This is a genomic window from Streptomyces alanosinicus (assembly GCF_014650595.1).
Lineage (GTDB): Bacteria > Actinomycetota > Actinomycetes > Streptomycetales > Streptomycetaceae > Streptomyces > Streptomyces alanosinicus.
On record NZ_BMVG01000007.1, the window covers coordinates 1 to 113,782 of the forward strand.

Annotated in this window: 103 protein-coding genes and 3 pseudogenes (1 of these 106 cut by a window edge); 58 read left to right on the plus strand and 48 right to left on the minus strand. The window is 71.2% G+C overall.

Annotation, left to right across the window (positions count from 1 at the left end; all coding sequences use genetic code 11):
* A partial coding sequence (locus IE277_RS17160; protein ID WP_308433391.1) for an ATP-binding protein occupies window positions 1-738 on the minus strand: 738 nt, incomplete at its 3' end.
* A 364-nt stretch (window positions 739-1,102) separates the two neighbouring features.
* Between IE277_RS17160 and IE277_RS17165 the strand changes: the two genes are divergently transcribed.
* A complete protein-coding gene (locus IE277_RS17165; protein ID WP_229881680.1) occupies window positions 1,103-1,735 on the plus strand; it encodes a hypothetical protein in 633 nt (210 codons plus the stop codon).
* Here IE277_RS17165 and IE277_RS17170 read toward each other — a convergent pair.
* The 4 genes from IE277_RS17170 to IE277_RS17180 all read right to left on the minus strand — a co-directional run bounded on the left by IE277_RS17170 (window position 1,707) and on the right by IE277_RS17180 (window position 4,462).
* Complete coding sequence (locus IE277_RS17170) at window positions 1,707-2,321, minus strand: Maf family protein (RefSeq protein ID WP_189953338.1); 615 nt, start codon at window positions 2,319-2,321, stop codon at window positions 1,707-1,709. The genes IE277_RS17165 and IE277_RS17170 overlap by 29 nt on opposite strands.
* A gap of 31 nt (window positions 2,322-2,352) precedes the next feature.
* Window positions 2,353-2,481, minus strand: a complete 129-nt coding sequence (gene mmpB, locus IE277_RS48805; RefSeq protein ID WP_268252561.1) for a morphogenic membrane protein MmpB — start codon at window positions 2,479-2,481, stop codon at window positions 2,353-2,355.
* A gap of 107 nt (window positions 2,482-2,588) precedes the next feature.
* Entirely contained in the window at window positions 2,589-2,798 is a 210-nt protein-coding gene (locus IE277_RS17175) for an acyl-CoA carboxylase epsilon subunit (RefSeq protein ID WP_189953867.1), read from the minus strand.
* Between the two features lie 44 nt (window positions 2,799-2,842).
* Window positions 2,843-4,462: an acyl-CoA carboxylase subunit beta gene (locus IE277_RS17180; protein WP_189953340.1), complete on the minus strand. Its 1,620-nt coding sequence runs from the start codon at window positions 4,460-4,462 to the stop codon at window positions 2,843-2,845.
* Between the two features lie 110 nt (window positions 4,463-4,572).
* Between IE277_RS17180 and IE277_RS17185 the strand changes: the two genes are divergently transcribed.
* The gene (locus tag IE277_RS17185; RefSeq protein WP_189953342.1) at window positions 4,573-5,445 is read left to right on the plus strand and encodes a biotin--[acetyl-CoA-carboxylase] ligase; all 873 of its coding nucleotides are present in this window, start codon (window positions 4,573-4,575) and stop codon (window positions 5,443-5,445) included.
* Window positions 5,446-5,886: 441 nt separating this feature from the next.
* Window positions 5,887-6,993 (plus strand): adenylate/guanylate cyclase domain-containing protein, encoded by a 1,107-nt coding sequence (locus tag IE277_RS17190; RefSeq protein WP_189953344.1) that lies wholly within the window; start codon window positions 5,887-5,889, stop codon window positions 6,991-6,993.
* Between the two features lie 75 nt (window positions 6,994-7,068).
* On the opposite strand, the gene IE277_RS17195 is transcribed toward IE277_RS17190, so the two are convergent.
* Window positions 7,069-7,641, minus strand: coding sequence for a hypothetical protein (locus IE277_RS17195; RefSeq protein ID WP_229881682.1), 573 nt, complete (start codon window positions 7,639-7,641; stop codon window positions 7,069-7,071).
* Window positions 7,642-7,821: 180 nt separating this feature from the next.
* Between IE277_RS17195 and IE277_RS17200 the strand changes: the two genes are divergently transcribed.
* The 3 genes from IE277_RS17200 (at window position 7,822) to hutH (ending at window position 11,489) form a co-directional block, all read left to right on the plus strand.
* Window positions 7,822-8,616 carry an enoyl-CoA hydratase/isomerase family protein gene (locus IE277_RS17200; RefSeq protein WP_189953346.1) on the plus strand — a complete coding sequence of 265 codons (795 nt, stop codon included), beginning with the start codon at window positions 7,822-7,824 and terminating at the stop codon, window positions 8,614-8,616.
* 73 nt (window positions 8,617-8,689) lie between these two features.
* Entirely contained in the window at window positions 8,690-9,832 is a 1,143-nt protein-coding gene (locus IE277_RS17205) for a GGDEF domain-containing protein (RefSeq protein WP_189953348.1), read from the plus strand.
* 88 nt (window positions 9,833-9,920) lie between these two features.
* Window positions 9,921-11,489 carry a histidine ammonia-lyase gene (gene hutH, locus IE277_RS17210; RefSeq protein WP_189953869.1) on the plus strand — a complete coding sequence of 523 codons (1,569 nt, stop codon included), beginning with the start codon at window positions 9,921-9,923 and terminating at the stop codon, window positions 11,487-11,489.
* Window positions 11,490-11,549: 60 nt separating this feature from the next.
* Here hutH and IE277_RS17215 read toward each other — a convergent pair whose 3' ends face one another.
* Window positions 11,550-12,314 carry a hypothetical protein gene (locus IE277_RS17215; protein ID WP_189953350.1) on the minus strand — a complete coding sequence of 255 codons (765 nt, stop codon included), beginning with the start codon at window positions 12,312-12,314 and terminating at the stop codon, window positions 11,550-11,552.
* A gap of 43 nt (window positions 12,315-12,357) precedes the next feature.
* Window positions 12,358-12,714: a hypothetical protein gene (locus tag IE277_RS17220; RefSeq protein WP_189953352.1), complete on the minus strand. Its 357-nt coding sequence runs from the start codon at window positions 12,712-12,714 to the stop codon at window positions 12,358-12,360.
* Between the two features lie 109 nt (window positions 12,715-12,823).
* On the opposite strand from IE277_RS17220, the gene IE277_RS17225 reads away from it, so the two are divergent.
* The 5 genes and pseudogenes from IE277_RS17225 to IE277_RS17245 all read left to right on the plus strand — a co-directional run bounded on the left by IE277_RS17225 (window position 12,824) and on the right by IE277_RS17245 (window position 19,781).
* Window positions 12,824-13,207, plus strand: coding sequence for a hypothetical protein (locus tag IE277_RS17225; protein WP_189953354.1), 384 nt, complete (start codon window positions 12,824-12,826; stop codon window positions 13,205-13,207).
* 196 nt (window positions 13,208-13,403) lie between these two features.
* Window positions 13,404-14,654 (plus strand): L,D-transpeptidase, encoded by a 1,251-nt coding sequence (locus IE277_RS17230; RefSeq protein WP_189953356.1) that lies wholly within the window; start codon window positions 13,404-13,406, stop codon window positions 14,652-14,654.
* A gap of 230 nt (window positions 14,655-14,884) precedes the next feature.
* Window positions 14,885-15,562: pseudogene (locus tag IE277_RS17235) on the plus strand (ABC transporter permease); the annotation flags it as partial.
* 74 nt (window positions 15,563-15,636) lie between these two features.
* Window positions 15,637-16,232: pseudogene (locus IE277_RS17240) on the plus strand (ABC transporter ATP-binding protein).
* Between the two features lie 264 nt (window positions 16,233-16,496).
* The gene (locus tag IE277_RS17245; protein ID WP_229881683.1) at window positions 16,497-19,781 is read left to right on the plus strand and encodes a S8 family peptidase; all 3,285 of its coding nucleotides are present in this window, start codon (window positions 16,497-16,499) and stop codon (window positions 19,779-19,781) included.
* A 56-nt stretch (window positions 19,782-19,837) separates the two neighbouring features.
* Here the strand turns inward: IE277_RS17245 and IE277_RS17250 are convergent, their stop codons facing one another.
* Entirely contained in the window at window positions 19,838-20,728 is an 891-nt protein-coding gene (locus tag IE277_RS17250; protein WP_189953361.1) for a helix-turn-helix domain-containing protein, read from the minus strand.
* 168 nt (window positions 20,729-20,896) lie between these two features.
* On the opposite strand from IE277_RS17250, the gene IE277_RS17255 reads away from it, so the two are divergent.
* A complete protein-coding gene (locus IE277_RS17255; protein WP_189953363.1) occupies window positions 20,897-21,943 on the plus strand; it encodes an NAD(P)-dependent alcohol dehydrogenase in 1,047 nt (348 codons plus the stop codon).
* Window positions 21,944-22,006: 63 nt separating this feature from the next.
* On the opposite strand, the gene IE277_RS17260 is transcribed toward IE277_RS17255, so the two are convergent.
* The 3 genes from IE277_RS17260 to IE277_RS17270 are packed head-to-tail and all read right to left on the minus strand — an operon-like array spanning window position 22,007 to window position 25,174.
* A complete protein-coding gene (locus IE277_RS17260; RefSeq protein ID WP_229881685.1) occupies window positions 22,007-23,167 on the minus strand; it encodes a FecCD family ABC transporter permease in 1,161 nt (386 codons plus the stop codon).
* The gene (locus tag IE277_RS17265) at window positions 23,164-24,153 is read right to left on the minus strand and encodes a FecCD family ABC transporter permease (protein ID WP_189953365.1); all 990 of its coding nucleotides are present in this window, start codon (window positions 24,151-24,153) and stop codon (window positions 23,164-23,166) included. The genes IE277_RS17260 and IE277_RS17265 overlap by 4 nt, the downstream gene beginning before the upstream one ends.
* 1 nt (window position 24,154) lies before the next feature.
* Window positions 24,155-25,174 carry an ABC transporter substrate-binding protein gene (locus IE277_RS17270; RefSeq protein ID WP_189953367.1) on the minus strand — a complete coding sequence of 340 codons (1,020 nt, stop codon included), beginning with the start codon at window positions 25,172-25,174 and terminating at the stop codon, window positions 24,155-24,157.
* A 225-nt stretch (window positions 25,175-25,399) separates the two neighbouring features.
* Between IE277_RS17270 and IE277_RS17275 the strand changes: the two genes are divergently transcribed.
* Together IE277_RS17275 and IE277_RS47200 are read left to right on the plus strand one after the other, a co-directional pair.
* On the plus strand, window positions 25,400-25,936 hold the full coding sequence (locus tag IE277_RS17275) for a hypothetical protein (RefSeq protein WP_189953369.1): 537 nt from the start codon (window positions 25,400-25,402) through the stop codon (window positions 25,934-25,936).
* On the plus strand, window positions 25,933-27,069 hold the full coding sequence (locus IE277_RS47200; protein ID WP_229881686.1) for a glycoside hydrolase family 16 protein: 1,137 nt from the start codon (window positions 25,933-25,935) through the stop codon (window positions 27,067-27,069). Before IE277_RS17275 ends, IE277_RS47200 begins: the two co-directional genes overlap by 4 nt.
* Window positions 27,070-27,099: 30 nt before the next feature.
* Here the strand turns inward: IE277_RS47200 and IE277_RS17285 are convergent, their stop codons facing one another.
* The 4 genes from IE277_RS17285 to IE277_RS17300 form a co-directional block, all read right to left on the minus strand.
* Window positions 27,100-28,188, minus strand: coding sequence for a hypothetical protein (locus IE277_RS17285; RefSeq protein ID WP_189953370.1), 1,089 nt, complete (start codon window positions 28,186-28,188; stop codon window positions 27,100-27,102).
* 52 nt (window positions 28,189-28,240) lie between these two features.
* A complete protein-coding gene (locus IE277_RS17290) occupies window positions 28,241-29,347 on the minus strand; it encodes a hypothetical protein (RefSeq protein ID WP_189953372.1) in 1,107 nt (368 codons plus the stop codon).
* Window positions 29,348-29,529: 182 nt separating this feature from the next.
* Window positions 29,530-31,164: a M48 family metallopeptidase gene (locus tag IE277_RS17295; RefSeq protein WP_189953374.1), complete on the minus strand. Its 1,635-nt coding sequence runs from the start codon at window positions 31,162-31,164 to the stop codon at window positions 29,530-29,532.
* A gap of 217 nt (window positions 31,165-31,381) precedes the next feature.
* Entirely contained in the window at window positions 31,382-32,500 is a 1,119-nt protein-coding gene (locus IE277_RS17300) for a hypothetical protein (protein ID WP_189953375.1), read from the minus strand.
* Between the two features lie 239 nt (window positions 32,501-32,739).
* Between IE277_RS17300 and IE277_RS17305 the strand changes: the two genes are divergently transcribed.
* Window positions 32,740-33,894: a cystathionine gamma-synthase gene (locus IE277_RS17305; protein ID WP_189953377.1), complete on the plus strand. Its 1,155-nt coding sequence runs from the start codon at window positions 32,740-32,742 to the stop codon at window positions 33,892-33,894.
* 176 nt (window positions 33,895-34,070) lie between these two features.
* Here IE277_RS17305 and IE277_RS17310 read toward each other — a convergent pair whose 3' ends face one another.
* The 3 genes from IE277_RS17310 to IE277_RS17320 all read right to left on the minus strand — a co-directional run bounded on the left by IE277_RS17310 (window position 34,071) and on the right by IE277_RS17320 (window position 35,557).
* Entirely contained in the window at window positions 34,071-34,319 is a 249-nt protein-coding gene (locus tag IE277_RS17310) for a hypothetical protein (protein ID WP_189953380.1), read from the minus strand.
* Window positions 34,320-34,389: 70 nt separating this feature from the next.
* Window positions 34,390-34,893, minus strand: coding sequence for a sigma factor-like helix-turn-helix DNA-binding protein (locus tag IE277_RS17315; protein WP_189953382.1), 504 nt, complete (start codon window positions 34,891-34,893; stop codon window positions 34,390-34,392).
* Window positions 34,894-35,050: 157 nt separating this feature from the next.
* Window positions 35,051-35,557, minus strand: coding sequence for a MarR family winged helix-turn-helix transcriptional regulator (locus tag IE277_RS17320; protein ID WP_189953872.1), 507 nt, complete (start codon window positions 35,555-35,557; stop codon window positions 35,051-35,053).
* 162 nt (window positions 35,558-35,719) lie between these two features.
* On the opposite strand from IE277_RS17320, the gene ilvA reads away from it, so the two are divergent.
* From ilvA to IE277_RS17340, 4 genes and pseudogenes are all read left to right on the plus strand, one after another.
* The gene (gene ilvA / locus IE277_RS17325; RefSeq protein ID WP_189953384.1) at window positions 35,720-36,949 is read left to right on the plus strand and encodes a threonine ammonia-lyase; all 1,230 of its coding nucleotides are present in this window, start codon (window positions 35,720-35,722) and stop codon (window positions 36,947-36,949) included.
* 175 nt (window positions 36,950-37,124) lie between these two features.
* Window positions 37,125-38,126: an ATP-binding cassette domain-containing protein gene (locus IE277_RS17330; protein WP_189953386.1), complete on the plus strand. Its 1,002-nt coding sequence runs from the start codon at window positions 37,125-37,127 to the stop codon at window positions 38,124-38,126.
* A gap of 133 nt (window positions 38,127-38,259) precedes the next feature.
* Window positions 38,260-39,009 (plus strand): ABC transporter permease, encoded by a 750-nt coding sequence (locus IE277_RS17335; protein ID WP_373310815.1) that lies wholly within the window; start codon window positions 38,260-38,262, stop codon window positions 39,007-39,009.
* A 911-nt stretch (window positions 39,010-39,920) separates the two neighbouring features.
* Window positions 39,921-40,172, plus strand: a pseudogene (locus IE277_RS17340) (ABC transporter permease); the annotation flags it as partial.
* Between the two features lie 80 nt (window positions 40,173-40,252).
* Here IE277_RS17340 and greA read toward each other — a convergent pair.
* Both greA and IE277_RS17350 read right to left on the minus strand, forming a co-directional pair.
* On the minus strand, window positions 40,253-40,753 hold the full coding sequence (gene greA / locus IE277_RS17345; RefSeq protein WP_189953390.1) for a transcription elongation factor GreA: 501 nt from the start codon (window positions 40,751-40,753) through the stop codon (window positions 40,253-40,255).
* 196 nt (window positions 40,754-40,949) lie between these two features.
* Complete coding sequence (locus IE277_RS17350; protein WP_189953392.1) at window positions 40,950-41,348, minus strand: DUF4307 domain-containing protein; 399 nt, start codon at window positions 41,346-41,348, stop codon at window positions 40,950-40,952.
* A gap of 123 nt (window positions 41,349-41,471) precedes the next feature.
* Between IE277_RS17350 and mca the strand changes: the two genes are divergently transcribed.
* Both mca and IE277_RS17360 read left to right on the plus strand, forming a co-directional pair.
* Window positions 41,472-42,332 carry a mycothiol conjugate amidase Mca gene (mca, locus tag IE277_RS17355; protein ID WP_189953874.1) on the plus strand — a complete coding sequence of 287 codons (861 nt, stop codon included), beginning with the start codon at window positions 41,472-41,474 and terminating at the stop codon, window positions 42,330-42,332.
* Window positions 42,325-42,564, plus strand: a complete 240-nt coding sequence (locus tag IE277_RS17360) for a hypothetical protein (RefSeq protein WP_189953394.1) — start codon at window positions 42,325-42,327, stop codon at window positions 42,562-42,564. The genes mca and IE277_RS17360 overlap by 8 nt, the downstream gene beginning before the upstream one ends.
* Window positions 42,565-42,572: 8 nt before the next feature.
* Here the strand turns inward: IE277_RS17360 and IE277_RS17365 are convergent, their stop codons facing one another.
* A complete protein-coding gene (locus tag IE277_RS17365) occupies window positions 42,573-45,779 on the minus strand; it encodes a tetratricopeptide repeat protein (protein WP_189953395.1) in 3,207 nt (1,068 codons plus the stop codon).
* Between the two features lie 136 nt (window positions 45,780-45,915).
* Entirely contained in the window at window positions 45,916-46,302 is a 387-nt protein-coding gene (locus IE277_RS17370; protein ID WP_189953397.1) for a hypothetical protein, read from the minus strand.
* Window positions 46,303-46,440: 138 nt separating this feature from the next.
* Here IE277_RS17370 and IE277_RS17375 point away from each other — a divergent pair, with 138 nt between their 5' ends.
* From IE277_RS17375 to IE277_RS17400, 6 genes are all read left to right on the plus strand, one after another.
* A complete protein-coding gene (locus IE277_RS17375) occupies window positions 46,441-47,031 on the plus strand; it encodes an ArsR/SmtB family transcription factor (RefSeq protein ID WP_189953399.1) in 591 nt (196 codons plus the stop codon).
* Window positions 47,012-49,045: a thioredoxin domain-containing protein gene (locus IE277_RS17380; protein ID WP_189953401.1), complete on the plus strand. Its 2,034-nt coding sequence runs from the start codon at window positions 47,012-47,014 to the stop codon at window positions 49,043-49,045. Before IE277_RS17375 ends, IE277_RS17380 begins: the two co-directional genes overlap by 20 nt.
* A 223-nt stretch (window positions 49,046-49,268) precedes the next feature.
* Window positions 49,269-50,531: a glycosyltransferase gene (locus tag IE277_RS17385; protein WP_189953403.1), complete on the plus strand. Its 1,263-nt coding sequence runs from the start codon at window positions 49,269-49,271 to the stop codon at window positions 50,529-50,531.
* On the plus strand, window positions 50,528-52,180 hold the full coding sequence (locus tag IE277_RS17390) for an ArnT family glycosyltransferase (RefSeq protein ID WP_189953404.1): 1,653 nt from the start codon (window positions 50,528-50,530) through the stop codon (window positions 52,178-52,180). Before IE277_RS17385 ends, IE277_RS17390 begins: the two co-directional genes overlap by 4 nt.
* A complete protein-coding gene (locus tag IE277_RS17395; RefSeq protein ID WP_189953406.1) occupies window positions 52,177-53,346 on the plus strand; it encodes a glycosyltransferase in 1,170 nt (389 codons plus the stop codon). Before IE277_RS17390 ends, IE277_RS17395 begins: the two co-directional genes overlap by 4 nt.
* Window positions 53,347-53,441: 95 nt before the next feature.
* Window positions 53,442-55,745: a galactose oxidase early set domain-containing protein gene (locus IE277_RS17400; protein ID WP_229881743.1), complete on the plus strand. Its 2,304-nt coding sequence runs from the start codon at window positions 53,442-53,444 to the stop codon at window positions 55,743-55,745.
* Here IE277_RS17400 and IE277_RS17405 read toward each other — a convergent pair.
* The 4 genes from IE277_RS17405 to trhA form a co-directional block, all read right to left on the minus strand.
* On the minus strand, window positions 55,742-56,464 hold the full coding sequence (locus IE277_RS17405) for a Mut7-C RNAse domain-containing protein (RefSeq protein WP_189953408.1): 723 nt from the start codon (window positions 56,462-56,464) through the stop codon (window positions 55,742-55,744). The two genes, IE277_RS17400 and IE277_RS17405, sit on opposite strands and share 4 nt — an antisense overlap.
* Window positions 56,465-56,497: 33 nt before the next feature.
* Window positions 56,498-57,130, minus strand: coding sequence for a TetR/AcrR family transcriptional regulator (locus IE277_RS17410; protein WP_444544843.1), 633 nt, complete (start codon window positions 57,128-57,130; stop codon window positions 56,498-56,500).
* A gap of 5 nt (window positions 57,131-57,135) precedes the next feature.
* Window positions 57,136-58,713, minus strand: coding sequence for an MFS transporter (locus IE277_RS17415; protein WP_189953412.1), 1,578 nt, complete (start codon window positions 58,711-58,713; stop codon window positions 57,136-57,138).
* Window positions 58,714-58,852: 139 nt separating this feature from the next.
* Window positions 58,853-59,566, minus strand: a complete 714-nt coding sequence (gene trhA, locus IE277_RS17420) for a PAQR family membrane homeostasis protein TrhA (protein WP_189953413.1) — start codon at window positions 59,564-59,566, stop codon at window positions 58,853-58,855.
* 366 nt (window positions 59,567-59,932) lie between these two features.
* Here trhA and IE277_RS17425 point away from each other — a divergent pair, with 366 nt between their 5' ends.
* A complete protein-coding gene (locus IE277_RS17425) occupies window positions 59,933-61,750 on the plus strand; it encodes a phosphoenolpyruvate carboxykinase (GTP) (RefSeq protein ID WP_189953415.1) in 1,818 nt (605 codons plus the stop codon).
* Window positions 61,751-61,862: 112 nt separating this feature from the next.
* Here IE277_RS17425 and IE277_RS17430 read toward each other — a convergent pair whose 3' ends face one another.
* The 6 genes from IE277_RS17430 to IE277_RS17455 form a co-directional block, all read right to left on the minus strand.
* Window positions 61,863-62,465, minus strand: a complete 603-nt coding sequence (locus IE277_RS17430; RefSeq protein ID WP_189953417.1) for a hypothetical protein — start codon at window positions 62,463-62,465, stop codon at window positions 61,863-61,865.
* Complete coding sequence (locus IE277_RS17435; RefSeq protein ID WP_189953419.1) at window positions 62,452-64,014, minus strand: vWA domain-containing protein; 1,563 nt, start codon at window positions 64,012-64,014, stop codon at window positions 62,452-62,454. Before IE277_RS17435 ends, IE277_RS17430 begins: the two co-directional genes overlap by 14 nt.
* Complete coding sequence (locus tag IE277_RS17440; protein ID WP_189953422.1) at window positions 64,011-65,201, minus strand: toxic anion resistance protein; 1,191 nt, start codon at window positions 65,199-65,201, stop codon at window positions 64,011-64,013. The genes IE277_RS17435 and IE277_RS17440 overlap by 4 nt, the downstream gene beginning before the upstream one ends.
* Window positions 65,198-66,274, minus strand: coding sequence for a substrate-binding domain-containing protein (locus IE277_RS17445; RefSeq protein WP_229881690.1), 1,077 nt, complete (start codon window positions 66,272-66,274; stop codon window positions 65,198-65,200). The genes IE277_RS17440 and IE277_RS17445 overlap by 4 nt, the downstream gene beginning before the upstream one ends.
* A gap of 125 nt (window positions 66,275-66,399) precedes the next feature.
* Entirely contained in the window at window positions 66,400-66,819 is a 420-nt protein-coding gene (locus IE277_RS17450; protein ID WP_189953426.1) for an SCO4983 family protein, read from the minus strand.
* An 89-nt stretch (window positions 66,820-66,908) separates the two neighbouring features.
* A complete protein-coding gene (locus IE277_RS17455) occupies window positions 66,909-68,120 on the minus strand; it encodes a pyridoxal phosphate-dependent aminotransferase (RefSeq protein WP_189953427.1) in 1,212 nt (403 codons plus the stop codon).
* Between the two features lie 126 nt (window positions 68,121-68,246).
* Between IE277_RS17455 and IE277_RS17460 the strand changes: the two genes are divergently transcribed.
* The 3 genes from IE277_RS17460 to IE277_RS17470 all read left to right on the plus strand — a co-directional run bounded on the left by IE277_RS17460 (window position 68,247) and on the right by IE277_RS17470 (window position 70,748).
* On the plus strand, window positions 68,247-69,038 hold the full coding sequence (locus IE277_RS17460; RefSeq protein WP_229881754.1) for a hypothetical protein: 792 nt from the start codon (window positions 68,247-68,249) through the stop codon (window positions 69,036-69,038).
* 97 nt (window positions 69,039-69,135) lie between these two features.
* A complete protein-coding gene (locus IE277_RS17465) occupies window positions 69,136-69,732 on the plus strand; it encodes a DUF1707 SHOCT-like domain-containing protein (protein ID WP_189953429.1) in 597 nt (198 codons plus the stop codon).
* Between the two features lie 182 nt (window positions 69,733-69,914).
* Window positions 69,915-70,748: a trypsin-like serine peptidase gene (locus IE277_RS17470; protein ID WP_189953431.1), complete on the plus strand. Its 834-nt coding sequence runs from the start codon at window positions 69,915-69,917 to the stop codon at window positions 70,746-70,748.
* A gap of 6 nt (window positions 70,749-70,754) precedes the next feature.
* Here the strand turns inward: IE277_RS17470 and IE277_RS17475 are convergent, their stop codons facing one another.
* Both IE277_RS17475 and IE277_RS17480 read right to left on the minus strand, forming a co-directional pair.
* Window positions 70,755-72,365: an N-acyl-D-amino-acid deacylase family protein gene (locus IE277_RS17475; RefSeq protein ID WP_189953433.1), complete on the minus strand. Its 1,611-nt coding sequence runs from the start codon at window positions 72,363-72,365 to the stop codon at window positions 70,755-70,757.
* 10 nt (window positions 72,366-72,375) lie between these two features.
* Window positions 72,376-73,647, minus strand: coding sequence for an amino acid deaminase (locus tag IE277_RS17480; protein WP_189953434.1), 1,272 nt, complete (start codon window positions 73,645-73,647; stop codon window positions 72,376-72,378).
* Window positions 73,648-73,840: 193 nt separating this feature from the next.
* On the opposite strand from IE277_RS17480, the gene IE277_RS17485 reads away from it, so the two are divergent.
* The 4 genes from IE277_RS17485 (at window position 73,841) to IE277_RS17500 (ending at window position 76,779) form a co-directional block, all read left to right on the plus strand.
* Window positions 73,841-74,824 (plus strand): sugar kinase, encoded by a 984-nt coding sequence (locus IE277_RS17485; RefSeq protein ID WP_229881745.1) that lies wholly within the window; start codon window positions 73,841-73,843, stop codon window positions 74,822-74,824.
* The gene (locus IE277_RS17490; RefSeq protein ID WP_189953435.1) at window positions 74,821-75,570 is read left to right on the plus strand and encodes an IclR family transcriptional regulator; all 750 of its coding nucleotides are present in this window, start codon (window positions 74,821-74,823) and stop codon (window positions 75,568-75,570) included. The genes IE277_RS17485 and IE277_RS17490 overlap by 4 nt, the downstream gene beginning before the upstream one ends.
* Window positions 75,571-75,578: 8 nt before the next feature.
* Window positions 75,579-75,989 (plus strand): RidA family protein, encoded by a 411-nt coding sequence (locus tag IE277_RS17495; RefSeq protein ID WP_189953436.1) that lies wholly within the window; start codon window positions 75,579-75,581, stop codon window positions 75,987-75,989.
* 181 nt (window positions 75,990-76,170) lie between these two features.
* A complete protein-coding gene (locus IE277_RS17500) occupies window positions 76,171-76,779 on the plus strand; it encodes a hypothetical protein (RefSeq protein ID WP_189953437.1) in 609 nt (202 codons plus the stop codon).
* A 64-nt stretch (window positions 76,780-76,843) separates the two neighbouring features.
* On the opposite strand, the gene IE277_RS17505 is transcribed toward IE277_RS17500, so the two are convergent.
* Window positions 76,844-78,568: a chitinase gene (locus IE277_RS17505; protein ID WP_189953438.1), complete on the minus strand. Its 1,725-nt coding sequence runs from the start codon at window positions 78,566-78,568 to the stop codon at window positions 76,844-76,846.
* A 342-nt stretch (window positions 78,569-78,910) separates the two neighbouring features.
* On the opposite strand from IE277_RS17505, the gene IE277_RS17510 reads away from it, so the two are divergent.
* The 14 genes from IE277_RS17510 (at window position 78,911) to IE277_RS17575 (ending at window position 90,174) form a co-directional block, all read left to right on the plus strand.
* The gene (locus IE277_RS17510) at window positions 78,911-79,741 is read left to right on the plus strand and encodes a hypothetical protein (protein WP_229881747.1); all 831 of its coding nucleotides are present in this window, start codon (window positions 78,911-78,913) and stop codon (window positions 79,739-79,741) included.
* Between the two features lie 60 nt (window positions 79,742-79,801).
* A complete protein-coding gene (gene cpaB, locus IE277_RS17515; protein WP_189953439.1) occupies window positions 79,802-80,509 on the plus strand; it encodes a Flp pilus assembly protein CpaB in 708 nt (235 codons plus the stop codon).
* A gap of 12 nt (window positions 80,510-80,521) precedes the next feature.
* Window positions 80,522-81,757, plus strand: a complete 1,236-nt coding sequence (locus IE277_RS17520; RefSeq protein WP_189953441.1) for a CpaE/TadZ family protein — start codon at window positions 80,522-80,524, stop codon at window positions 81,755-81,757.
* Window positions 81,758-81,764: 7 nt separating this feature from the next.
* Window positions 81,765-82,145 carry a TadE/TadG family type IV pilus assembly protein gene (locus IE277_RS17525; RefSeq protein WP_189953442.1) on the plus strand — a complete coding sequence of 127 codons (381 nt, stop codon included), beginning with the start codon at window positions 81,765-81,767 and terminating at the stop codon, window positions 82,143-82,145.
* 1 nt (window position 82,146) lies between these two features.
* Entirely contained in the window at window positions 82,147-82,494 is a 348-nt protein-coding gene (locus IE277_RS17530) for a TadE/TadG family type IV pilus assembly protein (RefSeq protein WP_189953444.1), read from the plus strand.
* Window positions 82,495-82,509: 15 nt separating this feature from the next.
* The gene (locus tag IE277_RS17535) at window positions 82,510-83,847 is read left to right on the plus strand and encodes a TadA family conjugal transfer-associated ATPase (RefSeq protein WP_189953446.1); all 1,338 of its coding nucleotides are present in this window, start codon (window positions 82,510-82,512) and stop codon (window positions 83,845-83,847) included.
* Between the two features lie 10 nt (window positions 83,848-83,857).
* Window positions 83,858-84,805 carry a type II secretion system F family protein gene (locus tag IE277_RS17540; RefSeq protein ID WP_189953448.1) on the plus strand — a complete coding sequence of 316 codons (948 nt, stop codon included), beginning with the start codon at window positions 83,858-83,860 and terminating at the stop codon, window positions 84,803-84,805.
* A gap of 14 nt (window positions 84,806-84,819) precedes the next feature.
* On the plus strand, window positions 84,820-85,707 hold the full coding sequence (locus IE277_RS17545) for a DUF5936 domain-containing protein (protein WP_189953450.1): 888 nt from the start codon (window positions 84,820-84,822) through the stop codon (window positions 85,705-85,707).
* Between the two features lie 304 nt (window positions 85,708-86,011).
* Window positions 86,012-87,262: a sensor histidine kinase gene (locus tag IE277_RS17550; protein WP_229881748.1), complete on the plus strand. Its 1,251-nt coding sequence runs from the start codon at window positions 86,012-86,014 to the stop codon at window positions 87,260-87,262.
* Window positions 87,263-87,273: 11 nt separating this feature from the next.
* Window positions 87,274-88,026: a response regulator gene (locus tag IE277_RS17555; protein WP_189953452.1), complete on the plus strand. Its 753-nt coding sequence runs from the start codon at window positions 87,274-87,276 to the stop codon at window positions 88,024-88,026.
* Between the two features lie 125 nt (window positions 88,027-88,151).
* Window positions 88,152-88,349, plus strand: a complete 198-nt coding sequence (locus IE277_RS17560; RefSeq protein ID WP_189953454.1) for a Flp family type IVb pilin — start codon at window positions 88,152-88,154, stop codon at window positions 88,347-88,349.
* On the plus strand, window positions 88,346-88,951 hold the full coding sequence (locus IE277_RS17565; protein WP_189953886.1) for a pilus assembly protein TadG-related protein: 606 nt from the start codon (window positions 88,346-88,348) through the stop codon (window positions 88,949-88,951). Before IE277_RS17560 ends, IE277_RS17565 begins: the two co-directional genes overlap by 4 nt.
* A 16-nt stretch (window positions 88,952-88,967) precedes the next feature.
* Window positions 88,968-89,552: a hypothetical protein gene (locus IE277_RS17570; RefSeq protein WP_189953455.1), complete on the plus strand. Its 585-nt coding sequence runs from the start codon at window positions 88,968-88,970 to the stop codon at window positions 89,550-89,552.
* 7 nt (window positions 89,553-89,559) lie between these two features.
* Window positions 89,560-90,174 (plus strand): OmpA family protein, encoded by a 615-nt coding sequence (locus IE277_RS17575; protein WP_189953457.1) that lies wholly within the window; start codon window positions 89,560-89,562, stop codon window positions 90,172-90,174.
* 2 nt (window positions 90,175-90,176) lie between these two features.
* On the opposite strand, the gene IE277_RS17580 is transcribed toward IE277_RS17575, so the two are convergent.
* On the minus strand, window positions 90,177-90,557 hold the full coding sequence (locus tag IE277_RS17580) for a DUF192 domain-containing protein (protein ID WP_189953459.1): 381 nt from the start codon (window positions 90,555-90,557) through the stop codon (window positions 90,177-90,179).
* 80 nt (window positions 90,558-90,637) lie between these two features.
* On the opposite strand from IE277_RS17580, the gene IE277_RS17585 reads away from it, so the two are divergent.
* Entirely contained in the window at window positions 90,638-91,510 is an 873-nt protein-coding gene (locus IE277_RS17585) for an LLM class flavin-dependent oxidoreductase (RefSeq protein WP_189953461.1), read from the plus strand.
* An 81-nt stretch (window positions 91,511-91,591) separates the two neighbouring features.
* Here IE277_RS17585 and IE277_RS17590 read toward each other — a convergent pair whose 3' ends face one another.
* The gene (locus tag IE277_RS17590; RefSeq protein ID WP_189953463.1) at window positions 91,592-92,089 is read right to left on the minus strand and encodes a DinB family protein; all 498 of its coding nucleotides are present in this window, start codon (window positions 92,087-92,089) and stop codon (window positions 91,592-91,594) included.
* A gap of 52 nt (window positions 92,090-92,141) precedes the next feature.
* Between IE277_RS17590 and IE277_RS17595 the strand changes: the two genes are divergently transcribed.
* From IE277_RS17595 to IE277_RS17615, 5 genes are all read left to right on the plus strand, one after another.
* The gene (locus IE277_RS17595) at window positions 92,142-92,927 is read left to right on the plus strand and encodes a class I SAM-dependent methyltransferase (protein ID WP_189953887.1); all 786 of its coding nucleotides are present in this window, start codon (window positions 92,142-92,144) and stop codon (window positions 92,925-92,927) included.
* A gap of 837 nt (window positions 92,928-93,764) precedes the next feature.
* Window positions 93,765-94,538, plus strand: a complete 774-nt coding sequence (locus IE277_RS17600) for an isoprenyl transferase (protein ID WP_189953465.1) — start codon at window positions 93,765-93,767, stop codon at window positions 94,536-94,538.
* A gap of 373 nt (window positions 94,539-94,911) precedes the next feature.
* Complete coding sequence (phoH2, locus tag IE277_RS17605; RefSeq protein WP_189953467.1) at window positions 94,912-96,237, plus strand: RNA 5'-3' helicase PhoH2; 1,326 nt, start codon at window positions 94,912-94,914, stop codon at window positions 96,235-96,237.
* 431 nt (window positions 96,238-96,668) lie between these two features.
* On the plus strand, window positions 96,669-97,382 hold the full coding sequence (locus tag IE277_RS17610; protein ID WP_189953469.1) for an aggregation-promoting factor C-terminal-like domain-containing protein: 714 nt from the start codon (window positions 96,669-96,671) through the stop codon (window positions 97,380-97,382).
* Window positions 97,383-97,523: 141 nt separating this feature from the next.
* On the plus strand, window positions 97,524-98,900 hold the full coding sequence (locus IE277_RS17615; RefSeq protein WP_189953471.1) for an AI-2E family transporter: 1,377 nt from the start codon (window positions 97,524-97,526) through the stop codon (window positions 98,898-98,900).
* A gap of 21 nt (window positions 98,901-98,921) precedes the next feature.
* On the opposite strand, the gene IE277_RS17620 is transcribed toward IE277_RS17615, so the two are convergent.
* Together IE277_RS17620 and IE277_RS17625 are read right to left on the minus strand one after the other, a co-directional pair.
* Window positions 98,922-99,455, minus strand: coding sequence for an alkyl hydroperoxide reductase (locus IE277_RS17620; RefSeq protein WP_189953473.1), 534 nt, complete (start codon window positions 99,453-99,455; stop codon window positions 98,922-98,924).
* A 3-nt stretch (window positions 99,456-99,458) separates the two neighbouring features.
* Window positions 99,459-100,013 carry a peroxiredoxin gene (locus IE277_RS17625; RefSeq protein ID WP_071381327.1) on the minus strand — a complete coding sequence of 185 codons (555 nt, stop codon included), beginning with the start codon at window positions 100,011-100,013 and terminating at the stop codon, window positions 99,459-99,461.
* 133 nt (window positions 100,014-100,146) lie between these two features.
* Here IE277_RS17625 and IE277_RS17630 point away from each other — a divergent pair, with 133 nt between their 5' ends.
* Complete coding sequence (locus IE277_RS17630) at window positions 100,147-101,097, plus strand: LysR substrate-binding domain-containing protein (protein WP_189953475.1); 951 nt, start codon at window positions 100,147-100,149, stop codon at window positions 101,095-101,097.
* A gap of 30 nt (window positions 101,098-101,127) precedes the next feature.
* Here the strand turns inward: IE277_RS17630 and IE277_RS17635 are convergent, their stop codons facing one another.
* The 5 genes from IE277_RS17635 to IE277_RS17655 form a co-directional block, all read right to left on the minus strand.
* Window positions 101,128-103,434, minus strand: coding sequence for an ABC transporter permease (locus IE277_RS17635; protein ID WP_189953477.1), 2,307 nt, complete (start codon window positions 103,432-103,434; stop codon window positions 101,128-101,130).
* 83 nt (window positions 103,435-103,517) lie between these two features.
* On the minus strand, window positions 103,518-104,207 hold the full coding sequence (locus tag IE277_RS17640) for an ABC transporter ATP-binding protein (RefSeq protein WP_189953479.1): 690 nt from the start codon (window positions 104,205-104,207) through the stop codon (window positions 103,518-103,520).
* Window positions 104,204-104,728: a PadR family transcriptional regulator gene (locus IE277_RS17645; protein ID WP_189953482.1), complete on the minus strand. Its 525-nt coding sequence runs from the start codon at window positions 104,726-104,728 to the stop codon at window positions 104,204-104,206. The genes IE277_RS17640 and IE277_RS17645 overlap by 4 nt, the downstream gene beginning before the upstream one ends.
* Before the next feature lie 130 nt (window positions 104,729-104,858).
* Window positions 104,859-105,116 carry a type II toxin-antitoxin system antitoxin gene (locus IE277_RS17650; protein WP_189953484.1) on the minus strand — a complete coding sequence of 86 codons (258 nt, stop codon included), beginning with the start codon at window positions 105,114-105,116 and terminating at the stop codon, window positions 104,859-104,861.
* On the minus strand, window positions 105,113-106,048 hold the full coding sequence (locus IE277_RS17655) for an SPFH domain-containing protein (RefSeq protein ID WP_189953486.1): 936 nt from the start codon (window positions 106,046-106,048) through the stop codon (window positions 105,113-105,115). The genes IE277_RS17650 and IE277_RS17655 overlap by 4 nt, the downstream gene beginning before the upstream one ends.
* A 229-nt stretch (window positions 106,049-106,277) precedes the next feature.
* Here IE277_RS17655 and IE277_RS17660 point away from each other — a divergent pair, with 229 nt between their 5' ends.
* Complete coding sequence (locus tag IE277_RS17660) at window positions 106,278-108,650, plus strand: transglycosylase domain-containing protein (RefSeq protein ID WP_189953487.1); 2,373 nt, start codon at window positions 106,278-106,280, stop codon at window positions 108,648-108,650.
* A 95-nt stretch (window positions 108,651-108,745) separates the two neighbouring features.
* Here the strand turns inward: IE277_RS17660 and IE277_RS17665 are convergent, their stop codons facing one another.
* The 3 genes from IE277_RS17665 to IE277_RS17675 form a co-directional block, all read right to left on the minus strand.
* The gene (locus IE277_RS17665; RefSeq protein ID WP_373310806.1) at window positions 108,746-110,875 is read right to left on the minus strand and encodes a SpoIIE family protein phosphatase; all 2,130 of its coding nucleotides are present in this window, start codon (window positions 110,873-110,875) and stop codon (window positions 108,746-108,748) included.
* A gap of 277 nt (window positions 110,876-111,152) precedes the next feature.
* The gene (gene fomD, locus IE277_RS17670) at window positions 111,153-111,842 is read right to left on the minus strand and encodes a cytidylyl-2-hydroxypropylphosphonate hydrolase (RefSeq protein WP_189953491.1); all 690 of its coding nucleotides are present in this window, start codon (window positions 111,840-111,842) and stop codon (window positions 111,153-111,155) included.
* Window positions 111,843-111,924: 82 nt separating this feature from the next.
* Window positions 111,925-113,322 (minus strand): class II fumarate hydratase, encoded by a 1,398-nt coding sequence (locus IE277_RS17675; RefSeq protein ID WP_189953494.1) that lies wholly within the window; start codon window positions 113,320-113,322, stop codon window positions 111,925-111,927.
* Window positions 113,323-113,449: 127 nt separating this feature from the next.
* Here IE277_RS17675 and IE277_RS17680 point away from each other — a divergent pair, with 127 nt between their 5' ends.
* Window positions 113,450-113,782, plus strand: the 5' portion of a protein-coding gene (locus tag IE277_RS17680; RefSeq protein WP_189953496.1) for a ricin-type beta-trefoil lectin domain protein. 1,173 nt of this gene lie beyond the right edge of the window; the window shows 333 of its 1,506 coding nt (coding positions 1-333); its start codon is at window positions 113,450-113,452; its stop codon lies off the right edge, out of view.

Sequence of the window (113,782 nt, forward strand, 5' to 3'; positions counted from 1 at the left end):
GAGGAACGGCGCCGGGGCCTCCTCGACCAGCTTCTGGTGCCGGCGCTGCAGGGAGCAGTCGCGGGTGGATACGACGACCACGTTGCCGTGTTTGTCGGCCAGGCACTGGGTCTCGACGTGCCGGGGGCGGTCGAGGTAGCGCTCGACGAAGCATTCGCCGCGGCCGAAGGCGGCGACCGCCTCGCGGACCGCGGACTCGTACAGCTCCGGGACCTCTTCGAGGGTGCGGGCGACCTTGAGGCCGCGGCCGCCGCCGCCGAAGGCGGCCTTGATGGCGATGGGCAGGCCGTGCTCCTCGGCGAAGGCGACGACTTCGTCGGCGCCGCTCACCGGGTCGGGGGTGCCGGCGACCAGGGGGGCGCCGGCGCGTTGGGCGATGTGGCGGGCGGCGACCTTGTCGCCCAGGTCGCGGATGGCCTGCGGGGGCGGGCCGATCCAGATCAGGCCCGCGTCGAGGACGGCCTGGGCGAAGTCGGCGTTCTCCGAGAGGAAGCCGTAGCCCGGATGGACGGCGTCCGCGCCCGACTCCGCTGCCGCGTTGAGGACCTTGTCGATGTCCAGGTAGCTGGTGGCCGGGGTGTCACCGCCCAGGGCGAACGCCTCATCCGCGGCGCGGACATGCAGAGCGTCCCGGTCCGGGTCCGCGTATACGGCCACGCTCGCGATCCCTGCGTCCCGACAGGCCCGGGCCACGCGGACAGCGATTTCGCCACGGTTGGCGATGAGCACCTTGCGCACGATTGAGGCTCCCTCCTTGAAACAAGCCGAGTTTAGGGACTGCCGACACGGCACTTCGACCCGTCCCCAATGGTGAGCTTGCCCACACGGAGCGTGATTCGAGGCTCGCTCGACCCGCGAAAAGCCTTGTCGCACCTCGATGCGCACGACTCCTCCCGGAAACCCTAGCCCCGTCATGTGGTCAAGGTCTCTGTGAGAGCGTGCTGCGCCCCACTCTGATTCTTTGTCGAGTCCCTACGAATGGCCCAATGATTCTTTGCCGACGCGCGAACCCTTGTCCCACGGTTTACCCGTTAGTAGCGTTCGCGATGACTCGAACGTACCTGGGGTAACAAGAAGCGGGCTTGAGAGTGGGTGGGGACCGGTGGTGCGCAGACCGGTGGCGTGGGTCGTGGCGATCGTCCTCCTGGTGGAGGCCGTCTTCGTCGCGGCGCTGAACTGGTTCCTCGGTGTGGTCGTCGACCGCCAGGACATGTCCCTGGCCGGCCTCGACCCGTCCTCGATGGCGACGTCCTCGAAGATCGGCGGCATCGTCTTCGGCCTCTACTTCGTCCTGTGCGCGCTCGTGGCCCTCCTGGTCGCGGTGCGCAACCGCGCCCCCGCGGGCTTCGGCCGCATGCTGCTGATCAGCGTGGCGGTCGTCCACGGACTGCTCGGCGCGTTCGCCTGGAGCATGATCGGCTGGACGGCGTTCCTGTTCCTGATGGTCGTACTCGGCCTCGTCGTGCTGCTCCTGATGACGTACGACCATGACGGCGGCCAAGCCGCCCCCGGCGGCGGGCCGGGGCGCGGCGGAGAGCCGGAGGCCGGGACCGAGCCTGGCACCGCTCCGCTCGCGGCCCCGGGCGCGGGCACGGGTGCGGCGGGGGTCGAGGCCGGGCCGGCCGGCCGTACGGGCGAGCCCGCGGGTCGTACGGACGAGCCGCGGGGCGGGGGCGCGGAGCCGCAGGGGCCCGTGCCCGCCCGGATCACTCGGCCGGCGCCCACAACTCCGTGATGCCGACGCCCAGTTCGGCCAGCAGCTTGCGCACCAGGGGCAGGCTGATGCCGATCACATTGCCGTGGTCGCCGTCGATGCCCTCGATGAACGGCGCCGAACGGCCGTCCAGGGTGAAGGCTCCCGCGACGTAGAGGGGTTCGCCGGAGGCCACGTACGCCGCGATCTCCTCGTCGCTCGGCTCGCCGAAGCGGACGACGGTGGAGGCGGTCCCGGAGACGTACCGCTTGGCCGCCGTGTCCCAGATGCAGTGGCCCGTCTGGAGGGTCCCGGCCCGCCCGCGCATCGCCTTCCAGCGGGCGGTCGCCTCCTCGGTGTCGGCGGGCTTGCCGAGGGCCTGGCCGTCCAGCTCCAGGACCGAGTCACAGCCGATCACCAGGGCGCCCTGCACCTCCGGCTTCGCCGCCACCACCGAGGCCTTCGCCTCGGCGAGGGCGAGCGCCAGCTCCGCAGGGGTGGGCGCGGTGACGGCGTCCTCGTCGACCCCGCTCACGATCACCTCCGGAGCGAGACCGGCCTGCCTCAGCAGGCCCAGCCGGGCGGGGGAGGCGGAGGCGAGGATCAGTCGGCGGCGTGTAGCAGTCATGCGGCCAGGTTAGCCACGGCGGCCGGATGGCTCACCTCAGGCCGATCACGAGCATGGCCAGGATCATCGCCACGGCCATGAAAAGGCCGAGCCGCCGGAGCATGTCCTGCGCTTCGCGCAGATCCTCCGGCGGCTCGTCGTCCGGGTCCGACCACAGCATTCCACCAGCGTGGCGCCGGGCCGGGCGAGGGTGCCTGAGTATGGGTACTCAATTGACGCCCTGGGTACCGCCGACCTCGCGCGGTTCCCCGCGCCCCTGAAGAGGCCTCAGCTCGGCCAGTAGGTGCGGGTCCAGGACGCCGGGCCCGGCTTCGGGATGTGGTGGGCGGCGATCCTGGACGGGTCCGACCATGCGTCCCGCGGGCCCTTCGCGCCGGGCGGCAGGGCTGCCGCCGCCGCGGCGCGGGCGCGGACCACCGCCAGGGCGGCGGCAAGCTCCTCGGGGGTCGGATTGCCTCGTACGACCTTGATGTTCATGACCGCTCCCAGGGGCAGCATGGCTTGGAGGGGACTGGAGGGGACTAGAGGGGGATGTTGCCGTGCTTCTTCGGAGGCAGGGATTCCCGCTTCGTGCGCAGCTGACGCAGGCCGCGGACGATATGGGCGCGGGTGTCGGACGGCATGATCACCGCGTCGATGTAGCCGCGCTCGGCCGCGATGTAGGGGTTGAGGAGGGCGTCCTCGTACTCCTGGATCAGCCGGGCCCGGGTGCTCTCGGCGTCTCCGGCGGACTCCGCCTCGGCGATGGTGCGGCGGTGCAGGATGTTGACCGCGCCCTGGGCGCCCATCACGGCGATCTGGGCGGTCGGCCAGGCGAGGTTGAGGTCGGCGCCCAGGTGCTTGGAGCCCATGACGTCGTACGCGCCGCCGAAGGCCTTGCGGGTGATCACCGTGATGAGGGGGACGGTGGCTTCCGCGTAGGCGAAGATCAGCTTCGCGCCGCGGCGGATGATGCCCTCGTGCTCCTGGCCGACGCCGGGCAGGAACCCGGGCACGTCGACGAACGTGAGCACCGGGATGTTGAAGGCGTCGCAGGTGCGCACGAACCGGGCGCCCTTCTCGGACGCGTCGATGTCCAGGCAGCCGGCGAACTGCATCGGCTGGTTGGCGACGACACCGACCGGGTGACCCTCGACGCGGCCGAAACCGGTGACGATGTTCGGTGCGAAGAGCGCCTGGGTCTCGAAGAACTCGGCGTCGTCCAGGACGTGTTCGATCACCGTGCGGATGTCGTACGGCTGGTTCGCGCTGTCCGGGACGAGGGTGTCGAGTTCGCGGTCCTCGTCGCCTACCGCGAGGTCCGACTCCTCCGGGAAGACCGGGGGTTCGGAGAGGTTGTTGGACGGCAGGTACGACAGGAGCTGCTTGATGTACTCGATGGCGTCCTTCTCGTCGCCCGCCATGTGGTGCGCCACGCCGGAGGTGGCGTTGTGGGTGCGGGCGCCGCCCAGTTCCTCGAAGCCGACGTCCTCGCCGGTGACGGTCTTGATGACGTCGGGGCCGGTGATGAACATGTGGGACGTCTGGTCGACCATGACCGTGAAGTCCGTGATCGCCGGGGAGTACACGGCACCGCCGGCGCAGGGGCCCACGACCAGGCTGATCTGCGGGATCACACCGGAGGCGTGGGTGTTGCGGCGGAAGATCTCGCCGTACGCGCCGAGGGAGGCGACGCCTTCCTGGATGCGGGCGCCGCCGGAGTCGTTGATGCCGATGACCGGGCAGCCGGTCTTCAGCGCGAAGTCCATGACCTTGACGATCTTCTGGCCGTAGACCTCGCCGAGGGCGCCGCCGAAGACGGTGAAATCCTGGGAGAAGACGGCGACGGGGCGGCCGTCGACGGTGCCGTAGCCGGTGACGACGCCGTCGCCGTACGGGCGGTTCTGCTCCAGGCCGAAGTTGGTGGAGCGGTGGCGGGCGAACTCGTCCAGTTCGACGAAGGAGTCCTCGTCGAGGAGGAGCCCGATGCGCTCACGGGCCGTCAGCTTGCCCTTGGCGTGCTGCTTTTCGACGGCGCGCTCCGAGCCGGCGTGCGTCGCCTCATGGATACGGCGCTGGAGATCCGCGAGCTTGCCCGCGGTCGTGTGGATATCGATCCCTTGAGTCTCGTGGATCTCTTGACGCTCTTCCGGCTCGGACATCGGGATGCGGCTCCCTGCCTGCTCAAAAGGGGGGACGGTTACTCATCCGTAGAGTAGTGGTGGGGGTGTGGGTCGGCAGTGCGGCGTTTCCCACACCTAGGGTGACTTGCATGACGCCGCACAATGCATCAGATGACAGCCGGGACGACAGCCGATGGTCTGATTTGGACCGGCCGCCCCTGAACGCCGCGGCGCTGCGGCGTGCGCTGGTCCGGGACGGAAGCCTGTACCGCGAGGTGGACGTGGTGCAGCGCACCGGCTCCACCAACTCCGACCTGGTCGCCCGGGGTGCCGCGGGGACGGCCGGTGAGGGGACGGTGCTGGTCGCGGAGGAGCAGACGGCGGGCAAGGGGCGTCTGGACCGGCGGTGGTCGGCGCCGGCGCGCTCGGGTCTCTTCTTCTCCGTGCTGCTGCGGCCGGCCGAGGTCCCGGTGGCGCGGTGGGGGTGGCTGCCGCTGCTCACGGGGGTTGCCGTGGCGAGTGGGCTGGCGCGGGCGGCGGGCGTGGACACGGCCCTGAAATGGCCGAACGATCTGCTGGTGACGGTGGAGGGAGAGGAGCGCAAGGCGGGGGGCATCCTCGCCGAGCGGGCCGGGGAGGACGGTGTCGTCGTCGGCGTCGGGATCAATGTCACGCTGCGGGCGGACGAGCTGCCGGTGCCGCAGGCGGGGTCGTTGGCGTTGGCCGGGGCGGTGGGGACGGACCGGGATCCGCTGTTGCGGGCGGTGCTGCGGGCGTTGGAGGAGTGGTACGGGCGGTGGCGGGCGGCGGGGGGTGATCCGGCGGCCTGTGGTCTGCAGGAGGCGTATGCGGCGGGGTGCGCGACGCTCGGACGGGTGGTGCGGGCCGAGTTGCCGGGGGATCGGGCGATTGTGGGCGAGGCTGTGGCGGTGGATGGGGACGGGCGGTTGGTCATCGCTACGGAGGCGGGGGTGCGGGAGCCGGTGGGGGCGGGGGACATCGTCCATTTGCGGCCTGCGTGAGGGGGGCGGCGGTTGGGTCGGCGGCTGGGGCTAGGTGTGCGGGTGCGGCTGCTGGGCCTGCGGCGTGTATGCCTGCGGCGCCTGTGGGGGTGGGTGGGGGTGTGTGTAGCGCCCAGTGTGCGTTTTGTGGGCGGGGCCGTGCCGGGGGGTGTCCGTCCTCGGTCCGGCGTGCTGTCGGTACAGGGGTGAGCTGGGTTTACGCCGTCCGCTGCGGGCGGACACCCCCCGGCACGTCACCTTCCCGCCGTGGGCGGCCGTGCCACCGTTCGGGCCAGGGCACGGCGACTCTCCAGGGGCGCGGGGAACTGCGCGATCGGGCACGCGCACCCGGCGCCGGGAAGTGTGGTGTCGGCCGAACCCGGCGGAGTGAGCTGGCGCACACCTGCCGTAGAGTTGAGGCCGGTCGATACCTGACCGTGGGAGATCGGAAGGGCAGCAGGCGTGACCGTCGACGACACGGGCTCCGGAGCGGGCGCGGACGCCGCCGACCCCGGCGAGGATCCGCTGGCCCTGCGCCTGGAACAGCTCATCCTGGGCGCCGAGCGCCGCTATACGCCGTTCCAGGCGGCTCGCAGCGCCGGTGTCTCCATGGAGCTGGCGTCACGGTTCTGGCGGGCCATGGGGTTCGCCGACATCGGCCAGGCCAAGGCGTTGACGGAGGCCGATGTGCTGGCGTTGCGCCGGCTCGCCGGTCTGGTCGAGGCGGGGCTGCTCAGCGAGGCCATGGCGGTGCAGGTGGCCCGGTCCACCGGGCAGACCACCGCCCGGTTGGCCGAGTGGCAGATGGATTCCTTCCTGGAGGGCCTGACCGAGCCGCCCGAGCCCGGCATGACCCGCACCGAGGTGACGTACCCGATCGTCGAGCTGCTCCTGCCCGAGCTGGAGGAGTTCCTGGTCTATGTGTGGCGGCGGCAGCTCGCCGCCTCGGCCGGGCGGGTCGTGCAGTCGGCGGACGACGAGGAGATGGTCGACCGGCGGCTCGCCGTCGGCTTCGCCGATCTGGTGGGGTTCACCCGGCTGACCCGCCGGATGGAGGAGGAAGAGCTCGGGGAGCTGGTCGAGGCGTTCGAGACCACCGCGGCGGATCTGGTGGCGGCCAGGGGTGGCCGGCTCATCAAGACGCTCGGTGACGAGGTGCTGTTCGCGGCGGACGACGCCGGTATCGCCGCCGACATCGCGATGCGGCTCGTGGAGACGCTGGCCAACGACGAGACGATGCCCGAGCTGCGCGTGGGCATGGCGTTCGGCACGGTCACCACTCGTATGGGTGATGTGTTCGGTACGACGGTGAACCTGGCCTCCCGCCTCACGTCGATAGCCCCCCGGGACGCGGTGCTGGTGGACAGCGCCTTCGCCGAGGAGCTGATCCGCAGCGGTGAGGCGCCCGCCTCGGAGGCGGAGGCGGCCGAAGCCGCGGCGGCCGCCGAGAAGGAGGGCGAGGAGCCGCCCGTGTACCGCTTCGCGCTCCAGCCGATGTGGCAGCGGCCGGTGCGTGGGCTCGGTGTGGTCGAGCCCTGGCTGCTGAACCGCCGAGAGGGTCAGGCGTAAGCCCGCAGCCCGCAGTCGACAGCCGATAGCTGGCAGGGGGCAGCCGTAGGCGTCGGGCGGTGGTCATCGCGGTGGTCATCGGTGGTGGTGGCGGTGGTCCGTGGTTTCCGGGGAGTTCACGCAGAGGCCGAGGACCGGGACGCATACATCACCTTGATCGCCCGGATCGCCCGGATCAGTCTGTGGTGGGGTTGGTGTGGGCTGGGTCGGGGGTGGGGTGGTCGGCGGCTTGGGGTGGGTGGTCGTCGGGGGTGGGGTCGTGGTGTGCGGGCGTGTGGTGGTGGGGGTGGTGGGGAGGAGGGGGCTCGGGGTGGGGTGTGTCGTGGGTGGGGGTGGGGGAGCGGTGGTTCTGCGTGGGGGTGTCGGGGCCGGGGTTCGGCCGCCCATGGCGGAGGTCGCCGAGGGGGGTGCGGTGGGGGTGTGCGTGGGTGTGGCGATGCGGGGCTCGGCCTCTGCCGTGGCGGGGGCGCCGACCCCGGGGTCCGAGGCGACCCGGACCAGGCTGAGGACCCCGGCGGCGAGCGCGAGGCCGCCGGTGGCGAGGAGCACCTTGCGGGGGCGCGGTTTGCGGTGTCGGCCGCGGCGTACGGCGGACGGGGCGCCGGCCGTGTCGTCGTCCGTGCCGGACTGTGCGCGTATCGGTGACATGGTTCCCCTCCCCGCCGTGGCGGACGCACGCTATGCGGTCCTGTGGGTGATGTGGGGTGAGACGGGCGGGATGTCACTCGAACGGGCGTAGCCTCCCGGGGTTTCCCGCGGCCGGGTACGGCTGCGATGATCGGGCCGACAGTGCGTTAACCCGCGTTAACACGTGAGCCGGAGGGTGTCATGAGCGAGGAGCGGTTCGGGGAGTTCGTGCTGGTGCGGCGGCATGGGCCGGTCGCGGAGCTGGTCCTGGACCGGCCCAAGGCCATGAACGCCGTCTCCACGGAGATGGCCCGCTCGCTCGGCGGTGCGTGTGCGGCGCTGGCCGCCGACCGGGACGCGCGTGTGGTGGTGCTGACGTCCTCGCATGAGCGGGCGTTCTGCGTCGGGGCGGATCTGAAGGAGCGGAACTCCTTCAGTGACGCGGATCTGCTGCGGCAGCGGCCGGTGACGCGCGGGGCGTACACCGGGGTGCTGGAACTGCCGATGCCGACGATCGCGGCGGTGCACGGGTTCGCGCTGGGCGGCGGTTTCGAACTGGCCCTGTCCTGCGACTTGATCGTGGCCGACCGTACGGCGGTGGTGGGGCTGCCGGAGGTGTCCGTCGGGGTGATCCCCGGGGGCGGCGGCACGCAGCTGCTGCCGCGGCGGGTCGGGGCGGCGCGCGCCGCCGAGCTGGTCTTCTCGGCGCGGCGGGTGGAGGCGGCGGAGGCGGCCGAACTGGGGCTGGTCGACCAGCTGGTGGATGAGGGGCGGGACAAGGTGGAGGCGCTGGCGCTGGCGGCCAGGATCGCCGGGAACTCGCCGGTCGGGCTGCGCGCCGCCAAGCGGGCGCTGCGCCTTGGGCACGGGCTGGATCTGCGGGCCGGACTGGAGGTCGAGGACGCGGCGTGGCGCTCGGTGGCCTTCTCGGCGGACCGGGCGGAGGGCGTCGCGGCGTTCAACGAGAAGCGCAAGCCGCAGTGGCCTGGTGAGTAGCGCGGGCGTGGGTCCCTGACCTGTTCGCCTCTCCGGCGTCCCGAATGCCGCAAAACCTTCCTAACCTGGAGTAATGGGAGAGGACAAGCGGCTCGTCGCCGTGGTGGCGCTGGCTCAGGGGATGGCGGCGGCGCGCACCCCGCGGGACTCCTGGCAGGCCGCCGCGCTCGGCGCCTGCCGGGCGCTGGACGGCAGCTTCGCCGCGCTGTCGGTGTGGGAGCGGGAGCTGGGCCGGCTGCGCGTCCTGGTGAACGTGGGGGACAGGCGCCCGGACGAGGAGGAGTTCCCCGAGGCCGAGGCCTACCCGGTGCACCAGTTCCCGGAGATCACCGAGTTCCTGCACGAGCGGTGGGCCGGCGGGGGCGGGCCGAACGCATGGGTGGAGACGGCCGAGGGGACCGCCGCCGGCACGCCCGGCTACTTCCATCACCGGGTCGCCGCCCTGCGCCGCCGGGGCCGCGGCTGCTGTGTCGTCGCCCCGGTCGTGCTGCACGGCCGGGCCTGGGGTGAGGTGTATGTCGCCCGCGCCGTCAGGGCCCCGGTGTTCGGCCGGGCCGACGCCGACTTCGCCACCGTGCTGGCCGCCGTCGTCGCCGCGGGGCTCGTGCAGGCCGAGCGGCTGGAGGAGGCCCGCCGGCTCGCCTACACCGACGCCCTCACCGGACTCGCCAACCGCCGCGCCGTGGACGTACGCCTGGAGGAGGCCGTCGAGCGGCACCGCGGGGAGGGTGCGGTCGTCAGTCTTGTCGTCTGTGATCTCAATGGGCTGAAGCGGGTCAACGACACCCTCGGGCACGCCGTCGGCGACCGGCTGCTGGAGCGCTTCGGGTCCGTGCTCTCGCTGTGCGGGGCGATGGTGCCGGGTGCGCTGGCGGCGCGGCTCGGCGGGGACGAGTTCTGTCTGCTGGCGGTGGGTCCGCCGGCCGAGGAGGTCGTCAAGGCCGCCGATGAACTGTGCCGCAGGGCCGGGGAGTTGGAGTTGGGGGAGGGGGTGGCGTGCGGGGTCGCCTCGACCGGCGATCCCATCGGGGACGTGCGCGATGCCCGGCGGTTGTTCCGGCTCGCCGACGCCGCCCAGTACCGGGCCAAGGCCCTGCGGGCCGACCGGCCGGTGGTCGCGGGCCGTGAGGGGCCGGGAGATCCGGTCGTACGGCTGGCGGACGAGCCGTCGCCCGCGCGGGCCGAGCGGCGCCGGTTCCGTGGCCGCCTGCCGTGAGGCGAAGGCCACACGGACGGGTAAGGGGCACCCTCGCTCCCCACTAGTGACATCCCCGCATTCAATGCGTACGCTCCTGAATATGGATATGCACACTGTGGTGGTGAGGACGTCCGGTGTCACGGCGTCCGACGTTCTCGCCGTGGCGCGCGGCGGTGCCCGCATCGAGCTGTCGGCGGAAGCGGTCGCGGCCCTCGCCGCGGCCCGGGAGATCGTGGACGCGCTCGCGGCCAAGCCCGACCCGGTCTACGGCGTCTCCACCGGCTTCGGTGCGCTGGCGACCCGGCACATCAGCCAGGAACTGCGCGCCCAGCTGCAGCGCAACATCGTCCGCTCGCACGCCGCCGGGATGGGGCCGCGGGTGGAGCGTGAGGTCGTACGGGCCCTGATGTTCCTGCGGCTCAAGACCGTCTGCTCCGGGCACACCGGTGTCCGCCCCGAGGTCGCGCAGACCATGGCCGACGTGCTGAACGCCGGGATCACCCCGGTCGTGCACGAGTACGGCTCCCTCGGCTGCTCCGGCGACCTGGCCCCGCTCTCCCACTGCGCCCTGACGCTCATGGGCGAGGGGGACGCGGAAGGCCCGGACGGCAGCGTCCGGCCCGCCGGTGAGCTGCTCGCCGAGCACGGCATCCGGCCGGTCGAGCTGCGCGAGAAGGAGGGGCTCGCCCTCCTCAACGGCACCGACGGCATGCTCGGCATGCTGGTCATGGCCCTCGCCGACCTCGACACCCTCTACAAGTCCGCCGATGTCACCGCCGCCCTCAGCCTGGAGGCGCTGCTCGGGACGGACAAGGTGCTCGCGCCCGAGCTGCATGCCATCCGGCCCCATCCGGGCCAGGGGGCCAGCGCCGCCAACATGCTGGCCGTGCTCGACGGTTCCCAGCTCACCGGGCACCACCAGGACGACGCCCCGCGCGTTCAGGACGCCTACTCGGTGCGCTGCGCCCCGCAGGTCGCCGGTGCCGGTCGGGACACCATGGCGCACGCCCGGCTGGTCGCCGAGCGCGAGCTGGCCTCGGCCGTCGACAACCCGGTCGTGCTGCCTGGGGGCACCTCCCAGGCTTTCGGCTCCGGGGGAGGCCGCGTCGAGTCCAACGGCAACTTCCACGGCGCCCCGGTCGCCTACGTCCTGGACTTCCTCGCCATCGCCGCCGCCGACCTCGGTTCGATCGCCGAGCGGCGTACTGACCGGCTGCTCGACAAGAACCGCAGCCACGGTCTGCCGCCGTTCCTCGCGGACGACGCGGGTGTCGACTCCGGGCTGATGATCGCCCAGTACACGCAGGCCGCGCTGGTGAGCGAGATGAAGCGGCTCGCGGTGCCCGCCTCCGCCGACTCCATCCCGTCCTCCGCCATGCAGGAGGACCATGTGTCCATGGGCTGGTCGGCCGCGCGCAAGCTGCGCACCGCCGTCGGCAACCTCACCCGGATCATCGCCGTCGAGCTGTACGCGGCCACCCGCGCGATCGAGCTGCGCGAGGGCCTCACCCCGGCGCCCGCCTCCCGCGCCGTCATCGAGGCCGTGCGCGCCGCCGGTGTGCAGGGCCCCGGCCCGGACCGCTTCCTGGCGCCCGACCTGGCCGCCGCCGACGCGTTCGTGCGCGGCGGTCACCTCGTCGCCGCGGCGGAGTCGGTCACCGGCCCGCTGCAGTAACCTCCCCGCACGAGCAGAGGGGCCCGTCCCGCCGGACCGGGCCCCTCTGCTGTGCCTGTGTCACTTCAGCTTGGCCTGCTGGGCCTTGACGACCGCGGGCGAGACCACGTACGCCTTCTTGCCCATCATCGAGCCCAGGTTCGTCGTGAAGTAGCCGGCCAGCGTGTTCCCGACCCGTACGACCTCGGCGTGGACGGGCGCGGGGTCCCCCTCGTCGGTGTCCGTGGTCGCGGCGAACGCCACCACCCCGTCCCCGGTGCTCGTGGCCTTCTCCTCGACGACCTTGGTGAACTTCATCTTCGTGCCCGCCTGCACGGCCGAGAAGCCGCTCGCGCAGGCGGGTACGGCGGTGCGGACCGACTCCAGGGCCTTGCCGGCGCCCTCGCCGTCGTACGAGGCCAGGGTGACCGTGGTGACGTCCCGGTCCAGGGACTTCTGCATCGCCTCCTTGAACTTCCCCTCGTCGAGGTCGTCCAGGGAGGTCGGCTTGGTCGAGGGGGCCTTCTTCTGGTTCTCCATGGCCAGCCGGTCGGTCTTCGCCGCCGCGTCGAGGGGCGGGAGGCCGCTCATCACACGGGCCAGCGGCCGGCAGCGCGCGCTGTCGGTCGTTATCGGCCTGGCGCGGGTGGCCGGCACCGGCTGCACCTGGAACCCGGGCACCTCGCCCCGCGCGATGATCCGCTGCTTCAACTCCGCGGCGCCCAGCGCCTTCGAGGCCGGACCGGAATGCCTCGCATCCCCCTGGGAGCAGCCCGTGACAAGGGCGAACGACAGCGCACCCGCAACCGCGGCGGCGCACAGCCGTACGCCCGACGATCTCTTCATGGGGCGAACTATGTGCGGGCTGCCAAAGGACAGTCAAGGGAAATTAAAAGCCCATGCGTTCGCGTCGCACCGAATACACCACAAAGGCGGCGCCCACACCGAGGAAGAGCGTGCCGCCGACGACGTACGGCGTGGTGTCGATGCTTCCGGTGTCGGCGAGTTGGGTGTCGTCCGCGGCCTCCCGCGCGGTCTCCGCAGTCGCCTGCGCGGTCTCCGCGGTCGCCTGGGACACCGCCCTGGCCTGCTGTGCGACCCGCGTCGTCGAGTATGTCGAGGACTGTGTCATGGCCGCTCTCGACCCCGAGTCCTGCGACGCGTTCGCGGACGGGACGAACCACAGCGCGCACAGCAGGGTGCCCGCGGCGGTGGCGGTCAGCAGCGGACGGCGAGCGGATGTCACGGAATATCGATCCCCTTGTGACGCTGGCGAATTGGCCGTGTAGGGCGATGTTAGTGAAAGTCGCGGGTCACAGGAAAGTCACGGCCGGTTTCGGTCGTACGCTCGCGCCATGAGCGCTGAAGAGACATCACGTTTTGTACGGCTTCGGGTGGAGCTGGTCCTTGAGGTGCAGGACGAGGACCAGGTGACCAAGGCCGCGCTGCGCCGGATCGCGGCCGATCCGGAGCTGCCGCAGGCCGAGCGGACCCAGGCCGAGGGGGCTGTGACGGAAGACACGGCGGAGGCCCTCGCCTATCTCGTGGACCCGTTCGACCTGGTCGGCGAGGTGCCCGGGGTCGAGCTGCAACAGGCGTCCTGGTCGAGCGAACGGATCGACTACGACCCGGATTCGCCGGACTGGGACCTGGACGAGGACGGCGAGTACGGCGAGGACGACGAGGACGATGAGGGGGAGGGTGAGGGCGGGAGCGGCGGCGGCATCGGCATCGGCTGAGCGTCCCGGGGGCCACACTCGCGACCCCGGACGGCAACCGCCGTCCGGGGTTCGGTCGTCCTATGAGGGGATGGACGGACGTGGTGTGCCCCACAGATCCAGCGGATGGGGAACGGGACGATACGGCCGTAGCGTTGAAGGTTCTTACGGGGGTTCTCGGGGTTTTGGCGATTCGGTGACGATGGAGAAGCGTGTGATGACGGACAGTAAGCGGCGCAGGGGCCTGGTGGCCGCGTCCGCTCTGCTCGGCGGTGTGCTGGTGCTCACGGCGTGTTCCGGCGGAGACGACAAGTCCTCCAGTAACGGCAAGGGCGACTCCTCCCAGGCCGCCGCCGACGCGGCGGCGGCGAAGAAGTCCTCGGAGGCGCAGATCACGATCACGCCGAAGGACGGCTCCGACAACGCCTCGATCAACAACTCCGCCACCGTCACGGTCGGCAAGGGCACCCTCACCGGTGTCACGATGACCACCGAGAGCGGCACGGCCGTCGCCGGTCAGCTCTCCGCCGACAAGACCAGCTGGAAGCCCAGCGCCCAGCTGGACCGCTCCACCACCTACAAGGTCGCCGCCGAGGCCAAGGACTCCCAGGGCCGGATAGCCCACGAGAACGCCTCCTTCACCACCGTCTCCCCGGCCAACAGCTTCATCGGCACCTACACCCCGGACGACGGCTCCACGGTCGGTGTCGGCATGCCGGTCTCGATCAACTTCGACAAGGCGATCACCAACAAGGCGGCCGTGCAGAAGGGCGTCACGGTCAGCACCAGCAGCGGCCAGGAGGTCGCCTGCCACTGGTTCGGCGCCAACCGCATGGACTGCCGCCCGGAGCAGTACTGGAAGGCAGGCTCCACCGTCACGCTGAAGCTGGCGCTCGACGGCGTCGAGGGCGCGCCCGGTGTCCACGGTGTCCAGCAGAAGACGGTCACCTTCCACATCGGCCGCAACCAGGTCTCGTACGTCGACGCGAAGACCAAGCAGATGAAGATCACGCAGGACGGCAAGGTCGTCAAGACCATTCCGATCTCCGCGGGCTCCCCCGAGCACACCACGTACGAGGGGCAGATGGTGATCTCCGAGAAGTTCACCCAGACCCGGATGAACGGCGCGACGGTCGGCTTCAAGGACTCCGACGGCAAGGGCGAGTACGACATCAAGGACGTGCCGCACGCGATGCGCCTGACCAGCTCCGGCACCTTCATCCACGGCAACTACTGGGGCGCGCCGTCCGTCTTCGGCAACGTCAACACCAGCCACGGCTGTGTCGGCCTGCAGGACGCCAAGGGCGCGGGCGACGCGAGCACCCCGGCCGCCTGGTTCTACAGCCACACCCTGATCGGTGACGTGGTCGTCGTCCAGAACACCGGCGACAAGACGGTCCAGCCGGACAACGGCCTCAACGGCTGGAACATGAACTGGGCCCAGTGGAAGGCCGGTTCGGCCGTCTGACAGCCCGTTCGCAGCTGTACCGGTGCCGCCCCTCGGGGCGGCACCGGCGTTTCCGGGCTCGCCATGGGCCCGGCCACAGCCTTCTCATGCTCCTTCTCATGCTTCTTTTATGCCGGCCTTAGGGTGCCGTCAGGGTCCGTCCCTGATGTGCGGCCATGCTCTTCACCTACCTGAGGCGCGAACTGCGATCCAGCGGCATGGGGAGGGCCCAGGGCAAGGTGCTCCAGTCGCTGTACATCCCGCTGAAGCGGGCGCAGACCCTCGCCGGTGAGAAGGGCAAGGTCACCACGATCTACGTCAAGGCGACCGACTCCCAGAAGATCGACTCCGTCAAGAGCGCCATCCAGAAGAACGTCTCCGGTACGACGGTCACCACCTCCGCCGACCTCGCCAAGACGGTCTCGGGCTCGCCGGCCACCGCGTCCTCCCTCGCCACCGACGTCGGCAGGTGGCTGTCGATCGCTGTCCTGGTCGCCGCGTTCCTGGTGGCCGGCCTGCTGACCTCCGCCGCGGTCTCCCGCCGGGTCCGGGAGTTCGGCACGCTCAAGGCGCTGGGCTGGAAGTCGGGCCGGGTGACCCGGCAGGTGGTCGGCGAGGCCGTCGTCAACGGTCTGGTCGGCGGCGCCCTCGGCATCGCCCTGGGGCTGGCGGGCGCGTACGCCGTCACGGCCGTCAGTCCGACCCTGCGGGCCCAGCCGGGCGGCGGCTTCGGGGGCGGTGGTGGCGGCGGCTTCGGTGGCCCGGGCCGCGAGGCGGCGAAGTCCCTGTCGGTCGCGCTGACGGCGCCGGTCAGTGTCACGACGATCGCCCTGGCGGTGGCGGTGGCGGGCGGGCTGATCGCGGGAGCGTTCGGCGGCTGGCGCGCCTCGCGGCTCCGTCCGGCGGACGCGCTGCGGCGGGTGGAGTGACGGCCCCACCCGACGGCTCCTCCCGACGGCCCCTCAGGGCACGCGATCACCTCTCACCTCTCCCCGGAGTCACCATGTACCACCTCAGAAACGTGACCAAGCGCTACACCCGAGGCAAAGACACCGTCCACGCCCTCGACGGGGTGGACCTGACCATCGGCGACGGCGACGGACTCGGGACGGCACCGACCTGGCCACGCTCAGCGAAGCCCGGCTGACGAAGGTCCGCGGCGAGAACATCGGCTTCGTCTTCCAGTCCTTCAACCTCATTCCGACGCTCACCGCCCAGGAGGACGTCGAGACCGCGCTCGTACCGCTCGGCATCAAGACCAAGGAGCGGCGGGAACTCGCCGCCGAGGCACTGCACTCCGTCGGCCTCGGCGAACGCCTCGCTCATCTGCCCTCCGAGATGTCCGGCGGCCGGCAACAGCGCGTGGCCATCGCCCGCGCCCTCGTCAAGCGCCCGAAGGTCCTCCTCGCCGACGAGCCCACCGGCAATCTCGACGAGGGCATGCGCGACGAGATCATGGACGTACTCGAACGCCTGTGGAAGGAGCACGGGCTGACCTTCATCATGGTCACCCACGACTCGTCGATCGCGAAGAAGGCTCCGCGGCTCGCGATCATCCGCAAAGGAAAGATCACGGTAAAGGAGAACGCGGGCGCCTGACGGTCCCCGACACCTGCTGTTCGTGCGGCACTTCGCGGTTCTGTAACGGTGGCCCGCAGGCGGCGTTACAGTTTTCCTTCGCTCTTTCTTACCCTCCTTTCGTCTCTTGAGCCGTTTGCCGGGCCCCCGGCATACTTCGTGATCCCGGGGGGCCGGCGTGCGTGCGCACAAGCCTGCCCCCGGCCGGGTGAACGGCGAACTCGCCCGGTACTCCATCTCCAGGGGGAGAACGTGCGCAGACAAGTGCAAAGTGCTGCGGCCGGTGTGGCCATCGCCGCAGCGGTCGCTGTCGCGGCGGGCCTGACCAGCCCGGCGTCGGCGAAGCCCACGGAGCGCATCCCGACCGCTGCCTCCGCCGCGGCGCTCACCGTGAAGACCCATGTCACTCTGATCACCGGTGACCGGGTCGCCCTCGACGCCAAGGGCCGGATCATCGGCCTGGAGCGGGCCAAGGGCCGTGAGCACATACCTTTCCAGGTCCGCAGGACCGAGGGCCACACGCTGCTCATCCCGGTCGACGCCGTCCACCTGGTGGCCTCCGGCAAGCTGGACCAGCGCCTGTTCGACATCACGGAGCTGAACAAGGCCGCCACCCGCCGGGCCCAGAAGGACGGCCTGAAGGTCATCGTCGGCTACACCGGCGCTGCCACGGAGGCCAGGGCCGACGTCCGGGGCGCGGGCCGGCTGCGCCGCAGCCTGACCGCGCTCGACGCCGACGCGGTGCAGACACCGGTCCGGGGCACCGCGGCGCTGTGGCACGCCGTCACCGACGGCGGCAGGACCGCCGCCGGCATCGCGCACATCTGGCTCGACGGCGTCCGCAAGGCCTCCCTCGACACATCCGTGCCGCAGATCGGCGCGCCCGTCGCCTGGAAGGCCGGCTACACCGGCAAGGGCGTGAAGGTCGCCGTCCTCGACACCGGCGTGGACACCCGCCACCCGGACCTGAAGCACCAGGTGATCGCGGCCAAGAACTTCACCGCCGCCAAGGACGCCACCGACCACTACGGGCACGGCACCCACGTCGCCTCCATCGTGGCGGGCACCGGCGCCGCATCGGGCGGCAGGTACAAGGGGGTCGCCCCGGACGCCGAGATCCTGAGCGGCAAGGTGCTGGACGACAGCGGCTCCGGTGACGACTCCGGCATCCTCGCCGGCATGGAGTGGGCGGCCGCGCAGGGCGCGAGCGTCGTCAACCTCAGCCTCGGCGGCCCCGACAGCCCCGGCGTCGACCCGCTGGAGGCCGAGGTCGACAAGCTCTCCGCCACCAAGGGCGTCCTGTTCGCGATCGCCGCGGGCAACGACGGACCCGGGTCGGTCGGCTCGCCGGGCAGCGCGGACGCCGCGCTCACCGTCGGCGCCGTCGACAAGAAGGACAAGCTCGCCGACTTCTCCTCCACCGGCCCGCGCGCCGGGGACGGCGCCGTCAAGCCGGACGTCACCGCCCCGGGTGTGGACATCACCGCCGCCGCGGCCAAGGGCAGCGTCGTCGACCACGAGGTCGGCGAGAAGCCCGCCGGCTATCTGACCCTCTCCGGCACCTCGATGGCCACCCCGCATGTCGCGGGCGCCGCCGCGATCCTGAAGCAGGAGCACCCCGACTGGGGTTACGCCGAGCTGAAGGGCGCGCTGACCGGCTCCGCCAAGGGCGGCAACTACACGCCGTACCAGCAGGGTTCGGGCCGTGTCGCGGTGGACAGGGCCATCGGGCAGTCCGTGGTCGCCGACCCGGTGTCGGTGAACTTCGGTACGCAGGCGTGGCCGCACACCGACGACCAGCCGGTCACCAAGGAGGTGACGTACCGCAACCTCGGCGACAAGGACGTCACGCTCACCCTGAGCAGCCGCGGCCTGGACCCCAAGGGCCACGCGGCCCCGGACGGCTTCTTCCAGCTCGGCTCGACGAAGCTGACGGTCCCGGCACACGGCAGGGCCTCCGTCGACCTCACCGTGAACACCAAGCTGGGCGGCACCCTCGACGGCGCCTACTCCGCGTATGTGACCGCGACCGGCGCCGGCCAGAGTGTCCGCACGGCCGCCGCGGTGCGGCGCGAGGTGGAGTCGTACGACGTCACCCTGAAGTTCATCGGCCGCGACGGCAAGCCGGCGAAGTCCTACACCGCCGCCCTCACCGGGGTGGCCGGACGGGCGAGCGGCACGGACGTGAGCCCGTACGACCCGTCCGGCACGGTGACGGTGCGGGTGCCCAAGGGCACGTACCTCTTCAACTCCTCCGTCCTGGTGGACCCGGACGACAGCGACAAGGGCCTCGACTGGATCGCCCAGCCGAAGCTGACCGTCACCAAGAAGCAGACGATCACGGTCGACGCGCGCAAGGCCAAGCCGGTGGACGTCACCGTGCCGGCCTCGGGTGTGAAGTCCCGCTTCGCCGCGCCCGGCTTCACCCTCACGCTCGGCGGGAACCAGTACAGCTACACCTGGTTCCTGGACTCGTACAAGAACTTCCGCACCGCCCACCTGGGCCCGCAACTGCCCGCCGGCCAGCTGTTCCAGCAGTGGGACGGCCACTGGACCAAGGGCACGAGCGACCAGTACGACGTCACCTCCGGCGGCCCGGTGCGGAAGCTCGCCGCCGGCTACACCAAGCACTACAAGGCCGGTGAGCTGGCCATCGTCAAGGCCCGCCTCGGTGCCGCGGCGGACGGCAGGACGGGTTCGATCAGCGCCACCGGCTGGCTGCCCGGCGCCTCCGCCGCCACCTCCATCGACATCCGGCAGAAGCTGCCCGGTACCCGCGCCCTGCATCTGTCCGCGGGCGGCGGGGTCCAGTGGGGCCTGGACTTCACCCAGTACGACGGGGTCGACCAGGACGGCTTCCCGGTCGCCGACGCGAGCTACGCGCTCGGCGAGTCCTCCTTCCGGGCCGGCCACAGCTATGCGAAGACGGTCAACACCGCGGTCTTCGGCCCGTACGTCGGCAAGGACGTCGGTCTCTTCCGCAACGGCAACCAGATCTTCGGCTCGCTGCCGCTGTTCGCCGACGCCGGCAAGCACGCCGGGGTCTCGGACCTCAGCTCGGTGCGCACCACCCTGTACCGCGACGGCACCGAGGTCGGCTCCAACACCGACCCGCTGTTCGGCGAGGAGACCTTCAAGGTCCCGGCCGGTGAGGCCGGCTACCGGCTCACCACCTCGGTCAGGCGCGCGGCGAGGGTGTCCACGGCGTCCTCCCGGATCGACGCGGCCTGGACCTTCCGCTCCAAGAAGGTCTCCGGCGCCCCCGTCCAGCTCCCCGCCTCCGTGCTGCGCTACGGCATCGCGACCGGCCTGGACAGCACGGTACCGGCCGGCCGCGCGGTCACCTTCCCGGTCACCGTCGAGGGCTCGGCGGCGTTCGGCAACCTGAAGTCGCTGACCGTGTACGTCTCCTACGACGGCAAGACCTTCACGCAGGTCCCCGTCCACGACGGCAGGATCACGGTGAAGACCCCGGCCCGGGGCAGGTCCGTCTCCCTGCGCTCCCGGATCACCGACAAGAAGGGCAACACGTCGGAGATCACGATCCACGACGCGTACTTCGGACGGTGAGCCGCAGCACCCCCTGACGCCCCTAGGGGCACCCGGACCATGATCTCCGGGTGCTCCTAGGGCACGGTGGTGCGGGTGGCGTCCGTGCCCCAGCTGGACAGCAGACGCAGGTTGTCGGCGGAGGGGGAGCCCGGTTCGGCGTGGTACGTGAGCAGGGACTGGTCCGAGTCGTCCGTCAGGCGGAAGGACTCGAAGTGCAGGGCGAGGTCGCCCACCAGCGGGTGGTGCAGCCGTTTGACGCCGTGGTTCTTCTCCTTGACGTCGTGGGTCGCCCACAGCCTGCGGAACTCCTCGCTCTTCACGGAGAGTTCGCCCACCAGCGCCGACAGCCGCGGGTCGTCCGGATAGCAGCCCGCGTCCATGCGCAGCGCGCAGACGATGTCGATCGCCTTCTGCTGCCAGTCGACGAACAGATCGCGGTAGTCCGGGTGCAGGAAGACCAGCCGGGCCCAGTTGCGCTCCTCCGGCGGCAGCTCCGCCCAGTCGCCGAAGACCGCCGCCGCCATCCGGTTCCACGCGAGGATCTCCGAGCGGCGCCCGACCACGTACGCCGGTACGCCCTCCATCGTGTCCAGCAGCTGCCGCAGCGCGACACGGACCTGCTGCTGCCGCGCCGCCGGCTTCTTCTTGTGCGACTTCGGCTTGGCCAGATGCGTCAGATGCGCGTGCTCGGCGTCCGACAGCCGAAGCGCCCGCGCGATCGAGTCCAGGACCTCCGCCGAGACATTGCGACCGTTGCCCTGTTCGAGCCGGGTGTAGTACGCCACGGACACCCCGGCCAGCTGCGCCAGCTCCTCGCGGCGCAGCCCCGGCACCCGCCGGTGCCGGCCGAAGTCGGGCAGCCCCACGTCCTCCGGCTTCAGCCGGGCCCGCCGGCTGCGCAGGAACTCGCTCAGTTCGGCCCGCCGGTCCAGGGGCGGGGACGAGGGCAGGGGCTGGTTCTCCATACGTCCAGTATTCACGGGCGTACGTACCGGAACCTGACCCCGCCAGTGGTAGGCACGGCGGACGTATGCAGAAGCGTGGTCTGGGTGGTCGTCGTAGCGTGGGAGAAGCTGCTCGTGTGCCCGGTGGGAAGGCAGCCGGGCGCGCTGACATCGCTAGGAGAACCCGGCATGACCACCCCTGTTGCTGCTTACGCCGCGCCCGCCGCGAAGGCCCCGCTGGAGCGGACCACCATCGAGCGGCGCGCGGTCGGCGAGTCCGACGTCCTGATCGACATCGAGTTCGCCGGTATCTGCCACTCCGACATCCACCAGGCCCGGGAGGGCTGGGGCACGGCGATCTTCCCGATGGTGCCCGGTCATGAGATCGCGGGTGTCGTCGCCGAGGTCGGCGCGGGTGTCACGAAGTACGCCGTCGGCGACCGCGTGGGCGTCGGCTGCATGGTCGACTCCTGCCGCGAGTGCGACAACTGCAAGGCCGGCCTGCAGCAGTACTGCACCGGCGGCGGCCCGGTCTGGACGTACAACTCCGTGGGCAAGGACGGACAGCCCACCTACGGCGGCTACGCACAGAAGATCGTCGTCGACGAGAACTACGTCGTCCGCATCCCCGACGGCCTCTCCCTGGACGTGGCCGCGCCGCTGCTCTGCGCCGGCATCACCACGTATTCGCCGCTCAGGCACTGGAACGCCGGTCCGGGCAAGAAGGTCGCGGTCGTCGGCCTCGGCGGCCTCGGCCACATGGGCGTGAAGATCGCGGCGGCGCTCGGCGCCGAGGTCACCGTGCTGTCCCAGTCCCTGCGCAAGAAGGACGACGGGCTGAAGCTGGGCGCCACCCGCTACTACGCCACCAGCGACCCGAAGACCTTCGAGACTCTCAAGGGCACCTTCGACATCATCCTCAACACGGTCTCGGCGCCGCTCGACTTCGACGCGTATCTGTCGCTGCTGCGGACGGACGGCGCGATGGTCAACGTCGGCATCCCGGAGGAGCCGGCGCCCATCCTGCTCTCCTCGGTCTTCGGTCACCGCCGCAGCCTGAGCAGCTCCGGCATCGGCGGCATCCCGGAGACCCAGGAGATGCTCGACTTCTGCGCCGAGCACGGCCTGGGCGCCGAGATCGAGCTGATCCGCGCCGACCAGATCAACGAGGCGTACGAGCGGGTCGTGAACAGCGATGTCCGCTACCGCTTCGTGATCGACACGGCGACGATCTGACGTCGTCACGAGCTGTGACGATCTGATGTCGTGACGATCTGACGTCGTGACGGTCCGACGTCGTCACGTCTGCCTGGGTCCGCGGCCCAGCAGCCACAGCAGGTACGGCCCGCCGACCAGCGCCGTGAGCGCGCCGACCGGTATCTCCAGCGGCGGCAGGAGCGTGCGCGCCGCCAGGTCGGCGGTCACCAGCACCACCGCGCCCGTCAGCGCCGAGCAGAGCAGCGGCAGGTGCGGGGTGCAGGCGAGGCGGCGGGCCAGCTGGGGCGCGGTCAGCGCGACGAACCCGATCGGACCGGCCGCGCCGGTCGCGGTGGCGGCGAGTACGACACCGAGCACGGTCAGCACCAGCCGGGTGCGGTCCACCCGGACACCGAGCCCGGCCGCGGTCTCGTCCCCGAGCCCCAGCGGCCGGGCGGCCCATCCCGCCCAGACCAGTGCGGGCAGGCACACCGCGAGCACCACGGCCAGGGGCAGGGCCTGCTCCCAGCCCCGGCCGTCGAGGCTTCCGGTGAGCCACAGCTTCATCTGTTCTGCCGCGTCCAGCTCGCTGTCCGCGAGATACAGCTGGACGACGGCCGACAGGGCCACCCCGATGCCGACGCCGATGAGCACGAACCGGCCGGCCTGCATGCCGCGCCGCCAGGCCAGCGCGTGGACGAGCGCGGCGGCCCCGAGTCCGCCGGCGACGGACACGGCGGGCAGGGCGCCGGGGGAGTCCGTCACGCCGGTGGCGAGCGCGAGCACGGTCGCGGCGGCGGCGCCGTGTCCGACGCCGATCACATCGGGACTGGCGAGCGGGTTCCTGGTCACCGTCTGTACGAGTGCCCCCGCCAGTCCGAGCGCGGCTCCGACGAGCGCGCCGAGCACGATCCTGGGGACGCGGAGTTCCGTGACGACCAGGTCGTAGGGGGTGCCGCCGTGCCACAGGGCACGCCAGGCGCCGTCCGGCGGTACGAGGGTCCGGCCGAGGCAGGCGGAGGCGGCCATGGCCGCCGCCGTGAGGCCGAAGAGGGCGAGGGCGACGAGGGCCGACCGGCGGTGGAGGCGGAGGGAGAGGAGGGGGTGCGGGCGGAGGACGGTCTCCCGGGTGCGGGTGCGGGTGCGGGTGCGGGTGTGGGTGTGGGTGCTGCGGGTGCGTCGTGGCCGGTCGCGCAGTTCCCCGCGCCCCTGGGGGGTTGCGGTGCCGTCGGCTGTCCGGTCCCGACGCCGGTCACCTGTCACGACACGGCACCCTTCCTGCGCACCAGTACCACCAGCACCGGCACCCCCACCAACGCCGTCATCACCCCGGCCGGTACCTCGGAAGGAGGCCGGACCACTCGGCCCGCCACATCGGCGACCAGCAGCAACACCGCACCCAGCACCGCGGACAACGGCAACACCGCCCGGTACCCGACCCCCCGCACCAGCCTCCGCACCGCATGCGGCACGGCGAGCCCCACGAACGCGATCGGCCCCGCCGCGGCCACCGCGGACGCGACCAGCAAGGTCGCCCCCAGCGCCGCCGCAGCCCGCACCGTACGCACCCGGTGCCCGAGCGCCCGCGCCGTGTCGTCCCCGAGGGCCAGCGCGTCCAGTCCCCGCGCGCACGCCAGCACCAGCACACCCCCGGCCAGGAGAAACGGCAGCATCCGTACGACCGTCCCCGCGTCCCGCCCGCCGACCGTCCCCACCTGCCAGAACCGGAACCGGTCCAGCGTCGCCGAACTCGACGTCAGCACCACGGTCGTCGCCCCGGCGGCCATCGCCGACAACGCCGTACCGGCGAGCGCCAGCTTCACCGGCGTGGCCCCGCCGCGCCCGCGCGAGGCGATGCCGTACACCAGGCACGCGGCGGCGACGGCCCCGGCGAAGGCGTACCAGACGGTCCCCTCGAAGCCGTACCCGGCGCCGAGGGCGAGCGCGAGGACTACTCCCGCCGCCGCGCCCTGGCTCAGCCCCAGTACTCCGGGGTCGGCGAGCGGATTGCGGGTGACGGCCTGCAGCGCGGCCCCGGCGAGCCCGAGCGCGGCCCCCGCGGTCAGCCCGACGAGCGTCCGCGGCACGCGCAGGGACCGCACGACGAGCGCGTCCGGTGAACTCCCGCCGTGCAGCAGGGCGTTGAGGGCGACGTCCGGTGCCACCGGCCGGGTGCCGATCGCGAGGCTGAGCAGGACGGCGAGGGCCAGCAGGGCGGCGGCCGCCGGCCAGGCGAGCAGGCGGCGCACCTTACCGAAGGTGCTCGGCGAGCTGTCGTACGACCAGACGGGCGGCCGTGGGGCCGGCGTTGAGGTACCACGGGTCGTCGTCCACCCGCACCGCGTGTCCGGCCTTGACCGCCTTCATCGACTTCCACAGCGGCCCGGCCAGGACACCCTCCGCGTCCGTCTTCGCGGGATCGCCCTGCACGGAGTAGAAGATCCGGTCGCCGTCGGCCGAGTCGATGCGTTCGGCACTGATGTCCTGTGAAATGGCCGTGAACCGCTGGGACTTCGGCCGCGCGAGACCCATGTCGACGGCGAGGGACCCGGTGAAGGAGGACACGCCGAACATGCGCGTGCGGCCCGGGGTGAAGCGCAGCATGGACACGGTGGTGGAGCCGCTGAGCGCCGCGCCGCTCTCCTTCGCGTCCGACGCGATGCCGTCGAGCATCTTCCGCGCCTCGTGGCCCTTGCCGACGGCGTCGCCGACGAGCAGCAGGTCCCGCTTCCAGTTGATGCCGTTGCCCGCGGTGACGACGGTCGGCGCGATCTTCGAGAGCTTGGGGTAAAGGTCGCCGAGGGAGTCGTTGACCAGGATCAGGTCGGGCTTGGCCGTGGCCAGGGACTCCAGGTTGGGTGCCTGGCGGGTGCCCGCGTCGGTCATCGCGGCAAGCTTCCGCTTGTCCTGGGGGAAGGCGTCGGCGAGGTAGTCGGGGACGAGATGGGCGTTGTCCGCGCGGGTCGCGGCGGCCGGCACGATGCCGAGGGAGAGCAGATCGTCCAGCTGGCCCGTGCTGAGCACGGCGATGCGCCGCGGTGCCGACGTGAGCGTCGTACGGCCCTCGAAGTGCGTGACCGTGCGCGGGAAGACGCCGTCGGCGTCGGTGTCCGAGCCCATGCCGGAGGCGAGCGCGCTGGGTGCGGCGGTGGGGCCCGCGGAGGCGCCGATGACGCCGTGCCGCCCGCCGCCGGCCGTACCGGAACCTCCCGTGGCCCCTTCTCCGCCGGCCGATCCGCAGCCGACCAGCAGGCCTCCCGCGACGGACATGACCAGAACGGCCCTCAACCTCAACGCACGCACGACTCGCACTCCGATCGAAAACTAAGGCGAGGCTCACCTTACCTTCGCGGTCCGGGTGGGTGGACAGCCGGTGGCCTGGGCCGTTGGAGTGGTCCTGGGGGCGGCGGCACGTGCGGTGCGACGGGGTCGGACGGTGTCGGCATGCAAAGTCACTGTCCGTAACGTCCGGCCCCGTCCCAGAGGAGAGCACAGGTGCCCCGGATCCGTGCCTCGATCGTGTCCCGAGTCACTCTGGTCGTTGCGCTGTGTGCGGCCGGAGCGGCGCCGGCCGCCGCCGACCAGCCACGACCCCAACCCCACACGAAGACCGCACGGCCAGGACCCCCGAGTGCCGTCGACCCCTCCCGCTCGGATCTCGACATCGTCGCCCTCAGCGTCGGCGGCGTACTGCCCGGCGGTACGACGATGCTGCGCGTGCTCATCGCCAATTTCGGGCCGGACGAGACGGCGTCCACCGCCACCGTCCGTGTCACGGTGCCCGGCGGAGCTGCGGCCGTCGGGCCGTTCTTCCCGCCGTCCTGCACTCCTGACGCGAGCGGTGGCACGGTCGTGTGCACCTTCGCTCCGGGGCTCGGCCTGCTGAAGACCGCCACCGTGCAGATCCCCGTCCGCGTCCCCTCCGACATCGCGCACGGGGTCACGCTCTCGGGCGGCAGGGTGGCCGTGAGCAGCCCGGACGACACGAACTCCGGCAACAACACGGCGTCCTTCGCCCTTCAGGTGGGATGACGGTGATTCATCTCGGAACCCCGCCCGGCCTCATGCCGAAGTCGATCCGCCGCCGTGTGGGGCTCGTCGTGATGGCGATGCTGCTGGCCCTGCTCCCCGCCGGCCCCGCCTGGGCCGCGCCCACCGTCGTCCTGGACTCCCTGACCCCCACGTCCGCCTCGACGACCACACCGGTGAGCGCGAGGCTGCGGGTGCACACCGTCGGAGGATGCCTGACGGTGCAGCAACTGGGTGTGGCCGTACGTGACTCCGCCGGCAACAACCTCGACTTCCCCGGGGCGCGCGGCACCACCACGATCTGCGGCAACACCCTGACCATGACCACCTCGCCGCGCACCTTCGCGCCGGGCACCTACACCGAGTTCGGCTACTACCGGACGTCCAGCGGCTATCACAACCTGCCCAGCCGCAGGCTCGTCATCACCGGCCCCGGTCCGTCCTCGCCCGCCTATGGCAAGTCCCTCGCCTTCGACGAGGAGTTCGACGGACCCATCCCCTTCGGCAGCCGCTGGAACGGCTCCACCACCAGTGCCTACAAGTACGGCAACCACAACCCCGACGACCGGAAACTCGACTGGCTGAACCCCTCCACGATCACCGTGTCCGGTGGTCTGAGCACCTTCACCGCCACTCCGGGCAGCCACATCCTGGAGGACAACCTGAGGTCATGGGACACGGGGTTGCTGACCACCGAGAACACCACGCAGAACTTCCGGACCCGCACCGGTGACTACGCCGAGGCGCGCGTCCAGCTGCCCCGTGCCAGCGGATCCTGGCCCGCCGTGTGGACCTGGCTCAACGGGGACAGCGAGGTCGACGGTTTCGAGTACCACCCCGACAACCCCAACCTGCTGGAGATCGCCAACCACGTTCATCCGGCGGCCACTTACTACACCGACGCCGCGAACATCTATCCAGGGGCGTGGGTCACCCTGGGCGTCCACTTCGGGGCCACCAACGACGACTGGTACCTCAACGGCAGGCTCATCTTCTCCGACCACACCGGCGTCGGCAGCACCTGGTCCCCCAACATCATCCTCAACCTCTCCATCTCCGACGGCACTTACCACCCGGGACCGAGCAGCGCCTCCCCGATCATCTTCTACGCCGACTACGTCCGCGTGTGGCGCTGACGTGAGCCCACGCACGACTGAGCCGGTCTCTCAACGGCGGCGGCGCAGGACCTGTGCCGCCATCCGCTCGACCCGCGTACGGCCGTACACGTGCACGAGGGCGAGATGGAAGAGGGCCGGTGCCAAGGGGGCCCAGCGCTGGACGCGGTCGGTCCGCAGCATGTACGCGACCACGGTCGCAGGGCGGAAGGGAACGTAGTCGACGCTCTGGTGCTCCCAGCGATCGGTGACACCCCGGCTCATGCGTGTGCGAAGACCCGCGCTGGAGACGTCGTTCAGCCGGGCGTAGAAGTGGCCACTCCAGTGGCGCTTGTCCAGGTCCAGGACGAAGGCCAGGAGGTCGAGGGAGTATTCGTGGGGCTCCAGGGACAGCTCCTCCCACATCCCGCGACGGGCCGCCGCGTGCAGGTCAGAATCGTTGTGCCGCGAAAGACCCTCGTTGACGGAGGAGTTCCAGACACCGGGTGCCATGCGTACCCGGTTGCTGCGCCGGCTCACGACGAGCATGTCGTCGGCGGTGACCACGGCGACATTGACGGCGAAACTGCAGTGCAGAAAGGACGGCGCCGCCAGTGGGTCGTCGGGGTCCAGATAGCGGGACCGGGGCGTGGTGCCGTCCGGGAGCTCACGGTCCAGTTGCTGGGCGGCGAGGAACGTGTAGTAGTCGGTGGGGCGCAGCCGCAGCCGGACCTCGGGACGCTCGTCGAGCGGGGTGCGGGAGACCTCGAAGGACTCGACGGCGTAGCGCGGACCGTTCCACGGCGGCGTACGTCCCTGCGCCCGCGACCGCTCGGCCTCCTCGGCGATCTCGTCCCGCCAGCCGGCCATGTCCGGTGGCAGCACCACCTCTTCGTCGAGCACCTGGATGCCGATCGCCTCCGGAGGAACCGGAGACGACCCGTCGCCTTCGACGATCAACGCGGAAGTCCGCAGGGGCCCGAGTGAGAACGTCTGCCAGGCCGGCGCCGATGCCTCCCGCCGGCGCAGGGTGCGCATCGTCGTCGTGGAGCCCCGACGCAGCCGGTACCAGGCGTCCTGCAGCGGCTGTTGGAACACCACGGCGCAGACCATGCCGAGTATCGCGCCCACCGCTCCGTCGGCAAGATCGATTCCATCCATGCCACAGACACTAAGGATCGTGTGGCTGCCGGGAGCTGACGTGCCCCATCCGTTACCCGGTGACCCGGCCGGCCGCCGCCCGCGCCGTCTCGTTGCGGACCTGGCAGTAGTAGGCCGCCGCTCCGTCGCCGTGGTAGCGCCATGGCAGCGCGTCCACATGGCCGTCGACCAGCCTGAACTGCTCCAGCGCGGCTTCGTGCCGGTCCTGCAGATGCAGATAGAACGCCAGCAGGTGCCGCAGCTGGGCGAGGCCCGGCCGGCCGGGGTCGGCGGCCGCCGCGGCTGCCGCGTCCGCGAGGCCCGCGTCGACCCGGGCCACCATCTCCGGCGTGCCGTCGGCCGCGACATCGGTCGACCCGTCGTGCTCGAAGTGCGCGACGAGCGGCAGTACCGTCAGCAGGCTGCCCACCGGTGCGCCGGCCGCCGCCTTCTCGGCGAAGCCGGACGCGAGTTCCCTCGACCCCCGCCACTTCGCGCACCAGTACTGCAGAGCCGCGTGATGGGCGCCGTAGTGGTGCGGGGCGCGGGCGGTGATCTGCGCCCACAGCCTCTCCATCTCCGCGTGCGGACAACCGAGTCCGAGCGCCACCCAGATCTCCGTGATGTACGGCGTCGGGTCGTCGGGGTTCAGCGCGGCCGCCCGCGTGATCTCCTCGCGCGCGGCGGCGAGCGTGCGGTGGAAGCCGTCGAACTGCTCGCGCGTCGTGCTCCCGGCCCCCAGCGAACCCCGCAGTTCCCAGGCCAGGGACACCGTGCTCTGCGCCCTGACCACCGCCGCGTCCGGGTCCTCGGGGCGTGCCGCCTCCCAGTCCATCAGCCAGCCGTCCTCCTCGGCCGCCGCCGCACCCAGCAGAGCGGTGAGCGCCGAACGGCGTTCCCAGTCCCGGTCCACGGCCCGCAGCAGCTCGGCCGCGGGCTGCCAGTCGCCGCCGCGCACCGCGTCGAGAGCGGCCGCCCACGTGTCCGGCAGGGGCGCCGGGTGCTCGGTGTCCTGCCGCTCGGCGGGCAGCAGGCCGAGACGCTGCGCGACCTGCGCCGCCGGGTCGGGGCCGGGAGGGCTCGGCGAGAAGAGTTCCTTCACGAACGCGCCGGTGAACCACACGGCGGCGATCACGACAGGGAGGGCCAGGATCCCCAGGATCCACAGGAGGGGGGTCATCGGTGGTTCGGTCCGTTCGTGGGTCGTCGTTCGTGGGTCGTGGGTCGTGGGTCGTCGGGTGTCGGCCGTTGGTCGCTGGTCGCTGGCCGTCGGGCGTCGGTCGTCGGCAGGAGATCGTCGTTGTCGGCTGGCCGGCCGGTGGTGGTGAGTCGCGGCGCGTTCGGCTGTGCGGGCCGCCCCGGTCAGGCGGGCTGTGCCGCCGGTGGCAGCAGAGCCCGCAGGGGTGCGGTGTCGGGATGGTCGGCGAGCGCCGCGTCCACCGCCGCGTGCAGGGCGGCGTCGGGGTCGTCGTCCCGCGTGGCCTGCGCACCCCGGCCCGACAGCCGTACGGCGGCCGGGTGGGACCAGGAGAACTCCCAGTGCAGCAGCGACCGCGCGCTGAACTCGGCCAGCACCATCGTCCGCACCGAGCCGCGCATCACGGGCCGTGCGAACTCGCGGAACGCCCGCCCCGTCGCTGCGGCCGCCTCCTGTGACAGCGGCAGCTTCCCGGCCAGTTGCCACAGCCGGCCCTTGTCGATGACGTCGAGCAGCGCGGTCAGTGTCGGCGGCTGCCCGGTGTAGGCGGCCAGTGCCCGGCGCAGCGGCGTGTGCGCCGAGGACAGGCCCGCCGCCATCGAGGCGTCCAGCAGTTCCTCCCAGCCGGCGGTGCGGCGGAAGGCGAGCACCTCGTCGACGAGGACGGCGTCCTCCAGCGCGGCCAGGGTCTGCTCCGGCGCGGTGAGCAGGGCGAGCGCCGCGCCCTTGGCCTCCTCGGTGCGTCCGTCGGCGGGCAGTGCCTCGATCCGGCGCACGCGCTCGGCGATCGGCGGGTGCGAGTCGTACGGCGAAGCCGGTTCCTCCGGCAGCTCCGCGCGGTGCCGGACCAGCTCCGGTTCACGGGCCGTCAGCAGCTTCCCGAAGCCGCCGAAGAACTCGCCGCGCGGCGGCAGCAGCCCGGCCCGCAGGCCGAGGGTGGCATAGGAGTCGAGGTAGAAGTCGTGGGAGGCGGACAGCACCGGGATCTCGCGCAGCGCCGACGCCGTCGCGTCGCGTCCGGCGAGCCGTGCGGCGGACAGGTCGGCGGCGAACTCCTGATCGCGTGCCGTGGACAGCGAGGCGCGCATATAGAGCTTGGCGTACGCGGTGTAGATGGCCGCCATCATCCGGTACGTCGCCCCGGAGCCGGTGGTGTCGACCTGCTTGGCCTTCTTGCCCTTGGCGATCCGCTTGGCCGCGGCCTGCTCCTGCCGGGCCCGTTCGGTGGCCACCTTGCCGTCCGCCTTGGCATGGAACTGCCCGATGACCCGCGCCAGTTGCGCACGGCCGCGCACGACCAGCGAGGAGAGCCGGGTGTCGCCGCCGGTGAAGTGGCCGTATTCATGGGCGAGTACGGCCCTCAGCTGAGCCTCGGTCAGACCGGTCAGCAGCGGAACGCCGAGGTGCAGACGGCGTGGTCCGGGCAGCAGGCCGAGCAGCCGCGGCTTCTCGCTGACGGACGCGTTGACCTCGCCGGTGAGCAGGATCCGGTCGGGGACGCGGGTGCCGGCCGCGGCCGCGACGTCCCGGACGAGGGCCCACAGCCGGGGCTCCGCGGCCTCGGTGACCGCGATGCCGGGCCCGTCCTCGCCCTTGGGTGTGTGCAGCATGAACATGCCGCGTACGACGGGGGCGGCGAGCAGCACCGACACGAGCGCGAGCTTCACGGCGACCGCGCCGTGTCCCCAGGTGAACACGACGACATCGAGACCGATCAGCGCCGCGAGCAGCGCGAGGCTCAGCAGATAGAAACCGAGCAGCAGAACGAGAGCGCGCAGCGCGCGCAGAGTTGCGCCCATCGGGCAGATCCCCCCACAGGACCTCAGTGAAGTCAGGACATGGTGCACGGGCGTCACTCGGCACGGTGCCGTGGCGACGGCGTGCCGGCGGGCGTGGTGCGGTGTGGGGGGATGCCGGAGTATGCCCTACCGCAGGTCAGCAGGGCAACGCGGTTGTGTCGGCAGGGCGACGCGGTGACGGGGGGTGAGGGGAGGGTGCCCGGCGTCCGGCGGCCGCTCAGCCGGGCAGGGTGGCCGGGCTGCCGCCGTTGGCCTCGTAACCGGCCACCGCCAGGGCGCGGTAGACCGCGAACTCGGCCGCCGGGTCGGCGGACAGGGTCCAGGGCAGCGCGCCGATGTGCCCGTCGACGTGTATGAGCTGGTGCATGGCCTCCTGCCAGCGCTCGGCGCGGACCAGGAAGAGGATCAGCAGATGGCGGACGTGGGCGAGCATCGGATCGTCGGGGCGGGCCGAGTGCACCGCGTGCAGGGCGCCGTGCATCGCCTTGGTGACGACCTCGCTCTGATAGAAGCCCGCCACCAGGTTGACCTCGGGGAGGTGCTCGAAGACCGCGAACAGCGGCAGCGCGGCGAGCAGCGAACCCTGTGGGGCGCGGGCTGCGGCGGCCTCGGCGAAGGAGTACGCCTGCTCGCGCGAGCCGTGCCACTTCTCGCACCAGTAGTGCAGCGCGACCAGATGCGCGCCCATGTGATGCGGTGAGCGGTCGAGGATCTTCAGCCACAGCTGGTCGAACTCGGCCTGGGAGTAGGCGAGTCCGCGGGCGATGGACAGCTCGGCGATGTACGACACCGGGTCGCCGGGGGCCAGCAGGGCCGCCTGCCCGCACGCGTCCCGGGCCTCCTCCATGATGATCCGGAAGTCGTCCGTGCCCGGCGTCGAGGTCCGCCAGGCCTGCTGCACCAGGAACTCGGCGTACACGGCGGCGGCGCCCGCGTCCTTGGGCTGCTCGGCCCGCCACACCCGCAGCCACTGGCCGCCCGGCGTCTCATGCACCCCGCCCGGTCGCTGCTGGAGCTCCAGCGCGGCGGCGCCCGCGAAGGCCTGCACCCGCTGCCAGCGCCGCTCTCCCCCGGTCTCGGTGCCGGCCAGCAGCTGGGCGGCCGCGCGGTAGTCCTGCGTGCGCTGCACCACGTCCAGGACGTCCAGCAGGTCCTGGTCCGGGCCGGGCATGCGCACGTCCAGCTCTTCCTGGCGCACGAAGCCGTAGGCCGCCGGGTCGGCGGCGTCCGGGTGTCCCGGGTGCACCTGCTCGATCATCCCGCGCCTGCGCCGCATGAACGGGAGCAGCACGAAGCTCAGCATGAGCAGTGCCATGACCAGCCAGAGAATCGCCATGCCTCAAGCGAACCAGACGCCGCCGACAATTGGCCAACCCCGCCGCCGGCTGTGGAAAACTCCGGTCCGGGTCATGACAGGCAGGTCGGCGGCCGCCCGGCGGCGGTGCCCTTGGCTCCGGCGACGGAGGGGGCATGGTCGCGGTCCGCACAGGGAAAACCCTCTTTCGGCCGCTCCCCTCGCCGTTCCCTCGCCGTGCGGGCGTCAGCATCCGGCCAGGCGCACTACGCTCGGTGCACATGAGCGACAGGCATTTCAGTCAGCACTTCGAGACCCTCGCGATCCACGCGGGCAACACCGCGGATCCCCTCACCGGCGCGGTCGTCCCGCCGATCTACCAGGTCTCGACCTACAAGCAGGACGGCGTCGGCGGGCTGCGCGGCGGCTATGAGTACAGCCGCAGCGCCAACCCCACCCGCACCGCCCTTGAGGAGAACCTCGCCGCGCTGGAGGGCGGCCGCCGCGGCCTCGCCTTCGCGTCCGGCCTGGCGGCCGAGGACACCCTGCTGCGCACGCTGCTCAGCCCCGGGGACCACGTGGTGATCCCGAACGACGCCTACGGCGGCACCTTCCGGCTCTTCGCCAAGGTCGTCACCCGCTGGGGCGTGGAGTGGTCCGTCGCCGACACCAGCGACCCGGCCGCCGTGCGTGCCGCGATCACGCCGAAGACGAAGGCCGTCTGGGTGGAGACCCCCTCCAACCCGCTGCTGGGCATCACCGACATCGCCGCCGTCGCTCAGGCCGCGCACGACGCGGGCGCGCGGCTCGTCGTCGACAACACGTTCGCCACGCCCTACCTCCAGCAGCCGCTGTCGCTCGGCGCGGACGTTGTCGTCCACTCCCTGACCAAGTACATGGGCGGTCACTCCGACGTGGTCGGCGGCGCGCTGATCGTCGCCGACCAGGCTCTCGGCGAGGAACTGGCCTACCACCAGAACGCCATGGGCGCCGTCGCCGGTCCCTTCGACTCCTGGCTGGTGCTGCGCGGCACCAAGACCCTCGCCGTGCGGATGGACCGGCACAGCGAGAACGCCACGAAGATCGCCGACATGCTGACCCGGCACGCGCGCGTGACGCAGGTGCTGTACCCGGGGCTGCCCGACCACCCCGGTCACGAGGTCGCCGCGAAGCAGATGAGGGCGTTCGGCGGCATGGTGTCCTTCCGCGTCGAGGGTGGCGAGGAGGCGGCGGTCGAGGTGTGCAACCGCGCCAAGGTCTTCACCCTCGGTGAGTCGCTTGGCGGCGTCGAGTCCCTCATCGAGCACCCCGGCCGTATGACGCACGCCTCCGCGGCGGGCTCCGCCCTTGAGGTCCCCGCCGACCTGGTCCGGCTGTCCGTGGGCATCGAGAACGTCGACGACCTGCTGGCGGACCTCCAGCAGGCCCTGGGCTGACCGAACGGACCGACACCGGCCGACGGCACAACGCCGTCGGCCGACCGGTTCGGCCCACCGGTTCGGCTGACCGGCTTGACCTACCCGGCCCTCGGCCCCCGGCCTGCGCGGCTCACCAGCCTGAGCCATCAGCGCGGGTCACCAGCCCGGGCCACCAGCGCGGATCAGCGGTCCGGTCACCAGCCCGTGACCGGCGGGGTCGTCTGGGAGGGGGGCAGTGTCCACGGGTGTACCCGGGCCGCCCACACGCTGAACGCCACGGCCGCGGCACAGGCCAGCAGCCACAGCACCCGGCGGACGAGCAGCCTGCGCTGCAGCAGGCGCTCGCCCCGGCGCACCGCCTCGGCACATACGTCCGGCGGCACCGGGGCCGGCGCCTCCTCCATGATCTGCCGCGCGGCGGCCTCCCGCTCGACCCGGTTCACCCCGCCCTCCTCGTACCCCGGGGACCGTCCACTGCCGCGACCCAGCCCCGCACGGCGTCGCCCCGCCCCCTCACGACGGTGCCACCTTCGGGCCCGTCACGCGGGGGGTGGCCGGGCGGGCCGGGTGGAGCAAGGTGGAGGTCGCGCGGTCGCAGATGCTGTGGACGCGGTCCGTCGGCAGGCCCAGCAGGGCCGCGGCCTGTTCTTCGGCGACACCTTCGTACAGGCGCAGTACCAGGATCAGCCGTTCCTGCGGGGCGAGCGCGGCCAGCGGGCTGCGCGGATCCGGGCGGGCGCGGCCGAACGCGCCGTACTGATGCCAGCTCGCGCGGGCGAAGCGGGTGGCGAGGTGCTGGCGGGCGCAGTCGTACGGGTCCTCGCCGTGCAGCCGGTCCCAGCGCGCGTAGGTGTGGGCGAGCGCGAGTGTCAGCAGGCGACGCGCGCGCGGGTTGGCGTCCGGCGCCTCGGCCGTGAGCAGCGTGGCGGCATGCAGCAGACGCCCGGCCGCGCCCGCGACGAACGCCTCGAACTCCCTGGCCCGGCGGGCACCACGGGACATCTGCCGATCACGCACCGCGCCTCCCCCTAGAGGGGGCCCTGCCCGGTACGGGCAGGTGAACCGCGTACGACACAGGACCCGGTCTCATATGAGGCCAGTGGTGGGCCCGGGGTCAAGACTCCGGAGCCGACCGGTGCCCGCGCGGACACCGCCCTCGACGGGCGGCCGGGGCTCAGGACGCCGGGGGCTGTTCCGTCACCACCGGCCCCTGCACCGTCATCCGTGAGGACAGCGCGAGGTTGAAGCGGGTCAGGAGCGTGCAGAACTGCTCGCGCTCCTCCGGCGCCCAGTCCTCGGTCAGCTCGGCCATCAGCTGGCGCCGGGAGCAGCGCACCTCTTCCAGCCGGGCCACCCCCCGCGGGGACAGCTGAAGGACCACAGCGCGTCCGTCCTCGGGGTGCGAGGTGCGCTTGACGAGCCCCGTGTCGACCAGCGGGGCCACCTGGCGGGTGACCGTGGAGGAGTCGATGCCCATGCTCGCCGCGAGCGCCTTGACGCCCATCGGGCCTTCCTTGTCGAGGCGGTTGAGCAGCAGATAGGCGGCCCGGTCCATGGAGTTGCGCACCTGCCCGACACCCCCGAGCCGCGTCTGTTCGGCACGGCGGGCGAACACCGCCACCTCATGCTGCAGGGTGTCGAGGAGACCGGTGTCACCGACGGTCGTCATGTCCATCGACATTTCAGGTGTTGTGGGCATGGCCGGAGGCTCGCTTCATGAAGGGCTGCTGGGTTGGGGGACAGGGTACGCGGCCCGGCGGCGGGCCGTACCGGCGCTGCACAAACCGGTCTCGCTGCTTGGTCACCCCAGTCGTGTACGAGCGTGAACTGCGATGCTGGAGTCATGAGCTACGGCACGGCCGGTTCCGTGCGTTCCGTCACCCTCGACGATGTGCGCGGAGCCCAGAAGATGCTCTCGGGCGTGGCGCGGGTGACCGCGATGGAGGGCAGCCGGTACCTGTCCCAGCTGGTCGGCGCGCCGGTGCAGCTGAAGTGCGAGAACCTCCAGCGGACCGGATCGTTCAAGCTGCGCGGCGCCTACGTCCGCATCGCCGGGCTGCTGCCGGAGGAACGCGCCGCCGGAGTGGTGGCCGCGAGCGCCGGGAACCACGCGCAGGGAGTCGCTCTGGCCTCCTCGCTGCTCGGTGTGCACTCCACGGTGTTCATGCCGAAGGGCGCCCCGCTGCCGAAGATCAGCGCGACCCGTGACTACGGCGCCGAGGTACGGCTGCACGGACAGGTGGTCGACGAGACGCTGGCCGCCGCCGAGGAGTACGCGGCCGCGACGGGCGCGGTGTTCATCCACCCCTTCGACCACCCGGACGTCATCGCCGGTCAGGGCACGGTCGGTCTGGAGATCCTGGAGCAGTGCCCGGAGGTCCGCACGATCGTCGTCGGGATCGGTGGCGGCGGGCTCGCGGCCGGGATCGCGGTGGCGGTCAAGGCGATACGGCCGGACGTCAGGATCGTCGGGGTGCAGGCGGAGGGCGCGGCGGCCTATCCGCCCTCCCTGGCCGCCGGGCACCCGGTGTCGGTGCGGAACCCGGCGACGATGGCCGACGGCATCAAGGTGGGGCGGCCGGGCGTGGTGCCGTTCGGGATCATCCGCGATCTGGTCGACGAGGTGCGCACCGTCGGCGAGGACCAGCTGTCGGCCGCGCTGCTGCTGTGTCTGGAGCGGGCCAAGATGGTCGTGGAGCCGGCCGGGGCGAGCCCGGTCGCGGCGCTGCTGGGCGCGCCGGACGCCTTCGAGGGCCCGGTCGTCGCGGTGCTCTCCGGCGGGAACGTGGACCCGGTGCTGATGGAGCGCGTGCTGCGGCACGGCATGGCCGCGCAGGGCCGCTACCTGGCCGTTCGGCTCCGGCTGACGGACCGCCCGGGCGCTCTCGCCACGCTCCTCGGGGTGTTGTCGGTGGTCGACGCCAATGTCCTCGACGTGAGCCACGTACGGACCGACCCCCGGCTCGGGCTCACGGAGGCGGAGGTGGAGCTGCACCTGGAGACGAAGGGTCCGGCGCACTGCGCCGAGGTCGGCCAGGCCCTGCAGAACGCGGGGTACCTCGTTATCGGCTGAGGCCGGCACCCCGTCTCCACCGGTTCGGGTGAACCCCATTGAGCGACGCGATACATCGCGTTATGGTGTGTCGTGGCGGTCGCGGACCCCGCCGCCCGCAGGTGAAAAACCACAGACGTATCCGAGCGCGCAAACCTAGCCTTTCCTGTGAATCCCCGATGACGTGGAGACAGACATGCCAGGCGCCATCCATGCCGAAGGCCTGGTGAAGACCTTCGGCGACGTAAGGGCCCTCGACGGCGTCGACCTGGACGTGCCCGAGGGCACGGTCCTCGGCCTCCTCGGGCCGAACGGCGCAGGCAAGACGACGGCCGTCCGATGCCTGACGACCCTGCTGCGCCCCGACAGCGGCAGGGCGGTCGTGGCGGGCGTGGACGTGCTGAAGCATCCCGACACCGTGCGTCGCTCGATCGGCCTGTCCGGTCAGTTCGCGGCGGTCGACGACTATCTGACCGGCTGGGAGAACCTGCAGATGGTCGGGCAGCTCTACCAGATGAGAAGCAAGGCGGCCAAGGCGCGCGCGGCGGAGCTGCTGGAGCAGTTCCACCTCTCGGATGCCGCCGACCGCCCCGCCAAGACGTACTCCGGAGGCATGCGCCGCCGGCTCGACCTCGCCGCGGCCCTCGTGGTCTCGCCGCCGGTGATGTTCATGGACGAGCCGACCACCGGCCTCGACCCGCGCAACCGCCAGCAGCTGTGGGAGGTCATCAAACAGCTCGTCTCCGGCGGTACGACCCTCCTGCTCACCACCCAGTATCTGGAGGAGGCCGACCACCTCGCCCACGACATCGCGGTGGTCGACCACGGCCGGGTCATCGCCCAGGGCACTTCCGACCAGCTGAAAGCCCGCACCGGCGGCGAGCGAGTCGAGGTCGTGGTGCACGAGCGCGACCACATCGCGGAGGCCACCGAGGTGCTGCGCGGCCTCGGCAAGGGCGAGATCACGGTCGAGGAGCACACCCGCAGGCTCACGGTCCCCGTCACCGGCGGCGCCAAGCTGCTCGCCGAGATCATCCGAGAGCTGGACGCCCGAGGGATCGAGATAGACGACATCGGGCTGCGCCGCCCGACCCTGGACGACGTCTTCCTCTCCCTGACGGGCCATGTGGCCGAGGCCGCCGCCCCGGACGCCCAGGACGGCAGCCGCGCGGAGACCGGCAAGGAGGCCCTGAAATGAGCGCCGTGAGCGAAGCGGTACGGGTGGCACCGCCCGGCACCCCGATCGTCAGGCGGCCCAGCGCGCTGAAGGAGCAGGCGAAGTGAGCGCCACGAGCGATTCCTTGGTCGTTGCCCGCCGGAATTTGATTCGCATGGGCAGAATTCCCGAAATGGTCATTTTTGGGCTGATTCAGCCCATCATGTTCGTGGTGCTGTTCACCTATGTGTTCGGCGGTTCGATCCGGGTCGGCGCGTCCAACTCCACGCAGGCCTATCGTGAGTTCCTGATGGCCGGGATCTTCGCGCAGACGGTCACGTTCGCCACGGCGGGTGCGGGGGCGGGGATCGCCGACGACATGCACAAGGGCCTCATCGACCGTTTCCGCTCGCTGCCGATGGCGCGTGGCGCGGTGCTGACCGGGCGGACCCTGGCCGATCTGGTGCAGACGGCACTCACTCTGGTCGTCCTGGCGGTCGTGGCGTTGATCGTCGGCTGGCGTGCGCACGAGAACGCCGGCAAGGTGCTGGCCGGGTTCGGTCTGCTTCTGCTGCTCGGGTACGCGTTCTCGTGGATCGGCGCGCTGATCGGCCTGTCGGTGCGCACTCCTGAGGCAGCGACCTCGGGCGGTCTGATCTGGCTGTTTCCGCTGACGTTCATCTCGAACGCGTTCGTGGACGCCAACCAGATGCCGGCCTTCCTGAGGCGCGTCGCGGAGTGGAACCCGTTCAGTGCCACCGTGCAGGCCGCCCGCGAGCTGTTCGGCAACTTTCCTCCGGGCTTTCGGACGCCTGACGCCTGGCCCATGCAGCACCCGGTGTGGGCCTCGCTGATCTGGTCGGTCCTGATCATCCTGTTCTTCCGCACGCTCGCGGTTCGCAAGTACCGCAGAGCAGCCGGCTGACGGCACCGCCCCCGGAGTCTGTTCGCCAAAGCCGGATAGGTCTTCGTGGGCATGATTGGGCCTCTGGCCAGAAACGACTGCGCGCCGAAGAGCCCCTCCGCGAATGGGAGGGGCTCTTCTCGTGTCCGTCCGTGCTGCCATGGCGTGTGCGATGAGCCTCGGCTGGTCGAGGGGCTGCTTGGCCCAACTCTTGGCACGGCCCCCGGCCGGACCTGCGCACGATCTGGTGGGCCCACGGGACAGAGCGTTCGGTGCGGATCATGCGGCGTGGGCCGGGTGCAGGGTGGTCATGGTGCCGGTGGTCGTACTCATTGAGCCGGGACCACAGCGGCTGAGCTGGGTTCTTCGCCATGAGACCGTCCACAAGTGCCTTGATCGTCGCTGTGGTTGGAGTCTTCGGCACTCTTCTCTCCGGTGTACTGGCGCATCGCAGTGCCCTTCGTTCCAAAGCGATGGAACTCGACCACGCGGAGCAGCAACGACGTGAAGAGCGGACGGCGGAGGAGCGCCGCGAGACCCTCAATGAGAGGAAGGCGTCTTACACGGCGGACAGCTGCCCGATGGAATGAGGTGGAGGTCTCAGGGAACTCCTGGAGCGCCGTGAGGCGGCGTGCGGAGGGTTGGCGCACTTCGGGTGCCTGGCTGGCCGCCATGGAAGCTCTGCAGGGCGCTGCAGGCGTCCCTGTCCCTCCGCTCCTGGTCCTGCCACCTATGGAGGTCACCGGCAGCATTGGTCCCAGGTTCGCGGCGCTTGAGCTGGAGTTTCTGGGGGTCGGTGAGGGTCAAGGGGACTGCTGCAACCAGAACCACACCCACGCACAGTCTTCCCGGAGATGATCATCTACAGGCGAGCGGACGCTCACCAATCTGGTGCAGCCGGCCGTGACCCTGGTCGTGCCGGCCGTCGTCGCCCTGTTGGTCGGCTCTCGAACGCCTTCGTGGAACCCCGGCACATGACCCCGTGGCTGCGGCACATAGCCGACTGGAATCCCTTCAGTGCCACCGCGCAGGCGTGCCGGGTGCTGTTCGCCAACCCCGGCCGGTCCACCTCGCACGCGTGGCGCATGGAGCATCCGGTGTGGGCGTCGCTGATCTACTCGATCCTGATCATCGCCGTCTTCCGTACGCCGGCGGTCCGCAAGTACCGCTCGGCCACCGCCTGACAGTTCCAGGCACAGCGAAGCCCCCCGGTGTCCGGCGGATCGGCGGACACGGGGGGGCTCTCAGGTCGCTGGGAGACCGATCAGCCCGAGTAGGGCTCGGCCTTCAGGATCTTCACCGAGGCCTTCTTGCCGTTCGGCAGCTCGTACTCCGCGTCCTCGCCCACCTTGTGGCCGATGACGCCGGCGCCGAGCGGAGACTGCGGCGAGTACGTCTCGATATCGGCGCTCGCGTACTCGCGGGAGGCGAGCAGGAACGTCGTCGTGTCGTCCTCGTCACCGTCGAAGGCGATCGTGACGACCATGCCGGGCGCGACGGTACCGTCGGCGGAGGCCGGGGCCTCGCCCACCTGGGCGCTCTCGAGAAGCTGGGTCAGCTGCCGCACACGCAGCTCCTGCTTGCCCTGCTCCTCCTTGGCAGCGTGGTACCCGCCGTTCTCGCGCAGGTCGCCCTCCTCGCGCGCGGCCGCGATCTTGGCGGCGATCTCCGTGCGCGCAGGACCAGTAAGGTGCGCAAGCTCGGCCTTGAGCTTGTTGTACGCCTCCTGGGTCAGCCAGGTGACGTTCTCGCTGGTCTGGGTCACAGGTGCTCCTCGTCGGTACTGGGAATACAAAGCATCGCCCTACCCAGAAGAATGGTCCCTCTTGGATGGGCGAAACCACGAGCCTAACAATTCAAGGCCGGAAGGGGGAGGACATAAGCCATCAGAATTACATCAACGCAGGTCAGCGTGTACGTATTCCGGGTGACCGGGACGGCCGGGGCGTGTCCGGCCGTACTCAGCCCGTGTGACAGCCGAGCAGCTCGGCCGTCGTGCCCTTCGCCGTCGTACGGAGCGTGACGACCTTGTCGATGCGCGTGGCCGATCCGGTGAAGCGGAAGTCGGCCCGGCCCACCTCGGAGCCGTTCGCCGCCTGGGAGCGCAGGGTGCAGTAGCCGTCGGTGCCGGAGTCCTTGTGGATCTCCAGATGGACCTTGACCGCGTTGTCCGTGGCCTCGAAGGTGATCACCTGGGCGCTGATCTTGGCCTCGACGACGTAGTGGTACGCGAAGTAACCGACCAGCGTGAGCAGGACGGCGCCGAGCACGGCACCGGCGATCTTGAGCTTGCGGTCGGCACGCTCGTCCGAGGAGCGGCCGTAGCGGCCCTCGGGCAGCCCCGTGCTCGCCGTACTCATGATCGTCCTCTCCGCGGAATTATTCGTCCCCCGATTCGGTCACTATAGAAGCCGCTGAACGCGCCCGAAGAGGCGGGGCGCCGACTTACCGAGGATCGAGTCTTGACTGACCAGCTGCGACTGATGGCTGTACACGCGCACCCCGACGACGAGTCGAGCAAGGGCGCGGCCACTATGGCGAAGTACGTGTCGGAGGGGGTGGACGTGCTGGTGGTGACCTGCACCGGCGGAGAGCGCGGGTCCATCCTCAATCCGAAACTCCAGGGCGATTCCTATATCGAGGAGCACATCCACGAGGTACGCAAGAAGGAGATGGACGAGGCCCGCGAGATCCTCGGCGTCGGGCAGGAGTGGCTCGGCTTCATCGACTCCGGCCTGCCCGAGGGCGACCCGCTGCCGCCGCTGCCCGAGGGCTGCTTCGCCCTTGAGGACGTCGACAAGGCCGCCGGCGAGCTGGTGCGCAAGATCCGCGGCTTCCGCCCGCAGGTGATCACCACGTACGACGAGAACGGCGGGTACCCGCACCCCGACCACATCATGACCCACAAGATCTCCATGGTGGCGTTCGAGGGCGCGGCGGACACCGAGAAGTACCCGGAGAGCGAGTACGGCCCCGCCCACCAGCCGCAGAAGCTGTACTACAACCAGGGCTTCAACCGCCCCCGCACCGAGGCGCTGCACCAGGCGATGCTCGACCGGGGCCTGGAGTCGCCGTACGGCGAATGGCTCAAGCGCTGGAGCGAGATCGAGCGCACCGAGCGCACGCTGACCACGCACGTTCCGTGCGCGGACTTCTTCGAGATCCGCGACAAGGCGCTGATCGCGCACGCCACGCAGATCGACCCGGACGGCGGCTGGTTCAAGGTGCCGATGGAACTGCAGAAGGAGGTCTGGCCCACGGAGGAGTACGAGCTGGCGAAGTCTCTCGTCGATACCTCCCTCCCCGAGGACGACCTCTTCGCGGGCATCCGCGACAATGCCTGACATGAGTGCAAGCGTGAGCCTGGCAGTGACGCACCTCGTCCCCCTCGCCAAGGAGGTGGACGAGAACAAGGTCACCCCCGGTGTCCTCGGCTTCATCGTCTTCGCGGTGATGGCCCTGGCGGTGTGGGGCCTGATGAAGTCGATGAGCAAGCACATGAACAAGGTCGACTTCAAGGAGGCCCCGGACACGGAGGCCGAGCGGAAGGCCGACTCCGCGGCACAGCGGGGCTGACCCGAAGGTCAGCGCCCCGCCGGTACCGCCACTCCCATCACATCCCGGGCGTGGCGGTCCGGAGTCATGCGCAGCCGCCAGGCCTGCCAGCCGTCCTCCAGGCTGATGCCGCGCTCCAGGAGCAAGGTGTACGCCGAGAGACAGCCGGCCAGTTTCTCGTCCCGCAGGGGATGATCCGTGCGGGTCAGCTGGGCCAGCTCCTCCTGGGCGACCGCCGTGCCCACCTCCACCCCGCCCGGCGCCGCGTACGGCAGCAGGGTGCAGCGCAGAAAGCGGGCCCAGTCCTCGCCGCGCCGGTCGCCGTAGGAGGCGAACAGCTCCAGCGCCTCGTCGGACAGGCCGAGCGCGGCCTGCGCGCGCGCGTTGCCGGCGTCGACCACCGCCAGCTCCAGACAGGTCCACGCCTCGCCGTGGGCGACGCCGATGCGCTGGAAGTCGGCGCGGGCGTCCACCAGGAGTTGCCGGGCGAAGCCGGAGTTGCGCAGCGAGCCGGTCTGTGCGGCCCGCTGGTCGCGGGTGACCCGGGCCGAGTGGTGCCGGGCGCAGGCCAGGCCGTAGACGTCGCGCATCCGGGAGAACATCGTGCGGGACCGCTCCAGATCGCGCACCGCCCGGTCCAGTTCGCCGGCTTCCTCCAGCGCCTGGCCCAGGTAGTACAGCGTCCAGGCCTCGCCGCGCACGTCCTCGTTGTCCCGGTGCCGGGCGGCGGCCTGCCTGAGGCTCTCGACGGCCGGTGAGGCATCGCCGGCCACCAGCCGGGCCCGGGCCAGCTGGGTCAGCGCCCAGGCCTCGCCGCGTGCGTCGTGCGTCCGGCCGTACCGCTCCAGGGCCGCACGCAGCTCCGTCTCCGCGCGCGGTACGTCCCCCATCCGCAGGGCCAGCTGGCCGAGCTGGAAGTGCGCCCAGGCCTCGCCGTGCACCGAGCCGCCCTCGCGGTGCAGGACCAGGGAGCGGGTGAGCAGCTCCAGTGCCTCGGCGAGGTGGGCCCGGTCGCGCTGGACGGCGGCCAGGGCGTGCATCGTCCAGGCCCGGTCCGTCGACAGCTCCGGTGCGGCCTGCAGATCCAGTGCCTCCTGCAGCTTGGCGGCGCCCTCGGTGAGATTGCCCTGGTGGTGCAGGGTGATGCCGAGCGAGCACAGCGCGCGGGCCACGCCCGCGTCGTGATGCGCCTCCCGGTACAGGTCCACCACCGAGGCCAGCGTGGTGCGCGCCTTGTCGAGCTCGCCGAGCTGACGGGCCGCGATGCCGGTGCGCCACTGCACCGAGCGCACCAGCAGCCCCTGGTCCACGGCCTGGGCCAGCTCGCTGATCTCACCGAGCCGGTACAGGTCGCCGCGCAGCAGGCAGTAGTCGCACAGCGCGCCGAGCAGGTTCTGCACCGCCGACTGGTTCACGCCCTCGGCATGGCGCAGGGCGGCGGTGATGAAACTGGACTCGTCGTCCAGCCAGCTCAGGGCCTCGTCCAGCGAGGTGAAGCCGTGCGAGCCGAACTGGTGCGAGCGCGTCGACATGTTCCCGTCGACCAGGCGCAGCACCGAGTCGGCCAGCTCCGCGTAGTTCACGATCAGCCGTTCCTGCGCGGCCGTGCGCTCGGCGGGGTCCTCCTCGTCCAGCAGCCGGGCCTGGGCGAAGTCGCGCACCAGGTCGTGCAGGCGGTAGCGGCTGCCGCGCACATGGTCGATGAGGCCGGCCCGGGTGAGGGCGGCGAGCTGGCGGGTGGCCTCGCCCTCGTCCGTGCCGAGCAGGGCGACGGCGGCCGCGGCGCCCAGCGAGGCCCGGCCGACGAGCGCGAGCCTGCGCAGCAGCCGGCGCGCGGGCTCGGGCTGATCGGTGTAGCGCAGCCACAGGGCCCGCTCGACCGGCTCGACGGGGCCGTACGCGCTGAGGTCCGTGGCCAGTTGCCGGGGTGAGCGCGGGCCGAGTGCGGAGCCCGCGACCCTGAGCGCCAGCGGCAGTCCCGCGCACAGTGCGCGGATCCGCTCGGCGGACTCGGCGTCGTAGGGGCCCGACATGTCCTCGGCGGCCGCGCCCAGCAGCTCCTCGGCGCCGGCCGCGTCCAGCGCCTCGACCGGCAGATGGTGCACCCAGGCCGGCAGGTCCGCGGGCAGATCGAGGGCCGTCAGGGCGGTGACCAGGACCAGGCTGTCGGAGTGCTCGGGCACCAGGGCCCGGACCTGCTCCGGGTCGGAGGCGTCGTCCAGCACGATCGTCACCGGCAGGCCCGTCAGATGCCGGTGGTACAACTCGCCCAGCCGCTTGACCTGCTGGTCGGGGGACGAACGCTCACGGAACAGCAGCTGCTCGCGGGGCGCGCCGAGCCGGTTGAGCAGATGCAGCAGGGCGTCCCGCGTCGGCAGCGGCGTCTCCTCGCGCCGGCCGCCGCGCAGATCCACGACGACCGCGCCGCGGAAGTGGTCCCGCAGATCGTGCGCCGCGCGCGCCGCGAGCGTGGTCCGGCCGGAGCCGGGCTCGCCGTGCAGGACCACCACCGTCGGGCGGGTCTCGGTGGCTGCCCTGGCCGCCTGCGCCCACTGCCGGATCCGCGCCAGCTCCGCCCGGCGGCCCGCGAACAGGCCCTCCGCGTCCGGGAGCTGAGCGAACGACTGCTCAAGCACCGTGCGCCGGCGGGCCGCCGCGCTCTTGTCCGTGCCGCGCAGCGCCGGGCTGCCGCCGGTCTTCTTCGGCCCCGTCGAGGCGCTGAGCACCCGCTGCTGATCGAGGAAGGGCCGGATGCCGCGCACCTCCAGCGCGGTCAGCCACTGCAGCCGCAGCTGCTCGGGACCGCCGGGCTGGCCGGCCGCGCCCGCGCGGTGGTGCGCGGCGGGCAGATGGGCGCCGGCCACCTTCACCACGGAGGCCGCGGCACCGGCCACGCCGGCGGCGACGCCCGTGCCGACGGCCGTGCCGGCCCCGGTGCCCAGGGACAGGTCGGCCGCCGCGGCGGCCACCGCGGCGACGACCGCCACCAGCAGGGCCGTCGTGGCGCCCTCACGGGCGTACCGCTGGCCGAAGGTGAGCCGGCCCGCCTCGGACTCGTCCAGCGCCCGGGTGTACGCGGCGTACTCCTCGCCGGCCGCGCCCGCCATCGCCTCCAGCGCGCCGCGCGCCCGCGACAGCAGTACCTGTCCGTCGATGCGCCCGCCCGAGCGCCGTACCTCCTCCTCGACGGCGCGCGCCAGCAGACGCTCGGCCTCCGACCGATGGCCGTCCCGCATGTCCCGTCCCCCTCCGGCGGCAACTTCCTTGCCTATGAGTGTCCTTCGAGGAAGGCGGGATGGCGAGGGGCCGACGATCAGTGGGTGCGGTGAGGGTTGCGTGCCGGCTTCCCGACGGCCGGCCGGGCCGCCCTGCTCACCGTGTCCGGCGTCTGTCGGGGTGTCTGCCCACGGCGAGGTGGACGCAGGCCGCGGCCAGGCACGCCTCCGCCGCCGCGCACAGCAGTGCCTCGGCCAGGGGGGCGCCGGTGCCGGCTGTCGTGATGTCGAACCAGGCGTCCAGGACGGCGGTCGCGGCCGTCGCGGAGGCGGTGAGGCGGGCGCGGGGGTCGCCGCGCAGGCCCAGGAGGGCCGTCGTGGCGCAGCCCGCGGCCATGAGGACGTCCAGGCCGATCCAGGCCAGTGGCCAGTTGTCCACCCGCGCGCTGCCCGGCAGGGTCAGGGCCAGCACGGCCATCCACGGCAGCAGCAGAGCCGCCGCCGCTCCCAGCAGAACCAAGGGCCACTTCTTCCGCACGGTCATGCTCACGCCTTCCCCGTCTCGCGATCCCGTCTCGCGATCCCTCCGACTGCCACCACCGTAGAACGCAGAGAAAATTCTGCAAAGAAAAATCGGCAATCATCAGGGGCTTCTCAGGGTTCTCAGGGTTACCGTGGCGGAATGACCGACGGCATGCCCGAGATGACCAGCCTGGAGCGCACCGCCCTCTACAAGTCCCTCGGCAACCCCCTGCGCCGCCGGATCCTCGAATACCTCGGCCGGCACGGCGGGGCGAACTCCACCGTCCTCGCCCGCGAACTCGGCGAAAGCTCCGGCACCACCAGCTACCACCTGCGCAAACTCGCCGAGCAGAGACTCATCGAGGAGATCCCGGAGAAGTCGGGCGGGCGGGAGAGATGGTGGCGGGCCCTGCCCTTCAGCCACACCACGCCCGACCCGGCCACCATGGCCCCGGAGGAGTACGAGGCCGCGGCCCGGCTCGCCCATCTGAAGATAGAGGTCGACACCGCGCTGTACCGCCGTGCCCACCAGGAGTACCGCGGCCCCGAGGGCTGGGCCCAGGTCCAGCGCCACGGCACCTGGCTCACCCAGGAGGAACTGCTCGCGTTCATGCGCGAGTACCACGCGCTGCTCAAGCGATACGGCCACGCGCGCGAGGAGGCGCCCGACGGGGCACGCCCGGTGATGATGCGTTTCTACGCCGTCCCCGAGCCCGTGGGAGAGTGGAACGGTGAACCGACTGGCCGATGAGACGTCCCCGTATCTGCTCCAGCACGCCGACAACCCCGTGGACTGGTGGCCCTGGTCGGCCGAGGCCTTCGACGAGGCCCGCAGCACCGGCAGACCCGTCCTGCTCAGCGTCGGTTACAGCAGCTGCCACTGGTGCCATGTCATGGCGCACGAGTCCTTCGAGGACCGGGCCACCGCCGACTATCTCAACGAGCACTTCGTCAGCGTCAAGGTCGACCGCGAGGAACGGCCCGACGTCGACGCCGTCTACATGGAAGCCGTACAGGCGGCCACCGGGCAGGGCGGCTGGCCGATGACCGTCTTTCTGACACCGGATGCCGAACCCTTCTACTTCGGGACCTACTTCCCGCCCGAGCCGCGCCACGGCATGCCCTCCTTCCGGCAGGTGCTGGAGGGGGTGCGGCAGGCCTGGGACACCCGGCGGGACGAGGTGGGCGAGGTCGCCGGGAAGATCGTGCGCGATCTCGCGCAGCGGGAGATCAGCCACCAGGCCGCGCATCCGCCCGCCGAACCGGAACTCGCCCAGGCCCTCCTCGGGCTCACCCGCGAGTACGACCCGCAGCGCGGCGGATTCGGCGGGGCGCCGAAGTTCCCGCCGTCCATGGTGCTGGAGTTCCTGCTGCGGCATCACGCGCGGACCGGCGCCGAGGGCGCGCTGCAGATGGCCCAGGACACCTGCGAGCGCATGGCCCGGGGCGGGATCTACGACCAGCTGGGCGGCGGATTCGCCCGGTACTCCGTGGACCGCGGCTGGGTCGTGCCGCATTTTGAGAAGATGCTGTACGACAACGCGCTGCTGTGCCGGGTGTACGCGCATCTGTGGCGGGCCACCGGATCCGACCTCGCCCGGCGTGTCGCCCTGGAGACCGCCGACTTCCTCGTCCGCGAACTGCGCACGGAGGAAGGCGGGTTCGCCTCGGCGCTGGACGCCGACAGCGACGACGGCAACGGGCGGCATGTCGAGGGCGCCTACTACGTGTGGACGCCCGAGCGGCTGCGCGCGGTCCTCGGCGACGCGGACGGCGAACTCGCCGTCCGGTACTACGGCGTCACCGACGAGGGCACCTTCGAGCACGGACAGTCCGTTCTCCAGCTTCCCCAGCAGGACACCTTCATCGACGCCGGGAAGATCGCCTCCATCAGGGAACGGCTGCTCCACGAGCGCGGGCAGCGGCCGGCGCCCGGCCGGGACGACAAGGTCGTCGCCGCCTGGAACGGCCTCGCGCTCGCCGCGCTCGCCGAGACCGGCGCCTATTTCGACCGGCCCGACCTGATCGAGGCCGCCCTCGGCGCCGCCGACCTCCTCGTCCGCGTCCACCTCGACGAACACGCCCGGCTCGCCCGCACCAGCAAGGACGGCCGCGTCGGCCCCAACGCCGGTGTCCTGGAGGACTACGCGGATGTCGCCGAGGGCTTCCTGGCGCTGGCGTCCGTGACGGGGGAGGGGGTCTGGCTGGACTTCGCCGGGCTGCTCGTCGACCATGTGCTCGCCCGCTTCACCGACCCCGCGACCGGCGCCCTCTACGACACCGCCGCCGACGCCGAACCGCTCATCCGCCGGCCGCAGGACCCCACCGACAACGCCACCCCCTCCGGCTGGACCGCCGCCGCCGGCGCCCTGCTGAGCTATGCCGCGCACACCGGGTCCGAGGCCCATCGGACCGCCGCCGAGCGGGCGTTGGGCGTCGTGCAGGCCCTCGGGCCGCGCGTGCCACGGTTCATCGGCTGGGGGCTCGCCGTCGCCGAGGCCCTGCTGGACGGGCCCAAGGAGATCGCCGTCGTCGGACCCGGCCGCGCCGACGCACGGACGACGGCCTTGCACCGTACGGCACTTCTGGGCACCGCCCCCGGCGCGGTCGTGGCCATGGGTGTGGCGGAGAGTGATGAGTTTCCGCTGCTCGTCGACCGGCCGCTGGTGGGCGGAGAACCGGCCGCGTACGTCTGCCGGAACTTCACCTGTAACGCGCCGACGACCGATCCGGAACGGTTGCGGACCATGCTCAACAGCCACTGAGCTGCGGCGACAAGAGGGCGGGAAAGCGTGAACTGTCCGAAAGTGAGCGGGTGTTCGGATAGATACCGCTTCCCGTAGCACCGTTCCGAAACAAGCTATTTATCGGAAGAGCTCCCACGCTTCACAGATCCCCCCTACGCTCTCCACAGCGACACGACGGGTGACCCGTTGGTGACCGACCGTCGTGCGCACAGGGGGTTTCAGCGGATCTGGGGGGATCTTCTTGCTGACGTCTGTCTTCATCGCTGCCGTTTCGCTTGCCCTTTTCTGGATGGCGGCCTTCACCCTGTGGTGGCAGATGCACGCGTGGCGCACGCCCGAGGTGCTGGCCTCCACCCGATTCGGCAGACCGGACGGGGGTGAGCACCTGTCCTTCTCGCTGCTCCTGCCGGCCCGGCACGAGCAGGCCGTACTCGACCACACCATCCAGCGGCTGCTGGAGTCCACGCACACCGACTTCGAGATCATCGTGATCGTCGGGCACGACGACCCCGAGACCACGGCCGTGGCCGAGCAGGCCGCCGCCCGGGACCCGCGCGTCCGGGTCGTCGTCGACACCCACGAGAAGAAGAACAAGCCGAAGGCCATGAACACGGCGCTGCCGCACTGCCGCGGCGACGTCGTCGGGGTCTTCGACGCCGAGGACCAGGTCCACCCGGAGCTGCTCACCCACGTCGACCACGCCTTCCGCACGACACGCGCGGACGTCGTCCAGGGCGGGGTGCAGCTCATCAACTTCCACTCCAGCTGGTACAGCCTGCGCAACTGCCTGGAGTACTTCTTCTGGTTCCGCTCCCGGCTGCACCTGCACGCGCAGAAGGGGTTCATCCCGCTCGGCGGCAACACCGTCTTCGTACGGACCGACGTCCTCAGGGAAGCGGACGGCTGGGATCCCGACTGCCTCGCCGAGGACTGCGACCTGGGGGTCCGGCTCTCGTCCGTCGGCAAGAAGGTCGTCGTCGCCTACGACTCCGACATGGTGACCCGCGAGGAGACCCCGGGCTCCCTGATGTCGCTGCTCAAGCAGCGCACCCGCTGGAACCAGGGATTCCTGCAGGTCTACCGGAAGAAGGACTGGCGCGAACTCCCCGGATTCGGCCAGCGGCTGCTCGCCCGGTACACCCTGATGACCCCGTTCATGCAGGCCTTCTCCGGCGTCGTCATCCCGCTCAACGCGGCCGTCGCGCTCTTCCTCGACGTCCCCGTGGGCGTCGCCTTCCTCACCTTCCTGCCGCTGGTCACCGCCGTCGTCACCTTCGTGTTCGAGGTGGTCGGCCTGCACGACTTCGGCGTCCAGTACGGCCTGCGGGTCCGCCTCTCCCACTACGTCAAGCTCATCGTGGGCGGCCCCTTCTACCAGGTCCTCCTCGCCGGTGCCGCGATCCGCGCCGTCTGGCGTGAGCAACGCGGCCGCAACGACTGGGAGTTGACCACGCACGTCGGCGCGCACCTCGCCGAGCCCCTCCGAGAGGACGTTCCCGCGTGACCTCCACCCTCCCCGCGGTGACCGCAGCGAAGGTCCCCGCGGCGCATCGAGCTGCGCCCGAAACGCCGTCGACCGGTGCCGCACCGCCCTCGGCGCGGCTCCGCGCCCTGCGCCCCGACCTGCTGGTCTGCGGCGGACTGCTCATGGTGATCCTCGTCGTCCAGGGCTGGAACATCGCCGACTACCCGACCCTCAGCGACGACGAGGGCACCTACCTGGCCCAGGCCTGGGCCGTCCAGCAGGGCCGGGGCCTCGCCCACTACACCTACTGGTACGACCACCCGCCGCTCGGCTGGATCCAGATAGCCCTGCTCGGCTGGCTCCCCGCGAAGCTCAGCCCCGGCTCCATGGACGTCGCCACCATGCGGATCGCCATGCTGCTGATCAGCGGCGTCAGCGCGGTCCTCGGCTATGTCCTCGGGCGCCGGCTCTCGCTGCCGCGCTGGGCCGCCGGACTCGGCATGGCCCTGTTCGGGCTCTCCCCGCTCGCGGTCGTGCTCAGCCGGGAGATCTTCCTCGACAACATCGCCGTCATGTGGCTGCTGCTGGCGTTCTGCCTCGCCGCCTCGCCCAGCCGGCACCTCTGGCATCACTTCGGCGCCGGTCTCGCCGCCGCCGCGGGCGTGCTCACCAAGGAGACGATGCTCGTCGTCCTGCCCGCCCTGTTCGTCACCATGTGGCGGCACAGCCATCGCGACACCCGCAAGTTCGCCCTCACCGGAGCCGTCACCGCCTGCGCCCTGCTCGGCTTCTCCTACCCGCTGTTCGCCCTGCTGAAGGGCGAGCTGCTGCCGGGCGCCGGACACGTGTCCCTGTGGGACGGCATCACCTACCAGATGTCCAGGCCCGGTTCGGGATTCGTGCTCGATCCGGGCTCCGGCTCCTACGGCGTCCTGCACTCCTGGCTGTACTACGACCGGGTCCTGCCCCTCGGCGGCCTCGCCGGAGCCCTGCTCCTGCTGCTCACCTGGCGCTGGTCGCTCACCGCCCGCGCCCTCGCCGGACCGTCCCTGGCCGTGGCGATCCTCGCCGCCGTCGCCCTGCGCCCGAACGGCTATCTGCCGGCGATGTACGTCATCGGCGCGCTGCCGTTCCTCGCCCTGGTGCTGGCCGGCGGCGCCGCGTCCGTCGTCCACGCGATCGTCTGCAGAGGGCGGTCCGAGCGCGAGAAGCGGTACGTCACCGGCGGCCGGTACGCGCTCACCGCCGTCCTCGCCCTCACCGCCGGCGCCTACGTCGTACCGCACTGGTACGACGGCGACCGCACCGCCGTCACCGCCGACGCCAACAAGCCCTACCGGCAGGCCTCCCGCTGGCTCAGCACGAAGGTGGCGGACCCGAAGGACACCCGGGTCCTCGTCGACGACGCCCTCTGGCTGGACCTCGTGCACGCCGGCTACCGGCCCGGACTCGGCGCCATCTGGTTCTACAAGGCCGACCTCGACCCGGCCGTCACCAAGACCATGCCGCACGGCTGGCGGGACATCGACTACGTGGTCGCCTCGCCGACGGTCCGCCGCGACGCCAAGGACCTGCCGAACGTCAGGGCCGCCATCCAGCACTCCGCGCCGGTCGCCACCTTCGGCACCGGGGACGACCGCATCGAGATCCGGCGGATCGGGGCCACGGCCACCGGGGGCGCCCGATGACCGAGTCCACCGCACCCGTCCCCGGCCTCGACGCCGCGGAGGTCCCCGAACCGGGCGCCGTCACCATCGTCGTACCGACCTTCAACGAGTCCGCGAACATCCGGCAGCTGCTGCGCCGGATCACCGAGTCGGTGCCCGCGCGGCTGCCCTGTGAGGTCCTCTTCGTGGACGACTCCACCGATGACACCCCCGAGGTGATCCGCGCGGCCGCCCAGGACTGCCCGTTCCCGGTGGCCGTGGTGCACCGCGAGGAACCCGTCGGCGGGCTCGGCGGGGCGGTCGTCGAGGGGCTGAAGGCCGCGACCTCGCAGTGGATCGTCGTCATGGACGGCGACTGCCAGCATCCGCCGTCCCTGGTACCGGAGTTGGTGGCCACCGGGGAGCGGGCGAAGGCCGACCTCGTCGTCGCCTCCCGGTACATCGAGGGCGGCAGCCGGGCCGGGCTCGCCGGCGGCTACCGGGTGGCCGTCTCGCGCGGCGCGACCTGGCTCACCAAGGCCCTCTTCCCCCGCCGGCTGCACGGCATCAGCGACCCGATGAGCGGCTTCTTCGCCCTGCGGCGCAGCGCCGTCACCGCCGACGCGCTGAAGCCCCTCGGCTACAAGATCCTCCTTGAGCTGGCCGTCCGCGGCCGGCCGCGCCGGGTCGCCGAGGTGCCGTTCGTCTTCCAGGAGCGGTTCGCGGGGGAGTCCAAGTCGACCGCGCAGGAGGGCTTCCGCTTCCTGCGCCATCTGGCCGGGCTGCGCACCGCATCGCCCGTCGCCCGCATGGTGGGCTTCGGGCTGATCGGCGCCAGCGGCTTCGTGCCGAACCTCGTCGGGCTGTGGGCGCTCACCGCCCTCGGGGTGGACTACCTGCCCGCCGAGATCCTCGCCAACCAGCTGGGCGTCGCCTGGAACTTCCTGCTCATCGAGCAGCTGCTGTTCCGCGACCGGCGGGCGCACCGCCGCTGGTGGGACCGGCTCGGCCGGTTCGCGCTCCTCGCCAACGCCGACCTGGTGCTGCGCCTGCCGCTGATGGCGCTGCTGGTCGGCCGGTTCGGCATGGGCGCCCTGCCCGCCACCGCGCTCGCGCTGGTCATGACGTTCGTCCTGCGCTTCGTCGGGACCGAGGCGCTGATCTACCTCCCCCGCCGCCGGGGGAGCCGAGCAAGGAGAGCCGCTTGAGCAACACGCACCGCAGACGGACCGCGCTGTTCGGGGTGGGTGCCCTGACCGCCGGTCTGCTGCTGACCACGCCCCAGCCGGCCGAGGCCGCCAACATGATCAAGAACCCCGGCTTCGAGACGGCCGGCCCGGACGGCACACCGTACTGCTGGGAGAAGTCCGGCTGGGGCGACAACGACTTCACCTTCGAGACCACCTCGGACGCGCACTCCGGTGCCAGCGCCATGAAGGTGACGCTGACCCGCCGGGTCGACGGCGACCGCAAGGCGATGGTCACCGAGTCCACCGCGTGCGCGCCGGTGGTGTCGGCGGGCAAGCAGTACGACCTGGGGCTCTGGTACAAGACCACGACCCCGGACGCCAACGTCACCCTCTTCCGGCACGACACCACCACCGGCTGGCAGTACTGGACCGACGTCAAGACCCTTGACATGGCGTCGAGTTGGACACAGGCCACCGTCCGCACGCCCGAGGTCCCGCCCGGGACCGACCAGATCACCTGGGGTGTCTCGGTCTACGGCACGGGGTCGGCCACCACCGACGACTACACCATGGACCAGGTGCCCGACGTCGCCCCGCCCGCGCGGTGCACCGGCACCGACGACCAGTGCGCGAACGGCAGCTGGTCGGTCCTGCCGACGCAGAACCCGGTCCGCTCCATGCACTCCGTCGTCCTCAGCAACGGCAAGGTGCTGCTGATCGCCGGCTCCGGCAACAGCCAGGACGCCTTCAACGCGGGCACGTTCACCAGCGCGGTCTACGACCCGGTGAACGGCACCTACAAGGTCATCCCCACCCCGAAGGACATGTTCTGCGCCGGGCATGTGCAGCTCCAGGACGGCCGCGTGCTCGTGCTGAGCGGCAACAAGGCCTATCCGGACCCGAACGGCAGCCACGGCTACGAGGGGTTCAAGGACTCGTACATCTTCGATCCGAAGACCGAGACGTACACCAGGACCAATGACCTCAACGACGGCCACTGGTACCCGTCGGCGACCGAGCTGGGCAACGGTGATGTCATCACCTTCGGCGGACTGCGCGAGGACTCCACCGGATCGGTGACCGCCGAGCGCTGGTCCGACAAGGATCAGCAGTGGCTGCCGACGTGGAAGGTCAACCAGAGCTGGTCCTTCTGGGGTCTGTACCCGGCGATGGTCCTGATGCAGGACGGCCGTCTCTTCTACACGGGCAGCCATGTCTTCGGCAACAACATCCCCGGCACGGGCTCCGCGGTCTACGACTACGACGCCAACACGATCACCCAGATCCCGGGGCTGCAGAACAAGGACCAGCGGGACCAGTCGTCGTCCGTGCTGCTGCCCCCGGCGCAGGACCAGCGGGTGCTGACGGTCGGCGGCGGCAACATCGACTCCAACCCCGAGGCGGGCCGCCTCACCGACGTGATCGACCTCAAGCAGCCGAATCCGTCGTACGTCGCCGGGCCGCCGATCCCGCAGGGCACGGTCGACCTCGGCAACGGCAAGATCGCGGAGACCGGAAACCAGGGCAAGATGTACGTCTCCACCGTGCTGCTGCCCGACGGCAAGGTGCTGGAGACGGGCGGCGCCCTGCACAACCGGGCCAACCCGGTGTACGAGTCCTCGCTCTACGACCCCGGCACCAACACCTTCGATCCGGTGGCCGCCGACCCCGAGTCCCGCGGCTATCACTCCTCGGCGTTCCTGCTGCCCGACGGCCGGGTGATGGCCACCGGCGACAACCCGGGCAACGGCGGCTGGAACCACAACGTGTCGATCTACACCCCGCCTTACCTCTACAAGGGCACCCGGCCGACGATCACCTCGGTGATCAGCCAGGAGTGGAAGTACGGCGACACCCAGCGGATCACCGTCGACCGGCCCATCGCCAAGGCGGAGTTGATCCGCCCGGCCGCGGTGACGCATTCGTCCGACCCGAATCAGCGCTTCGTCGACCTGCCGCTGTCCGTGGACGGCAACAACGTCGACCTGAACGTGACGAACAACCCGAATATCGCGCCGCCCGGCTGGTACATGCTCTTCGCGGTCGACGCCAACGGGGTGCCCTCGGTGGCCCAGTGGGTGCATCTGACGGGCCCGGCGGCCCTGACCGCCGCGTCCCCGCACATCCACGCCTTCGCCGACGAACTCACCGGCAAGGTGGCGGGACCCGGCAGGAAGAGGGCCGCGCAGCAGGTCAGCCCGACCCTCTCCGGCTGCGACCGGCACTACGGCTCGGTCAATGTGTGTGTGCCGACCGTGTTCCCGGCGCAGGTGAGGAAGACGACCACGGCCCGCTGTACCTGGCTCCGGCAGAACCACTACGGCCGGCTGAGGGTCAACGGCGCCGACGACCCCCTGGGCCTGGACCCGAACCGGGACGGACTGGCGTGCGGGAAGGGGGACACCCGCAGGTCCTAGGACCTGTCGGCGAGGGCGCGTTCCACGATGGCTTCCAGCTGGTCGTGGTGCGCGCCCTTCCAGTACGCCCGGCCGCACCGGGTGCACTGGGCGAAGACGTCGTACGAGCGCTGGGTGCCGCCCTTGAGCTGGTCGGCGACCTCGTCCTTGGTGGCCTGGCGGAGCAGGCCGTTGCAGGCGGTGCAGCGGGTCCAGGGGGCGAGGTCGGGGGCGAAGCGGTCGAGGATGTCGCGCAGTTGGTCGTCGGGCCGGGTGCTGTAGACGAACGCGCCGGCGAACAGTTCACGGCGGCGCAGCAGGCCCCGGTCGCGGCTGAGCATCACCCGCTTCTCGGCCGCGGAGCGGGTGGCCAGCGCGGGGTCGCCGATGTCCGTCGACTCGTACGCCGCGTCCACGCCGAGCAGCCGCAGCCGGCGGGCGAGGGTGCCGAGATGGACGTCGAGGAGGAAGCGCAGCGGGGCGCCGGGCACCCGCTGGGGGCGTTCGACGGGGCGCACCCGCACCGTCTCGCCCGCCTGCGGGATATGCGAGACCGGCACCTCGCGGCCGTCCACGACCAGGGCGCCGACCTCGGTCAGCGGGACACCGAGGGACTCGATGACATGGCCGAGCGTCGAGACGCCGTCCGTGCCGAGCGGGGTGATGCCGGCCCGGCGGGCGGCCGGCACGAACAGATGGAGGGCGGGAGCGACTTCGACGTGGATCTCCGGTCGGTTCACCCCGCCAGCATCGCACGGGAGCCGGTCTGGGCCTCAGCGGATTTCGCGGGGGACGCCGTGCTCCAGGACGTCCAGGGTGCGGTCGACCAGCGTCGCGAAGTCGTCCCGGTGGTCGTGCTCCGCCCAGTACATGGAGGTCTCCATCAGACCGCCGATCAGGGACATGGCGTAGACCCGGACCTCCAGGCTGTCGGGGGCGCGGCCGGTGCGCTCGCCGATGGCCTCGCAGAGCATGCGGCCGGTGGCCGACATGCTCTCCATCATCCGTGAGCGCACCGCCGGGACCTGGACCATGAGGTGGGTGCGCAGCCGGGACACCTCCTCGTCCTCGGAGGTGCCGAGTTCGACGGCCCGGTGCAGGACGTGGCGGAGGGTCTCCGGCCAGGGTTCCTCGACGGGCCGCTGCCTGATCTCGCTCAGGATGATCGGGTCGTACTCGTCGGTGAGGACGATGTCCTCCTTGGTCGGGAAGTACCGGAAGACGGTCGACGGCGACACCTCGGCGCGCTCGGCGATCTGGTCGATCGTCGTGGCGTCGTAGCCCTGCTCCTTGATCAGGGTGTAGGTCGCCGCGCGGATCGCCTCCCGGGTCTTGATCTTCTTGCGTTCGCGCAGCCCCGGCTGCGGGCGGTCGGCGGGCGAGAAGGGGGAGCGTGCGGCCGTCATGCCGGTCATTGTCCGCCATCGGCGGCCGCGCTGGCCACGGTGGTCACGGCCGGGGTCCCCTCCGGCTCGGTCGCCCGCACGGGCGGCGCGCTGGGCAGCAGCAGCGCGGCGAGCAGCGCTGCCAGGAGGGAGGCGATGCCGCAGACGATCAGCACCAGGGTCATGCCGTGCACGTAGGCGGTGTTCGCGGAGACCGCCAGCTGGGCCGAGCCGGTGTGTGCGGCCACCACATGGGCGGCGACCACGGACTCCTTGGCGGCATGTGCCGCGGGTCCGGGCAGCCCGGCCACGTCGAGCCGGTCCCGGAAGGCGCCGGCGAGAAGGCTGCCGAGCAGAGCGACCCCGATCGCGCCGCCGACCTGGCGGACGGTGCTGAGCAGCCCGGAGCCGCTGCCGGCCCGCTCGGCGGGCAGGGCGCCGAGCGCGCCGTCCATGGCCGGGACCATCGCGCAGCCGAAGCCCAGGCCCGTGACCGACAGCCACAGCGCGGTGAATCCATAGCCGTCGTGCACGGTCGTACGGCTGCCCAGCAGGGCGGCGAAGGCGAGCACGACCAGACCGGCGCTGACCACGGCGCGCGCTCCGAAGCGGGCGGTGAGCGGATGGCCGAGCTTCGCGGCGATCATCAGCCCGGCCATCATGGGCAGCAGTCGCAGACCGGTGCCGAAGGCGTCGTGGCCGAGGACCGCCTGGAGATACGTCGGCACGGCGAACATCAGGCCGGACAGCACGAACATCACCAGCGTCGCGGCGACCGTGTTGAGCAGGAAGCCGCGGTGGGTGAGCAGGCCCATGTCCAGCATGGGGCGGGTCATCCGGCGTTCGCGCAGCACCAGGGAGCCGAGCAGAAGAGCCGCCGCCGCGAACATCGCCAGTTCCAGGCCGTCGCCCCAGCCGCGGTCCGGGGCCTTGATGATCGCGTAGATGAGGGTGCCCAGGCCGGCCGCGGTGAGTGCGGTGGAGACGGCGTCGACCTTCGGGGTGGCCGGGTCCCGGGTCTCCGGCAGCAGGAAGAGACAGGCGGCCGTGCCCAGGGCGGCCATCGGGATGTTGATCAGGAAGACCGAGCCCCACCAGAAGTGGTTCAGCAGAAAGCCGCCGACCAGCGGGCCGAGGGGCATGCCGAGCGCGGAGGCGGCGGTGATCAGGCTGATGGCCCTGCCGCGCTCGTCCGGGCCGAACATCGCGGGCAGCACGGACAGCGACAGCGGCATGATCAGCGCGGCGCCGACGCCCATGACCGCGCGGGCGGCGACGACGGCGTTCACATCACCGGCCAGCGAGCCCAGCACGGAGCCGCCCAGGAAGACGGCGAGTCCGGCGATGAGCATCCGGCGCCGGCCGAACCGGTCGCCGAGCAGGCCCGCCGGGAGCATCAGCGCGGCGAAGACCACGATGTACGCGTCCGCCATCGACTGCTGCTGCCCGGTCGTGGCGCCGAGCTGCCCGGCCATGGTCGGCAGGGCCACATTGAGGATCGTCGAGTCGAAGGCGAGCACCAGCATGCTCGCGACCAGGGCCCCGAGGGCCCACCAGCGGCGGGGGTCGCGCCGAGTGTCGTCGGCGTGAGTGACAGTAGCCATGAAGTGAAGGTAACTCTCAAAATCACGTGACTGTCAACCAGTAGTGGATGCCAATCAGTGGTGAGTGTCATAATGCCTGAGACGGGCATACGAAAACGGCCACGGCTGGTGAGCCGTGGCCGTGAGGGGAGGGGGAGGGTTACGCGTGCTGGTAGGCCACCAGCGAGATGCCGACGTAGTGGACGATGAACGCGGCGAGCGTGAGGGAGTGGAAGACCTCGTGGAAGCCGAACCAGCGCGGTGACGGGTTCGGGCGTTTGATGCCGTAGATCACGCCGCCGGCGCTGTAGAGCAGGCCGCCGACGACCACCAGGACCAGGACCGCTATGCCGCCGGTGCGCAGGAAGTCGGGCAGGAAGAAGACGGCCGCCCAGCCCATCGCTATGTAGCAGGGCGTGTAGAGCCAGCGCGGGGCGCCGACCCAGAAGACACGGAAGACGATGCCGGCCGCCGCGGCGGCCCAGATGCCCCACAGCAGCCACTGCCCCTTGGCGCTGGGCAGGAGCAGCATGGTCAGCGGGGTGTAGGTGCCGGCGATGATCAGGAAGATGTTGGCGTGATCCAGACGGCGCAGGACGCCGTCCATCCGGGGGCTCCAGTTGCCCCGGTGGTACAGCGCGCTGACGCCGAAGAGCAGGCAGGCCGTCAGGACGTAGATCCCGCAGGCGATACGGCCTCTGGTGGAGTCGGCGAGGGCGGTGAGCACGAGGCCCGCGATGAGCACGGCCGGGAACATGCCGAGGTGCAGCCAGCCGCGGAGTCTGGGCTTGACCGGATGCGGCAAGGAAGGCGCGCCAGGACCGCGGCCGGCGGCCGGCGAATCCATGGGCGCGTCGGGGGCGGACGCAGTCATGAGCCGCATCGTACCTACGGAACCGTAAGTTACGGATCAGTCTCGCCGACGGATTGTCGCGCAGTGGCCATCGTCTCACGGGCGGCGGGGTCGTGGTGTTCAAAAAGTCTTCCAGGCGAACTCAACGTGCACGTAAAGGAACACGGAGATATGCAGGGGAGATGCGAAAACCGTGGCCTTCCTCACGCCGCTCACCTGTGACACCCCCTGGACAGATGGGCACTCTCGACGGATGATCAAATGAGTGCGGTCGGCACCGGATGAGCGCCCACAGTCGCAGTGACTGCGAAGCATCCGGGTCGCAGCCCCCACGGGGCCCCAGGAAAAATCCCTCACCAGGGCAAAATCCCTCACTTAGGAGCAATCGTGGCGCGCGACATCGCGGCTCCCGCCCCCACCAACCACCAGGAACTGGTCTCGTGGGTCAACGAGATCGCCGAACTGACCCAGCCGGACAGTGTGGTCTGGTGCGACGGCTCCGAGGCCGAGTACGACCGGCTTGCCGAAGAGCTGGTGGCCAAGGGCACCTTCAAGAAGCTCGACCCGATCAAGCGCCCCCACTCCTACTACGCCGCCTCCGACCCGACCGATGTCGCGCGTGTCGAGGACCGGACCTTCATCTGCTCCGAGAAGGAGGAGGACGCGGGCCCGACCAACCACTGGAAGGCCCCCGCCGAGATGCGGGAGATCTTCAGCGGCGAGAAGGGCCTGTTCCGCGGCTCCATGCGGGGCCGCACCATGTACGTCGTCCCGTTCTGCATGGGCCCGCTCGGCTCCCCGCTGTCCGCGATCGGCGTGGAGATCACCGACTCCGCCTACGTCGCCGTCTCCATGCGCACGATGACGCGCATGGGCCAGGCCGTCCTGGACGAACTCGGCGACGAGGGCTTCTTCGTCAAGGCCGTCCACTCACTCGGCGCCCCGCTGGAAGAGGGCCGGCAGGACGTTCCGTGGCCGTGCAACTCCACCAAGTACATCTCGCACTTCCCCGAGTCGCGCGAGATCTGGTCCTACGGCTCCGGCTACGGCGGCAACGCCCTGCTCGGCAAGAAGTGCTACGCGCTGCGTATCGCCTCCGTCATGGCGCGTGACGAGGGCTGGCTCGCCGAGCACATGCTGATCCTCAAGCTCACCCCGCCGCAGGGCGAGTCGAAGTACGTCGCCGCCGCCTTCCCGAGCGCCTGCGGCAAGACCAACCTCGCCATGCTGGAGCCCACGGTCTCCGGCTGGACCGTGGAGACCATCGGCGACGACATCGCCTGGATGCGGTTCGGCGAGGACGGCCGGCTGTACGCGATCAACCCCGAGGCCGGCTTCTTCGGTGTCGCGCCCGGCACCGGCGAGCACACCAACGCCAACGCGATGAAGACGCTGTGGGGCAACGCCGTCTTCACGAACGTCGCGCTCACCGACGACGGCGACGTGTGGTGGGAGGGCATGACCGAGGAGCTGCCGGCCCGCCTGACCGACTGGAAGGGCAACGCCTGGACGCCCGCCTCCGAGACGCCGGCCGCCCACCCCAACGCCCGCTTCACCGTCCCGGCCGCCCAGTGCCCGATCATCGCGCCGGAGTGGGAGGACCCCAAGGGCGTGCCGATCTCGGCGATCCTCTTCGGCGGCCGCCGCGCCACCGCGGTGCCGCTGGTGACGGAGTCCTTCGACTGGAACCACGGCGTCTTCCTCGGTGCCAACGTGGCCTCCGAGAAGACCGCCGCCGCCGAGGGCAAGGTCGGCGAGCTGCGCCGCGACCCCTTCGCGATGCTGCCGTTCTGCGGCTACAACATGGGCGACTACATGGGCCACTGGGTCGATGTCGCCAAGGGCAAGGACCAGTCCAAGCTGCCGAAGATCTACTACGTCAACTGGTTCCGCAAGAACGACCAGGGCAAGTTCGTCTGGCCGGGCTTCGGCGAGAACTCCCGTGTCCTGAAGTGGATCGTGGAGCGCCTGGACGGCAGGGCCGAGGGCGTCGAGACCCCGATCGGTGTGCTGCCGACGCGCGAGGCGCTCGACACGAACGGCCTCGAACTGGCCGACTCCGACCTGGACTTCCTGCTCTCGGTCGACAAGGAGGTCTGGCGCGAGGAGGCCGCGCTCGTCCCCGACCACCTGAACACCTTCGGCGACCACACCCCGAAGGAGCTGTGGGACCAGTACGAGGCGCTGGTGAAGCGCCTGGGTTAGTCCCGGCACAGAGACTCCACGGCCGGCCGTCGTGCCCTGACCAGCGATCGTCCCGGCCGGCCGTGGATCGGCCCACGGGGTCCCGCACAACGGCGTGCGGGGCCCCGTCCTTTCAGTTGTTGCGCTCCTCCAGATAGCGGGTGTGCGACTCCTGCCGCCGGGCCTCCTTGTCCCGAAAGTCCGTGACCAGGTGTTCGGCCTCCTCGCGGAGCAGGGCCAGCTGGCGGTCCAGATGGCGTTCCGGGGACTGTGCGCCCGCGGTCATCCGGGTCCACCAGCGGGTGCGGACATACGCGTCGACGGCCTCCGGGATGTCCTGCCGTACCGCGCGGGACACCGTGTGCACGCCGTCGGGGTCCTGGGCGAGGGCCTCGGCGACCCAGCCCGGCTCCAGCAGCGCGGTCAGCAGCTCGGTGAGCTCGGCGAGCCAGTCGCCGGCCGTGGCGGGCAGTTCGACGTCCGCGAGATAGGCCCGCAGCTTCTCGAAGTCGGCCCGGATGGCGTCCAGCTGGGCCGACGGGCTCGGGAAGTCGGGCAGGGCCGGCCGCTGTGGCGGGGCGACCAGCGCGCCCGCGCCGTACAGGCCCGCGACCACCACCGGCCAGTACGGTCCCGCGACCCCGGTGAACGTCAGCACCAGCCCGACGACCCCCAGGGTGCCGCCGGTGAGGTTCTTCGGCGACTCCAGATAGCCGAGGACTCTACTGGTAGCCACGGATCTCCTCGAAGGCGCCGTCCAGCGAGCCCTGCTGGGCGTCGAAGAGACGGCCGCCGGTCAGGTCGGCGATGTGCTGCAGCTCCGTGCGGGAGGAGTCGCCGAAGAGGATCGGGAAGACGGGGGTGTCCCGCCGGATGCCGGTCAGGGAGCGGTAGAAGCCGTCGAAGTCACCCGCGTCGACGCCGGCCGTGTTCTCACCGTCGGTCATCAGCACGATCGAGGTGAACGTGTCCTTGCCGCCGCCGAGATGGTCGTACGCCTTCTCCAGCGAGGTGTAGATCGCGGTGCCGCCGTCGGCGGTGAGGCCGTCGGTGTCCTGGCGGATGGCGGCCAGGCCGGCCTTCGGGTCCTTGGGGTCGACGACATGGGTGCGCACGCTCTTCACGGTCGAGCCGAACGGCATCAGTGTCACCTCCTCGCGGTCCCGGAAGTCGCCGGTGAGACCGGTCAGCGCCGTCTTCAGCGCCGTCAGCCGCTCGCCCGCCATCGAGCCGGAGGTGTCGAGGACGTACACCGTGCGGGAGGGGCGGCGCAGCTCGTTCTCGTAGGAGCTGAGGAGGCCGTCGGCGACCGAGCGGCTGCCGGGGAAGGGCAGTTCGCGGCGCCGGCCGGTGTCGAGGCCGGCGGCGGGCGGCACCGAGGCGACGACCGGGCGGCGGTGGGTGGTGTCGGTGATGAGCTTCTGGACGGCGTCGGTGCGCAGGTCCTCGGTCACCCTGCGGACGTCCTCGCGGGTGCCGGCGCTCGTCGAGGCGAGCGAGGAGAGCGGGTAGTCGGCGGTGACGACGCCGTCGCCGGGGCGGATCACGGTGAGGCCCGGGACGCCCTTGAGCACGGACTCGTAGTTGAGCAGCGCGTCGACGGTGCCGCGCCGCTTGTAGGCGGTGGCCAGCCAGCCCGAGGATCCCGAGGTCAGCTTCTGGCCCTTGAAGAACTCCTTCAGCCGTGGCGTGGCCTTGGCGACATCGGCGTCGGTGAGCGCGGACTGGGCGCCGGAGAGGGCCGAGGCCACCGAGATCAGCGTGGAGAAGCCGGAGTTGGAACGGGCCGGGTCGGTCATGCCGTAGGTCAGCCTGCCGTCCTGTACGGCCTGTTCGATCTGGCCCCAGGTGACCTGCTCCGGCTTCCAGCCGAGGGCCTTGACCGTGGCCGGTCTGACGCCGATGGCGACCGGGCTGGACATCACCGGGGTCTCGGACACCACCTTCTTCGCCGCGTCGGGCCGCAGCCGCAGATAGTCGTCCGAGGACAGCCACAGCGCGTCGTACGCCCCGTCGGCCTTGCCCCTGGCCAGCAGGTCCACGGCGTCCAGGGTGCCCATGTAGGTGGGCCGGATCGTGATGCCGGTGTCCTTGCGGACGCGGTCGAAGACGGCGGTCATGTCGCTGAGTTCGCTGGAGGCGAGCACACGCAGGGTGCCGGGCTTCGGGGCCGTGGGGTCGTCCTTCTTGTGGTCGTCGGAGGTGCAGCCGCTCAGCAGGGCGGCTGTCGCGGCCGTCGCCGCCGCCGCGGCGAGCAGGGCGCGGGCGGATCGTCGTCGTCTCATGCGAGCGGGCCCTCCAAGGCGCCCTGGGACCTGCTGCGTTCCAAGTAGGCGGTGGCGTGGTGCAGTTCGTCGGTCAGCGAGGCCACCGTCGAGGCCATCACCTCGGTCGCCTGCACCTTGTAGCTGTCGATGGCGTCGAGGGTGCGGTAGATCTGCTGGAACGCGCCGCGCAGCGTCTCCGCGCCGACGGCCGGGTCGGCGGCGATGCGCTGGACGTCCTCGGCCTGCGAGGAGAGCATCTCGGCGTTGCCCCGGACGAGGCCCTCGGTCGTCCGGCGCAGGGCGTCGACCTGCTCGACGACCTTCTTCTGCTTGTCCAGCGCGGAGGCCAGGATCACGGCGATGCGCAGCGCGGACACGGTGGTCGTGGCGGCCCGGTCGACGCCCTTGATCAGCTCGTTGTTGTTGCGGCGTACGACGTCCATGGCGAGGTAGCCCTGCGCGCACACCGCGAGCTGGGTGAGCAGGTCCTGGTGCTTCTGCCGGATCGGGAAGAGCACGTCGGCGCGCAGCGCGTCGGCCTGCTCGGGGTCGCGGGACCCGGCGATGTGCTCCTCGACGGCCGCGTCCAGCGCCTCGGTGAGGACGACGTACTCCTGGAGCTTGCCCATGGTCTCCCACAGCCGGACCCGCTCGGTCTGCAACGCGGCGTTGTCCCGGCGCAGTTCGTCCTGGCCGCCGCGCAGGGTGCCCACGATCTGGTTCAGCGTGCCCTGCGCGGAGGCGAACCCGGCGACGTGGTCGCGCAGCCGGGTGCCGCCGGGCAGCCGGGACAGGAACTTCCGGCTCCGGCTCCCGGGCAGCTCACGCGGGTCCAGATCCGCCACGACCCGGCGTAGCTCCACCAGCGAGCCGGCGACCTTCGCCGTCGCGTCCCCGCCCTTGTCGGGCAGGCTGCGCAGGGTCCGCTCCAGCATCCGGTTGGACTGTGCGGCGGCGGTCCGCAGCTCACCCGCGCCGAGCCCGGCGATCTCGCCGACCTTGCCCGTGAACTCGGGCGAGCGGGCGTCGAGCGCGGCGAGCGAGGCGACATAGGCACCGGCCTTCCTCGCCATCTCCTCCCGCACCGTGTCCTCGACGGGTACGAGCCCACCGGCCTTGTCCCGGGGCACGGCGCGCACCGGCTCGGGCGGCGAAAGGCTGAACTCACCCTCGTTGCCTGTCACGTCACTCGCCCCCCGGGTCATCCGCGCGCCCGGCGGGTCATCTCGTGCAGCACCTGGGAGGTGGGCACGGGCGCCTGCCGGACGCCGGTGAGGTTCTGGTTGAGATAGCCGGACACGCCGACGGCAGCCGAGACGAACTCGGCGGCGTCGCCCTGCGGCCTGAATCCGTGCCGGACGGCCAGCTTGCGCAGGGCCGGGTCGGTGCCGAGGAGTTCGCCGAGCGCACGGCCGTTCGCGTCGAGCGGTACGACGGTGTGGTCGCTGTTGACCGTGGTGTCCGGGTAGAGCACCACGAGGTCGTTCGCGGTGTGCTGCTGGATGAGCAGCGAGGCGATCTGGGACTCGTACATCAGCACCAGCGGGTTCCCGGCGCCGCTGACGAAGTCCCGGAACACCGAGTCGCTGCTGGACTGCTGGGCACCCTGGACGCTGACCAGCTTGCGCAGCAGGGGCGCGGTGCGGCCGACGTCGGCCGTGCTCGCGACCACCTTGCCGCCGTTGGCGACGTAGGAGGCGTCGGCGAGATACAGGGCACCGGAGTTGGAGGTCTCGGGGTCGGTGCTCGTGATGTAGAGCGTGCCCGTCAACTCCCCGTGCGCGGTGGCCCCCTTGAGCTGCTGCCAGGTCCGGTCGGCCCGGACGGCGTCCAGATAGGCGCCCGTCTTCAGTGTGCCGCGGTGCTGCCCGTCCAGCACGGCCAGCCCGTTGGCCGCGAGCACGTCGGCGGCGCTGCGGTGGGCCACGACGACCAGCGGTGAGTAGAAGGGCCGGGGCAGCGGCTCCTGCGCGTGGTATTTGGCGGCCAGTTGGTCGGCGGGCGCCTGGCTTCCGGGGAAGGCGAAGTCGTAGCCCTTGAGATCCAGTCCGTCCATGGCCCAGGACCCGGAGGACTCGACCTTCACGGTGTAGCCCTTGGCGGCGAGGGCCTTCACCACATCGGGATCGGCGAAGAAGTCCGCCTTCTCCGACCCGATCACTCCACGCACGGTCTTCGTTGCCGTGCCCTTGTCCTCCCCGTGCCGCCCAGCGACGACAGCGGCCACCACGCCACCGATCAGCAGCACGGCGAGGACGATTCCAGCGATACGTCTCACGCCGGGGACTGTGCTCCCGGAACCCGACATTCCCTGTGTCCGGGAGTGAACGGTGGGTGACATACCGGCCCCGGCACTGCAACGCCCCCACGACGGGACGCACCCTGGGTGGACCCGGGACGGGGTCAGTGGGCGGCGCTGAGTTCCTGCGGGTCGGCCAGTGCGGCGCTGTGCGCGTCCATCCGCTCGGCGGAGAGGATCGCGGCCGCGGTGTCCGCGCGCGACGCCGCGACGACGAGGGCCCGGCCGGCGAGGGTGTGTGCCCGCTGGTGCAGTGCCCCCGGATCACCGGCCGCGGCCGATGCCGCACGCGTCGGCGCGTGGCCGCCCCGGAGCCTGCCGACCTCGCGGGCCAGGCGTTCCGCGGCGTGGTCCAGCTCGGCGGACGGAGTCAGCCCACGCAGCTCGTCCGTCACCGCCAGCAACGCGGCGAGGTGCCCCGCGAGCTGGATGTCCAGCTCCTCCTCGCGTGAGCGGTGGGGGAAGTCGGAGGTGGTGCCGGCCATCGTGCTGTGGACCGACTTGGTGCGGATCGGTTCGTACATGGGGGATGGCCTCCTGTGCGCTGACAGGAAGCCATCCTAGCTTAGATTTCGTCTAAAGTTGAGCCTGGTCACGGAATGAAGCCCGTCGACTACGGCTGGCTGTATCCGTCCAGGAAGTTCCCGATCCGGGTGATCGCGTCCCGGAGATCACCGACGGTCGGCAGGGTCACCACGCGGAAGTGGTCCGGCTCGGGCCAGTTGAAGCCCGTGCCCTGGACGACCATGATCTTCTCCTGGCGCAGCAGGTCCAGGACCATCTGCCGGTCGTCCTTGATCTTGAAGACCTTGGGGTCGAGGCGCGGGAAGAGATACAGCGCGCCCTTGGGCCGTACGCAGGACACGCCCGGGATCTGCGTCAGCAGCTCGTGCGCGGTCTCCAGCTGCTCCTTCAGCCGACCGCCCGGCAGCACCAGGTCGTTGATCGACTGGCGTCCGCTGAGCGCGGCGACCACACCGTGCTGCCCCGGCATGTTGGCGCACAGGCGCATGTTCGCGAGGATCGTCAGACCCTCGATGTAGGAGGCGGCGTGCGCGCGCGGTCCGGAGATGGACATCCAGCCCACCCGGTACCCGGCCACCCGGTACGCCTTCGACATGCCGTTGAAGGTGAGGGTGAGCAGATCCGGGGCGATCTTCGCGGTCGGGGTGTGCGTGGCGTCGTCGTAGAGGATCTTGTCGTAGATCTCGTCGGAGCAGACCAGCAGGTTGTGCCGGCGGGCGATGTCGGTCAGGCCCCTGAGCATCGCCTCGTCGTACACCGCACCCGTGGGGTTGTTCGGGTTGATGATGACGAGGGCCTTGGTCCGGTCGGTGATCCGGCGCTCGACGTCGGCGAGGTCGGGCATCCAGTCGGACTGTTCGTCGCAGCGGTAGTGCACGGCCGTGCCGCCGGCGAGGGAGACGGCCGCCGTCCACAGCGGGTAGTCCGGCGCCGGTACGAGCACCTCGTCGCCGTCGTCGAGGAGGCCCTGCATCGCCATCACGATCAGCTCGGAGACGCCGTTGCCGATGAAGACGTGCTCGACGTCCGTCTCGATGCCGAGGGTCTGGTTGTGCATGACGACCGCGCGGCGGGCGGCCAGCAGGCCCTTGGCGTCGCCGTAGCCGTGGGCGGTGGAGACGTTGCGGAGGACGTCCTCCAGGATCTCCGGGGGGCACTCGAAGCCGAACGCCGCCGGGTTGCCGGTGTTGAGCTTGAGGATGCGGTGGCCGGCCGCCTCCAGCCGCATCGCCTCCTCGAGCACCGGGCCCCGGATCTCGTAACAGACGTTGGCGAGCTTGGTCGACTGGATCACCTGCATATCCGTGAGCTTACGGCCCGGTATCGCTCCCCGGGTCGTGTTTTCCGCCACGTGAGACGCAGAGGTTTGCCCGGATATCGCCGAAGACTGTCTCAGGAGCCACTTGCGTCCCTAGAATCCGCCGTCATGTCCACGGAACCGGAGTACGAGGCAGGGACGCGCGGCGCGCGGGAGCCGGGCGATGCGCCCCGGGAGCGGCGGGCCGAGCCGCAGGCCCGGCCGTCGTTCGCGGTACCGCCGAACGTGTACCTTCCCCGGACCCCGGCCCCGGTGTACGAGCGGTACACCGACCCCGCCACCGCCCACGGCTGGCAGAACGCCTACGACGACACCCGCGAGCTGCACCCACTGCCCCCACTGACCGGACCGACCGGACCGACCGGACCGACCGGACCGACCGAGTCGGCCGAACCGACCGGGCCGGCGCTGCTGTCCGAGCAGGCGGGGCCGTCCCGGCCGGATGAGGGGCGGGCCGCGCGGCGGCGTGCCGGCCGGCGCACCGGCGGCCGCCGGCGGGTGACCGCCGTCGCCGGGGCGCTCGGGGTGGCCGGTGCGGTGGCGGTGATCGCGGCCATGGCGAGCGGCTCGGACGCCGCCGCCCCGGACCGCTCCCGGCCGGCCGGCGGCGGACGCGCCACGGTCGGCGACTCGGCCGGCGAGAGCCCCCGCACGGACACCGGCTCCCCGGCCTCCTCGACGGCCGGCGGCACATCCCGGCCGACCGCGCCGGCCCGCCCCGTTGCCCCGGTGTCCCCGCCGCAGTCGACCGCCGGCCCGACCGCTGCCCCGGCTACCGCGCCCCCCACGACATCCCGCCCGCCCGCGCCCACCGCCACGACGGCGAGCCCCACGCCCTCCGCCTCCGGGTCCCCGGGCGCATGGCGACACGGCCACGGCCCTGGACGCCACCGCCACTGATCGACGAACGGCTTCTTCGCGCCAACCGTGGGCCATTCCAGGCCACTTGGCCGGCCGGTGCGCGGTGGCCGCATGCCCGGCGGGTGAGAGTTGCCGCATGACTGAGCACTTTCGACCGTCGTCCGCCGATGAGCCGGAACCCCCCTCCGGCTTGCTCGCCTCCGACGAGGACCGGGAGCGCGTCGTCGAACGAGTACGGCTCGCCGCGGCCGACGGCCGGCTGCCGCTGAGCGAGTTGGACGGCCGGCTCGGCCAGGTCCACGGTGCCCGCACGCTCGGCGAGCTGGCGGTCGCCGCGCGCGGACTGCCCGAACCCGGGCCCAGGGACTGCCTGGTGGTGGACGAGACGCCCGCGTCCCGTTTCGCACTGGGTCTGTTCGGCGGGTTCCGGCGGTCCGGCGAGTGGGTCGTGCCGCCCAGGTTCACCGCCTGGTCGATGTGGGGCGGCGGCCGGATCGATCTGACCGAGGCCCGGTTCGCCGCCCAGGAGACCGTGGTCCGGGCCGTCGCCCTGTGGGGTGCCACCGGGATCGTCGTGCCGGACGACATCGACGTCGAGGTCCGAGGCCTTGCCCTGTTCGGTGCGCTCGGCAGGCGCGGTGCCCGCAAGGTCGGCCGGCCGGGTGTCCCGCGCGTCGTCGTCAAGGGCTTCGCCCTCTTCGGCGCCGTCGTCACCAAGCCCGGGGGGAAGTGAACAAGGGGGGTGAGCGCGGCGGGAGCAAGGGCGGGTCATCCGGCCCGGGGCGTACAGGGAAACCCCTATGGCCTGAGCCGGCTTCTTGTTCACACCCCTTATATGCGTCGACAATGCGCATGACAAAACGAACGGGCGGCCGGAAGACTCCGGTCGCCCAAGTCGTCAGAGGGGACCCCCACATGAACAAGCCTCTCCTTGCCGCGCTCTCCTCCCTGGCCATAGCCGGGCTGGGCGCGACTCCCGCGGTCGCCGCGCCGCACAGCGTCGCCAAGCCCAAGGCGACCGTCGACTTCGCCGGCACCGTCGCGCTCAGCAACTGCTCCGGTTCCGTCATCCGCTTCCCCAACTCGGCCGACAGCGACCCGGCGCTCGTGCTGACCAACGGCCACTGCCTGGAGACCGGCTTCCCGGAGCCCGGACAGGTCATCACCGGCCAGTCCTCCAGCCGCACCTTCGGCCTGCTCAACTCCGCCGGCGGCAAGGTGGCCACCCTGCGCGCCGACCAGGTCGTGTACTCGACCATGACGGACACGGACGTCACGATCTACCGGCTGACCACCACCTACGCGAAGATCAAGAGCGCGTACGGGATCAGCCCGCTGACCGTGAACGACGCCCACCCGACCGCCGGCACCGCCATCAAGGTCGTCTCCGGCTACTGGAAGCGGACCTACAGCTGCAACGTCGACGGCTTCGTGTACCGGCTGAAGGAGGGTGACTGGACCTGGAAGGACTCCCTCCGCTACACCTCGTCCTGCAACACCATCGGCGGCACCTCCGGCTCCCCGGTGATCGACACCGCCACCGGCAAGGTCGTCGCCGTCAACAACACCGGCAACGAGGACGGCGAGCGCTGCACCGAGAACAACCCCTGCGAGGTGGACGAGAACGGCAACGTCACCATCCACCAGGGCATCAACTACGCCGAGGAGACCTACCAGATCCCGGCCTGCTTCACCACGGGCAACAAGCTGAACCTCGACGCGTCCGGCTGCGTCCTGCCGAAGCCGTAACGGCCCTCACACCGGCGTACGGCGCACCGACCGGCCCGCGAGCACATCCGTCCGCCTCCCGTCCTCGATGACGAACCGCCCGTCGACCAGGACGTACGGGATCCCCGTGGGCGGCGTGCGGGGCGCCGCGAAGGTCGCGCCGGACGCCACCGTCTCCGGGTCGAACAGCACCAGGTCGGCCCGGTGTCCCTCGCGCACCAGCCCGCGGTCCGGCAGACGCAGCCGGGCCGCGGGCCGGGCGGTGAGATGGGCGACGCACTCCTCCAGCGAGAGCACGCCCAACTCCCGTACGTAGTGGCCGAGATAGCGCGGGAAGGTGCCGTAGGCGCGCGGGTGCGGCTTGTCGCCCCGGAGGATTCCGTCGGAGCCGCCGGTGTGGGTGCGGTGCCGCATGATCGTGCGGACGTTGTCCTCATGGCCGACGTGCTGCAGGACCGTCGTACCGAGCCGGTCCTCGACCAGCAGCCGGCGGGCGGTCTCCCAGGGGTCCTCGCCGCGCCGGTCCGCCGCCTCCCGCACGGTGCGGCCCACGAGGTCCGCGGGCGCGGGGCCGGTGACACCCGAGATCTCGACCTTCTCCCACTCCACGGGCACGCCGTGGCAGCCGTCCGAGCCGGTCACCTCCAGGTCGTGCCGGATCCGGCCAGCCGTCGCCGGGTCGGTGAGCCGGGCCAGGATCTCCCGCGGGCCGCCCTCGCTCGCCCAGCTCGGCAGCAGCGCGGCCAGGGTGGTGCAGCCGGGGGTGTAGGGATAGGTGTCGAGCGTGATGTCCGCGCCGGCGTCCAGGGCCCGGTCCAGCAGGGCGAGCAGCTCGGGTGCCCGGCCCTCGTTCACGCCGAAGTTCATCGTCGCGTGGGCCAGATGCAGCGGACAGCCGGCCTCCCGGGCCAGGTCCACCATCTCGGCGTAGGCCTCGAGCGCGCCGGCGCCGTAGGAGCGGTGGTGCGGGCAGTAGTAGCCGCCGTACGACGCCACCACCCGGCACAGCTCGGTCAGTTCGGCGTCCGGGGCGTACATGCCGGGTGTGTAGGTGAGTCCGGAGGACAGCCCGACCGCGCCCTGCGCCATCCCCTCCGCCACCAGCCGCCGCATCCGGTCCAGCTCTTCGGGGGTCGCCGCGCGGTCCTCCCAGCCGACGACGAGCGCGCGGACCGTGCCCTGCGGGACGAGATAGGCCGCGTTGACGGCGATGCCCTCGTCCAGCCGGTCCAGGTACTCGCCGACCGACCGCCAGTCGAGGTCGATGTCGTCGCCGTACCCGTTCCACCCGGTGATCGCCCGGCGCACCTGCTCCAGCGTACGGTCGTCCACCGGCGCGTACGACAGCCCGTCCTGGCCGAGGACCTCCAGCGTCACCCCCTGCGCGGCCTTGGCGCTGTGGTCGGGGTCGCGCAGCAGCTCCAGGTCGGAGTGGGCGTGCATGTCGATGAAGCCGGGGGAGAGGACGAGGCCTTCGGCGTCCAACTCGCGCATGGCGCACGGCCGCCCGCAGCCGGACGCGGCGGCCTCCTTGACGATCGAGACGATCCGCCCGCCGTCGATCACCACATCGGCGCGGTACGACGGCGCGCCGCTGCCGTCGACGACGTCGGCGTCCCGGACGACCAGGTCCTCCATGCCCCGCCTCCTAGAAGAACGTACGGATGTAGTCGACGACCGTGCCGTCCGCCTCGGCCACCGGGATCAGCTGCCACTTGTCGAAGGACGTGCACGGGTGGGAGAGACCGAGGCCGATCCAATCGCCCACCTCGATGTCCGCGCCGGGCTCGGTGCGCAGCCACAGGTGCTGGTCGGACAGGGCGCTCACCTCGATTCCGGTCGCCGGGCGCTCCGTGCCGTCCCGGCGCACCACGTGCACCACCGGAAGGTCGAGGTCGTAGGCCGCGTCCCGCTTGCCGGCGTTGAGGAACGCCTGGTCGGGCGAGGGCCGCGAGACGACCTGGGCCCACAGCCGGAACGCGGGCTCCAGGGAGCCCTCCTCGGGCACCCGGTTGAACGGCGTCAGCCTGCTGTAGTGCACGTCGTCGTGCGAGACGTAGGCGCCGGAGCGCAGCAGCTTCAGGACGGGCAGCGAGAGGCCGGGGATCTCGGCGAAGACATCGGCGACCGCGTCGAACCACTCGCTGCCGCCGGCGCTCACCACGATCTCGTCCGCCCCGGCGAACCGCCCGGCCTTGTCGAACTCCACGGCGAGCGCGACCAGTCGCTCCAGCCACGCGCGCACCAGGGCCGGGTCGGCGCCGGGCACCTGGGCCTCGTAGCCCGCCACCCCCACGAGCCGCAGCGTCCGCGTCCGGGCCACCGCGTCGGCCACGGCACGGGCGTCGGCCTCCGTGCGCACCCCGGTACGGGCCCCCTCGCCCGCGCCCAGCTCGATGACGACGTCCAGCGGGCGCTTCGCCCCCCGCAGAGCCGCGTCCATCAGCTCGACGCCACGGACCGAGTCGGCGTAGCAGACGAACCGGAAGCCGGGGTCGGCTGCCAGCTCGCCCGCGATCCAGCGCAGGGCGGAGGCGTCGACGAGCTCGTTGGCGAGGAAGACCCGCCGCACCCCGAACTCCCGCGCGACGCGCACCTGGTGGGGGAGCGCCAGGGTGATGCCCCAGGCGCCGTGCTCGATCTGCCGCCGGAAGAGCTGAGGGGCCATGGAGGTCTTGCCGTGCGGGGCGAAGGCCAGGCCGTGCCGGACGGCGTACGTCTCCATGAGGGCCAGATTGTGTTCGAGGCGCTCGGCGGACAGGGCGAGGACCGGGGTGGTGAACCCGCCGGCCCCGGCGAAGAGGTTGCGGCGCTGGGCGGTCAGCTCGCCGACGGTGAGGCCGTCGGCGTCGGGCGGCAGGCCCTTGAAGCGGTGGTCGACACGTTCCTCGGCCAGCCCGGCGAACGCTTCGGTGCGCATGGAGCCCCTCTCCCGACTGTTGCAGTATGTGCAACAGTCATTGCATATCGTGCTAACTGGTGTCTAGCATCTCGCGAACACCGGGTCAACGGAGCCGTCGCCCGGGTATCCGTCAGGAGTCATCATCAACGACGCTGCTTACGCCGGGATCGTTGCGCACGACCGCGTCGACGTCGTGGCGCTCGGCGAGTCCATGGTCACCTTTCTGCCCGGCCGGCCGGGCCGCCTCGCGGACGTGCCCTCCTTCCACCGCGCGATCGGCGGTGCCGAGTCCAACGTGGCCTGTGTGCTGGCCGCCGCCGGGCACGGCGCGCGCTGGGTGAGCCGGGTGGGGGCGGACGGCTTCGGCCAGCACCTGGTCGAGGGGATCGCCGGGTACGGCGTCGACGTCGCGTCGGTGCGCCGCGACCCGGACCGGCCCACGGGGGTGTACTTCCGTACGGCCGCCGACCGCGGCACGGGCGCGCACGAGGTGGCGTACTACCGGGCGGGCTCGGCGGCGTCGGCGATGAGCGTGGCGAACGTGGACCTGGCGGCGGTACGGGCGGGCCGGGTGCTGCATCTGTCGGGCATCACGGCGGCACTGTCGGCCGAGTGCCGCGAACTGCTGCGCGAACTGACGGCTCCGCGCCCCGGCCGTCCCCTGCTGTCCTTCGACGTGAACCACCGGCCGGGCCTGTGGCGCGGTGCCGAGGGCCCGGCGCTGCTGCTGGACCTGGCGCGGCGGGCGGACCTGGTCTTCGTGGGCGAGGACGAGGCGGCGCAGGCCTGGGGGATCACGGGCGGCCCGCGGGCGATCCGGCAGGCGCTGCCGGAGCCGGGGGTGCTGGTGGTCAAGCAGGGGGCGAAGGGCGCGACGGCGTTCGCGTCCGGCCGGCCCTCCACCGCCGAGCCGGCCCTGCGCGTCGACGTCGTGGCCGCCACCGGCGCGGGCGACGCCTTCGCCGCGGGCTTCCTCTCCGCCACCCTGCGCGGCCTGCCCCCGAGCGCCCGGCTGAGACACGGCCACCTCTTCGCCGCCGCGGCCCTCACCGCCCCCGGCGACCTCGCCGCACCCCCGGCACGGGACCACGCCGACCGGCTGACCGCTCTGGACGACACCGCATGGGGGAGACTTCGACTCGCCCCCGGCTGGACGCAGGCCGAGCGGGCCACACAGGAGGCGAACACCCCATGAGTCAGACCGTCGACCGCGCCCTGAGCATCCTGCCGCTGCTCGCCGAGGGCCCAGCCGACCTCGGGCAGGTCGCCGACCGCCTCGGCGTGCACAAATCCACCGCCCTGCGGCTGCTGCGCACCCTGCACGAGCACGGCCTGGTCTACCGCCAGTCCGACCAGCGCTACCGCCTCGGCGCCCGGCTCTTCGCTCTCGCCCAGGAGGCGATGGAGAACCTCGACATCCGCGAGATCGCCCACCCCCACCTGCTGCGGCTGAACGAGGCCTGCGGCCACACCGTGCACCTCGCCGTGTACGAGGAGGGCGAGGTCCTGTACATCGACAAGGTGGAGAGCCGTTACCCGGTCCGCATGTACTCCAGGATCGGCAAGCCCGTCGCCATCACGGTCGCCGCCGTGGCCAAGCTCCTCCTCGCCGACCTGCCCGACGCCGAGCGCCACGCCCTCGCGGACAAGCTCGACTACCCCCTGTACACGGCCCGTTCGACCCCCAACGCCCCCGCTTTCCTGCGGGAGTTGGAGCAGGTGCGCGAACAGGGCTGGGCGACCGACCTCGGTGGCCACGAGGAGTCCATCAACTGCGTCGCCGCCCCCGTCCGCGGCACCGACGGCCGGGTGGTCGCCGCGATGTCGGTGTCCGCCCCGAACGTGGTCGTCACCGCCGAGGAACTCCTCACCCTGCTCCCGCAGGTCCGCCGTACCGCGGACGCGATCAGCGGCGAGTACTCCGGAAGAACGCCAGCATAGGAACCCGAATGACGGAAAAGACCGCCCTCACCCCGAAGACCCACACCACCCCGCCCGCCGCGTTCTCCCACGGTGTGCGCAAGGGCAACATCCTCCAGGTCGCCGGCCAGGTCGGCTTCCTGCCCGCCGAGGACGGCAAGCCCCCGACGCCGGCCGGTCCCACCCTCGCCGAGCAGACCCTCCAGACCCTCGCCAATGTCAAGGCGATCCTCGAAGAGGGCGGCGCGAGCTGGGACGACGCGATGATGATCCGCGTCTATCTGACGGACGTGGACCACTTCGCCGAGATGAACGAGATGTACGACGCGTACTTCGAGGAACAGGGCCTCACCCAGCCGCCCGCCGCCCGGACCACGGTCTACGTCGGTCTCCCCAAGGGGCTGCTGATCGAGATCGATGCCCTGGCGGTACTCGACTGAGGGCAGTCGTCAGCGAGCGGGACACGCTGCGGACCTGGACGGTCCTGGAATCGGTGCTGTCGGTGGCGGGCTTCGCGGTCGCGGCGGGGGTGAGCGTGTTCGTGTGAACGTGACGTGAGTGAACCTGGGGATGAGCGGGCTGACTGGTTCCGGCACAGGGAAGTCGTCCATACTGCCGCACGTGGAGCAGCGCATAGGAGCGAGCAGCAAGCCGTCCGAGGCCGAGCCGGCGAAGGCCGGGCCCGTGACGGGCGCCGGGTTCGACCCGGCGTTCATCCCCGGACTCACGGCCCCGTCCCCGACGAAGCCCGGCGCGTCGGAGCCACGGGACGCGGCGGAGTCGACCGGGCCGAAGGACTCGGCGGAACCCGAGAAGACCGGGGCGGGCGAGGCGAACGAGCCCGCCGGAGCGGCCGAGGACGCCTCGGAGGCCGTGGACGAGGGCTCGGACGGCGACGGTCCGGACGACGGTGGCCCGGTCTTCGAGGCCGCCGACCGTCGCGCGAAGGTCGTGGCCGACCGCAAGGGCGTCCGGCTCCGGCTGGACGAGGAGTCCTGCGAGTTCCGCTGGGACGAGATCGCGGCGGTGGAGACGGAGTCCCCCCGCTTCGGCAAGCGCTACACGATCACCGTGCACACCCCTGAGCGCCGCTGGTACCCGATCGAGATCGAGGCGGCGGCCAGGTCCCGCTTCGCGGAGTGGGACGAGCAGCTGGACGCGGTGCTCGACGCGTACTTCGAGGACGCCGAGGACAAGCCGGAGCCGGAGGACAAGCCGGACACCGCCTGACTCCGGGCGAGCGGGCCGTGCGACCGCTCCCGTCGCCGTACGACGGGAGCGGTCGTGTCACGCGTCACGGCAGTGCGTGCACATGCGCTCCCACCGCATTCGACCACGCGTTGCCCGCCGCCGCGTCCCAGTTCGTGGCCCAGGTCATCGCGCCCCGCAGGTCGGGGTAGGTCTTGGACGGCTTGAAGGAACCGCAGTTCGTGCCGGCCGTCAGGCAGTCCAGGGCGTTGTCCACCGCCGAAGGGGACACATAGCCGCTGCCCGCCGCGCTGGTCGAGGCCGGCAGGCCGAGGCCCACCTGGGACGGGGCCAGGCCGCCCTGGAGCTGGATGCAGGCGAGGGCCGTCAGGAAGTCCACCGAGCCCTGGCTGTAGACCTTGCCGTCACAGCCCAGCATGGAACCGCTGTTGTAGTACTGCATGTTGACGACCGTGAGGATGTCCTTGATGTTCAGGGCCGTCTGGAAGTAGGAGTTCGACGTCGACTGCATGTCGATCGTCTGGGGTGCCATCGTGATGACCAGGGACGAGCCCGCCTTGGCCGACAGGGAGCGCAGCGCCTGTGTCATGTAGGGCGCGTTCAGGCCGTTCTCCAGGTCGATGTCGACGCCGTCGAAGCCGTACGTCTGCATCAGCGAGTAGACGGAGTTCGCGAAGTTCGCCGCCGAGGCCGAGTCGTTGACCGACACCGTGCCGTTCTGGCCGCCGATCGAGACGACGACCTTCTTGCCGGCCGCCTGCTTGGCCTTGATGTCCGCCTTGAACTGGTCGACGGAGTAGCCGTTCAGGCCGGCGGAGTCCAGGTTGAAGGTCACCGCTCCCGGCGTCGACGTGGCGTCCGCGAAGGCCACCGCGATGATGTCGTACGACGACGGGACGTCCGACAGCTTCTGGACCGTCGCGCCGTTGTTGAAGTTCTGCCAGTAGCCCGTCACCGCGTGCTTGGGCACCGGCCCGCCGGTTCCGCCGCCCGTGTCGGTGGCCGCCGTCGTGGCCATGACCGACGCCGACTTCGCCGACTCGCCCGCCGAGTTCGTCGCCGTGACCTGGAAGGTGTACGACGTGGCGGCGGTCAGTCCGGTCACCGTGGCCGAGGTTCCCGTCACCGCCGAGACCTTCGTGCCGTCACGGTAGACCTTGTAGCCCGTCGCGCCCGGGACCGCGGGCCAGGAGAGGGAGACCGAGGAGGAGGTCGTGGCGGAGACGGCCGGGGCCGTGGGTGCCGCCGGGACCGTGGGGGCCGGGTCGCCGCCCCCTCCGCCGTCCGGGCCGTAGACCGAGACGTCGTCGGCGTAGTAGGCCGCCTGGCCGTACCAGCCGTGGGTGTAGACGGTGACGGAGGTCGTGGACGCGCCGGTGGTGAAGGTCGTCGACAGCTGCTTCCATGACGTGGTGTCGGGGGTCCAGGCCGAGACGTCCGTCGTGCCCGTGCCCGTCACGCCCAGGTAGGAGTAGCCGCCCTGCACCCACGCGCTCAGCGTGTACGTCGAGCCCGGCCGGACCGCCACCGGCTGGGTGCACTGGGCGTCGTCCTGGCCGGCCGGGGTCGCCTTCAGCGCGGTGGAGCCGGAGTGGACCGGGGAGGTGACGGTCGTGCCGCTGCCCGCTGTACAGGTCCAGTCGGCCAACCCCGACTCGTAGCCCGCGTTCCTGACGTTGTTGACGTCCGCCGCGGCGGCCGGCCCGGCGGCCGCGGTGAGGCCGGCGACGGAGAGGGCGAGCGCGGTGGCGGCGGACCACAGGGTGATTCGCCGTCCGCGGGGTCTGGGTATGCCTGGTGCGTGGTCCACTGGGGCCTCCGGTGGGGGACACGAGTTGCGCGGGGAGGGGTGAGAGACGGTGGCCACCGTTGGCGTACAAGTTGGTCCAGACCAATCCGGCTGTCAAGAGGTCCAGACCAGATGTGTTTCCGTGCGCCCGCTCAACCTGTCCGGATTTGGCGGGACTTGTGTGCGGCGAGTTCCACGCGGGCTTCACAAACGCTGTTCTCCGGCCATTCGGCCGTGGATACAGTGCTCACGTAGTCACGCAGTGAAGTCGTCCCGGCGCACGGGAGTCACTCCGGTGGGCCGGCGGGTGGGAAGAGCGGGGAGCTGCGCGTGCCAACTGCGATTGCCGTGACCAGTGCCGACATGGCACTGCCGGCGCAGGACGAACGGACCGTGCCGGCCGTCGTGCTGAGCGGCCTCGACCAGCGGCCGCTGGAGCACGCGCTCACCGAACTCCACGCCCTGACCGAGCAGTACGGATATCTGGTGGTCATCTGCTCCCGGGCCACCCCGGAGCCCGTCGTACGGCGGCTGCACACCCTGCGCGCACTGCTGGAGAGCGACCGCATCGCCGTCTTCCGACCCGAGCTGCCGCCCCTCGGCATCGCCGTGCTCGCCCGGCAGCTGCGCCAGCTCGCCTCCTGCGATCTGAGTCCGGGCGTCCTCGCCTCCGCAGGCCGGCTGCTCACCCACTACATCCACGCCGGGGCCGTACTGGGTTCCGTGGCCCGGCTGGACCGGGTGCCGGTCGGCCTGAAGGCGCACGCCAAGTCCTGGATGCCCGGCAGCCAGTTCGCCGTGCTCGCGCATCCCGAGCCGCAGCTGGAGCGTATCGGGCCCGGTGTCACGCTCAAGGGGCCCGAGTTCACCACCTGGATGCTCGTCGCCCGGGGCCGGCAGACGCAGGGCGACTGGGTCGCCGGGCTCGCGGGGCAGTGGAGCGTGCACGGGCTGCGCGAGGTTCCGCTGCCCGCCGAGTCCCCGGTGTGGTGGGGGACCGGCCGCATGACCGAGTTCTGCGGCTATCTCGCCGACCTGTCCGTGCTGTACCAACTGGTCACGTCCGTGCGGCAGACCAGCTGTCACTGGTGCGGCCTGGACGTCATCGGTGACAGATGTGTGTTCTGCTCCGCCACCCCACCCGTGTACGAACCCGCTCCGCTCAGAGCCCTGGAACAGCGCACGCCCGCCTGACCCGCCCGCACCTGATCCGCACCCCGCCCGACCGATTCCCCCAATGAGGTTGCACGGTTCATGAACTCCCGTCAGCGCCGCGGCGTGATACTGCTGATCCTGTCGGTCCTGTGCGCTCTCGGCGCGTTCGCCGGCGTGCTCTCCGTCGTCCACAGCGTGAATTCCAAGGTCGGGCCCGAGGTCACCGCGTACCAGGTCAGGTCCGACGTCAAGCCGTACACCGCGCTGGACACCGGGCAGTTCGAGAAGATCAGGATGCCCAGGCGGTGGCTGTCCGGCAACGCGGTCACCGATCTCCGCCAGATCCAGGGCAAGATCGCCGTCACCACGCTGCGCGCCGGGTCCCTGCTGCAGACCGACATGGTCGTCGACCAGCCCGCCCTCCAGCCCGGACAGCAGGAGGTCGCCATCATGATCGACGCGGCGACCGGCGTGGCGGGCAAGATCACTCCGGGGTCCCGGGTCAACGTCTATGCCACCTTCGCCGGGAAGAAGGACACCGACCCCGACCAGTCGAAGATCATCGTCACGGACGCCCGGGTCCTCGACGTCGGCCGGATCACCGCCCTCGACCCCGACAGCGGCAAGAACCAGCAGCAGCCCACCGAGGCCGTCCCCATCACCTTCGCGCTGTCCACCCTCGACGCCCAGCGCCTCACCTACGCCGAGTCCTTCGCCCAGCGCGTCCGGCTGGCGCTGGTGGCCCCCGGCGGCGAGACCAGCGTCCCCGACAAGGACCGCACCTACGAACTCGCTACGGACAAGTGAGAGGCGGCCCGCATGCCCACCAGGATCCTCCCGGCCGGCGCCGACCCCGACGCCGTCCGCTCCCTCGTCACCCTCCTCAGCCAGCTCCCCGACGCCGAACCGCAGCCACCCGTCGGCGACTCCACCCAGCTCGTCGACACCCTCGCCCGGCTCGCCGCCGAGTCCGTGGACGAGCTTCCGGAAGTGGTCGTCGTCCATGAACGCATCGGACCCGTCCCCGCCCTGGAGCTGATCCGCGAGGTCGCGCTCCGCTTCCCCGCCGTCGGCGTCATCCTCGTCACCACCGACGCGAGCCCCGGCCTGTTCGCCGCCGCCATGGACTCCGGCGCCCGCGGCCTGGTCGCGCTCCCGCTGTCGTACGAGGAACTCGCCAGCCGGGTCCAGGCCGTCGCCCAGTGGTCGACCGGGGTACGGCGCCATCTCGGCCACACCGCCGATGTGTTCGGCGGCGTCGGCGGCACGGTCGTCACGGTCAGCGGCGCCAAGGGAGGCACCGGAGCGACGCTCGCGGCCATTCAGCTGGCCCTCGCCGCCCAGGCCTCCGGCCGGCCCACCGCCCTGGTCGACCTGGACCTCCAGACCGGCGACATCGCCTCCTACCTGGACATCCAGTTCCGCCGGTCCGTGGTCGACCTCGCCGCGATCACCGACATCTCGCCCCGCGTCCTCGCCGACGCCGTCTTCCGCCATGACACCGGGCTCGTCCTGCTCCTCGCCCCCGCCGAGGGCGAACGCGGCGAAGAGGTCGGCGACCGCGCCGCCCGGCAGATCGTCAGTGCCCTGCGCTCCCGCTACGAGGTGGTCGTGGTGGACTGCGGCGCCCAGCTCGGCGGCGCCGGCGCGGCCGTGGTGGAGATGGCCGACACCGCGCTGCTTCTCACCACCCCGGACGTGATCTCCGTACGCGCCGCCAAGCGCACGGTACGGATGTGGGACCGGCTGCAGATCCGCAAGGCCGAGGAGACGACGGTGGTCGTCAACCGGCTCTCGCGGCACACCGAGATCCAGCCCGCGCTGGTGCAGCGCATCACCGGCACGGCACTCGCGCGCACCGCCGTACCCGCCAACTTCAAGGAACTGCAGGCCGTCGTGGACGCGGGGCGGGTGCATGAACTGGACAGCCGCAGCTCCGTGAAGCAGGCGCTGTGGGCGCTCGCCGGGGAACTGGGCCTGGTGAAGGCCGCCGAGGGGACCCATCGCGCGGGCGCGGCCCGGGGCCCGGCCGGATTCCGGCGGCGGAAGGAGTGAGCGCGCCATGAGAAGGCCGGACGGGGACCGGGGGCAGGTGAGCATCGAGTTCCTCGGGATGACGCCGCTGATCGTCCTGACGCTGGTGCTGGTGTGGCAGGCCGTGCTCGTGGGGTACACCTTCACGCTCGCCGGGAATGCTGCCGACGAGGCGGTGCGGGCGGGGACGGCCGCGCCGCAGGGTGGCGCACGGCAGGCGGCCTGCTCGGCGGCGGGGCTGAAGCACCTGTCGGCGGCGTGGCGGGGAGACGCGACGGTGAACTGCTCTCCGTCCGGCTATGTCACGGCCGATGTCTCCCTCAGGGTCCCGGTCCTCTTCCCCGGGGTGTTCTCCGCCCCCGCCACCGTGCACGGCCACGCCGGTGCCGTCGAGGAGGTGAAGCACTGAGATGCGCTACCGCGAAGGACGACGGGACGCGGGCCAAGTCGCCCTCGAATACCTCGGGTTCATCCCGGTCCTGCTGATCGTGGCCCTGGCCGGCATCCAGATCGGCGCCGTCGCCTACGCCGCCGAACAGGCCGGCACGGCGGCGCGGGCGGGGGCGCGGGCGGCCTCTCTGCGGCAGGACCCGCAGCAGGCCTGCGTCGGCGCGGTCAGCGGCCCGCTCACCGTGACGTGCGGCGAGACCGGGGGAGGGGACGACTCGGTCACCGTCACCGCCAGAGTGAGGATCCCGAAGATCATCTGGGGCTTCGGCGATGCCACCAGGTCCGCCACCATGCCGCTCGACCACTAGCGAGGAGTCGCCGACATGAGCCTGCGGGCACGCATCAGCACTCCGGAGGAGCACGGCAGCCGGGGCGAGGACGGCCATCTCGTCGCCTCCTACCGGGCCAAGCTCCTGGAGGAGATCGACCTCGCGGAGATGAGCGCGCTCGCCGCCGCCGAACGCCGGGCGCGTCTGGAGCGGGTGCTCGGGCACATCATCAGCCGCGAGGGACCGGTCCTGTCGACGGTCGAACGCTCGCAGCTGATCCGCCGGGTGGTGGACGAGGCGCTCGGCCTCGGCATCCTGGAACCGCTGCTGGAGGACGCCTCCATCACCGAGATCATGGTCAACGGCGCCGACGCGATCTTCGTGGAACGCGGCGGCCGCGTCGAGCAGCTGCCGATCCGGTTCGCCTCCGCCGACCAGCTGATGCAGACCATCGAGCGCATCGTGTCGACGGTGAACCGGAGGGTCGACGAGTCGAACCCGATGGTGGACGCCCGGCTGCCCTCCGGCGAGCGCGTCAACGTCATCATCCCGCCGCTGTCGCTGACCGGCCCGATCCTCACCATCCGCCGCTTCCCGCGCTCCTTCACCCTGCAGGAGCTGATCTCCTTCGGCTCGCTGGCCGAGCCCATGGTGTATCTGCTGGCAGGCCTGGTGCAGGCGAAGCTCAACATCATCGTCTCCGGGGCCACGGGCACCGGGAAGACCACCCTGCTGAACGCCCTCTCGGGGCTCATCCCGCCGCACGAACGCATCATCACCATCGAGGACTCCGCCGAACTCCAGCTCCAGCAGACCCATGTGGTCCGCCTGGAGGCACGGCCGCCGAACGTCGAGGGCAAGGGCCAGGTCACCATCCGCGACCTGGTCCGCAACTCGCTGCGGATGCGGCCCGACCGGATCGTGGTCGGTGAGGTCCGCGGCGGTGAGTCCCTGGACATGCTCCAGGCGATGTCCACCGGCCATGACGGCTCCCTCGCCACCGTGCACGCCAACAGCGCCGAGGACGCGCTGACCCGGCTGCAGACCCTCGCCTCCATGTCCGACGTCGAGGTGCCCTTCGTGGCGCTGCACGACCAGATCAACAGCGCGGTCGACGTCATCGTCCAGCTCACCCGGTTCGCCGACGGCGCCCGCCGGATCACCGAGATCGCGCTCCTCGACAGCCACGGCGGGGAGCCGTACCGGCTCGCGACCGTGGCCCGGTTCGACGCCCAGCCGATGACCGCCGAGGGCCGGGTGTACGGCACCTTCCAGTACTTCCCGCTGCCCCGCCGGACCGCCGACCGCCTCTACATGGCGAGTCAGCCGGTCCCGCAGGCCTTCGGCATCGCCCACACGGCGGCCCAACTCACCACCCGAGAAGCCAGGTAGGACCAGGACCATGGAACTCCGCACCCTCGTCCAGCTCACCACCGGCGTGACGCTGCTGGCCTGCGTCCTGGCGGTGGCCGGCGTGCGCAGCTACGCCGCGGGCCGGGCCCGGCGCGCCGCCCTCGTGGACCGCCTCACCCACACCGGCCCGGTGCCCGCGACCGGCCGCAGGCGGCGCCGCTTCCGCGACCTCGACCGGCGGCTGCGCCGCACCCGCCTCGGCCGCTGGCTGGAACTGCGCCTGGCGGCGACCGGCCTGGACGTCACCCCCGGCGAGTTCCTCGTCTACATGCTCGCCGCGGTCGCCGCGCTCTGGCTGATCGGCCAGGCCACCCTGGCCCCCTTCTTCGGCCCGCTCGCCGGAGTGCTCGGCATCTGGGCGGCCGTACAGTTCCTCAACTGGCAGCGCCAGAAGCGCATCGAGCGGTTCATCGGTCAACTCCCCGAACTGGCCCGCATCCTGGCCAACGCCACCCAGGCGGGCCTCGCCCTGCGCACCGCGATCGGCATGGCCGCGGAGGAGCTGGAGGCCCCGGCCGGCGAGGAACTGGGCAAGGTCGCCGACCAGTTGGCCATCGGCCAGTCCATGGACGAGGCGCTGGGGGAGCTGGCCGACCGGCTCCCGTCCCGCGAACTGGTCGTCCTGGTCACAACCCTGGTGCTGTCGAACCGGGCCGGCGGCCAGGTGGTCGGCGCCCTGCGCAACCTGACCGAGACGCTGGAGGAACGCAAGGAGACCCGGCGCGAGATCCGCACCCAGCTCTCCCAGGTCACCATGACCTCGTACGCCGTCCCCGTCCTGGGCGTCGGCGCGCTGTTCCTGATGAACGGCGTCAAGGACGGCGCGCTGGAGCGGATGACCGGCTCGCCGGTCGGCCAGGCCTGCGTGATCGTCGCGTTCGCGATGTACGCCGTCGGCTTTGTCCTCATCCGCCGCCTGAGCCGGATCGACGTCTGAGGGGGGCGTACACCATGGCATTCCTGCTCGCGCTGCTGATGGGCCTCGGTGTCTGGGGCGCCTTCACCGGCATCCGCATGTACCGCGCGGACGCCAAGCTCCCCGGCGACCTCGCCGTCGCCCTGGAGATCGGCGCCACCCGCACCGGCGCCGTCGGCTCCGTCATCGACCGCATGGGCATGCGCTACGCCCCCGCCGTGCTGCGCCTGATGGGCCCGCGCCTGGTCGCCACGTACCGTCGCAAGATCGACCTCGCCGGCAACCCCGGCGGCCTGACCATCGACCGCTACGCGGCCCGCCGGGCGGTCTACGGCGCACTGGGCGCCGTCGGCTTCCTGGTCTTCCTGCTGCGCGGCCAGTGGTTCGTGGCCGTACTCCTGCTGCTGTTCGGCGCGTTCTGGACGGAGGTCGGCATCTGGTCGGCGATCCGGGTCCGCAAGGACGTCATCGAGCGCACCCTGCCCGACTTCCTGGACGTACTGGCCGTGGTGGTCAGCGCGGGCCTCGGCTTCCGCCAGGCCCTGGACCGGGTGGCCTCCCGCTACGAGGGCCCCTGGGCCGACGAACTGCGCATCACCCTGCGCCAGATGGACCTCGGCATGAGCCGCCGCCAGGCCTTCGCGGAACTGCGCCGCAGGAACGACTCCGAACAGGTCGCCATGTTCGTGACGGCGCTGCAGCAGGGCGAGGAACTGGGCGCGCCGATCGTCGACACGCTCGTCTCCCTGGCCAAGGACATGCGCCGCACCGACGCCCAGAACGCCCGCCGCAAGGCCGCCCGCGCGGTGCCCAAGGCCACGCTGATGATCACCACGTTCATGGTCCCGGCGACGATGCTGCTGCTCGGCGCGGGCCTGATCCTGGGCTCCGGGGTGGACTTCGGCTCACTCACGGGGAAGTGAGGCGGGGATGGCGGTGGCCGGGGTGCCGGGGCGCGGCGGCAGGCGTGGGCAGGGGCTCGGGCCGGGGCTCGGGCGGGACCTCGGGCGCAAGCGGGACCTCGGGCGTGGGCTCGGGCACGGGCACGGGCATGGCCTCGCGGCCTTCGGCGGATGGCTGAGGGGGATCCCGGCCCGGTTCCGCGACCGGTTCCCCGACTGTTTCCGCGACGGGTTCCCCGACCGATTCCGTGACAGGTTCCCCGGCCGGTTCGCACGGCGTACGAAAGCGGCGCCGGGCGCGGCGGCCACCACGACCGAACCGTCCATGAAGATCCAGGTCAGCGCACTGCAGGCGATGTGCCGGCAGGTGTTCGGCTTCCGTCTGGCCATGATCGCCATCGCCGCTCCCGCCGCCCTGCTCCACGCGGCCCCCGGCGTGGGCGTCCGCCTGGTCGGCGCGGCCGTGGTCGTCACCTTCATGGTGTCCTACGTCCTCTTCCGCGACTGGGAGCGCTTCGGCCCCCTCCTGCTGCGCCACCCGTCCCTCCTCGCGGCGGACACCCTCTTCGGCTCCCTCCTGCTGATCTCGGCCGGCCCGGACACCACCCTCGCCTACGTCAGCGTGTGCACCCCGCTGCTCGCGGGCCTGGCCTACAGCTGGCGGGGCGCCGCGTTCTTCGCCTCGCTCCAGTCGCTGATCCTGCTCCTGGTCCACGCCACGCTGAAGGCCGACCGGCACGCCCCCGTCGCCGAGGCCCTTCTGCTGCCCGGCCTGTGCGTCATCTCCGGCGCCATGGGCTCGACCCTGCGCAACCTGATGCTTCGCTTCGGCGCGGCCACCCAGGCCCTGACGGCGGTCCAGGCCCGCCTCGCGGCGGCGGAGGCGGTGAGCGCGGAACGCGCCCGGCTGGCCCGTGAGATGCACGACTCGGTGGCCAAGACCCTGTACGGCGTGGCGCTGGCGGCGGACGGCCTGGCGGCGACGGCTTCGGCACAGGCCCCCGATCCGGCCCGGATAAGGGCCCAGGCGGACCTGGTGTCGCGCTCGGCGCGCAGGGCGGCGGCGGAGTCCCGGGAGCTGCTGAGGGATCTGCGCAGGGAGCCGGCGCCGGACGGGGCACAGGCCCCCCTGTGGCCCGAACTGCATGCATGCATCCGGGACTTCACGACCCGTACCGCGATGAAGGTCACGTACGCCGCCCCGCCGCCCCCCGGTGTCCCCGCCCTGCCGGCCCCGCTGGCCCGCCATCTGCTCTCCATCACGGCGGAGGCGCTGGAGAACGCCCACCGTCACGCGTCCGCGACCCACGTCGACGTCCGCGCGGCGGTCCACGGCGAACTGCTGCGCCTGTCGGTCCACGACGACGGCCGGGGCCTGCCTCCCGGCACCACCCTCGAACAGCTCCGCGAGTCCGGCCACTTCGGCCTGCTCGGCATGGTGGAGCGGGCCGCGCAGATGGGCGCCCGGATCCGTATCGGCCGGGGCGGGCACGAACGGGGCACGGAGGTACGCGTGGAAATACCCCTGCGGTCCCTGACCCACCCAGACCCCGACCCCGCACCCCCGCGATCCTGAGAGGAGGCACCATGCAGCACGCTCACCCCTGGCCGGCGGCCCCCGCGCCGGCCCCGCCCCCGCTGCGGCTGTTGGTGGCCGACGACAACCTGGTGGTCAGGGCGGGCCTGACGGCCCTGCTCTCCGGCCGCGCGGACACGACGGTGGTGGCGGAGGCGACGGACGGCCGCGAGGCGTACGAGGCGGCGCTACGGCACCGTCCGGACGTCATCCTCCTCGACGTCCGTATGCCCGGAGTCGACGGAATCTCGGCATTGCCGCACCTGGTGCGGCTGGCGCCGGTCATGATGCTCACCTACAGCCATGAGACGGCGACCGTGCGGGAGGCGTTGCGACTGGGGGCCGGGGGATACCTGGTGCACGGCGAGTTCACGACGGAGCAGTTGGTGCGTGCGGTGCGGGATGTCCGGGAGGGCCGGCCGCATGTGACCCCGGGGGCCGCGAAGGCATTGCTCATGGAACTGCGAGCCAATGCATCTGCACACGCGGAATCTCAAGTCCCGTATTTTTTAGGCGAAAACTCACCTCAAGTGCTTTCGCAACTGCAATCCCCTATGGGACAGTCGATCCGTTCGCGATTCCGGCTGAGTACGAGGGAGGCGGAGATCATGGACCTCATCGCGTCCGGCATGACCAACCAGCAGATCGCCGCCGCCTGCTTCATCTCCGAGAAGACGGTCAAGAACCACATCAACCGCATCTTCGCCAAACTCCAGACCACCACCAGGTCCCAGGCGGCCGCGAAGTGGCTGGGGGTGGCGTGAGATGAGGGCGCGGGACGACGCCAAGGGCGGTGAGTGGGCCCGGTCTTGGGCCCTGGGGCCCTCTGGCGGGCGGGGCGCCCCGGCTTACGTTGTCCGGATCGGAGGCGAACCCGGAGGGGACCACCATGAGCAACTGGTTCAACACCACCGTCGCGTATCTGCGGGCCCGCGCGGCTCGCGGCGACCGGGGCCAGACCGCGGTGGAGTACCTCGGCATCATCGCGGTGGTCGTGGCGATCGTGCTGGCGATCACGGGTACGAGCATCGGGCAGACGATCTTCGATGCGATCAGGAACAAGATCACCGAGGTGACCGGCGGCTGATTCCTCCGCACCGCGACGCAGGGCAGGCCTTCCCCATCTACATCACGGTGGTGGCGGGCCTGCTCTTTCTTGCTCTCGCGTATCTCGCGGTCGGCCAAGCCGCGGTGAACAGAAGCGGTGCTCAGACGGCGGCCGATGCGGCGGCGCTGGCAGCGGCCCAGAACCGGCGTGACGACTTGGCGGGACAGTGGCTGCTGTCGTTGAAGGATCCGGCCAAGTGGCAGCAGATCTTCGACGGCAGGGTGAGCTTCGGCCCGTCGTGCTGGCGAGCTGATCAACTGGCCGGGCAGAACGACGGTCATGTGGAAGCCTGCGACGACTCCCTTGCCTTGAAGATCACGGTCTCGGTCCGGACCGACAAACGGGTCGGAGATTCCGTCGTCCCCGGCGTGCAGGACCGGCGTTCCGTCGAGCCGGCCACTGCCGTGATCGAACCGCTCTGCAAGAAGCTTCCCGGCGAGGACGCGGCAGGTGACGCGCTGCCCCGACTCACCTGCAAGGACAAGGTGTGGGACCTGAAGCCGGACGATCCGTCAGGGCTCCCGAAGCCGTACGACCTCTTCGACGTCCACCTGGCCGACTCACCGGCGAACGATCAATGACGAAGGAAGCGGAGCGATGAGCATTCGGTTCACTGCGAAGGCCCGCAGGGGGATGGTCGCATTGACCGTTGCGGCTGGTCTGGCCGTCGGTGTGGCCGGCTGCGGTGGAAGTGGTGGCGGCGACGACAAGAGGCCGGCCAGTCCGGCGTCGGTTTCCCGGACAACCGGCTCCGACCCGAGCAGTCAGGAGGGGCAGTCGGACCAGCCCCTGGCTGAACTGAAGGGTACGAATGGTCTGTTGCTGGAGATCACCTCCGCGCAACGCGATTCCGGCGGCTTCGTCACCGTGAACGGCACCCTGAAGAACGACGGGGCCAAGCAACTGCTCATCCCGTCCGCGCTCAGCGGTAGTGAAACCGAGATCACCAAGCACGGCCCGTCCCTGGGCGGAGCCACTCTGGTCGACTCCAAGGGCAAGAAGCGTTACTACGTTCTGCGTGACACCGATGGCGGCCCGCTGACCACCACAGGCTTCGACACGCTCAAGGCGGGTGAGTCACTGGCGGTCTTCATGCAGTTCCCGTCCCCACCCGCGGACGTCTCCGAGGTGGCCCTCCAGATGCCCACCCTCTCCTCCGCCACCATCAAGATCTCCGGGTGAGGCCGAAGTGACCACCACCCGTCTCGCGCTCACCCTCACCGCCGCCGCCCTCCTCCTCGCCACCACCCCGGCCCGAGCCGACGACACGGACCCCAGCCAGCCCCCCGTCACCGAGCCCTCCGCCGCGGCACCTGTGAAGATCGACCCCACCGATCCCGACCTCAAGCTCCCGGAGGGCGCCACCCTCGCCGCGCCCAAGGTGCTGGACATCAAGTCGGTCGTCGAGGACCAGAGCGGGGACGAGCGACGCGAGGACACCAACGCGGATGTCACCTTCGCGTTGCAGGCCGAGGTCCTCTTCGGCAAGGACAGCGCCAAGCTCGGCGACGAGGCGAAGGCCCGGATCGCCACCATCGCCGAGGAGATCAAGAAGCAGAACGCGACCCGGATCCGCGTCTTCGGCTTCACCGACGACCTCGGCTCCGCGGCCCACGGCGACATCCTGTCCAAGCAGCGTGCCAACGCCGTACAAGCCGTCCTGGACCAGGACCTCAACGACCCCGACGTCACCTTCGAAGTCCGCGGCTACGGCGAGCAGTACCCGATCGCCGACAACTCCTCCGAGGAGGGCCGCCGCAAGAACCGCCGCGTCGAGGTGTCCTTCCCCCGCACCCAGGGATAGGACTACTCACTCCCCTCGACGCCCACCCGCACCCCGGCCCGCAGCCCCCACCCCGCCATCGTGCCCGCCTCCGCCTCCAGCACATGCCGGGCCCGCGGCCGGGGCAGGCCCAGGCGGCCCGGTGGCATCGTGCGGACGGCGAGCACGGTCAGACGGCGGTCGAGGTAGGCGACGTCGATCGGGATCCGCATCCCGAACGTGTGCACACCGCTCGCCGGTGACAGCAGCAGCACCCCGTCGACCGCGTCCCGGCCCAGCAGCCCCTTCGTCCGGGCCCGGTACGACGCCGCGATCTCCAGCGGGAGGACCACCCGGGGCCCTGCCTCGTCCTCTTCCCCCGGCACGACCAGCCGTCCGGTTCCGTCCCGCCAGCGTCTGCCCATATCGCCTTCCGCCCCCTCGTCCCCTGAGCTTCTCGAAACCCGGTTGCCACCCCACCATCTCCCCCACTAGGAAGGCGTCCATGACTGGACTCGGTGTCGTGTTCCGCCCTCAGCTTCCGCCCGAGCGCCTGCGGGCGGTCGCCCGCGCCGCGGACGACGTGGGGCTGGAGGAACTGTGGCTGTGGGAGGACTGTTTCCGGGAGGGCGGGATCTCGACCGCCGCCGCGGCACTCGCGTGGACCGAGCGGGTGCGGGTCGGCGTCGGACTGCTGCCCGTACCCCTCAGGAACGTCGCCCTGACCGCCATGGAAGCCGCTTCCCTGCAACGGATGTTCCCCGGCCGGGCGACCCTCGTCGTCGGCCACGGTGTGCAGGACTGGATGGGCCAGGTCGGCGCCCGCGCCGCCTCCCCGCTCACCCTCCTCGGTGAGCATCTCGACGCCCTGCGCGCCCTGTTGCGCGGCGAACGGCTCTCCGTGCGCGGCCGGTACGTCACCCTGGACGACGTCGCCCTCGACTGGCCGCCCGAGCAGGCGGTGCCCGTGCTGGCCGGTGCCACCGGCCCGCGTACGCTGCGCCTGTCCGGCGCCAGGGCCGACGGCACACTCCTCACCGCCGCCACCTCCGCGGACGGCGTACGGCAGGCCCGCCGGCTCATCGAGGAGGCGGCGAAGGAGGCCGGGCGCGACGAACCGCACCGCCTGGTCGTCTATCTGCTCGCCGTCACGGGGCCCGACGCCGATGCCCGGCTGCGCGCCGAACGCGCCGCGGAGGGGCTGGATCCGGCCTCGGACGTGGGGGTGGCGGGCGATGCGGGCGCCGTGGCCACGGCCGTACGGCGACTGGCGGAGGCCGGCGCCGACACCGTCGTGCTGCAGCCGACCGGCGACGAGCCCGACCCGGAGGGCTTTGTACGGTTCGCCGCCGAGGAGGTCCGGCCCCTGGTGCGGTGAGGCGGCGGGGAGGCGTGGTCCGAGGAGGCCGGCCGGTGGCCGAGACGCGCTCCGTGTACGCCCTGGCCGCCCCGTTGCCGGTCAGGCCCGGCTCGTGAGCGGCGGGTGGTCGCCGGTGGCGCCGTCGATCAGCTCGCGCAGGATGTCCATGTGTCCGGCGTGCCGGGCGGTCTCCTCGACCATGTGGACCAGGGTCCAGCGCAGGCTCACGGTGATGTCCTGCCAGGCCGGCCGCCCCTGAGCCTGCAGGGACAGGCCGTCGATCATGGTGTCGGCGGCGGCGCGGGCCCGGCCGTAGAAGGCGAGGATCTGTTCCGTCGTCTCCTGCGGGGTGATCCGCATGTCGTCGTACGGGTCGAACCACAGGGGCTCGGCCGTGCCGCCGAAGGTCTCCACGAACCAGCCGTACTCCACACTGGCCAGATGCTTGACCAGGCCCAGCAGATTGGTGCCGGTGGGGGTCATCGGCCGGCGCAGCTGCTCGTCGTCGAGGCCCTCCAGCTTCCACAGCACGGCGTCCCGGTGCCGGTTCAGGCTCGCGTGCAGCGTCTGCTTCTCTCCGGCGGAGCAGGTCGTCATGCGGATGGAAATTAGCAGGCCGCTCCGACAGCGCCCTGCGATCATGGCCCGTATGGCAGTGGACCGGTCCTTCGAGGACCTCGTGGCCGAGGGTGCCGCCGCACCGACCGAGGGATGGGACTTCTCCTGGTTCGAGGGGCGGGCGAGCGAGGAGCGGCCCTCATGGGGGTACGCCGTGTCGGCGGGGGAGCGGCTGGCCCACGCGCGGGCGGCCCTCGACATCCAGACCGGCGGCGGTGAGGTCCTGGACTTCGCGCTGAGCCGCGCCGAGCCGGCCCGGCCGCCGCTGGCCGCCGCGACGGAGGGCTGGCCGCCGAACGTGGCGAAGGCCACCGCCCTGCTCCGGCCGCGTGGTGTGGTGGTGGTCGCCGCCCCGGACGACGCGCCGCTGCCGTTCGCCGACGAGACCTTCGACCTGGTCCTCAGCCGCCATCCGGTGCGCCCCTTCTGGGACGAGATCGCCCGGGTGCTGCGGCCCGGCGGCACCTACTTCGCCCAGCATGTCGGGCCGGCCAGCGTCTTCGAGCTGGTCGAGTACTTCCTCGGGCCGCAGCCGGAGCAGGTGCGCACCGCCCGGGACCCCGAGCACGAGCGGGCCGACGCCGAGGCGGCGGGGCTTCAGGTGGCCGGGCTGCGAGCACAGCGGCTGCGGATGGAGTTCCACGACATCGCCGCCGTCGTCCATTTCCTGCGCAAGGTGGTGTGGATGGTCCCGGGCTTCACGGTGGAGGAGTACGAGCCCCGGCTCCGCACGCTGCACGAACGGATCGAGCGGGAAGGGCCGTTCGTCGCGCACAGCGCCCGGCATCTCTTCGACGTTCGCAGGCCGGCCCGCTGACGAACCGGGTGCGCCGGAGAAAACGGCTGAAAACAGCCGTGGTTCACCCGGAGTTTTCCATAGGTTTCCACATCGTTATCTGCTCCGGTTCACATCCGCCTCACTGGTCACGTAAGTTCAGACCAACGTTATTCGCGACAGCAAAACTGCGCGGGCGGCACCGCGCAGTGGAGGGGGCTGTGCGGCGCCGTGACGCCCGGTGATCTCGCTGTGTACGCGTAGCGGAATCGTCAAGTCACCATTCACCGGTGGGGTAGCCCGTCGGGGGGACCCGGGGGCGACTCGTCGACACGTTCCCAAGACGGCCCAAACCATCCGGATCCATCAGGATCCCTCCGAATCACTTTGTATCCGACCGGTTTCTCCTGGGATTCCGCTGTGAATCGGCCATGCGGCACCCCTGAATCCAGTGTTCCGCGCCCACCGGGGCGTCGCCGGATGATTCCGGAGAGTAGTTGTGCCCCGCCGATGCACCCACCATCCCTTACGAAGGGTTATGGTGGAAACCCCCCCTCGGGCCGGTCCGTCTCCCCCCCACGGACCGGCCCGTTTTTCATGTCCGCCGCCGAGGGGACGTTCGAGGGGACGTTCGCCGGGAACGCCGGGAACCTCTCGGCGGGGGCCGAGCGTCCCTGTTCGAGGGGCGCGGGACCGTGCTCGATGTGCGGCTCCGGCGCGTGCGCGCGACCAGCCGCAGCGGACCCGCGGCAGACGGCGAATCCGCACCCACCCCACCCCCGATCCCCAAACCCCGGGCCAGAACCAAACCTCCAGCGGGGGTAGGCTCAACGGCTCCGGCACCCACCGCACCGATCTCCCCATCCCCCGGAGGGCCACGTGAACCTGCGCGAGAAGCTGCGCAGCCTGCTCGTCAGGCTCTACGCACGCCGGGTGGAGGGCCACCTGGACCACGACCAGGTGCCCAAGCACATCGGCGTCATCATGGACGGCAACCGCCGTTGGGCGAAGGCGTCCGGTTCCTCCGCCGTCCACGGCCACCGGGCCGGTGCCGACAAGATCGAGGAGTTCCTCGGCTGGTGCACCGAGACCGACGTCGAGGTCGTCACCCTCTGGCTGCTGTCCACGGACAACTTCGACCGGCCGCAGGAGGAACTCGTCCCGCTGCTCGGCATCATCGAGAACGTCGTCCGCACCCTCGCCGCCGACGGCCGCTGGCGCGTACACCACGTCGGCGCGATGGACCTGCTGCCGGCCGGCCTGCAGCATGTGCTGAAGGAGGCGGAGGAGAACACCGCCCACGTCGACGGGATACTCGTCAACGTGGCCATCGGCTACGGCGGCCGGCAGGAGATCGCCGACGCCGTGCGCTCCATGCTGCTCGACGCCCAGGACAAGGGGGTCGCGATGGAGGAACTCGCCGAGTCCGTCGACATCGACATGATCGGCCGTCATCTCTACACCGGTGCGCAGCCCGATCCGGACCTCGTCATCCGCACCAGCGGCGAACAGCGGCTGTCCGGATTCATGCTGTGGCAGACCGCGCACTCGGAGTACTACTTCTGCGACGTCTTCTGGCCTGCCTTCCGCAAGGTCGACTTCCTGCGCGCCCTGCGCGACTACGCCGCACGTCACCGACGTTACGGCGGCTGAGACACCCCGGACGCCCCGTCGGCCCGCCCGCCGACGGGGCGTTCCGCTCACCCCGGTTCGCGTGGACGTAACGAGGAGTTCACCGGCACGCCGGTGGCCACATTTGCATGGCGGCTAGTGTTCGAGGGCATAAGGCAAACAGGCCGACACCCGAACCACGGGCGTCGGATCTCAGCGGACGGCACGGGGCCGTCCGCCCGGGAGGCCCTTTGCACCAGCCCGATCGTGCGGTCACTGCACGGAAGCAGCCGCGGAGGGCCGGTTCTCGGCCCGCCGTACGCGCGGGCCGGACACCGGCCGTGGTAGCCCCACCCTCCCGGCCCGGCTTCCACTCCGTCGCTCCCCGACCTCATCCGAGGGGGTACGTCCTTCCGTGGTGACCAGCGCAAAGCGCCACAAGTCAGACCGGCGCACTTATGTTCTCGACACCAGCGTCCTGCTGGCCGATCCGAACGCCCTGACCCGCTTCGACGAGCACGAGGTCGTGCTCCCGATCGTGGTGGTCACGGAACTGGAGGCCAAGCGGCACCATCCCGAACTCGGTTACTTCGCCCGCCAGGCCCTGCGCCTGCTGGACGACTACCGGGTGAAGAACGGTCGCCTCGACGCCCCCATCCCGATCGGGGAACTCGGCGGGACAGTCCGTGTCGAGCTCAACCACTCGGACCCCAGCGTGCTGCCCACCGGCTACCGCCTGGGGGACAACGACTCCCGCATCCTCGCGGTGGCCCGCAATCTGCAGGCCGAGGGGTACGACGTCACCGTCGTGTCGAAGGATCTGCCACTGCGGATCAAGGCGTCCTCGGTCGGGCTGCTCGCGGAGGAGTACCGCGCCGAACTCGCCATCACGGAGAACTCCGGCTGGACCGGTATGTCCGAACTGACCCTCTCCGGGGAGCAGGTGGACATCCTGTTCGAGGAGGGCCATCTGTATGTCCGGGAGGCCTCCGACCTCCCCGTGCACACGGGCCTGACCATCCAGTCCGAGCGCGGCAAGGCGCTCGGCCGGGTGACGGCCGAGGGCACGGTCCGTCTGGTGCGCGGCGACCGCGAGGCGTTCGGCATCAAGGGACGCAGCGCCGAGCAGCGCATCGCGCTCGATCTGCTGCTCGACCCGGACGTCGGGATCGTCTCGATGGGCGGCCGGGCCGGCACCGGCAAGTCGGCGCTGGCGCTGTGCGCGGGCCTGGAGGCGGTCCTGGAGCGCCGCCAGCACCAGAAGGTGATGGTCTTCCGGCCGCTGTACGCGGTCGGCGGGCAGGAGTTGGGCTATCTGCCCGGCTCCGAGGCGGAGAAGATGAGCCCGTGGGCCCAGGCCGTCTTCGACACGCTCTCCGCGGTCACCAGCCGCGAGGTCATCGAGGAGGTCACCGCGCGCGGGATGCTGGAGGTGCTGCCGCTCACCCACATCCGCGGCCGCTCGCTGCACGACGCGTTCGTGATCGTGGACGAGGCGCAGTCCCTGGAACGGAATGTCCTGCTGACCGTTCTGTCCAGGATCGGCGCCAATTCACGGGTCGTTCTCACCCATGATGTGGCGCAACGGGACAATCTGCGGGTGGGTCGCTATGACGGTGTGGTCGCCGTCGTGGAGAAGCTGAAGGGGCATCCGCTCTTCGCGCATGTCACGCTGACCCGGTCCGAGAGGTCCCAGATTGCCGCGCTTGTGACCGAAATGCTGGAGGACGGCCACATCTGACCCGTCCCGCACGCCAGTTGGCGCCGTCCGGCAAAGGCCAAGAGCCTAGCCGGGCGGCGCCTTCGCGCGTGGAGCTTTCCAGAAATCCCCAGCGACAAACGGGATGTGAGCTTTCACACGCAACACAGAATTGCCACGCGGCGTCCGGTTACGGCAGAGTCTCACTCCTGTCAGGCCCCGCATACGACACACCTGTACCCCCTGGGGGCACCTCCCAGGCGTTAAGCCCTGGGGGAGGTACGGCACCACAGAGGCACCACCAACTCCATAAAGCTCGTCGTATGCCGCCCGCGCACCATGCGGCGCTCCCCGCGAAGGGAGTTGCCCACCGGGCCCGTGCCTCCCGTGACCCCGCAGTTGGGAGGCCAGTGCCAGGGGCACGATTGCGTCCGCCAGGGTCACCGAAGCGGGCGATGCTGGAAGGAAACCGTGTGAGCCGGATTTCGGTCCGGGGATTCGCAGTGGCTTCGGCCACCGCGGTCACCGCCGTCGGGAGCGTCGTCGGAGTTGCCTCGGGCAGCGTCGCGCAGCAGAACAACAACGACGCCGAGGCGACGGCAGCCGACACCACGCTCCTCGCGGACATACCCACGGGTCAGCAGGCCCAGGTCCAGTCCGCGTCCCTGACGCAGCAGGCCGACTCCCAGGCCATCGCCGCGGACGCGAGTGCCAAGAAGGGCGCCGAGGAGGCAGCCCGCAGGGCAGCCGCCGAGACCGCCGTGGCGAAGAAGGCCGCCGCGGAGCAGGCGGCCAAGGACGCCAAGGAACGCGCCAAGGTCAAGGCCGAGGCCAGCCGTGACAGCGCCCGTGACTCCGGCTCCGGCTCCAGCGACTTCCCGGTCCAGAGCAGCTACACGGTGGCGCAGGTCCAGGCCATCGCACGGCAGATCGTGCCGTCCGGCCAGTTCCAGTGCTTCAGCAACATCGTGGACCACGAGTCCACCTGGAACTATCAGGCGGTCAACGCCTCCTCCGGCGCCTACGGCCTCGTCCAGGCCCTGCCCGCCGGCAAGATGGCGTCCGCGGGCGCCGACTGGCGGACCAACCCGGCCACGCAGATCAAGTGGGGCCTGAACTACATGAACCAGCGCTACGGCAGCCCGTGTGACGCCTGGTCGTACTGGCAGGCGAACGGCAACTACTGAGCCTCGCCGCCGCACTCAACCTGGCGCAGCCCCTCCCCGTCCTCAGGGGAGGGGCTTTCGCCCTGTACGGTCGTACCCGAAAAACCTCCAGGGGGAGGAGAGGTGGCGAGCACGCGGGGACGCGGGGGAAGAGGACGGATCATGTCATCGCGAGTGCCAGGGTGGCTCGGCCGGCTCGGTGCCGGTCTCACCGATATGAGCGAGCGGCTGGACCGACGCCGTGCGCAGGTGGAACGCGAGCAGACCGCACAGCCCCCGGACACCCCGCCCGAGTCCCCTGAGCCGGCCGAGCCGGACGACCCGGCCCCGGTCCCCGCCGCCGCTGTGGCCGCCAAGGCCGCCGCACGGCCCGCCGCCCGTCCCGCGCCGCCGGCCGGTGCCCGCCCCGACCCCGCCGAGGCCGTGCCCTGGGGGGTGCGGGTCGCCGCCGAGGCCAGCTGGCGGCTGCTGGTCCTCGCCGGCACCGTCTGGGTCCTGATGCGGGTCATCAGCGCGATCCAGCTGGTCGTGTTCGCCTTCGTCATCGCCCTGCTCGTCACCGCGCTGCTCCAGCCGACGGTCGCCCGGCTCACCCGCCGCGGAGTGCCGCGCGGCCTGGCCACGGCGCTCACCGCGATCAGCGGGTTCGTCGTCATAGGGCTGATGGGCTGGTTCGTGACCTGGCAGGTCATGGAGAACATCGACTCCCTCTCCACCCAGATCCAGTCCGGCATCGACGATCTGCGCAACTGGCTGCTGAAGAGCCCCTTCCACGTCACCGACAAGCAGATCAACCAGATCGCCAAGAATCTGCGCGAGGCGATCGGTGCCAACGCCGACCAGATAACGTCCGCCGGTCTGGAGGGCGTTCAGGTCATCGTCGAGACCCTGACCAGCATCCTGCTGGTGTTCTTCTCCACGCTGTTCCTGCTCTACGACGGCAAGCGCATCTGGGAGTGGTTCCTGAAGCTGGTGCCCGCCGCGGCCCGCCCGGGTGTGGCCGGCGCCGGTCCGCGCGCCTGGCGCACGCTCACCGCCTACGTCCGCGGCACGGTCCTGGTCGCCCTGATCGACGCGACCTTCATCGGTATCGGCATCTACTTCCTGAACGTGCCGATGGCCGTCCCGCTGGCCGTGTTCATCTTCCTGTTCTCGTTCATCCCGCTCGTCGGCGCGGTCGCCTCCGGCGCGCTCGCGGTGATCGTGGCCCTGGTCACCCAGGGCGTCTTCACGGCTGTCATGACCCTGGTGGTCGTGCTGGCGGTGCAGCAGATCGAGGGCCATGTGCTGCAGCCGTTCATCCTGGGCCGCGCCGTCCGCGTCCACCCGCTGGCGGTCGTCCTCACGGTCGCGGCCGGCGGCATGGTGGCCGGCATCGGCGGCGCGGTCGTGGCCGTCCCGCTGGTGGCGGTGGCGAACACGGTGGTCGGATATCTGCGCACGTACGCCGAGGAGTTGCGGCAGCAGAAGGCGGCTCTCGCCGGGCCCGCGGACGCGGTGCTGGAGGAGAACGCGGAAGACCCCGCCCACCAGGGGTGAGCGGGGTCCTCGACGCTGTGGCTACTCGGCCAGCACGGCCTCGGCGTCGAGTGTGACACCCACGGCCTGCACCACAGAGGCGATCTTGAACGCCTCCTGGACGGTCTCGCGCTCCACACCGGCCTTGCGCAGCACCTGCTCGTGCGAGTCCAGGCACATACCGCAGCCGTTGATCGCGGAGACCGCGAACGACCACAGCTCGAAGTCGACCTTCTCCACGCCCGGGTTGCCGATGACGTTCATCCGCAGACCCGCGCGCAGCGTGCCGTACTCGTGGTCCGACAGCAGGTGACGCGTCCGGTAGAAGACGTTGTTCATCGCCATCACCGCGGCGGCGGCCTTGGCGGCGGTGTACGCCTCGGGCGTCAGGTTCGCCTTCGCCTCCGGCTCCAGCTCACGCAGCACGATCGGGGAACGCGAGGCGATGGCGGTCGCCAGCACGGTGCCCCACAGCTGCTGCGCCGGCAGCTCCGAGTTGCCGATGACGGAGCCCAGGTTGAGCTTCAGGTCCTTGGCGTAGTCCGGGACGCGGGACTTCAGCGAGTCGAGCGACATGGGTCACTCACCGGCCAGCAGCGCGACCGGGTCCAGGGTGTCCTCGCCCTTGCTCCAGTTGCACGGGCACAGCTCGTCGGTCTGCAGGGCGTCCAGGACCCGCAGGACCTCCTTGGGGTTACGGCCCACGGAACCGGCGGTGACCATGGTGAACTGGATCTCGCGGTTCGGGTCGACGATGAAGACGGCACGCTGCGCGAAGCCGTCCTCGCCCTCGATGCCGAGGTCGCGCATCAGCTCGTGCTTGGAGTCGGCCAGCATCGGGAACGGCAGGTCGGTCAGGTCCGGGTGGTCCTTGCGCCAGGCGTGGTGGACGAACTCGGAGTCACCGGAGAAGCCGAGGATCTGGGCGTCACGGTCGGCGAACTCGTCGTTCAGCTTCCCGAACGCGGCGATCTCGGTCGGGCAGACGAAGGTGAAGTCCTTCGGCCATGCGAACACGACCAGCCACTTGCCCTCGTAGGACTTGTGGTGGATCTGCTCGAACTCCTTGCCCTTCTCCAGCGAGACGCAGGCGGTCAGTTCGAATTCGGGGAACTTGTCACCGACAGTGAGCACACGCTCTCCTTGCAGCGAAGAAAGAGCCCTTTTGAGGATCTTTCCCATGGGTTGGACGCTGGTGATGGTGGCACAGGCTGGATTGATTAAAGAAATAGCTATACTCGGTCATGTTGATCGGGGGTGGTTATCAGTGACCAGTAGTAACGGCAAGCGGAAGCAGCCGAGCCTCGCGCAGCTGCGTGCCTTCGCCGCCGTGGCCGAGCATCTGCACTTCAGGGACGCGGCGGCCGCCATCGGGATGAGCCAGCCCGCCCTGTCGGGAGCGGTCTCGGCGCTGGAGGAGACCCTCGGGGTGACGCTTCTTGAGCGTACGACGCGTAAGGTGCTGCTCTCGCCGGCCGGGGAGCGCCTCGCGGTGCGGGCGAAGGCGGTGCTGGCCGCGGTCGGCGCGCTGCTGGAGGAGGCCGAGGCGGTCCGGGCGCCGTTCACGGGTGTGCTGCGCCTCGGGGTGATCCCGACCGTCGCGCCGTATCTGCTGCCCACCGTGCTGCGGCTCGTCCATGAGCGCTACCCGGACCTCGACCTCCAGGTGCACGAGGAGCAGACCGGCAGCCTGCTCGACGGTCTGCACTCCGGCCGCCTCGACCTGCTGTTGCTGGCGGTCCCGCTCGGTGTGCCCGGAGTCGTCGAACTCCCCCTGTTCGACGAGGACTTCGTGCTCGTCACCCCGCTCGACCACTGGCTCGGCGGCCGCGAGGGCATCGCCCGCGAGGCCCTGAAGGAGCTGAACCTGCTGCTTCTGGACGAGGGGCACTGCCTGCGCGACCAGGCCCTGGACATCTGCCGGGAGGCCGGCCGCGAGGACGCGCCGGTGACCACGACGGCCGCCGGCCTGTCCACGCTGGTCCAACTGGTCGCGGGCGGCCTCGGCTGCACGCTGCTGCCGCGTACGGCGCTGAAGCTGGAGACCACACGCAGCAGCCAGCTCCTCACCGGCGCGTTCGCCGAGCCGGCCCCGAGCCGCCGGGTGGCTCTCGCCATGCGGGCGGGGGCGGCGCGGGCCGCGGAGTACGAGGAGCTGGCGGCCGCGTTGCGCGAGGCGCTGTGCGCGTTGCCGGTCCGGGTACTGGAAGCGCCGTGAGGGAGCGGTCCTCCCCACGGCGCCGACCAGTCACTCCGTCCGCAGGCCCTCCGGACGCATCATCCGTACCAGCGGCGGCAGGCTCAGCGCGGTGACCGTGAGGACCACCGCCGCGCCGGCGCCGGTCAGGGACAGCACGCTCGCCCAGTCCACGCCCAGCGTCACGCCCACCATCTTCAGCAGCACCGCGCCCAGCGTCAGTCCGACGGTGGAGGCGAGCAGCAGGCCGAGGGCGATCGGGACGGCCGTCTGCCACAGCACCGACAGGCTCAGGGTGCGCCGCCGGGTGCCGAAGGCGACCAGCGACGACAGCAGCTTCCTGCGCTCGCGCAACTGCTCCAGCTGGGAGACCAGCAGACTCGCGCCGATCAGTGCCAGCACACAGATGGCGCCGGCGAACGTACCGGTGCGGATGGAGTCGAACTGCTTCGACCGCTCGGTGGCCGACCACACGATCGTGTCCGCCACCGGGTCGATCCGGGCGGCGGTGTTGCGGACGTACTCGTCCGCGTCCGGCGTCGACTCGTCCATCGAGAGATAGACGGCCCCGCGCAGCAGCGGGCTCATCCGCTCGGGCACGGCGGCCGGGGTCAGCAGCACACTGCTGTCGCTGAGTCCGTTCGGGCCGGTGATCGCGGTGGCCGGCTTCAGATGGGCCGGTACGGTCCAGGGGGCGTCCCCGCCCCGGCCCGTGCCGTTGATGGTGTCCATGTGGAGCGTGCGGCCGGGCCGGACGAGATTCGTCACGCTGCCGTCGCGGCCCCCGCCCGAGGCCACGAAGGCGTCCCCGTCGCGACAGGACGTCAGCCGGGCCATTTCGCGCAGGGACTGGCAGGTGCCGACGGTCAGGGACACCGTCTCATGGGGCCCGCTCCGCCAGTTGGTGTCGCCCAGCTCGGTGCTGCCGAGCGCGGTCACCTTGCGCACCCCCTTGGTCGCGGAGAACTTCGCGGCGGCCGGGAGGAAGTCGATGCCCTGCGACAGGTTGACCTGCAGCTGCACCCGGCTGGTGTCCTGCGCCGTGCGCTTGGTGTAGTCGCCCTGGATGCCCGCGAACAGCATCTGCATCGCGATGGCCCCGGCCACCGCGACCGCGATGCCGTTCACCATGCGCGCCGCCGAGCCGCTGCTCAACTGGAGCCTTCGTACGGCCAGTTGCCAGGCGATGCCGCCCCGGCCCAGCCGGGCCACCACCGCCTCGACGATCCACGGCAGCAGCGTGGTGACGCCGACGAGCAGCAGCAGGACGCCGCCGATCACCAGATAGGGGTTGAAGTCGCCGTTCTCCCTGCCCTGGCCGATCATCGGGGCGAGCGCCGCGAGACCGCCCACGGGCAGTAGCAGTCGCCACCACAGCCGACGGCGGGTGGGCTTGGCCGTACGGACCACGCCCAGCGGCTCGATGACCACACCGCGCAGCGCGAACAGCGTCACCAGCACCGCCGCCGCCGGGACGGTGACCGCGACCAGGGCGGCCAGCGCCGGTGAGGGGTTCAGATAGCTGGGGAAGACGCTGATGCCGACGACCTGGATCGCGCCGGAGAGCTGACGGGCGATCAGGAAGAAGACGGTGCCGAAGGCCAGCCCGACCAGCGCTCCGGCGAGCGCCTCGCCCGCCGCGATCCGCCGGGTCATCCGGCTGTCGGCGCCCACCAGCCGCAGCGCGGCCAGCCGGCGGTCGCGCCGCTCGCCGCCGAACCGTACGGCGGTGGCGATGAACACGACGACCGGCATCAGCAGGACCGCGAAGACGACCAGGATCAGCAGGATCAGAACCGGATCCATCGAGTTCGACGAGGTCGTCCCGTCCGGGTGCCCGAACTTGCTGATCCGGGCCGTGTGGTAGCCGTCGATGTGCGGGGCCAGGTTCTTCGCGCCGGCGTAGTAGGCCAGCTCCCGCGCGCCGACGAGTCCGCTCTCGCCGATCGTCCCGGTGATCCGGTACGGCAGCCGCTCGCGCAGCACTTTGCCCTCGGCGGAGCCGAGCAGGTCCTTCAGCGCGGCGGAGACGACCATGTCGCCCGGCGCGGGGTATGCCGACAGGCCCGGTGCGAGCGGCGCTCGCGGACCCTCGGGCTCCACCAGCCGGCCACGGACGGCGTCGCCGTGGTACATCGTGTCGGAGTCGGAGATCAGCAGCGTGTTCGCTGCCTTGGCCCGCTTGGGGCCGTAGGTGTAGTCCAGGCGGGCCTCGTCCCGGTCGTGCCGTACCGCCAGCGCGCTGGGGATCGCGGTCGTCAGCAGCAGCAGCGCCACGCCCATGCCGACGCCGACCGCCGTGAGCAGCATCCGGATCCAGCCCTCGCGCCCGCCGGTGAAGGCGAACCGGATCCCCATAGCGAGGTCCCTGGACCACTTGGAATTGAGAGGGGCGGCGCGAAGCGCCTCCGGCAGGGCGGTGGTGGGTGACGGGCGGGCATTCATATGGCGCGCTCCATGTCCCGGGACCTGCCGTCGCGTACGACGATCTCCCGGTCGGAGTAGGCCGCCACCCGGGCCTCGTGCGTGACGAGGACGACGGCCGCGTTGGCGGAGCGGGCCGCGTCGGTCAGCAGCTCCATCACGCGCTCGCCGTTGAGGGAGTCGAGCGCGCCGGTCGGCTCGTCGGCGAAGACCACCCGGGGCCCGGTGACCAGCGCCCGCGCCACCGCGACGCGCTGCCCCTGGCCGCCGGAGACCTCGCCGGGCCGCTTGCCCCCGAGGTCGTCCACCTCCAGGCGCTCCATCCAGCCGAGCGCGGCCTTCTCGGCCTGCTTGCGGGAGGTGCCGTTCAGGCGCAGCGGGAGGGCCACGTTCTCGACACAGGTCAACTCGGGCACCAGCTGGCCGAACTGGAAGACGAACCCGAACTCGGAGCGCCGCAGCGCGCTGCGCTCGGCGTCGCTCATGCCGGCCAGCTCGCGGCCGTCGTAGACGATGGACCCGGAGTCGGGCGGCACGATGCCGGCGAGACAGTGCAGCAGGGTCGACTTGCCGGAGCCGGAGGGGCCCATGACGGCGACGACCTCGCCGGGGTGGATGGAGAACTCGGCGCCGTCCAGTGCGACCGTGGGGCCGTAGGCCTTGCGCAGCTTCTCGGCGGTGAGCAGGGAGCCGGTGGGAGCGGTCATCGGGACACCGCCTCCCGGAGCTTGTCCAGACGCGCGGCGGTCAGCTCCAGCCAGCGCAGATCGGCCTCCAGGTGGAACAGCGCGTGGTCGCAGATCAGCTGGTCGGCGAGGTCGCCCTTGCGCTTGCGGTCGGTCAGGATCCGCATGCTGCGCAGATGCTCGGAGCGTTGGGTGTCGAGGATGTCGGCCGCGTCGCGGTGGGTCAGCAGCGCGAGGACGACCTTGGTGTACAGGGTCGACTGGAGGTACTCCTCGGGCTTCTCCGGGGTCGCGAGCCAGCGCTCGACGTCGGTGATACCGGCGTCGGTGATGGCGTACCGCTTCCGCTCGGGCCCGCCGCCCGCCTCGATGCCGTCGACCTCCACGAGGCCGTGCTTCAGCAGCCGGGACATCGTGGAGTAGACCTGGCCGTAGTGCAGCGGCCGGTCGTGACCGAACTTCTCGTCGAAGGCCCGCTTCAGGTCGTAACCGTGACGCGGGCCGGACTCCAGGAGCCCCAGGAGGGTGTGACCGATGGACATGCGCAGCACTCTACACACGGTGTATACGCCGTATGTATACGCGGAGTGTGGAGATCATGGCCTGCGGTACGACGGTGCAGGTGGGAGGGCATTGTCTTGGTTCGGTAAAGAAATGCGAGGCCGAAGCCCTTCAGGCCGACGGGGGCTCGGAGGCGGAGCCCCCGGGCGGCCGCCCCCGTCGCGGCAGCGGCCCCGTGTCCTTCGGCAGCCGTCCCGTCTCCGCCAGCGCCTTCCGCAGCAGGAACTCGATCTGCGCGTTGGCCGACCGCAGTTCGTCCCCGGCCCACCGCGCCAGTGCCTCGTACACCGACGGGTCGAGCCTCAGCAGTACCTGCTTGCGCTGCTGAGGCCGTCGCTGAGGGGCCGCACCCCCGGCGGAATCCGTCACTGGTAGAGGGTCCCGGTGTTGAGCACCGGCTGCGGGGCGCGGTCCCCGCACAGCACGACCATCAGGTTGGACACCATCGCCGCTTTCCGTTCCTCGTCCAGTTCCACGATGTCGGCCTCCGCGATGCGGGCGAGCGCCGCCTCGACCATGCCGACCGCGCCGTCCACGATCTGCCGCCGCGCGGCCACGACCGCCCCCGCCTGCTGCCGCTGGAGCATCGCCGAGGCGATCTCGGGAGCGTACGCGAGGTGCGTGAAGCGCGACTCGATGATCTCGACTCCGGCCGCCTGTACGCGCACCTGCAGTTCGACGGCCAGCTTCTCGGTGATCTCCTCGGCGTTCCCGCGCAGCGACAGGCCGTCCTCCTCGTGGGCGTCATAGGGGTACTCGATCGCGATGTGCCGTACGGCCGTCTCGGTCTGGGTGGCGACGAACTCGGTGAAGTCGTCGACCTCGAAGGTGGCCTGGGCGGTGTCCTGGACCTTCCAGACCACCACCGCGGCCAGCTCGATCGGGTTGCCGTAGGCGTCGTTGACCTTCAGTACGGCGGTCTCGTGGTTGCGCACCCGCGTGGAGATCCGGGTCCGCGAGGTGAAGGGGTTCACCCAGCGCAGGCCGTCCTGCCGGATCGTGCCCCGGTACCGGCCGAAGAGCTGGACGACCCGGGCCTCGCCGGGCGCGACCGTGTTCAGGCCGCGCAGCGAGATGACCGCGGCGAGGAAGACGACGATCCCGGTGACGACGAGGCCGGCCTTGGCGCCGGGGGACGGGACGGCCGAGGCGGTGGCGATCAGCGCGGCGGTGGCGCCGAGCCCGAGCAGGCCGAGCAGCAGGGCGAGCCCGCCGCCGATGCTGTGCGCGGTGGTCTCGCGCACCTGGGGTGCGGGCATCTCGGGTGCGTCGACGGTGGCGGCCGGGTCGTGTGCGGACATGGGTGGTCCCCGTTTCTCATGAGGCCCGCCGTGCGGGCCTAGCTTCCTTCTAGCTAAGTGATAACACTTTTTGTGTCGGAGGCAACCCTGTGGCCTTCGGATTCGTCGGTTCCCATGGGGCAGGTGCTGATTGTCACGTCCGTAAAAGAACGGATCGGACGACCTTTGTCATATAGAGGGGTGTTAGCTTTCGGAGCTGACCCCGAGACGGAAGCGAGCGTAGGGACCGATGGGACGAGCGGAAGAGAGACGAGCGCGACAGCGCGGTGGCCACCGCGCGGCGCCCAGGCGCCGCCGCTCCGCACCCACGGCCGGCGCCACCGGCTCGGCGGGCGCCCCGGCCGGTGCTCCGGCCGGCGGCAAACCCGCCAAGAGTTTCATACGCAGGCTCTTCACCTGGAAGAAGATCCTCGGCACGCTCTTCGGCATGTGCCTGCTGGTGATCCTCGCCTTCATCGGGCTGTATCTGTACGTGGACATCCCGGCGGGCAACGCCGCCGCCCAGTTGCAGAGCAACATCTACAAGTACAGCGACGGCACGATGCTCGCCCGCACCGGCGACCTCAACCGTGAGAGCGTCGATCTCTCCGAAGTCCCCAAGGACGTCCAGCACACCTTCGTCGCGGCCGAGAACAAGTCCTTCTACCACGACGCCGGCGTCGACCTGAAGGGCACCGCCCGCGGCGTGCTCAACACCCTCATGGGGCGCGGCACCCAGGGCGGTTCGACGATCACCCAGCAGTACGTCAAGAACTACTACCTGGACCAGAACCAGACCGTCTCGCGCAAGCTCAACGAACTGGTCATCTCGCTGAAGCTGGACCGCCAGAAGTCCAAGGACTACATCCTCGCGGGCTACATCAACACCAGCTACTACGGCCGCGGCGCCTACGGCATCCAGGCCGCGGCACAGGCGTATTACCACAAGGACGCCAAGGACCTCAAGGTCCAGGAGGGCGCCTACCTCGCCGCGCTGCTCCAGGCGCCGAACCAGTACGACTGGGCGCTGGCCACCGACACGGGCAAGAAGCTGGCGCAGGCCCGCTGGAACTACGTCCTGGACAACATGGTCAAGCAGAACTGGCTGGACGCCGGCAAGCGCCAGGCCATGACCTTCCCGGTACCGAAGGCGCCCAAGGCGGCCCCCGGCATGAAGGGGCAGACCGGCTACCTGGTGGACGCGGCCAACGTGCAGCTGGAGAAGCAGCTGGTCGCCCAGGGCAAGGCCAACACCCTCGGGGACGCCGAGGCGTTGGTGCGCAAGGGCGGCTGGACCATCACGCTCAACATCGACAAGAAGAAGCAGCGCCAGCTGGAACAGGCCGTCAGCGAGCAGCTGATCGGCAAGCTGGACGCGAAGAAGCGCTCCGTCGACGGCAACGTCCAGCCCGGTGCCGTGTCCGTCGACCCGACGACCGGCAAGGTCCTCGCCATGTACGGCGGTCCGGACTACTTCAAGCACTTCACCAACAACGCGACCCGGCGTGACTACCAGCCCGCCTCCACCTTCAAGCCGGTGATCCTGGCCGCCGCGCTGGCCGACGGCGCCACGACGCAGGACGGCCAGCCCATCACGGCGAGCACGGTCTACGACGGCACCAGCGGCCGCCAGGTCGTGGGCAGCAAGGTCGGCTTCGGCCCGCCGAACGAGGACAAGCAGGACTACGGCCCCATCACCGTCCAGACGGCGATGAACAAGTCCGTCAACTCCGTCTTCGCGCAGATGGGCGTGGACGTGGGCATGAGCAAGGTGATGGACGTGGCCGGCAAGCTCGGCATGGACACCAAGGGCATGGAGGCCGTCCCCGCGCAGACGCTGGGCTCCATGGGCGCGAGCCCGCTGGAGATGGCCGGCATCTACGCGACCCTCGACAACCACGGCAAGAAGGTCACCCCGACGATCATCAAGTCGGCCGACCACAAGGACAGCAGCATCACCCTGCCGGACCCGATCGGCGACGAGGTGATTCCCCGGACGGCCGCCGACACGGTCACCTCGGTACTCACCGGCGTGGTCGACGACGGTACGGCCAGCAAGTCGGTGGCGGACAACCCGGCGCGCGACGGCCAGCAGGTCGCCGGCAAGACGGGTACGTCCGACAACAACAAGTCGGCCTGGTTCACCGGCTACACGCCCGGCCTGGTCACCTCGGTCGGCCTGTTCGGCGAGGACGCCAAGACCCACGCCCAGGTGCCGATGACGGGCGCGACCGGCCTGGTCGCCCCCTCCGGCGGCCCCGGCCGTGTCGCGGGTGGCAGCTACCCGGCGAAGATCTGGGCCGCCTACACCTTCGGGGCGATGGGCGACGTCAGCAAGTTCGACCTGGACACCACGCAGGGCGCGGCCGTCCAGCCGACCTACACGCCGACGCCGTCGTCGCAGCCGACGCCGTCCAGCAAGCCGTCGCACTCGCCGTCCGGCAAGCCGTCGACCTCCACGTCGCCGTCCCACACGCCGACGCACTCACCGACCCAGTCGCCCACCCAGTCGCCGACGCAGACCCCCACACAGACGCCGACGCAGACACCGACGGGCACCATCACGGACAATCCGCTCGATCCCGGCGGCGGCCAGAACTTCGGCCAGAACGCCGGGCAGTAGGAGCACGCCGGCCGGCAGCAGCACACGCGAAGGGCGCCCGGGAAGTCCCGGGCGCCCTTCGCGTCGTGGATCCGGAAGACCCGGTCAGTACCGGCTCAGCCCCGGTTCAGCTCGAACCAGACCACCTTGCCGGTGCTCAGCCGGGTCGCGCCCCAGCGCCGGGCCAGCTTGTTGACCAGGTACAGGCCGCGCCCGCCCTCGTCCGTGGCCCGCGCCTGCCGCAGCCGCGGCAGCTGCGGCACATCGTCGCCGACCTCGCAGCGCAGCACATCCGTGCGCAGCAACCGCAGCGTCACCGGCCGCGACGCGTACCGTACGGCGTTCGTCACGACCTCGCTGACCAGCAGCTCCACCGAGTCCGACAGATCCTCCAGGTCCCAGCGGGCGAGCGCGCGCCGGGCCAGCCGGCGGGCCTGGCCGGGGGCCGTCTCCTCCGGCTCCAGCCGCCAGTACGCGACATCGCTCGGCGCGATCCCGTCGAAGCGGGCCGCGAGCAGCGCGATGTCGTCGTCCCGGTCGCCCGGCCCGAGCATGTCCAGCACCTCGTCGCACAGCGCCTCCAGCGGCGGCGGATGATCGGGGCCGGTCAACCGGGCGGTCGCGGCGAGCTTCTCCCGCAGCTGCTCTATGCCGGTCCACACGTCCCGCAGCCGGGACTCCACCAGACCGTCGGTGTACAGGAGCAGCGTGGCCCCGGCGGGCGCGTCCAGCTCGACGGCCTCGAAGTCGACGCCGCCGACCCCGATGGGCGCGCCCGGCGGCACCCGCAGCACCTCGGCCCGGCCGCCCAGATGCAGCAGCACGGGCGGCGGATGGCCGGCGTTGGCGATGGTGATGCGATGGGTGACCGGGTCGTAGACGGCGTACAGACAGGTCGCCATGCGGTCCGTGCCGAGCCGCTGCGCCTGCTCGTCGAGGTGGTGCAGCACCTCCTGCGGCGGCAGGTCGAGCCCGGCCAGGGTCTGCGCGGTCGTGCGCAGCTGGCCCATGATCGCCGCCGAGGTCATGGAGTGGCCCATGACGTCGCCGACGACCAGCGCGACCCGGCTGCCGGGCAGCGGGATCGCGTCGTACCAGTCGCCGCCCACCCGCGCGGTCTCGGCGGCCGGCAGATACCGGGAGGCCAGCCGCACGCCGGTCGGGCGGGGCAGGGTCTCGGGCAGCATGGTGCGCTGCAGCTCGTCGGCGATATAGGCCTCCCGGCCGTACAGCACCGCCTTGTCGATGCCGAGCGCGCTGTGTGTGGCCAGCTGGGCCGCCACCAGAAGGTCGTCGGCCTCGAACGCGAGCCGCTCCGGGCGGCGCAGGAACAGCGCTGCGCCGATCACCCGGCGCCGGCCGCGCAGCGGCGCGAGGATCGCGTGCTGTCCGGGCGGCACCACCGACTCGCCGCCCTCGCCGAGCAGTTCGGGCAGCGCGGCCCGCGCGGCCGGCGCGTCCGCGAACACCGGCCGGACCCCGCGCAGCACCTCGTTCAGCGCGCCGCCGGGCCGGACCTCGCACAGCTCGGTGGTGAGCGAGGACAGCTCGGCCAGCGGGCTCGGTTCCGGCTCCGGCTCGAAGGCGGGCGGCAGCAGCACCCCGTCGGTGTCCCGCTCCTCCGGTATCCGGTCGGTGCGGCGCAGCCTGAGCACCACCGGCCCGGTGGGCCGCTCGTCGCCGACCGGCAGCGGGTCGCGCAGATAGACCAGGATCGCGTCCGAGAACGTCGGTACGGTCGCCCGGCACAGGCCCATCACGATCTCGTCCAGATCGAGGCCGCGCGCGATCCGCCGGGTGGCCGCGCCCACGAATCTCAGCCGGTCGCCGTCGCGTCGCATCGGCGTCGGCCGGCCCGCCGGCAGACCGCGTCCGGTACGGCGGTCCTGACCGCCCTGCGTCCGTTCCTGCTCGGCACCGGGCTGCGGCGGAATGGCCTCCGGCGCGGGGCGCGGGCGGTGAGCGCCGGGTTCCGTGGCTGCGGGCTGGGAGTGCTCGGGGACGTTGACTGGGGGCTCCTTCCCCTTGCCGACCGGGGCCTGCGTCCCCTTGCCGTCCTTTCCCTTGCCACCGGGCGTGGCCGTGCCCGGCCCGGACGGCGTGCCCTCGGCCCGCGCCTGCGCCGGTAAGGCCGGGGCGCCGGCCGGTTTCGGGGTACGCAGGAGCGCCCCGCGGCCCTCCGCGGGGTCGGCGCCCTGGGGGCGCTCGAAGGAGGTGGGCTGCTCCGTCACGCGTGTCGCATCCATCCGTACGGCGCTGCGCGCCGCGCGCGCAGTTGGTCCCGCAGAAGTCCCGATACCCGCAATAGGTGCCCCAGGAACGGAATTCCCGCGCGGTCAGAGGTTCCTGTGTCACCGGCGAGCCTGGCGCGGCCGACGTCGGTGGTGCCGTGGTGCCCGTCGCTCACGTGCTGCCGCCCCTCGGTGACGTTCGGTCAAGCCTGGCGCATGCTCCGGTAGTTGCTTGTGTGCGCCCTTGCGGAGGACGATCCTACGTTTCATGCCCGGGGGCGCATCAAGGGTCTCATGAGGACACGTGCGCGGGCGTAAGGTCCCAGCCCTCGGGGAGAGAAGGTACCGCCCAGGAGGGATCCGGGCGCCAGTGCTGCCAGCCGTCCGAGAACGGCGGCCCCCAGGCCTCGATCGCCTCGACGGCGTCCCGCCCGGCCGCCCGGACCCGCTGTGCGGTCCGCGCGTCCATCAGCCCGTCCCGCTGGGCCTGCGCGAACTCGTCCTCGTCACGCCAGTGCCAGCTGCGGTCGGGGTGGACCGAGATGTCCAGGAAGTAGTCCTCGGAGTCCACCCCGCCCGACCAACGGCTCAGCGGCTGTTCGAGGTTGACGTACCAGTTCTTGAACCGCCAGCCCGGCTCCCAGAACAGCCACACCGACCAGGGCCGGCCGGGCTGGGCCAGCTTCAGCACACCGGTGCCGAACCACCGGTCCCGCTGCACCGTGCGCGGCTTGGTGTAGCGGGAGTCGAGCGGCTCCATGTGCACCGGAGTGCCGTCGGCCAGAACCGGTTTCATGCATTCCGTGCCGGGGGCCAGCCACACCGCGAGCAGATCCTCGTCGTCGCGTACGACGGTGACGGGCCGGGCGATGTGGAAGTGCTCGCCGGCGTTCTCCCGGTAGCGCCACAGGATCCGGGTCCCGGGGATCCAGTGGGCCGCAGCTCCCGCGTCCGCGCGTGTCATCGCTCCGTCGTCCGTCATGGACAGATATTAGGTGCCGTGGACATACGGCGCTGCGGCGCACATCACGGTTCCGCCGGTGGCCGGAAAGATTCGCTCAAGGTTACGGATGTGTCATCCGCAGGACATCCAGCGCCTCGTCGAGCTGTTCGCGCGTCAGATCGCCGCGCTCGATGTACCCGCCGTCCAGCACGACTTCGCGGATCGTCCTGCGCTCCGCGAGGGACTTCTTGGCGACCTTCGCGGCCTCCTCGTAGCCGATGTACTTGTTGAGCGGGGTGACCACGGAGGGCGACGACTCGGCGTACTCGCGGGCCCGTTCGCGGTCGGCGGTGATGCCGTCGACGGTCCGGTCGGCCAGCAGCCGGGAGACGTTGGCGAGCAGCCGGACGGATTCGAGGACGTTCTTGGCGATGACCGGGAGCATCACGTTCAGCTCGAAGTTCCCGGCGGCTCCGGCGGTGGCGATGGTGGCGTCGTTGCCGACGACCTGCGCGGCGACCATCAACACGGCTTCCGGCACGACCGGGTTGACCTTGCCCGGCATGATCGACGAGCCCGGCTGCAGATCGGGCAGCCGGATCTCGGCGAGCCCGGTGCGCGGCCCGGAGGACATCCAGCGCAGATCGTTGGCGATCTTCGTCAGCCCGACCGCGATCGTGCGCAGCTGACCGCTGGTCTCCACGATCCCGTCCCGGGCGCCCTGCGCCTCGAAGTGGTCGCGGGCCTCGGTCAGCGGCAGCCCGGTGGCGCGGGCCACCTCCCGGATGACGGCGGCGGAGAAGCCGGACGGGGTGTTGATGCCGGTGCCGACGGCGGTCCCGCCCAGCGGCAGCTCGGCGAGGCGGGGGAGGGAGGCCCGCAGCCGTTCGACGCCGTACCGCACCTGGGCCGCGTACCCGCCGAACTCCTGGCCCAGGGTCACCGGGGTCGCGTCCATCAGATGTGTGCGCCCGGACTTCACGACATCGGCGAACTCCTCGGACTTGCGGGTCAGGGACGCCGCCAGGTGCTCCAGAGCCGGGATCAGATCGTGGGTGACGGCGGCGGTGGCGGCGATGTGGATGGACGACGGGAAGACGTCGTTGGACGACTGCGAGGCGTTCACATGGTCGTTGGGGTGCACGTCACGGCCGAGCCGCTCGCTCGCCAGGGTCGCGATGACCTCGTTGGCGTTCATGTTGGAGGACGTCCCGGAACCGGTCTGGAACACATCCACCGGGAAGTGCTCGTCCCATGCGCCCGCGGCGACCTCACCGGCCGCCTGCTGGATCGCCTCGGCGACCTCCTCGTCCAGCACCCCGAGTTCGGCGTTCACCTTCGCCGCGGCCGCCTTGATCCGGGCCAGCGCCTCGATGTGGGCCCGCTCCAGCCGCTGCCCGGACACGGGGAAGTTCTCCACGGCGCGCTGGGTCTGCGCCCGCCATCTGGCATGGGCCGGGACCCGGACCTCGCCCATCGAGTCGTGCTCGATCCGGTACTGCGGCTCTTGCGTCGTCATCGTCGTACCTCCGAAAAAGGCAGCACATGTCGGCGCATGTGTATTCCCTCCGCGGCTACCGGCCAGTAAAAACCCGGGGCAACACCTGCTTCTGCCGGTACTTCTGCTTCTGCTTCGGGGAGGCGTCATGCATCGCTTCAGATCCAGGATCAGACCAACGGCCGTCGCTGTCGCGGCGGCCGCCACCGTGTTCGCGGGCCTCACGGCCCCCACCGCCCACGCGGCCCAGAGCGCCGCCGCCCTGCCGGCCGAGCTGGAACGCATCCGCGCCACAGAGGCCACCGCCCTGTACGGCGACCCGGCCGAGCGGCCCCTGGCCGACCGTAAGGCCGCGCTGATCTCCCTCGGCGACAGCGAGATCTCCGGCGAGGGCGTCGGCACCTACGAACCCGGCACGAACGGGCCCGACAACTGGTGCCACCGCTCGCCCGACTCCGCCATCCACCGCACCGGCATCCCC

Bases quoted from the DNA above. Each gene is read 5' to 3' on its own strand.
- IE277_RS17170 (WP_189953338.1), bottom strand. From the start codon at position 2,321: ATGACTGCTACACGCCGCCGACTGATCCTCGCCTCCGCCTCCCCCGCC.
- mmpB (WP_268252561.1), bottom strand. From the start codon at position 2,481: ATGCTGTGGTCGGACCCGGACGACGAGCCGCCGGAGGATCTGCGCGAA.
- IE277_RS17175 (WP_189953867.1), bottom strand. From the start codon at position 2,798: ATGAACATCAAGGTCGTACGAGGCAATCCGACCCCCGAGGAGCTTGCC.
- IE277_RS17180 (WP_189953340.1), bottom strand. From the start codon at position 4,462: ATGTCCGAGCCGGAAGAGCGTCAAGAGATCCACGAGACTCAAGGGATC.
- IE277_RS17185 (WP_189953342.1), top strand. From the start codon at position 4,573: ATGACGCCGCACAATGCATCAGATGACAGCCGGGACGACAGCCGATGG.
- IE277_RS17195 (WP_229881682.1), bottom strand. From the start codon at position 7,641: ATGTCACCGATACGCGCACAGTCCGGCACGGACGACGACACGGCCGGC.
- IE277_RS17200 (WP_189953346.1), top strand. From the start codon at position 7,822: ATGAGCGAGGAGCGGTTCGGGGAGTTCGTGCTGGTGCGGCGGCATGGG.
- IE277_RS17205 (WP_189953348.1), top strand. From the start codon at position 8,690: ATGGGAGAGGACAAGCGGCTCGTCGCCGTGGTGGCGCTGGCTCAGGGG.
- hutH (WP_189953869.1), top strand. From the start codon at position 9,921: ATGCACACTGTGGTGGTGAGGACGTCCGGTGTCACGGCGTCCGACGTT.
- IE277_RS17215 (WP_189953350.1), bottom strand. From the start codon at position 12,314: ATGAAGAGATCGTCGGGCGTACGGCTGTGCGCCGCCGCGGTTGCGGGT.
- IE277_RS17225 (WP_189953354.1), top strand. From the start codon at position 12,824: ATGAGCGCTGAAGAGACATCACGTTTTGTACGGCTTCGGGTGGAGCTG.
- IE277_RS17230 (WP_189953356.1), top strand. From the start codon at position 13,404: ATGACGGACAGTAAGCGGCGCAGGGGCCTGGTGGCCGCGTCCGCTCTG.
- IE277_RS17250 (WP_189953361.1), bottom strand. From the start codon at position 20,728: ATGGAGAACCAGCCCCTGCCCTCGTCCCCGCCCCTGGACCGGCGGGCC.
- IE277_RS17255 (WP_189953363.1), top strand. From the start codon at position 20,897: ATGACCACCCCTGTTGCTGCTTACGCCGCGCCCGCCGCGAAGGCCCCG.
- IE277_RS17270 (WP_189953367.1), bottom strand. From the start codon at position 25,174: ATGTCCGTCGCGGGAGGCCTGCTGGTCGGCTGCGGATCGGCCGGCGGA.
- IE277_RS47200 (WP_229881686.1), top strand. From the start codon at position 25,933: ATGACGGTGATTCATCTCGGAACCCCGCCCGGCCTCATGCCGAAGTCG.
- IE277_RS17285 (WP_189953370.1), bottom strand. From the start codon at position 28,188: ATGGATGGAATCGATCTTGCCGACGGAGCGGTGGGCGCGATACTCGGC.
- IE277_RS17290 (WP_189953372.1), bottom strand. From the start codon at position 29,347: ATGACCCCCCTCCTGTGGATCCTGGGGATCCTGGCCCTCCCTGTCGTG.
- IE277_RS17295 (WP_189953374.1), bottom strand. From the start codon at position 31,164: ATGGGCGCAACTCTGCGCGCGCTGCGCGCTCTCGTTCTGCTGCTCGGT.
- IE277_RS17300 (WP_189953375.1), bottom strand. From the start codon at position 32,500: ATGGCGATTCTCTGGCTGGTCATGGCACTGCTCATGCTGAGCTTCGTG.
- IE277_RS17305 (WP_189953377.1), top strand. From the start codon at position 32,740: ATGAGCGACAGGCATTTCAGTCAGCACTTCGAGACCCTCGCGATCCAC.
- IE277_RS17320 (WP_189953872.1), bottom strand. From the start codon at position 35,557: ATGTCGATGGACATGACGACCGTCGGTGACACCGGTCTCCTCGACACC.
- ilvA (WP_189953384.1), top strand. From the start codon at position 35,720: ATGAGCTACGGCACGGCCGGTTCCGTGCGTTCCGTCACCCTCGACGAT.
- IE277_RS17330 (WP_189953386.1), top strand. From the start codon at position 37,125: ATGCCAGGCGCCATCCATGCCGAAGGCCTGGTGAAGACCTTCGGCGAC.
- IE277_RS17335 (WP_373310815.1), top strand. From the start codon at position 38,260: ATGGGCAGAATTCCCGAAATGGTCATTTTTGGGCTGATTCAGCCCATC.
- IE277_RS17350 (WP_189953392.1), bottom strand. From the start codon at position 41,348: ATGAGTACGGCGAGCACGGGGCTGCCCGAGGGCCGCTACGGCCGCTCC.
- mca (WP_189953874.1), top strand. From the start codon at position 41,472: ATGGCTGTACACGCGCACCCCGACGACGAGTCGAGCAAGGGCGCGGCC.
- IE277_RS17360 (WP_189953394.1), top strand. From the start codon at position 42,325: ATGCCTGACATGAGTGCAAGCGTGAGCCTGGCAGTGACGCACCTCGTC.
- IE277_RS17365 (WP_189953395.1), bottom strand. From the start codon at position 45,779: ATGCGGGACGGCCATCGGTCGGAGGCCGAGCGTCTGCTGGCGCGCGCC.
- IE277_RS17370 (WP_189953397.1), bottom strand. From the start codon at position 46,302: ATGACCGTGCGGAAGAAGTGGCCCTTGGTTCTGCTGGGAGCGGCGGCG.
- IE277_RS17375 (WP_189953399.1), top strand. From the start codon at position 46,441: ATGACCGACGGCATGCCCGAGATGACCAGCCTGGAGCGCACCGCCCTC.
- IE277_RS17395 (WP_189953406.1), top strand. From the start codon at position 52,177: ATGACCGAGTCCACCGCACCCGTCCCCGGCCTCGACGCCGCGGAGGTC.
- IE277_RS17400 (WP_229881743.1), top strand. From the start codon at position 53,442: ATGATCAAGAACCCCGGCTTCGAGACGGCCGGCCCGGACGGCACACCG.
- IE277_RS17410 (WP_444544843.1), bottom strand. From the start codon at position 57,130: ATGACGGCCGCACGCTCCCCCTTCTCGCCCGCCGACCGCCCGCAGCCG.
- IE277_RS17415 (WP_189953412.1), bottom strand. From the start codon at position 58,713: ATGGCTACTGTCACTCACGCCGACGACACTCGGCGCGACCCCCGCCGC.
- trhA (WP_189953413.1), bottom strand. From the start codon at position 59,566: ATGACTGCGTCCGCCCCCGACGCGCCCATGGATTCGCCGGCCGCCGGC.
- IE277_RS17435 (WP_189953419.1), bottom strand. From the start codon at position 64,014: ATGAGACGACGACGATCCGCCCGCGCCCTGCTCGCCGCGGCGGCGGCG.
- IE277_RS17440 (WP_189953422.1), bottom strand. From the start codon at position 65,201: ATGACCCGGGGGGCGAGTGACGTGACAGGCAACGAGGGTGAGTTCAGC.
- IE277_RS17450 (WP_189953426.1), bottom strand. From the start codon at position 66,819: ATGTACGAACCGATCCGCACCAAGTCGGTCCACAGCACGATGGCCGGC.
- IE277_RS17455 (WP_189953427.1), bottom strand. From the start codon at position 68,120: ATGCAGGTGATCCAGTCGACCAAGCTCGCCAACGTCTGTTACGAGATC.
- IE277_RS17460 (WP_229881754.1), top strand. From the start codon at position 68,247: ATGTCCACGGAACCGGAGTACGAGGCAGGGACGCGCGGCGCGCGGGAG.
- IE277_RS17465 (WP_189953429.1), top strand. From the start codon at position 69,136: ATGACTGAGCACTTTCGACCGTCGTCCGCCGATGAGCCGGAACCCCCC.
- IE277_RS17470 (WP_189953431.1), top strand. From the start codon at position 69,915: ATGAACAAGCCTCTCCTTGCCGCGCTCTCCTCCCTGGCCATAGCCGGG.
- IE277_RS17475 (WP_189953433.1), bottom strand. From the start codon at position 72,365: ATGGAGGACCTGGTCGTCCGGGACGCCGACGTCGTCGACGGCAGCGGC.
- IE277_RS17480 (WP_189953434.1), bottom strand. From the start codon at position 73,647: ATGCGCACCGAAGCGTTCGCCGGGCTGGCCGAGGAACGTGTCGACCAC.
- IE277_RS17485 (WP_229881745.1), top strand. From the start codon at position 73,841: ATGGTCACCTTTCTGCCCGGCCGGCCGGGCCGCCTCGCGGACGTGCCC.
- IE277_RS17490 (WP_189953435.1), top strand. From the start codon at position 74,821: ATGAGTCAGACCGTCGACCGCGCCCTGAGCATCCTGCCGCTGCTCGCC.
- IE277_RS17495 (WP_189953436.1), top strand. From the start codon at position 75,579: ATGACGGAAAAGACCGCCCTCACCCCGAAGACCCACACCACCCCGCCC.
- IE277_RS17510 (WP_229881747.1), top strand. From the start codon at position 78,911: ATGGCACTGCCGGCGCAGGACGAACGGACCGTGCCGGCCGTCGTGCTG.
- cpaB (WP_189953439.1), top strand. From the start codon at position 79,802: ATGAACTCCCGTCAGCGCCGCGGCGTGATACTGCTGATCCTGTCGGTC.
- IE277_RS17520 (WP_189953441.1), top strand. From the start codon at position 80,522: ATGCCCACCAGGATCCTCCCGGCCGGCGCCGACCCCGACGCCGTCCGC.
- IE277_RS17525 (WP_189953442.1), top strand. From the start codon at position 81,765: ATGAGAAGGCCGGACGGGGACCGGGGGCAGGTGAGCATCGAGTTCCTC.
- IE277_RS17530 (WP_189953444.1), top strand. From the start codon at position 82,147: ATGCGCTACCGCGAAGGACGACGGGACGCGGGCCAAGTCGCCCTCGAA.
- IE277_RS17535 (WP_189953446.1), top strand. From the start codon at position 82,510: ATGAGCCTGCGGGCACGCATCAGCACTCCGGAGGAGCACGGCAGCCGG.
- IE277_RS17540 (WP_189953448.1), top strand. From the start codon at position 83,858: ATGGAACTCCGCACCCTCGTCCAGCTCACCACCGGCGTGACGCTGCTG.
- IE277_RS17545 (WP_189953450.1), top strand. From the start codon at position 84,820: ATGGCATTCCTGCTCGCGCTGCTGATGGGCCTCGGTGTCTGGGGCGCC.
- IE277_RS17550 (WP_229881748.1), top strand. From the start codon at position 86,012: ATGAAGATCCAGGTCAGCGCACTGCAGGCGATGTGCCGGCAGGTGTTC.
- IE277_RS17555 (WP_189953452.1), top strand. From the start codon at position 87,274: ATGCAGCACGCTCACCCCTGGCCGGCGGCCCCCGCGCCGGCCCCGCCC.
- IE277_RS17560 (WP_189953454.1), top strand. From the start codon at position 88,152: ATGAGCAACTGGTTCAACACCACCGTCGCGTATCTGCGGGCCCGCGCG.
- IE277_RS17570 (WP_189953455.1), top strand. From the start codon at position 88,968: ATGAGCATTCGGTTCACTGCGAAGGCCCGCAGGGGGATGGTCGCATTG.
- IE277_RS17580 (WP_189953459.1), bottom strand. From the start codon at position 90,557: ATGGGCAGACGCTGGCGGGACGGAACCGGACGGCTGGTCGTGCCGGGG.
- IE277_RS17585 (WP_189953461.1), top strand. From the start codon at position 90,638: ATGACTGGACTCGGTGTCGTGTTCCGCCCTCAGCTTCCGCCCGAGCGC.
- IE277_RS17590 (WP_189953463.1), bottom strand. From the start codon at position 92,089: ATGACGACCTGCTCCGCCGGAGAGAAGCAGACGCTGCACGCGAGCCTG.
- IE277_RS17595 (WP_189953887.1), top strand. From the start codon at position 92,142: ATGGCAGTGGACCGGTCCTTCGAGGACCTCGTGGCCGAGGGTGCCGCC.
- IE277_RS17615 (WP_189953471.1), top strand. From the start codon at position 97,524: ATGTCATCGCGAGTGCCAGGGTGGCTCGGCCGGCTCGGTGCCGGTCTC.
- IE277_RS17620 (WP_189953473.1), bottom strand. From the start codon at position 99,455: ATGTCGCTCGACTCGCTGAAGTCCCGCGTCCCGGACTACGCCAAGGAC.
- IE277_RS17635 (WP_189953477.1), bottom strand. From the start codon at position 103,434: ATGGGGATCCGGTTCGCCTTCACCGGCGGGCGCGAGGGCTGGATCCGG.
- IE277_RS17640 (WP_189953479.1), bottom strand. From the start codon at position 104,207: ATGACCGCTCCCACCGGCTCCCTGCTCACCGCCGAGAAGCTGCGCAAG.
- IE277_RS17645 (WP_189953482.1), bottom strand. From the start codon at position 104,728: ATGTCCATCGGTCACACCCTCCTGGGGCTCCTGGAGTCCGGCCCGCGT.
- IE277_RS17655 (WP_189953486.1), bottom strand. From the start codon at position 106,048: ATGTCCGCACACGACCCGGCCGCCACCGTCGACGCACCCGAGATGCCC.
- IE277_RS17660 (WP_189953487.1), top strand. From the start codon at position 106,278: ATGGGACGAGCGGAAGAGAGACGAGCGCGACAGCGCGGTGGCCACCGC.
- IE277_RS17665 (WP_373310806.1), bottom strand. From the start codon at position 110,875: ATGGATGCGACACGCGTGACGGAGCAGCCCACCTCCTTCGAGCGCCCC.
- fomD (WP_189953491.1), bottom strand. From the start codon at position 111,842: ATGACGGACGACGGAGCGATGACACGCGCGGACGCGGGAGCTGCGGCC.
- IE277_RS17675 (WP_189953494.1), bottom strand. From the start codon at position 113,322: ATGACGACGCAAGAGCCGCAGTACCGGATCGAGCACGACTCGATGGGC.